114 protein-coding genes, 3 tRNA genes, 4 rRNA genes and 5 pseudogenes (2 of these 126 only partly in view) are annotated in these 112,809 nt (G+C 54.9%); 43 read left to right on the forward strand and 83 right to left on the reverse strand.

The window, feature by feature from the left end:
- The 7 genes from murA to mlaF all read right to left on the reverse strand — a co-directional run.
- Positions 1 to 164: the 5' end (the start) of a UDP-N-acetylglucosamine 1-carboxyvinyltransferase gene (gene murA / locus ACLI4M_RS07205; protein ID WP_099753981.1), read on the reverse strand. It extends 1,105 nt beyond the left edge of the window; the window shows 164 of its 1,269 coding nt (coding positions 1-164); it begins with the start codon at positions 162 to 164; the stop codon falls past the left edge of the window.
- Positions 165 to 240: 76 nt separating this feature from the next.
- A complete protein-coding gene (ibaG, locus tag ACLI4M_RS07210; RefSeq protein ID WP_048914466.1) occupies positions 241 to 495 on the reverse strand; it encodes a BolA family iron metabolism protein IbaG in 255 nt (84 codons plus the stop codon).
- A gap of 227 nt (positions 496 to 722) precedes the next feature.
- Entirely contained in the window at positions 723 to 1,019 is a 297-nt protein-coding gene (mlaB, locus tag ACLI4M_RS07215; protein WP_048914465.1) for a lipid asymmetry maintenance protein MlaB, read from the reverse strand.
- A complete protein-coding gene (gene mlaC, locus ACLI4M_RS07220) occupies positions 1,019 to 1,654 on the reverse strand; it encodes a phospholipid-binding protein MlaC (RefSeq protein WP_133622604.1) in 636 nt (211 codons plus the stop codon). Before mlaC ends, mlaB begins: the two co-directional genes overlap by 1 nt.
- Before the next feature lie 11 nt (positions 1,655 to 1,665).
- The gene (mlaD, locus tag ACLI4M_RS07225; RefSeq protein ID WP_048914463.1) at positions 1,666 to 2,214 is read right to left on the reverse strand and encodes an outer membrane lipid asymmetry maintenance protein MlaD; all 549 of its coding nucleotides are present in this window, start codon (positions 2,212 to 2,214) and stop codon (positions 1,666 to 1,668) included.
- Positions 2,215 to 2,218: 4 nt separating this feature from the next.
- On the reverse strand, positions 2,219 to 3,001 hold the full coding sequence (gene mlaE, locus ACLI4M_RS07230; RefSeq protein WP_133622603.1) for a lipid asymmetry maintenance ABC transporter permease subunit MlaE: 783 nt from the start codon (positions 2,999 to 3,001) through the stop codon (positions 2,219 to 2,221).
- A gap of 7 nt (positions 3,002 to 3,008) precedes the next feature.
- The gene (gene mlaF, locus ACLI4M_RS07235) at positions 3,009 to 3,821 is read right to left on the reverse strand and encodes a phospholipid ABC transporter ATP-binding protein MlaF (protein WP_048914461.1); all 813 of its coding nucleotides are present in this window, start codon (positions 3,819 to 3,821) and stop codon (positions 3,009 to 3,011) included.
- Positions 3,822 to 4,049: 228 nt separating this feature from the next.
- Between mlaF and ACLI4M_RS07240 the strand changes: the two genes are divergently transcribed.
- From ACLI4M_RS07240 to npr, 11 genes are all read left to right on the forward strand, one after another.
- A complete protein-coding gene (locus ACLI4M_RS07240; RefSeq protein WP_048914460.1) occupies positions 4,050 to 5,030 on the forward strand; it encodes a calcium/sodium antiporter in 981 nt (326 codons plus the stop codon).
- A gap of 15 nt (positions 5,031 to 5,045) precedes the next feature.
- Complete coding sequence (kdsD, locus tag ACLI4M_RS07245; RefSeq protein ID WP_133622602.1) at positions 5,046 to 6,032, forward strand: arabinose-5-phosphate isomerase KdsD; 987 nt, start codon at positions 5,046 to 5,048, stop codon at positions 6,030 to 6,032.
- A gap of 17 nt (positions 6,033 to 6,049) precedes the next feature.
- The gene (gene kdsC, locus ACLI4M_RS07250; protein ID WP_133622601.1) at positions 6,050 to 6,616 is read left to right on the forward strand and encodes a 3-deoxy-manno-octulosonate-8-phosphatase KdsC; all 567 of its coding nucleotides are present in this window, start codon (positions 6,050 to 6,052) and stop codon (positions 6,614 to 6,616) included.
- Entirely contained in the window at positions 6,613 to 7,188 is a 576-nt protein-coding gene (gene lptC / locus ACLI4M_RS07255) for an LPS export ABC transporter periplasmic protein LptC (protein ID WP_048914457.1), read from the forward strand. The genes kdsC and lptC overlap by 4 nt, the downstream gene beginning before the upstream one ends.
- Complete coding sequence (gene lptA, locus ACLI4M_RS07260) at positions 7,160 to 7,708, forward strand: lipopolysaccharide ABC transporter substrate-binding protein LptA (protein ID WP_048914456.1); 549 nt, start codon at positions 7,160 to 7,162, stop codon at positions 7,706 to 7,708. Before lptC ends, lptA begins: the two co-directional genes overlap by 29 nt.
- 5 nt (positions 7,709 to 7,713) lie before the next feature.
- Entirely contained in the window at positions 7,714 to 8,439 is a 726-nt protein-coding gene (lptB, locus tag ACLI4M_RS07265; protein WP_048914455.1) for an LPS export ABC transporter ATP-binding protein, read from the forward strand.
- A 48-nt stretch (positions 8,440 to 8,487) separates the two neighbouring features.
- Positions 8,488 to 9,921 (forward strand): RNA polymerase factor sigma-54, encoded by a 1,434-nt coding sequence (rpoN, locus tag ACLI4M_RS07270; RefSeq protein WP_048914454.1) that lies wholly within the window; start codon positions 8,488 to 8,490, stop codon positions 9,919 to 9,921.
- Between the two features lie 22 nt (positions 9,922 to 9,943).
- Positions 9,944 to 10,231: a ribosome hibernation promoting factor gene (gene hpf, locus ACLI4M_RS07275; RefSeq protein WP_062818062.1), complete on the forward strand. Its 288-nt coding sequence runs from the start codon at positions 9,944 to 9,946 to the stop codon at positions 10,229 to 10,231.
- 176 nt (positions 10,232 to 10,407) lie between these two features.
- Positions 10,408 to 10,890, forward strand: coding sequence for a PTS IIA-like nitrogen regulatory protein PtsN (gene ptsN / locus ACLI4M_RS07280; protein ID WP_048914450.1), 483 nt, complete (start codon positions 10,408 to 10,410; stop codon positions 10,888 to 10,890).
- A 41-nt stretch (positions 10,891 to 10,931) separates the two neighbouring features.
- The gene (gene rapZ / locus ACLI4M_RS07285) at positions 10,932 to 11,786 is read left to right on the forward strand and encodes an RNase adapter RapZ (RefSeq protein WP_048914449.1); all 855 of its coding nucleotides are present in this window, start codon (positions 10,932 to 10,934) and stop codon (positions 11,784 to 11,786) included.
- Complete coding sequence (gene npr, locus ACLI4M_RS07290) at positions 11,783 to 12,055, forward strand: PTS phosphocarrier protein NPr (protein ID WP_048914448.1); 273 nt, start codon at positions 11,783 to 11,785, stop codon at positions 12,053 to 12,055. Before rapZ ends, npr begins: the two co-directional genes overlap by 4 nt.
- A gap of 169 nt (positions 12,056 to 12,224) precedes the next feature.
- Here npr and ACLI4M_RS07295 read toward each other — a convergent pair.
- The 16 genes and pseudogenes from ACLI4M_RS07295 to arcB all read right to left on the reverse strand — a co-directional run.
- Positions 12,225 to 12,347: pseudogene (locus ACLI4M_RS07295) on the reverse strand (type VI secretion system baseplate subunit TssF); the annotation flags it as partial.
- 81 nt (positions 12,348 to 12,428) lie between these two features.
- Positions 12,429 to 12,896: a hypothetical protein gene (locus ACLI4M_RS07300; RefSeq protein ID WP_133622600.1), complete on the reverse strand. Its 468-nt coding sequence runs from the start codon at positions 12,894 to 12,896 to the stop codon at positions 12,429 to 12,431.
- A 2-nt stretch (positions 12,897 to 12,898) separates the two neighbouring features.
- Positions 12,899 to 13,952, reverse strand: a pseudogene (locus tag ACLI4M_RS07305) (polymorphic toxin type 44 domain-containing protein).
- Between the two features lie 29 nt (positions 13,953 to 13,981).
- Positions 13,982 to 17,402: pseudogene (locus ACLI4M_RS07310) on the reverse strand (ImcF-related family protein).
- The gene (locus ACLI4M_RS07315) at positions 17,399 to 18,676 is read right to left on the reverse strand and encodes a hypothetical protein (protein ID WP_253537646.1); all 1,278 of its coding nucleotides are present in this window, start codon (positions 18,674 to 18,676) and stop codon (positions 17,399 to 17,401) included. The pseudogene ACLI4M_RS07310 and the gene ACLI4M_RS07315 overlap by 4 nt, the downstream one beginning before the upstream one ends.
- 25 nt (positions 18,677 to 18,701) lie before the next feature.
- Entirely contained in the window at positions 18,702 to 19,442 is a 741-nt protein-coding gene (locus ACLI4M_RS07320; protein WP_133622599.1) for a hypothetical protein, read from the reverse strand.
- Positions 19,429 to 19,569, reverse strand: a complete 141-nt coding sequence (locus ACLI4M_RS07325) for a hypothetical protein (RefSeq protein WP_166643150.1) — start codon at positions 19,567 to 19,569, stop codon at positions 19,429 to 19,431. The genes ACLI4M_RS07320 and ACLI4M_RS07325 overlap by 14 nt, the downstream gene beginning before the upstream one ends.
- A complete protein-coding gene (locus ACLI4M_RS07330) occupies positions 19,569 to 20,309 on the reverse strand; it encodes a hypothetical protein (protein ID WP_253537649.1) in 741 nt (246 codons plus the stop codon). Before ACLI4M_RS07330 ends, ACLI4M_RS07325 begins: the two co-directional genes overlap by 1 nt.
- Positions 20,296 to 20,436 (reverse strand): hypothetical protein, encoded by a 141-nt coding sequence (locus ACLI4M_RS07335; RefSeq protein WP_166643149.1) that lies wholly within the window; start codon positions 20,434 to 20,436, stop codon positions 20,296 to 20,298. The genes ACLI4M_RS07330 and ACLI4M_RS07335 overlap by 14 nt, the downstream gene beginning before the upstream one ends.
- Positions 20,436 to 21,290: a hypothetical protein gene (locus tag ACLI4M_RS07340; protein WP_133622598.1), complete on the reverse strand. Its 855-nt coding sequence runs from the start codon at positions 21,288 to 21,290 to the stop codon at positions 20,436 to 20,438. Before ACLI4M_RS07340 ends, ACLI4M_RS07335 begins: the two co-directional genes overlap by 1 nt.
- Before the next feature lie 30 nt (positions 21,291 to 21,320).
- On the reverse strand, positions 21,321 to 22,076 hold the full coding sequence (locus ACLI4M_RS07345) for a hypothetical protein (RefSeq protein ID WP_253537652.1): 756 nt from the start codon (positions 22,074 to 22,076) through the stop codon (positions 21,321 to 21,323).
- On the reverse strand, positions 22,063 to 24,216 hold the full coding sequence (locus ACLI4M_RS07350; RefSeq protein WP_133622597.1) for a M23 family peptidase: 2,154 nt from the start codon (positions 24,214 to 24,216) through the stop codon (positions 22,063 to 22,065). The genes ACLI4M_RS07345 and ACLI4M_RS07350 overlap by 14 nt, the downstream gene beginning before the upstream one ends.
- 15 nt (positions 24,217 to 24,231) lie before the next feature.
- Positions 24,232 to 26,583 carry a type VI secretion system Vgr family protein gene (locus ACLI4M_RS07355; RefSeq protein ID WP_133624998.1) on the reverse strand — a complete coding sequence of 784 codons (2,352 nt, stop codon included), beginning with the start codon at positions 26,581 to 26,583 and terminating at the stop codon, positions 24,232 to 24,234.
- A 583-nt stretch (positions 26,584 to 27,166) separates the two neighbouring features.
- Positions 27,167 to 27,301, reverse strand: a pseudogene (locus ACLI4M_RS07360) (sigma 54-interacting transcriptional regulator); the annotation flags it as partial.
- A 29-nt stretch (positions 27,302 to 27,330) separates the two neighbouring features.
- Positions 27,331 to 28,056 carry a monofunctional biosynthetic peptidoglycan transglycosylase gene (mtgA, locus tag ACLI4M_RS07365; protein ID WP_133622596.1) on the reverse strand — a complete coding sequence of 242 codons (726 nt, stop codon included), beginning with the start codon at positions 28,054 to 28,056 and terminating at the stop codon, positions 27,331 to 27,333.
- Between the two features lie 793 nt (positions 28,057 to 28,849).
- Positions 28,850 to 31,189 (reverse strand): aerobic respiration two-component sensor histidine kinase ArcB, encoded by a 2,340-nt coding sequence (arcB, locus tag ACLI4M_RS07370; RefSeq protein WP_133622595.1) that lies wholly within the window; start codon positions 31,187 to 31,189, stop codon positions 28,850 to 28,852.
- A 983-nt stretch (positions 31,190 to 32,172) separates the two neighbouring features.
- On the opposite strand from arcB, the gene ACLI4M_RS07375 reads away from it, so the two are divergent.
- Positions 32,173 to 37,704: a glutamate synthase-related protein gene (locus ACLI4M_RS07375; RefSeq protein ID WP_133622594.1), complete on the forward strand. Its 5,532-nt coding sequence runs from the start codon at positions 32,173 to 32,175 to the stop codon at positions 37,702 to 37,704.
- Positions 37,705 to 37,739: 35 nt separating this feature from the next.
- On the forward strand, positions 37,740 to 39,497 hold the full coding sequence (locus ACLI4M_RS07380) for a sulfite reductase subunit alpha (RefSeq protein ID WP_133622593.1): 1,758 nt from the start codon (positions 37,740 to 37,742) through the stop codon (positions 39,495 to 39,497).
- A 41-nt stretch (positions 39,498 to 39,538) separates the two neighbouring features.
- Here the strand turns inward: ACLI4M_RS07380 and sspB are convergent, their stop codons facing one another.
- From sspB to zapE, 5 genes are all read right to left on the reverse strand, one after another.
- The gene (gene sspB, locus ACLI4M_RS07385; RefSeq protein ID WP_048914441.1) at positions 39,539 to 40,039 is read right to left on the reverse strand and encodes a ClpXP protease specificity-enhancing factor; all 501 of its coding nucleotides are present in this window, start codon (positions 40,037 to 40,039) and stop codon (positions 39,539 to 39,541) included.
- Positions 40,040 to 40,044: 5 nt separating this feature from the next.
- Positions 40,045 to 40,686, reverse strand: coding sequence for a stringent starvation protein SspA (gene sspA, locus ACLI4M_RS07390; RefSeq protein WP_048914440.1), 642 nt, complete (start codon positions 40,684 to 40,686; stop codon positions 40,045 to 40,047).
- Positions 40,687 to 40,994: 308 nt separating this feature from the next.
- On the reverse strand, positions 40,995 to 41,387 hold the full coding sequence (gene rpsI, locus ACLI4M_RS07395; protein ID WP_034890399.1) for a 30S ribosomal protein S9: 393 nt from the start codon (positions 41,385 to 41,387) through the stop codon (positions 40,995 to 40,997).
- Positions 41,388 to 41,402: 15 nt separating this feature from the next.
- On the reverse strand, positions 41,403 to 41,831 hold the full coding sequence (gene rplM / locus ACLI4M_RS07400; RefSeq protein ID WP_048914439.1) for a 50S ribosomal protein L13: 429 nt from the start codon (positions 41,829 to 41,831) through the stop codon (positions 41,403 to 41,405).
- Positions 41,832 to 42,075: 244 nt separating this feature from the next.
- Complete coding sequence (zapE, locus tag ACLI4M_RS07405) at positions 42,076 to 43,203, reverse strand: cell division protein ZapE (RefSeq protein ID WP_133622592.1); 1,128 nt, start codon at positions 43,201 to 43,203, stop codon at positions 42,076 to 42,078.
- 176 nt (positions 43,204 to 43,379) lie between these two features.
- On the opposite strand from zapE, the gene zapG reads away from it, so the two are divergent.
- The 3 genes from zapG to degS all read left to right on the forward strand — a co-directional run bounded on the left by zapG (position 43,380) and on the right by degS (position 46,420).
- The gene (zapG, locus tag ACLI4M_RS07410) at positions 43,380 to 43,778 is read left to right on the forward strand and encodes a Z-ring associated protein ZapG (RefSeq protein ID WP_048914437.1); all 399 of its coding nucleotides are present in this window, start codon (positions 43,380 to 43,382) and stop codon (positions 43,776 to 43,778) included.
- Between the two features lie 121 nt (positions 43,779 to 43,899).
- Complete coding sequence (degQ, locus tag ACLI4M_RS07415) at positions 43,900 to 45,282, forward strand: serine endoprotease DegQ (RefSeq protein WP_133622591.1); 1,383 nt, start codon at positions 43,900 to 43,902, stop codon at positions 45,280 to 45,282.
- Positions 45,283 to 45,364: 82 nt separating this feature from the next.
- On the forward strand, positions 45,365 to 46,420 hold the full coding sequence (degS, locus tag ACLI4M_RS07420; protein ID WP_133622590.1) for an outer membrane-stress sensor serine endopeptidase DegS: 1,056 nt from the start codon (positions 45,365 to 45,367) through the stop codon (positions 46,418 to 46,420).
- A 131-nt stretch (positions 46,421 to 46,551) separates the two neighbouring features.
- On the opposite strand, the gene mdh is transcribed toward degS, so the two are convergent.
- Entirely contained in the window at positions 46,552 to 47,487 is a 936-nt protein-coding gene (gene mdh, locus ACLI4M_RS07425) for a malate dehydrogenase (RefSeq protein WP_133622589.1), read from the reverse strand.
- Positions 47,488 to 47,855: 368 nt separating this feature from the next.
- Between mdh and argR the strand changes: the two genes are divergently transcribed.
- From argR to yhcN (ACLI4M_RS07445), 4 genes are all read left to right on the forward strand, one after another.
- Positions 47,856 to 48,326: a transcriptional regulator ArgR gene (gene argR, locus ACLI4M_RS07430; protein ID WP_048914434.1), complete on the forward strand. Its 471-nt coding sequence runs from the start codon at positions 47,856 to 47,858 to the stop codon at positions 48,324 to 48,326.
- Between the two features lie 454 nt (positions 48,327 to 48,780).
- The gene (gene yhcN, locus ACLI4M_RS07435) at positions 48,781 to 49,044 is read left to right on the forward strand and encodes a peroxide/acid stress response protein YhcN (RefSeq protein WP_099753738.1); all 264 of its coding nucleotides are present in this window, start codon (positions 48,781 to 48,783) and stop codon (positions 49,042 to 49,044) included.
- Positions 49,045 to 49,154: 110 nt separating this feature from the next.
- Positions 49,155 to 49,424: a peroxide/acid stress response protein YhcN gene (gene yhcN / locus ACLI4M_RS07440; protein ID WP_048914430.1), complete on the forward strand. Its 270-nt coding sequence runs from the start codon at positions 49,155 to 49,157 to the stop codon at positions 49,422 to 49,424.
- 104 nt (positions 49,425 to 49,528) lie between these two features.
- Entirely contained in the window at positions 49,529 to 49,792 is a 264-nt protein-coding gene (gene yhcN / locus ACLI4M_RS07445) for a peroxide/acid stress response protein YhcN (RefSeq protein WP_048914429.1), read from the forward strand.
- 79 nt (positions 49,793 to 49,871) lie between these two features.
- Here yhcN (ACLI4M_RS07445) and ACLI4M_RS07450 read toward each other — a convergent pair whose 3' ends face one another.
- The 5 genes from ACLI4M_RS07450 to aaeX form a co-directional block, all read right to left on the reverse strand.
- Positions 49,872 to 50,141, reverse strand: coding sequence for a barstar family protein (locus ACLI4M_RS07450; protein ID WP_133622588.1), 270 nt, complete (start codon positions 50,139 to 50,141; stop codon positions 49,872 to 49,874).
- A gap of 51 nt (positions 50,142 to 50,192) precedes the next feature.
- Positions 50,193 to 51,647, reverse strand: coding sequence for an NAD-dependent succinate-semialdehyde dehydrogenase (locus ACLI4M_RS07455; RefSeq protein WP_099753740.1), 1,455 nt, complete (start codon positions 51,645 to 51,647; stop codon positions 50,193 to 50,195).
- Between the two features lie 137 nt (positions 51,648 to 51,784).
- Entirely contained in the window at positions 51,785 to 53,743 is a 1,959-nt protein-coding gene (gene aaeB / locus ACLI4M_RS07460; RefSeq protein ID WP_133622587.1) for a p-hydroxybenzoic acid efflux pump subunit AaeB, read from the reverse strand.
- Positions 53,744 to 53,756: 13 nt separating this feature from the next.
- The gene (aaeA, locus tag ACLI4M_RS07465; protein WP_048914426.1) at positions 53,757 to 54,689 is read right to left on the reverse strand and encodes a p-hydroxybenzoic acid efflux pump subunit AaeA; all 933 of its coding nucleotides are present in this window, start codon (positions 54,687 to 54,689) and stop codon (positions 53,757 to 53,759) included.
- Between the two features lie 7 nt (positions 54,690 to 54,696).
- On the reverse strand, positions 54,697 to 54,900 hold the full coding sequence (gene aaeX / locus ACLI4M_RS07470) for a p-hydroxybenzoic acid efflux pump operon protein AaeX (RefSeq protein ID WP_048914425.1): 204 nt from the start codon (positions 54,898 to 54,900) through the stop codon (positions 54,697 to 54,699).
- 267 nt (positions 54,901 to 55,167) lie between these two features.
- On the opposite strand from aaeX, the pseudogene aaeR reads away from it, so the two are divergent.
- Positions 55,168 to 56,083 (forward strand): annotated as a pseudogene (gene aaeR / locus ACLI4M_RS07475) (HTH-type transcriptional activator AaeR).
- 85 nt (positions 56,084 to 56,168) lie between these two features.
- On the opposite strand, the gene tldD reads toward aaeR, so the two are convergent.
- The 8 genes from tldD to csrD all read right to left on the reverse strand — a co-directional run bounded on the left by tldD (position 56,169) and on the right by csrD (position 68,518).
- Complete coding sequence (gene tldD, locus ACLI4M_RS07480; protein ID WP_133622586.1) at positions 56,169 to 57,614, reverse strand: metalloprotease TldD; 1,446 nt, start codon at positions 57,612 to 57,614, stop codon at positions 56,169 to 56,171.
- 115 nt (positions 57,615 to 57,729) lie between these two features.
- Positions 57,730 to 61,542, reverse strand: a complete 3,813-nt coding sequence (yhdP, locus tag ACLI4M_RS07485; protein ID WP_133622585.1) for an AsmA2 domain-containing protein YhdP — start codon at positions 61,540 to 61,542, stop codon at positions 57,730 to 57,732.
- Between the two features lie 26 nt (positions 61,543 to 61,568).
- Entirely contained in the window at positions 61,569 to 63,038 is a 1,470-nt protein-coding gene (gene rng / locus ACLI4M_RS07490; protein ID WP_048914421.1) for a ribonuclease G, read from the reverse strand.
- Positions 63,028 to 63,621 carry a Maf family protein gene (locus tag ACLI4M_RS07495; RefSeq protein WP_133622584.1) on the reverse strand — a complete coding sequence of 198 codons (594 nt, stop codon included), beginning with the start codon at positions 63,619 to 63,621 and terminating at the stop codon, positions 63,028 to 63,030. Before ACLI4M_RS07495 ends, rng begins: the two co-directional genes overlap by 11 nt.
- 9 nt (positions 63,622 to 63,630) lie before the next feature.
- Positions 63,631 to 64,119 carry a rod shape-determining protein MreD gene (gene mreD / locus ACLI4M_RS07500; RefSeq protein WP_048914419.1) on the reverse strand — a complete coding sequence of 163 codons (489 nt, stop codon included), beginning with the start codon at positions 64,117 to 64,119 and terminating at the stop codon, positions 63,631 to 63,633.
- A complete protein-coding gene (gene mreC / locus ACLI4M_RS07505) occupies positions 64,116 to 65,141 on the reverse strand; it encodes a rod shape-determining protein MreC (protein ID WP_048914418.1) in 1,026 nt (341 codons plus the stop codon). The genes mreD and mreC overlap by 4 nt, the downstream gene beginning before the upstream one ends.
- A 69-nt stretch (positions 65,142 to 65,210) precedes the next feature.
- A complete protein-coding gene (mreB, locus tag ACLI4M_RS07510) occupies positions 65,211 to 66,254 on the reverse strand; it encodes a rod shape-determining protein MreB (RefSeq protein WP_003855260.1) in 1,044 nt (347 codons plus the stop codon).
- Positions 66,255 to 66,568: 314 nt separating this feature from the next.
- Entirely contained in the window at positions 66,569 to 68,518 is a 1,950-nt protein-coding gene (gene csrD, locus ACLI4M_RS07515; RefSeq protein ID WP_133622583.1) for an RNase E specificity factor CsrD, read from the reverse strand.
- 223 nt (positions 68,519 to 68,741) lie between these two features.
- Here csrD and acuI point away from each other — a divergent pair, with 223 nt between their 5' ends.
- The 16 genes from acuI (at position 68,742) to ACLI4M_RS07595 (ending at position 84,114) form a co-directional block, all read left to right on the forward strand.
- A complete protein-coding gene (acuI, locus tag ACLI4M_RS07520; protein WP_133622582.1) occupies positions 68,742 to 69,719 on the forward strand; it encodes an acrylyl-CoA reductase (NADPH) in 978 nt (325 codons plus the stop codon).
- Positions 69,720 to 69,853: 134 nt separating this feature from the next.
- Positions 69,854 to 70,858, forward strand: coding sequence for a protein-methionine-sulfoxide reductase catalytic subunit MsrP (gene msrP / locus ACLI4M_RS07525; RefSeq protein WP_048914415.1), 1,005 nt, complete (start codon positions 69,854 to 69,856; stop codon positions 70,856 to 70,858).
- A 3-nt stretch (positions 70,859 to 70,861) separates the two neighbouring features.
- Entirely contained in the window at positions 70,862 to 71,461 is a 600-nt protein-coding gene (msrQ, locus tag ACLI4M_RS07530; RefSeq protein WP_133624997.1) for a protein-methionine-sulfoxide reductase heme-binding subunit MsrQ, read from the forward strand.
- 240 nt (positions 71,462 to 71,701) lie between these two features.
- On the forward strand, positions 71,702 to 72,154 hold the full coding sequence (gene aroQ, locus ACLI4M_RS07535) for a type II 3-dehydroquinate dehydratase (RefSeq protein ID WP_048914414.1): 453 nt from the start codon (positions 71,702 to 71,704) through the stop codon (positions 72,152 to 72,154).
- Between the two features lie 21 nt (positions 72,155 to 72,175).
- Entirely contained in the window at positions 72,176 to 72,652 is a 477-nt protein-coding gene (gene accB, locus ACLI4M_RS07540) for an acetyl-CoA carboxylase biotin carboxyl carrier protein (protein ID WP_048914413.1), read from the forward strand.
- An 11-nt stretch (positions 72,653 to 72,663) separates the two neighbouring features.
- Positions 72,664 to 74,013 (forward strand): acetyl-CoA carboxylase biotin carboxylase subunit, encoded by a 1,350-nt coding sequence (gene accC / locus ACLI4M_RS07545; RefSeq protein WP_048914412.1) that lies wholly within the window; start codon positions 72,664 to 72,666, stop codon positions 74,011 to 74,013.
- 160 nt (positions 74,014 to 74,173) lie between these two features.
- A complete protein-coding gene (locus ACLI4M_RS07550; protein WP_048914411.1) occupies positions 74,174 to 74,419 on the forward strand; it encodes a YhdT family protein in 246 nt (81 codons plus the stop codon).
- Positions 74,409 to 75,863, forward strand: a complete 1,455-nt coding sequence (gene panF, locus ACLI4M_RS07555; RefSeq protein WP_133622581.1) for a sodium/pantothenate symporter — start codon at positions 74,409 to 74,411, stop codon at positions 75,861 to 75,863. Before ACLI4M_RS07550 ends, panF begins: the two co-directional genes overlap by 11 nt.
- 11 nt (positions 75,864 to 75,874) lie before the next feature.
- Complete coding sequence (gene prmA / locus ACLI4M_RS07560; RefSeq protein ID WP_133622580.1) at positions 75,875 to 76,756, forward strand: 50S ribosomal protein L11 methyltransferase; 882 nt, start codon at positions 75,875 to 75,877, stop codon at positions 76,754 to 76,756.
- 307 nt (positions 76,757 to 77,063) lie between these two features.
- Positions 77,064 to 78,029 (forward strand): tRNA dihydrouridine synthase DusB, encoded by a 966-nt coding sequence (gene dusB, locus ACLI4M_RS07565; protein ID WP_048914408.1) that lies wholly within the window; start codon positions 77,064 to 77,066, stop codon positions 78,027 to 78,029.
- Positions 78,030 to 78,054: 25 nt separating this feature from the next.
- The gene (gene fis, locus ACLI4M_RS07570) at positions 78,055 to 78,351 is read left to right on the forward strand and encodes a DNA-binding transcriptional regulator Fis (protein ID WP_003855228.1); all 297 of its coding nucleotides are present in this window, start codon (positions 78,055 to 78,057) and stop codon (positions 78,349 to 78,351) included.
- Between the two features lie 345 nt (positions 78,352 to 78,696).
- Positions 78,697 to 79,617, forward strand: coding sequence for a kdo(2)-lipid IV(A) palmitoleoyltransferase (lpxP, locus tag ACLI4M_RS07575; protein ID WP_133622579.1), 921 nt, complete (start codon positions 78,697 to 78,699; stop codon positions 79,615 to 79,617).
- Positions 79,618 to 79,956: 339 nt separating this feature from the next.
- Positions 79,957 to 80,982 (forward strand): amino acid ABC transporter substrate-binding protein, encoded by a 1,026-nt coding sequence (locus ACLI4M_RS07580; RefSeq protein ID WP_133622578.1) that lies wholly within the window; start codon positions 79,957 to 79,959, stop codon positions 80,980 to 80,982.
- A 67-nt stretch (positions 80,983 to 81,049) separates the two neighbouring features.
- A complete protein-coding gene (locus ACLI4M_RS07585; RefSeq protein WP_133622577.1) occupies positions 81,050 to 82,228 on the forward strand; it encodes an amino acid ABC transporter permease in 1,179 nt (392 codons plus the stop codon).
- 15 nt (positions 82,229 to 82,243) lie between these two features.
- Positions 82,244 to 83,344, forward strand: a complete 1,101-nt coding sequence (locus ACLI4M_RS07590) for an amino acid ABC transporter permease (protein WP_133622576.1) — start codon at positions 82,244 to 82,246, stop codon at positions 83,342 to 83,344.
- Between the two features lie 8 nt (positions 83,345 to 83,352).
- The gene (locus ACLI4M_RS07595) at positions 83,353 to 84,114 is read left to right on the forward strand and encodes an amino acid ABC transporter ATP-binding protein (protein WP_048914403.1); all 762 of its coding nucleotides are present in this window, start codon (positions 83,353 to 83,355) and stop codon (positions 84,112 to 84,114) included.
- A gap of 159 nt (positions 84,115 to 84,273) precedes the next feature.
- Here ACLI4M_RS07595 and rrf (ACLI4M_RS07600) read toward each other — a convergent pair.
- The 7 genes from rrf (ACLI4M_RS07600) to ACLI4M_RS07630 form a co-directional block, all read right to left on the reverse strand.
- Positions 84,274 to 84,389 (reverse strand): 5S ribosomal RNA (gene rrf, locus ACLI4M_RS07600).
- 35 nt (positions 84,390 to 84,424) lie between these two features.
- Positions 84,425 to 84,500, reverse strand: a tRNA-Thr gene (locus ACLI4M_RS07605).
- Positions 84,501 to 84,548: 48 nt separating this feature from the next.
- Positions 84,549 to 84,664, reverse strand: a 5S ribosomal RNA gene (gene rrf / locus ACLI4M_RS07610).
- Positions 84,665 to 84,879: 215 nt separating this feature from the next.
- Positions 84,880 to 87,785 (reverse strand): 23S ribosomal RNA (locus tag ACLI4M_RS07615).
- 207 nt (positions 87,786 to 87,992) lie between these two features.
- Positions 87,993 to 88,068, reverse strand: a tRNA-Ala gene (locus ACLI4M_RS07620).
- A 134-nt stretch (positions 88,069 to 88,202) separates the two neighbouring features.
- Positions 88,203 to 88,279: transfer RNA gene (locus tag ACLI4M_RS07625), tRNA-Ile, on the reverse strand.
- Between the two features lie 73 nt (positions 88,280 to 88,352).
- Positions 88,353 to 89,893: ribosomal RNA gene (locus tag ACLI4M_RS07630) — 16S ribosomal RNA — on the reverse strand.
- The 16S, 23S and 5S rRNA genes sit together here with 3 tRNA genes alongside, the layout of an rRNA operon.
- A gap of 512 nt (positions 89,894 to 90,405) precedes the next feature.
- On the opposite strand from ACLI4M_RS07630, the gene ACLI4M_RS07635 reads away from it, so the two are divergent.
- Complete coding sequence (locus ACLI4M_RS07635) at positions 90,406 to 90,960, forward strand: gamma carbonic anhydrase family protein (protein ID WP_133622575.1); 555 nt, start codon at positions 90,406 to 90,408, stop codon at positions 90,958 to 90,960.
- Here ACLI4M_RS07635 and ACLI4M_RS07640 read toward each other — a convergent pair.
- The 6 genes from ACLI4M_RS07640 to dprA are packed head-to-tail and all read right to left on the reverse strand — an operon-like array spanning position 90,927 to position 94,724.
- Complete coding sequence (locus ACLI4M_RS07640; protein ID WP_133622574.1) at positions 90,927 to 91,187, reverse strand: DUF1488 domain-containing protein; 261 nt, start codon at positions 91,185 to 91,187, stop codon at positions 90,927 to 90,929. The two genes, ACLI4M_RS07635 and ACLI4M_RS07640, sit on opposite strands and share 34 nt — an antisense overlap.
- Positions 91,184 to 91,999, reverse strand: a complete 816-nt coding sequence (gene aroE, locus ACLI4M_RS07645; protein ID WP_133622573.1) for a shikimate dehydrogenase — start codon at positions 91,997 to 91,999, stop codon at positions 91,184 to 91,186. Before aroE ends, ACLI4M_RS07640 begins: the two co-directional genes overlap by 4 nt.
- Before the next feature lie 10 nt (positions 92,000 to 92,009).
- Positions 92,010 to 92,582, reverse strand: coding sequence for an L-threonylcarbamoyladenylate synthase type 1 TsaC (tsaC, locus tag ACLI4M_RS07650; protein WP_208864866.1), 573 nt, complete (start codon positions 92,580 to 92,582; stop codon positions 92,010 to 92,012).
- A complete protein-coding gene (locus ACLI4M_RS07655) occupies positions 92,560 to 93,129 on the reverse strand; it encodes a DNA topoisomerase family protein (RefSeq protein WP_048917614.1) in 570 nt (189 codons plus the stop codon). Before ACLI4M_RS07655 ends, tsaC begins: the two co-directional genes overlap by 23 nt.
- Positions 93,130 to 93,154: 25 nt before the next feature.
- Positions 93,155 to 93,628, reverse strand: coding sequence for a DUF494 family protein Smg (gene smg / locus ACLI4M_RS07660; protein ID WP_048917615.1), 474 nt, complete (start codon positions 93,626 to 93,628; stop codon positions 93,155 to 93,157).
- Complete coding sequence (dprA, locus tag ACLI4M_RS07665; RefSeq protein WP_133622571.1) at positions 93,600 to 94,724, reverse strand: DNA-protecting protein DprA; 1,125 nt, start codon at positions 94,722 to 94,724, stop codon at positions 93,600 to 93,602. Before dprA ends, smg begins: the two co-directional genes overlap by 29 nt.
- A gap of 127 nt (positions 94,725 to 94,851) precedes the next feature.
- On the opposite strand from dprA, the gene def reads away from it, so the two are divergent.
- The 5 genes from def (at position 94,852) to mscL (ending at position 99,649) form a co-directional block, all read left to right on the forward strand.
- Positions 94,852 to 95,361 (forward strand): peptide deformylase, encoded by a 510-nt coding sequence (gene def / locus ACLI4M_RS07670; RefSeq protein ID WP_133622570.1) that lies wholly within the window; start codon positions 94,852 to 94,854, stop codon positions 95,359 to 95,361.
- Positions 95,362 to 95,384: 23 nt separating this feature from the next.
- Positions 95,385 to 96,332 (forward strand): methionyl-tRNA formyltransferase, encoded by a 948-nt coding sequence (gene fmt / locus ACLI4M_RS07675; protein ID WP_133622569.1) that lies wholly within the window; start codon positions 95,385 to 95,387, stop codon positions 96,330 to 96,332.
- 47 nt (positions 96,333 to 96,379) lie between these two features.
- Positions 96,380 to 97,669: a 16S rRNA (cytosine(967)-C(5))-methyltransferase RsmB gene (gene rsmB, locus ACLI4M_RS07680; RefSeq protein ID WP_133622568.1), complete on the forward strand. Its 1,290-nt coding sequence runs from the start codon at positions 96,380 to 96,382 to the stop codon at positions 97,667 to 97,669.
- A 60-nt stretch (positions 97,670 to 97,729) separates the two neighbouring features.
- Positions 97,730 to 99,106, forward strand: coding sequence for a Trk system potassium transporter TrkA (gene trkA / locus ACLI4M_RS07685; RefSeq protein ID WP_048917620.1), 1,377 nt, complete (start codon positions 97,730 to 97,732; stop codon positions 99,104 to 99,106).
- A 129-nt stretch (positions 99,107 to 99,235) separates the two neighbouring features.
- Positions 99,236 to 99,649, forward strand: coding sequence for a large-conductance mechanosensitive channel protein MscL (gene mscL / locus ACLI4M_RS07690; protein WP_048917621.1), 414 nt, complete (start codon positions 99,236 to 99,238; stop codon positions 99,647 to 99,649).
- A gap of 41 nt (positions 99,650 to 99,690) precedes the next feature.
- On the opposite strand, the gene ACLI4M_RS07695 is transcribed toward mscL, so the two are convergent.
- The 28 genes from ACLI4M_RS07695 to rplW form a co-directional block, all read right to left on the reverse strand.
- Positions 99,691 to 99,906, reverse strand: a complete 216-nt coding sequence (locus ACLI4M_RS07695) for an alternative ribosome-rescue factor A (RefSeq protein WP_048917622.1) — start codon at positions 99,904 to 99,906, stop codon at positions 99,691 to 99,693.
- 55 nt (positions 99,907 to 99,961) lie between these two features.
- Positions 99,962 to 100,393 carry a Zn(2+)-responsive transcriptional regulator gene (zntR, locus tag ACLI4M_RS07700; RefSeq protein ID WP_133622567.1) on the reverse strand — a complete coding sequence of 144 codons (432 nt, stop codon included), beginning with the start codon at positions 100,391 to 100,393 and terminating at the stop codon, positions 99,962 to 99,964.
- On the reverse strand, positions 100,393 to 100,764 hold the full coding sequence (locus tag ACLI4M_RS07705) for a DUF1992 domain-containing protein (protein ID WP_048917624.1): 372 nt from the start codon (positions 100,762 to 100,764) through the stop codon (positions 100,393 to 100,395). The genes zntR and ACLI4M_RS07705 overlap by 1 nt, the downstream gene beginning before the upstream one ends.
- A gap of 123 nt (positions 100,765 to 100,887) precedes the next feature.
- Positions 100,888 to 101,274, reverse strand: coding sequence for a 50S ribosomal protein L17 (rplQ, locus tag ACLI4M_RS07710; protein WP_004160560.1), 387 nt, complete (start codon positions 101,272 to 101,274; stop codon positions 100,888 to 100,890).
- A 40-nt stretch (positions 101,275 to 101,314) separates the two neighbouring features.
- Entirely contained in the window at positions 101,315 to 102,304 is a 990-nt protein-coding gene (locus ACLI4M_RS07715; RefSeq protein WP_002919219.1) for a DNA-directed RNA polymerase subunit alpha, read from the reverse strand.
- Positions 102,305 to 102,329: 25 nt separating this feature from the next.
- Positions 102,330 to 102,950, reverse strand: a complete 621-nt coding sequence (rpsD, locus tag ACLI4M_RS07720) for a 30S ribosomal protein S4 (RefSeq protein WP_048917625.1) — start codon at positions 102,948 to 102,950, stop codon at positions 102,330 to 102,332.
- Positions 102,951 to 102,983: 33 nt separating this feature from the next.
- A complete protein-coding gene (rpsK, locus tag ACLI4M_RS07725) occupies positions 102,984 to 103,373 on the reverse strand; it encodes a 30S ribosomal protein S11 (protein WP_004160563.1) in 390 nt (129 codons plus the stop codon).
- 16 nt (positions 103,374 to 103,389) lie between these two features.
- Positions 103,390 to 103,746 carry a 30S ribosomal protein S13 gene (rpsM, locus tag ACLI4M_RS07730; RefSeq protein WP_048917626.1) on the reverse strand — a complete coding sequence of 119 codons (357 nt, stop codon included), beginning with the start codon at positions 103,744 to 103,746 and terminating at the stop codon, positions 103,390 to 103,392.
- A gap of 146 nt (positions 103,747 to 103,892) precedes the next feature.
- Positions 103,893 to 104,009 (reverse strand): 50S ribosomal protein L36, encoded by a 117-nt coding sequence (gene rpmJ, locus ACLI4M_RS07735; protein ID WP_020322760.1) that lies wholly within the window; start codon positions 104,007 to 104,009, stop codon positions 103,893 to 103,895.
- Positions 104,010 to 104,041: 32 nt separating this feature from the next.
- Positions 104,042 to 105,373, reverse strand: a complete 1,332-nt coding sequence (gene secY / locus ACLI4M_RS07740) for a preprotein translocase subunit SecY (protein ID WP_004160567.1) — start codon at positions 105,371 to 105,373, stop codon at positions 104,042 to 104,044.
- A gap of 7 nt (positions 105,374 to 105,380) precedes the next feature.
- The gene (rplO, locus tag ACLI4M_RS07745) at positions 105,381 to 105,815 is read right to left on the reverse strand and encodes a 50S ribosomal protein L15 (RefSeq protein WP_048917627.1); all 435 of its coding nucleotides are present in this window, start codon (positions 105,813 to 105,815) and stop codon (positions 105,381 to 105,383) included.
- A gap of 3 nt (positions 105,816 to 105,818) precedes the next feature.
- Positions 105,819 to 105,998 (reverse strand): 50S ribosomal protein L30, encoded by a 180-nt coding sequence (gene rpmD / locus ACLI4M_RS07750; RefSeq protein ID WP_004160569.1) that lies wholly within the window; start codon positions 105,996 to 105,998, stop codon positions 105,819 to 105,821.
- 5 nt (positions 105,999 to 106,003) lie between these two features.
- Positions 106,004 to 106,504: a 30S ribosomal protein S5 gene (gene rpsE, locus ACLI4M_RS07755; RefSeq protein ID WP_048917628.1), complete on the reverse strand. Its 501-nt coding sequence runs from the start codon at positions 106,502 to 106,504 to the stop codon at positions 106,004 to 106,006.
- Positions 106,505 to 106,518: 14 nt separating this feature from the next.
- A complete protein-coding gene (gene rplR / locus ACLI4M_RS07760) occupies positions 106,519 to 106,872 on the reverse strand; it encodes a 50S ribosomal protein L18 (RefSeq protein WP_004160572.1) in 354 nt (117 codons plus the stop codon).
- Positions 106,873 to 106,881: 9 nt separating this feature from the next.
- Positions 106,882 to 107,415 carry a 50S ribosomal protein L6 gene (rplF, locus tag ACLI4M_RS07765; RefSeq protein ID WP_048917629.1) on the reverse strand — a complete coding sequence of 178 codons (534 nt, stop codon included), beginning with the start codon at positions 107,413 to 107,415 and terminating at the stop codon, positions 106,882 to 106,884.
- Positions 107,416 to 107,427: 12 nt separating this feature from the next.
- Entirely contained in the window at positions 107,428 to 107,820 is a 393-nt protein-coding gene (gene rpsH / locus ACLI4M_RS07770) for a 30S ribosomal protein S8 (protein ID WP_048917630.1), read from the reverse strand.
- A 30-nt stretch (positions 107,821 to 107,850) separates the two neighbouring features.
- On the reverse strand, positions 107,851 to 108,156 hold the full coding sequence (gene rpsN, locus ACLI4M_RS07775) for a 30S ribosomal protein S14 (protein ID WP_048917631.1): 306 nt from the start codon (positions 108,154 to 108,156) through the stop codon (positions 107,851 to 107,853).
- A gap of 13 nt (positions 108,157 to 108,169) precedes the next feature.
- Entirely contained in the window at positions 108,170 to 108,709 is a 540-nt protein-coding gene (rplE, locus tag ACLI4M_RS07780; protein ID WP_013204126.1) for a 50S ribosomal protein L5, read from the reverse strand.
- 14 nt (positions 108,710 to 108,723) lie between these two features.
- Entirely contained in the window at positions 108,724 to 109,038 is a 315-nt protein-coding gene (rplX, locus tag ACLI4M_RS07785) for a 50S ribosomal protein L24 (RefSeq protein WP_048917632.1), read from the reverse strand.
- A gap of 10 nt (positions 109,039 to 109,048) precedes the next feature.
- Positions 109,049 to 109,420: a 50S ribosomal protein L14 gene (rplN, locus tag ACLI4M_RS07790; RefSeq protein WP_048917633.1), complete on the reverse strand. Its 372-nt coding sequence runs from the start codon at positions 109,418 to 109,420 to the stop codon at positions 109,049 to 109,051.
- 167 nt (positions 109,421 to 109,587) lie between these two features.
- Entirely contained in the window at positions 109,588 to 109,842 is a 255-nt protein-coding gene (rpsQ, locus tag ACLI4M_RS07795) for a 30S ribosomal protein S17 (RefSeq protein ID WP_048917634.1), read from the reverse strand.
- Complete coding sequence (rpmC, locus tag ACLI4M_RS07800) at positions 109,842 to 110,033, reverse strand: 50S ribosomal protein L29 (RefSeq protein ID WP_048917635.1); 192 nt, start codon at positions 110,031 to 110,033, stop codon at positions 109,842 to 109,844. Before rpmC ends, rpsQ begins: the two co-directional genes overlap by 1 nt.
- The gene (gene rplP, locus ACLI4M_RS07805; RefSeq protein ID WP_002438716.1) at positions 110,033 to 110,443 is read right to left on the reverse strand and encodes a 50S ribosomal protein L16; all 411 of its coding nucleotides are present in this window, start codon (positions 110,441 to 110,443) and stop codon (positions 110,033 to 110,035) included. Before rplP ends, rpmC begins: the two co-directional genes overlap by 1 nt.
- Before the next feature lie 12 nt (positions 110,444 to 110,455).
- Positions 110,456 to 111,154, reverse strand: a complete 699-nt coding sequence (gene rpsC / locus ACLI4M_RS07810; RefSeq protein WP_002919766.1) for a 30S ribosomal protein S3 — start codon at positions 111,152 to 111,154, stop codon at positions 110,456 to 110,458.
- Between the two features lie 17 nt (positions 111,155 to 111,171).
- The gene (gene rplV, locus ACLI4M_RS07815; RefSeq protein ID WP_000447532.1) at positions 111,172 to 111,504 is read right to left on the reverse strand and encodes a 50S ribosomal protein L22; all 333 of its coding nucleotides are present in this window, start codon (positions 111,502 to 111,504) and stop codon (positions 111,172 to 111,174) included.
- Between the two features lie 14 nt (positions 111,505 to 111,518).
- Positions 111,519 to 111,797: a 30S ribosomal protein S19 gene (rpsS, locus tag ACLI4M_RS07820; protein ID WP_004160590.1), complete on the reverse strand. Its 279-nt coding sequence runs from the start codon at positions 111,795 to 111,797 to the stop codon at positions 111,519 to 111,521.
- A gap of 16 nt (positions 111,798 to 111,813) precedes the next feature.
- Positions 111,814 to 112,635, reverse strand: coding sequence for a 50S ribosomal protein L2 (gene rplB / locus ACLI4M_RS07825; protein ID WP_048917636.1), 822 nt, complete (start codon positions 112,633 to 112,635; stop codon positions 111,814 to 111,816).
- Positions 112,636 to 112,652: 17 nt separating this feature from the next.
- Positions 112,653 to 112,809 carry the 3' portion of a 50S ribosomal protein L23 gene (gene rplW / locus ACLI4M_RS07830; protein WP_048917637.1) on the reverse strand. It continues 146 nt past the right edge of the window, so the window shows 157 of its 303 coding nt (coding positions 147-303); its start codon lies off the right edge, out of view; it ends in the stop codon at positions 112,653 to 112,655.

Below are 112,809 nucleotides of genomic sequence, written 5' to 3' on the forward strand. Positions count from 1 at the left end.
TTCATGGTGGTATCGATGTCCTTCAGCTTCGGGACATTCTGAATCTCTACCGGCTCTTCAGCCAGCAAAGCAGCGAACAGGATCGGCAATGCGGCGTTTTTGGCCCCGGAAATAGTGACTTCACCACTCAGACGGGTCGGACCCTGTACACGAAATTTATCCATTGCAACTGCTCTCTGTTGTCAGCTAAAAATCTGCCGCCAGCGCCTCACCACGTTACGCGTGGCAAACTCTGGCAGCTTAAAAACCGTTTAACTTACGGTCACGCGCCCACTCTTCAGGGGTATAAGTCTTGATGGAAACCGCATGCATGCGGTTATCCGCGATGTACTCCATCAGCGGAGCATAGACAGTCTGCTGTTTCTTAACGCGGCTCAGTTCACCAAACAGTTCACCCACGGCAATCACCTGGAAATGGCTGCCATCTCCGGTTACGTGGACTTCCTGCAGCGGTAGCGCGCTCATCAGCACGGATTGAATTTCACTCGTTTCCATGATGCTCTTAAATTCACTTGATAATAAACAGGCACACATCTTAGTGGAATCTGCCCGACTCTTAAACAAGCAAAAAATGCCTGCGCTTTGAGAAAAAGCCTAAATGAGAACAGATAACACTCCCGGCGCGTAAAGAAGAAGGGAGCGACAATGCGCTCCCTTGGGTAAAAACGAGTAAACTCAACGCGTTCCACGGCTACTGCTGCCGGACTAACGCGCCCAGTGCCTTACTCGCCTTCGGCAATAATTTTCTGCAGGTTGTAGAGGGTGATCAGCGAACGCAGTTTATCCGTGATCCCGGTAAAACGCGGCGCTTTGCCACGCGCTAGCACGATCTGCCGCAGATGGACCAGCAGGGCCAGGCCACCGGAGTCCACGCGCTGCAGGCCCGCAACGTCGATAATCTCAACCCGGCCCATCACCTCAGCACGCTGCTGCCAAAGCGGCAGCAGCGTTTCACGTTCCAGCTCGCCGGCAAGAGTTAGCCGGTCGTCCTCGACCTGCCAGCGCAGTTGCCCGTCCATTACTGCTTCTTGTCCAGCGTGATAGGCTCATTTGCTGCCGACTTCAGGCGCGCGGTCAGGCCGTCGATGCCCTGCTGACGCAGCACGCCGCTCCACTCATTCTGCTTGGTGCTAATCATACTCACGCCTTCAGCGATCATATCAAACGCCTGCCAGTTTCCGCTGACGCTGTTTTTACGCCACTGGAAGTCCAGGCGCACCGGTGGTCGGCCGTTCGGGTCGATGATGGTGACGCGGATAGCGATAATGTTTGCATCACCCAGCGGCTGCTCCGGGGCGATCTGATAAGTCTGGCCGTTATACATCGCCAGCGCCTGGCCGTATGCCTGGGTCAGATAGTCGCTGAAAGCCGCAAAATAGGCTTCACGCTGTGCCGGGGTGGCTTCTTTGTAGTAGCGGCCCAGCACCAGCGCTCCCGCATATTTCACCTGCACATACGGCAGCAGCTCTTCACGCACGACCTGCCGCAGATAGTTAGGATCCTGCTTGATTTTAGGCTGTTCGTTTTTCAGGCGGTCAAAGGTCTTCTGCGCCGCCTCATTCATTAGCTTGTAAGGATTGGTCTGGTCGGCTGCGGCATTCGCCGCTACGGGTGCAATGACCAGCATCGCGACCATCAGTAAACGTTTAAACATTACTTGCCCTCTTATGGATTGTTCGCCGCAGCAGGCGCTGCTGCGGCCGGAGCCGCCTCATCGCCCGCGGCAGGTGGATTCTTGTTGTCGCCGTTCCCGCTCTTGTAGAGGAACTGGCCTATCAGATCTTCCAGCACCATCGCTGACTTGGTGTCCTGAATGGTGCCGCCGTCTTTCAGGGTTGCGGTGCCCATTTCCGGGTCATCAAAACCGATATTCAGCGCCAGATACTGTTCGCCCAGCAGACCGGAAGTCCGTACCGCCAGCGAGCTGGTGTCCGGGATATTGTTATATTTGTCTTCAATATCCATAGCGACTTTCGGTGAGTAGTTTTTCGGGTCCAGCGTGATATCGGTTACGCGCCCCACTACCACACCGCCAACTTTGACCGGGGAGCCGGTTTTCAGGCCACCAATATTGTCAAAAGTAGCATAAAGCTTCCAGGTCGGTTCATTGCCGAGGGATTTCAGGTCGGCAACGCGCAGACAGAGAAAGATGATCGCGCACAGCGCTAAAAGTAAGAAGGCGCCTACCCAAATTTCGCTTTTTTTCGTTTGCATTGCATCAGTTCCCAAACATCAGTGCCGTAAGCACAAAATCCAGACCGAGTACTGCCAGTGAAGCATGTACCACGGTACGCGTCGTTGCCCGACTGATCCCTTCAGAAGTCGGGATGGCGTCATAGCCGTTAAACAGCGCAATCCAGGTCACAGTCACCGCAAATACGGCGCTCTTGATCACGCAGTTGATAATATCTGTTCGCAGGTCGACCGCACTCTGCATCGCTGACCAGAAGAAGCCAGGGTCAATCCCTTTCCAGCCCACGCCAACCAGCGCGCCACCCAGCACCCCAACCGCGACAAAAATCAGCGTCAGCAGCGGCATGCTGATAAAGCCCGCCCAGAAACGCGGCGATATAATGCGGCGCAGTGGGTCAACCGCCATCATCTCCATGCTGGAGAGCTGCTCGGTGGCTTTCATCAGGCCAATCTCTGCCGTCAGGGCCGAACCGGCACGCCCGGCAAACAGCAACGCGGTCACCACCGGCCCCAGCTCGCGCAGCAGCGACAGCGCGACCATCATACCCAGACTGGTTTCCGCGCTGTAGGTTTTCAGCACCAGGTAACCCTGCAGGCCAAGCACCATGCCGATAAACAGCCCGGATACGATCACGATGAGCAGTGAAAGCACGCCAACGCTGTACAGCTGTTTAACCAGCAGGTGAGCGTGCTTACGAAAACGGGGGATGCCAAACAGCGCATGGAACAGCATCAGTCCGGCGCGGCCAAATGAGGCACAGGTATTAATTCCCTGACGCCCTAATGACGCCAGTGCTCTTAGAAACATCAGTCTGTTAACTCCCTGAGCCGACTAAATCTTGCAGGTAATCCCCTGCAGGGAAACGGAAAGGTACCGGGCCATCAGCAATGCCGTCAATAAACTGACGCACGCGGGCATCTTCGTTATCACGCAGTTCAGGGGCTGTACCCTGAGCGATCACTTTCTGATCCGCAATGATATAAGCGTAATCGGCAATGCTCAGCACCTCAGGCACATCGTGCGATACCACGATACAGGTGACGCCCAATGAGTGATTCAGTTCATCGATCAGCTTCACCAGCACGCCCATGGTGATGGGATCCTGGCCCACGAAGGGTTCATCAAACATGATCAAGTCTGGCTCCAGCGCGATAGCACGCGCCAGTGCCGCACGCCGCGCCATCCCGCCGGAGAGTTCAGAAGGCTTGAGATTGGCGGCACCGCGCAGGCCCACCGCTTCCAGCTTCATCATCACAGTGCTATGCAGCAGCGCTTTTGGCAGCTGGGTATGTTCACGCAGCGGCCATGCCACGTTATCAAACACGCTAAGATCGGTGAATAACGCCCCTGACTGGAACAGCATGCTCATTTTTTTACGCGCCTCATACAGGCGTGAGCGCGACAGCGTGGGAATATTTTCGCCGTTAAACCAGATTTCACCGCTGTCCGGAGGGATCTGCCCGCCGATTAAACGCAGTAAAGTGGTTTTGCCTATGCCGGAAGGACCCATTATCGCGGTGACCTTCCCTTTGGGCACCGTAAGCGAGATGTTATCGAAAATCGGCCGGTTGCCACGGGAAAAACTCACGCCCCGCACATCCACCAAATTCGTCTCCGTCTGGCTCATAGTTACCTCATTCCTTATTCTCAGGCGTTAAATTTATCCCCAATGGTAACGTATTACCTATCGGACCGGACACTTTTACAGAAACTTACCGCAATAACGTAGCTAAAGCTGGCATAAGTTTTACTTTTCACTCGCAGACCGTCAAAATCACAGCCATTAAATTTTCTTTGCCTTAACTCTTTAAAGCAAACGGTAACCAACGATTATACCCGATCCAAAGGACACTTCATGCTCGTAGCTACAGCACTATTGATTATCGGTTTAGTCTTACTGGTTTATGGAGCCGATCGTCTGGTGTTTAGCGCCGCAATATTGTGCCGGTCGCTGGGGATTCCACCCTTGATTATAGGCATGACGGTGGTGGGCATTGGCACCTCATTACCGGAGCTGATTGTCTCCTTTTCCGCCGCCACGCACGGGCAGATGGATATCGCTGTTGGCACCGCGATGGGGTCAAATATTACCAATATTTTACTGATCCTTGGCGGCGCCGCGCTGCTGCACCCGCTCACCGTCCACTCCAGACTGGTACGCCGTGAGCTGCCGCTGATGCTGCTGGTGACGCTGCTGTGCGGCGTCATGCTGTTTGATAACGAGCTGAGCCGCAACGATGGTCTGGCGATGATCGCCATTGCCGCTATCTATCTGATGTTTATCATCAAGATTGCTCGCCGCGCCGAACGCGAAAACAGCGACTCGCTCACGCGTGAGCAGCTGGCTGAACTGCCGCGAGATGACGTCGGCAATACTGTCGCCTTTCTGTGGCTGGCAGTGGCGCTGATTGTGCTGCCGATGTCGACACGCATGGTCATCGACAACGCCACGGTGATTGCCGACTATTTCGGCGTCAGCGAACTGGTGATTGGCCTGACGATTATTTCGGTCGGCACCAGCCTGCCGGAGCTGGCAACGGTGATTGCTGGCGCGCTGAAGGGCGAAGATGATATCGCCATCGGCAACCTTATCGGCTCTAACATTTATAATATGGCAATTGTGCTGGGCATTCCGGCACTGATTCACCCAGGCACGCTCGACTCCGCCGCTTTCGCCCGTGATTACTGGGTGATGCTGGGAGTCAGTGCCCTGTTTACACTGATCTGTTTGCAGCGCAGTCGCCGCATTGGTCGGCTGGCAGGCGCGTTGTTGCTGTGCGGATTTATCGTCTGGGTGGGAATGCTGTATCAGTTCCCCTCAGTGACCTTCTGGTAAAAGGACTGGAGAATTATGGCGCATATCACGGCCGATCCCGACTTTGACTTTCAACAGGCCGGGAAAGAGGTTTTACGGATTGAACGTGAAGGGCTGGAACAGCTCGATCGGTACATTAACGACGACTTTAGCCGGGCCTGCGAGCTGATTTATCGCTGCCGTGGCAAAGTCGTGGTGATGGGGATGGGCAAATCCGGTCATATCGGTAAGAAGATGGCGGCGACCTTTGCCAGCACCGGTACGTCAGCATTTTTTGTTCATCCGGCTGAGGCCAGCCACGGCGATCTCGGTATGGTAAGCCCATCCGATGTGGTGATTGCCATTTCCAACTCCGGCGAGTCCTCCGAAATTCTGGCGCTGATCCCGGTGCTAAAACGCCTGCATGTTTCGCTGATCTGCCTCACCAGCCGCCCTGACAGCGCAATGGGACGTGCGGCAGATATCCACCTGTGTGTTAAAGTGCCGCAGGAAGCCTGCCCGCTGGGCCTGGCCCCGACCACCAGCACCACCGCAACCTTAGTGATGGGTGATGCCCTGGCCGTTGCGCTGCTAAAAGCTCGCGGTTTTACCCAGGAAGATTTTGCGCTCTCTCACCCTGGCGGGGCGCTGGGCCGTAAACTGCTGCTGCGCGTTGATGATATCATGCACTCCGGCAGCGAGATGCCGCACGTCAGCCGTGATGCTTCTCTGCGTGATGCCCTACTGGAAATCACCCGTAAAAACATGGGAATGACGGTAATCTGCAATGACTTGATGAAAATCGAAGGCATCTTTACCGACGGTGATTTACGCCGCGTATTCGATATGGGCATTGATATCCAGCATGCCAGTATCGCCAGCGTGATGACGCCAGGTGGCGTGCGCGTGCGCCCGAATACGCTGGCCGTGGATGCGTTAAACCTGATGCAGAATAAAAATATTACCTGCGTAATGGTCGCCGATGGCGATCAGCTGCTCGGCGTGGTTCACATGCATGACATGCTGCGCGCAGGCGTTGTATAAACCAGGAACTGAAAATAATGAGCAATCCAGTAGCCACCATTGAGACCTGTTATGGCGCAGTCAGCCAGCAGGTCATGGCGCAGGCACAGCAAATTAAGCTGTTGATTTGTGACGTTGACGGCGTGATGTCCGACGGGGTGATTTACCAGGGAAATAACGGTGAAGAGCTCAAAGCCTTCAACGTGCGCGATGGTTATGGCATTCGCTGCCTGCTGACCAGCGGCATTGAAGTGGCGATTATTACCGGCCGTAAAGCCAAACTGCTGGAAGATCGCTGCGCCACGCTGGGAATTACCCATCTTTACCAGGGACAGACAGATAAGCTTTTGGCCTTCCGTGAACTTCTGGATACACTATCGCTTCGTGCCGGGCAGGTTGCCTATATTGGTGATGACCTGATCGACTGGCCGGTCATGGCGGAAGTTGGCCTGAGTGTGACCGTGGCCGATGCACACCCTGTTTTATTGCCCCGTGCGGACTACGTGACCCGAATTGCCGGGGGACGCGGTGCCGTGAGGGAAATTTGCGATCTTATTTTGATCGCGCAAGGTAAGTTTGAAGAGGCCAAAGGGCAGTCAGTATGAGCAAAACAAGACGCTGGATAACGCTGATACTGGCGCTGGTCGCCATTGTGCTGATCGGCTGGAACCTGACCGGAAACGACAGCGATAGCAACGCGACCCGGAGTGACGACACGGAACCGACCTATATGAGCGATAATTCTCATACGGTGGTGTACAACCCTGAGGGCGCGCTGAGCTATAAGCTGGTGTCAGACAAGGTCACCTACTTCCAGACCGAAGCGGTGAGCTGGTTTGATAACCCGGTGATGACGACCTACGACGAAAACAAAATTCCAACCTGGTCGGTGCGGGCGGACAAAGCCAAGCTCACTAATGACCGCATGCTTTATCTCTATGGTCATGTGGAAGTGAACAGCCTGACCAAAGACGCTCAGCTTGAGCGGATTAAAACCGATAACGCTCAAATTAACCTGACCACTCAGGATGTCACTTCAGACGATCAGGTTACGCTTTATGGCCGCAGCTTTAACTCTACAGGTATGAAGATGCGTGGGAATTTACGGAAGAAAACTGCCGAGTTGATTGAAAAGGTCAAAACATCTTATGAAATTCAAAATGAACAACAGCCTTAAACTTCTGACGGCATCACTGCTGCTTGCCGCCAGCCTGCCCGCTCTGGCACTGACCGGCGACTCCGAGAAACCGGTTAACGTCGATTCAGAAAACCAGGCGCTGGATATGCAGGGCAACGTGGCTACCTTTACCGGCAAAGTTATCGTCACCCAGGGTTCGATCAAAATCACCGCGGATAAAGTGGTGGTGACCCGTCCGGGCGGCGACAGCAATAAAACCATTGTTGATGCCTATGGTAATCCGGCAACTTTCTACCAGATGCAGGATAACGGCAAGCCGGTGCAGGGCCACGCCCAGAAAATGCATTACGAGCTGGCAAAAGACCTGGTCGAACTGACCGGCAACGCTTATCTGGAACAGCTCGACAGCAACGTGAAAGGTGACAAAATCACCTATCTGGTCAAAGAGCAAAAAATGCAGGCCTTTGGCAGCACCGGCAAACGCGTCACCACCGTGTTAGTGCCGTCGCAGTTGCAGGATAAAGGCACTCAGTCAAACGGTCAGAAAAAGAGTAACTAACTAACATGGCAACCTTAATTGCGGAAAACCTGGCGAAGGCCTACAAAGGCCGTCGCGTGGTTGAAGATGTCAGCCTGGAAGTTAAATCCGGCGAAATCGTCGGCCTGCTGGGCCCGAACGGTGCAGGTAAAACCACCACCTTCTACATGGTGGTGGGGATTGTGCCGCGTGATGCGGGGCGTATCGTGATCGACGATGAAGACATCAGTATTCTGCCACTGCATGCCCGTGCGCGTCGTGGTATTGGCTACCTGCCTCAGGAAGCCTCCATCTTCCGTCGTCTGAGCGTTTACGACAACCTGATGGCCGTCCTGCAGATCCGTGATGACCTGACCAGCGAGCAGCGCGACGACCGCGCGAATGAACTGCTGGCCGAGTTCCACATTGAGCACCTGCGCGACAGCCTGGGTCAGGCGCTTTCCGGTGGTGAACGCCGCCGCGTCGAGATTGCCCGCGCGCTGGCCGCTAACCCGAAGTTTATCCTGCTGGATGAGCCCTTTGCCGGTGTTGACCCGATCTCCGTCATTGATATTAAAAAGATTATTGAGCACCTGCGTGACAGCGGTCTGGGCGTGTTGATCACCGACCATAACGTACGCGAAACGCTGGCAGTCTGCGAACGAGCCTATATCGTCAGCCAGGGGCATCTGATCGCCCATGGCACCCCGGAAGCGATCCTGGCCGATGAGCAAGTTAAGCGCGTCTATTTGGGTGAAGAGTTCAGACTCTGATAAGGTGTTCACATTCGGTAAGATTTCTGGGGAATTAATATTCTGAATATGAAGCAAGGTTTACAACTCAGGCTGAGCCAACAGCTTGCCATGACGCCACAACTGCAGCAGGCCATTCGCCTGCTGCAACTCTCTACGCTTGAACTACAGCAGGAAATTCAGCTGGCGCTGGAAAGTAACCCGTTGCTTGAACAGACCGACATTCACGAAGAAGTTGATACCCGCGAATATCAGGAAACCGAAGCGCTGGATACCCGCGAGGCGCTGGAACAGAAGGACATGCCGGAAGAGCTGCCGCTCGATGCCACCTGGGATGAGATCTACACCGCCGGCACGCCATCCGGTACGGGCACTGACTATCATGATGATGAACTGCCGGTCTATCAGGGTGAAACCACCCAGACGCTGCAGGATTACCTGATGTGGCAGGTTGAACTGACGCCGTTTACCGACACTGACCGCGCGATAGCAACCTCGATTGTTGATGCGGTTGACGATACAGGCTATCTCACCGTGACGCTGGATGAAATCCTCGGCAGCATTGGTGATGACGAGCTGTCGATGGATGAAGTTGAAGCGGTGCTGAAGCGCGTACAGCGTTTTGACCCGGTCGGCGTCTGCGCCCGCGATCTGCGCGATTGCCTGATGGTGCAGCTCTCTCAGTTTCCGACTGATTTTCCACTGCTGAAAGAGGCGCGCTTAATCGTCGGCGAGCACCTGGATCTGCTGGCAAACCACGACTTCCGCAGCCTGATGCGCGTCACCCGCCTGAAGGAAGAGGTGCTGAAAGGGGCGATGCAGTTGATCCAGACCCTCGACCCGCGCCCGGGCCAGTCGATCAACACCCAGGAACCAGAATACGTCATCCCGGATGTACTGGTACGCAAAGCCAGCAATCGCTGGACGGTGGAACTCAACGCCGACAGCGTGCCGCGCCTGAAGATTAACCAGCATTACGCTTCCCTCGGCGCCAGCTCGCGCAGCGACAGCGACACGCAGTTTATTCGCAGCAATCTGCAGGAAGCGAAGTGGCTGATTAAAAGCCTGGAAAGCCGCAACGATACGCTGCTGAAGGTAACGCGCTGTATCGTCGACCAGCAGCAGGCCTTTTTCGAGCAGGGTGAAGAGTTCATGCGTCCGATGGTGTTGGCCGATATTGCCAGCGCCGTAGAAATGCACGAGTCGACTATCTCGCGCGTGACCACGCAGAAATACCTGCACAGCCCGCGCGGCATTTTTGAACTGAAGTATTTTTTCTCCAGCCACGTCAATACCGAGGGCGGTGGCGAAGCCTCCTCCACGGCGATCCGTGCGCTGGTGAAGAAATTAATCTCGGCGGAGAATCCCGCCAAACCGCTCAGCGACAGCAAGCTCACCACCCTTCTTTCCGATCAGGGGATTATGGTGGCCCGGCGCACTGTGGCAAAATACCGAGAGTCTTTATCCATCCCACCATCAAACCAGCGCAAACAGCTGGTCTGAAAGCACTGAGAAGGAAGACACTATGCAGCTCAATATCACTGGACAACACGTTGAAATCACCCAGCCACTGCGTGATTTTTTAACTGAAAAGTTTGCCAAACTGGAACACTACTTTGACCGCATCAATCAGGTCTATATCGTGTTAAAGGTGGAGAAAGTGACACAGATTGCAGATGCCACGCTGCATGTGAACGGTGGGGAGCTGCACGCCACCTCGGAAGATAAAGATATGTACGCGGCGATTGACGGGCTGGTTGATAAGCTCGCCCGCCAGTTAAATAAACATAAAGATAAGCTAAAACAACACTAAACTTCACTGTACATTGATTGTTTTTTCGGCGAACCCAATATCAGTTAAGCCGGAAGCGTTTTCGGCTCGTGTTCCTTCGGGAAGACGAGCCGTTAATCAATACGGCATGTTAATCTCGCGATCCGAATGTCGGGTTCGAGCTATCGCCCTGTGCAAGTGAATACCTAAGTGAAACTATGATGAACAATGATCTGAAACTGGAACTGGGCTCCGTATTGAGCGTTGCGTGTACCCGTAATGGCGTGCACTGTCAGAGCAAAAAACGGGCGCTGGAAATTATCAGCGAGCTGGCAGCGAAGCAGTTAAATCTGCCGCACCAGACAATTTTCGAAGCTATCCTGACGCGTGAGCGTATGGGCAGTACCGGCATTGGCAACGGCATTGCCATCCCGCACGGTAAGCTGGAAGAAGATACGCTGCGCGCCGTTGGGGTGTTTATTCGCCTTGACCAGCCTATCGCGTTTGACGCCATTGATAATCAGCCGGTAGACCTGCTGTTTGCCCTGCTGGTTCCGGCAGATCAGTGCAAGACGCATCTGCACACGCTGTCGCTGGTGGCCAAACGCCTGGCCGATAAAACGGTGCTGCGCCGTTTACGTGCCGCTCAGACCGATGAAGATCTGTATGAGATCATCACGGAAGATCACGAAGAGAGCTAAACGCAGTTGTATCGCGTTGAGACAAACGGGGAGAAGAGTTAATGGTGCTGATGATCGTCAGCGGACGTTCTGGCTCAGGTAAATCAGTCGCCCTGCGGGCGCTGGAAGATATGGGCTTTTACTGCGTGGATAACTTACCCGTGGTACTGCTGCCAGACCTGGCTCGCTCACTTTCTGAGCGTAACATGTCCGCCGCGGTGAGCATTGACGTGCGTAACATGCCGGAATCCCCGGAAGTGTTTGAAACTGCACTGAACAGCCTGCCGGACTGTTTTTCGCCGCAGCTGCTGTTCCTGGATGCCGACCGCAATACGCTGATCCGCCGTTACAGCGATACCCGTCGTCTGCATCCGCTCTCCAGCAAGAATCTGTCGCTGGAAAGCGCGATCGATGAAGAGAGCGATCTGCTGGAGCCGCTGCGTTCGCGCGCTGACCTGATTATCGACACCTCGGAAATGTCAGTGCACGAGCTGGCCGAAATGCTGCGTACCCGACTGCTGGGCAAGCGTGAGCGCGAGCTGACGATGGTGTTTGAGTCATTTGGTTTTAAGCACGGCATTCCGATTGATGCCGATTATGTGTTTGACGTGCGCTTCCTGCCTAATCCGCACTGGGACCCGAAGCTGCGCCCGATGACGGGCCTCGACCGCCCGGTTGCTGCCTTCCTCGACCGCCACACCGAAGTTCACAATTTTATCTACCAGACGCGCAGCTACCTTGAGCTGTGGTTACCGATGCTGGAAACCAATAACCGCAGCTATCTGACCGTGGCGATTGGCTGTACCGGCGGTAAACACCGCTCGGTGTACATTGCCGAACAGCTGGCAGATTATTTCCGCTCGCGCGGGAAAAACGTACAGTCCCGTCATCGCACGCTGGAAAAACGCAAATCATGACCGTGAAGCAAACCGTTGAAATTAAAAACAAGCTGGGCATGCACGCCCGCCCGGCGATGAAGCTGTTTGAGCTGGTACAGAGTTTTGATGCAGAAGTGCTGCTGCGCAATGAAAGCGGCACGGAAGCAGAAGCCAGCAGCGTGATTGCCCTGCTGATGCTCGACTCCGCCAAGGGTGGGCATATTGAAGTGGAGGCCAGCGGCCTGCAGGAAGAGGAAGCGCTGGCGGCGGTGATTGACCTGTTTAACGCCGGGTTCGACGAAGACTGAGTGTAACAGGCCGTATCAAATCCTTACCGCGTATGAGCTCGTAAATGCAGTACTGCTTCACTCAGGTTGCTTTTCCAGAGATGAAGCAGGAATGCTGATAAAACCGGTGGGGCTGATAGTTTAGCCGTTCAAGCCCCTTTTCCAGCGGCTCCAGTTGGACAGGCGCTCAAGCGCCCGATCTATCCAGATTCAGCAGTGCCGCCCGGTCCGCATGGGCGCGGGCAAACTCTTCGCCCGCTTCAAGCAGGTAACGCATTTCAGCGTCGTAATAACGCAGGGTTAGGTCGTCCATTTATTCCTAACTTATTATCATCGATTGAATAACTCAGTTATCAGCCATGAACTGAGATTACCAGGAATGCAGTGACATTATTCAATATGTATATTGAAATGCTTTTATTTTCTTTAAACAAACATCACCGGAATCGTTATCAAGAATGGCTTTATTCACTCCATCCTGTATTTTAATCGACACAGAACAAGCCCCCTCTGAGGAAGAAAGGAGAAAGTTTTGGCCACCTCCACCAGTTGAGTTGTATTCATACTGACCACCAATACGCCACCCAATATCGATGGCAGCATCTTTTCTTATCAACGACATAAAGGAGGCCGTCAGTTTTAACTCTTTACCTGACGCTAAAATATCTGGTTTTGACTTCACAATCTCAACAACTTCATCTGGTTCCGGCTCAACGCCATAGATACTTTCACCCGCATATATGTACATTACCTTGCCCGTGTTATTTGTAATTGTCACAACAGGTCTTAGCGGAACAAAATAAGCCACCATGAATATCAGGCAAGCAACACAAAAACACAACAACATCACCTTCCTTTTCATACCTACTCCTCAATCCTTTCTGGATTATCAGTATTCCAGCACAAATACCTTTCCCTTGAATGAGGCAGTAGCTGATTAGGTGTGTTTTCCAAAGCATCAAGTATATTATTAAAAGTCAGATTTTCAGCATATTTCCCATACTGATGAAACAGTCTGAACCCTATCTTCATACTCGTAACATCATCCAGGGTATCGTCTCCGATTGCGCCTGGCGTCATGTTTTGCTCCCAGGTTGAACCTTTTAACAGCAGCGACTCTGAAAAACCAACGCTCAGACCCACGTATCCATAGTGTATACTCGACCAGACATCGTAAAAATAATCATGCTGTTTGAACTTGTGATAATAAGATTTTGATGGCTTTCCTTTATTTGGCAAAGGTCGCGCAACGGCAACCGCCGAAAACTTATCACGTATCTTAGGTTTATGATCCCAGGTCGAACCCGTTTTCACCGTTTGATACCATACGCCCATTGCAGCGAGTAAATCAGGTTGAGGGTACGGAGCCAGCTTTGCGTAAAAGGGGAGTTTTTCCACTCGGCACGCCTTTGCTTTGTGGTCTCGTCGTCGATTAAATATCGTATTGTTTCTGCCGTCTCACTTCTGACATTCGTCCTGATCTCACTCAGTATGTACTCAGCCACTTTATGGCTCCGTCAGTGTGAGTGCAATGACGCTCACTCTTCTCTTCCGAGGGCAGGTTTTTACACGGGTCCAGCAAAGAGGCCATAAACCCGTCGGGTAAAAAATGAGTAGAAGCAGTGTTTGAACACTCTCCTCCTTTCTCATAGCTATCCTGCATCATCGACGGCACAAAACGCGCCCTGCAGGGGCAGGAACTGATACTGTCCAGCGTCCCCGCCATCCTGCGCCCGTGTAAGGTGTCATTGCGGATCCCTCCGGCAATCATAAAGGTGCCGGAATGCTGACCGCAGGTGACTTTATCTCTTTCGCGGGCCACGGCTTTGCTGAACAGCGTATGGTCCGTTGCCCCTTCGATAATGCGCCCACCGCAGGTCGTGTTATCTCCCTGTACCAGATAATAACCTTTAGCCATAACTTAACTCCTTATGCTGGAAGATAAACTTACGCGCCGGGTAACTCATCTTTCCCTGCAAGCGCCCGTGCCGCCATTTCGGCATCAACGCTGAATATCTCCTGCGGCAGGGTAAAATTACGCAGCTGCAGCAGCTGTAACGGGCCGCTGCCGAGCTGTGAGCGCAGTACCCACTGCAGGGTGCCGCCGTCCGGCGTGCTGAAGCTCATCATCCACTCGCCACGGTCGAGCTGGCGGCGTTTGCCCTGCTCCAGCCAGCGGATAAGCCCCCAGGTGCCGCTCCAGTCGCCAAACAGCCGCGCCCCCGCGCTGGCGGTGCTCCAGGTCAGCAGGGTTCCGGGCTTGAAGGTGTCGCCCGGCCAGCGGAAGGTCTGCCACTGCGCCATCTGGTTGAAGTACGTCTGCTGCTGGCCGTCAATGGTCAGCTGGGTCTGCACCACCCCCGGCGCCGGGCGCGCCTGCAGCTCAAAGCTGATGCCCTGGCTGCCGTCGGTGAACAGCACGTCCGACAGCTGGCTCAGCTGGTTAAGCGCTTTGATAAACGCCGGGTTAAAGGTCAGCCCCTGGCTGTTGGTGCGGTCCGCCACCCACTGGCTGCCCTCCTTGTGCAGCACGCCGCCCAGCTCCGCGCTGAGGAAGCGCTCAATGCGCCCGCTGTCCTTGCGCAGGAATTCGGCCAGCATCGGCAGCGAGGCGTCGTTATTACCGGCGGCAAACGGGTAGCGCCCGTCAAACGCGCCGTGCCACAGCGCCACCACCGAGCGCGCCCATTTGTCATTCAGGCTGGCAGCGGACGGCTGCAGCACCGTCTCCCACGCCTGGGTCAGCGGCTGCACGAACATCGTCTGGCCAAAGCCGCTCCACTCCTCGCCAAGGCTGGCGGCAATCAGGCTGCCGTACTGGCGGGTGTCGGTCAGGTCAACGCTTTTGCCCTGAAACACGGTTTGCGCCAGCGTCTGCATCATCTCCTGCGGGTCCGAACTGCCCGCCACCTGCTGCAGGCGCAGGCGCACGCGGGTGATGCGCGTCAGGTACGTCTGCAGGCTCAGGCTGTCGTCACCGGACAGCGCATTTGCGGCTTTGTTGCGGCCCATCAGCGTCAGCAGCGGGCCGAAGGTCTCGTCGAGCGGCCCCTGCGGACCGGCTGCGCCCTGGTCAATCACCGGCTTTTTGCTGCTGCCCACCAGCGCCTGCGCCGATTTCATCAGCGAGTCCGACAGCGCCTCGCTCTTCTGACCCGCCTGCCCCTGCCATGCCAGGGTGTTCATCAGCGCAATCAGCGGCGACTGGCGCACGTCGCTCATCAGCGTCAGCTGGTCGGTGACGTCGGCGATGTTGGCCGCCGGGTTAAGGCGCAGGCCGTTGAGGAAGTTGAGCCAGCTGCCGGCAAAGTCGGTAAAGTAGCGCTGCGTCAGGCGCTCCCTGAGCGCTTCCGGCGATAGGTCGGCCGAGACGCTGCGGCGGCTGTCGCTCAGCACCCAGTCAATCTCATCGCGGCGCGCTTTGGCCGCGCTCTCTATCGCCTGCTGCACGCCGCCCTCCCACGCCTGGCGGGTAAACATGCCCGGCACGATCTCATCGGTGGTGAACAGGCGGCGCGCGTCGGTGCCGCCGGTCATATCCTCCAGCGTGACGTCGGCAAAGTTGCGGCGCACCGATTTCAGCATGTTCTCATACAGGGTACTTTCGGCGTTGCGGCGGCCTATCTGCTGCAGCAGCACCTGGCGGCTCTGGCTGACCAGCACCGGGTCCGGGGTGATTTTCCACTGCGGCTGGTGCGGCAGCTCGCTGATGTAAAACGCCCACAGGTCCGGCGCCAGGCTCTGCCACAGGCCGGGCGAGATGCCGTTCCGGGTCGGCTGCACCGTCTTCATCACCTGCGCGTAAAATGCGCCGTCGACCTTATCCGGGCGCGCCATCATCAGCCACGCCTTCAGCTGGTCATAGCCAGGCTTTGCGCGTTCGGCGCGCAGCGGGCTGTTGGCCGGCAGGTCGGCCAGCGCGCTCAGCTGCTGCTGCAGCGCGGCGCTGGCCGGGTCGCGCAGCAGGCGGTTATTCGCCACGCCGTACCACGGCATCATCGCCTGCAGCAGCGGCGTATTGTGGTCGAGGCCGAAGCGCTGGTACCACGGCGAGCCGTCCTGATGGCGGTGTTTAAGCAGCCCGGCGTCGTTGCGCAGCGCGTGCAGGTCGGTAAGCTGGCGGTCGGACACCGCCGGAGCCTGCACCAGCGCGCGCGCCTTCTGCGCCACGCTGACAATCTGGCTGCGGTTAAGCGCGAAGGAGAGCAGCAGCCCCGCGCCCCACAGGCCGATAAGCGCCATCAGCACCCAGGCCAGCGTCTGCTGCCACGGCATGCCGACGCGGCGGCCGGACAGACGGCGGCAGGCCGCCACTATGCCGTCCCAGCTGCTGGAGAGGGTCAGCGCATGGTCGTGGCGGGTGGCAACGTCACTGGAGGACGGCTGGCTGAACATCAGGCCGCGCAGCGGAATGCGCGCCTGCTGGGTGGTCAGCCAGCAGGCGCTGCTGCCACTGCAGGCTTTCGCCCTGCTCCAGCTCGCTGCCCAGCCGCAGCAGGAAGTCATCGGAGAGGTGTTGCGCAATCTGCGCCATGCCCTGCTCACGCAGCTGCGGAACCAGGCTGTCGAGCTGCTGGCCGACCTCTTCCGGCCGCGCGCGCGCGGAAAACAGCGCGCCGACCGTCTGCTGCTCGCGCCCATCCTGCGGCCACTCGCTGCCGCGCAGCTGCCACAGCCACACCGGGGGCTGCCAGCGCAGGGCCTGCGAGATGTTCTCCAGGCTGCGCAGGCCGTTATCCTGCATCTGCGGGGTCAGCAGCTGGCCGTCTGCCAGCACCCAGACAATGCCGTCCAGCGGGCGGCCGCGGCGCAGCTGGCGCAGCGCGGCGAGTTTTTCGTCGTCCGGCGGTGCGCTCAGGCTGCCGCCGTCAATCAGCACGGTGCGGTCGCCTTCCAGCCACTGCTGCTCCTGCAGCCCGGGGACCAGCGCGGCGCGCGCGGCATCGTCGCCGACCACCAAAAGCAGGCGCACCCTGTAGCGCCAGAGCAGGTGGTAGCGGGCGCGGAGGTGTTGCCTGATTACCCTGACCATCGGGATGAGAGGAGATGCAGGCTTTGTTTTTTCATCCGCAATCCTGGCGATATCATCCCCCCTTGCCGCGTCGACTTTATCCTCAAACTTCCTACTGCCTGCTTTATGCAGAACAAACACGGAAGACAGGGTGAGTAACGCCAGGATAGACGCCGCCGTGAAACAGGATGACATCCACCGCTGCCGGGATGCGCTTTCTGCCATCAGACCCAGACGTTCAGGCTGCTGCCAGGCGATCAGGCCGAGGGCCAGCGCACAGGCCAGCAATAACAGCAGAATAATCAGGAACCAGAGTTCAGCGGATTTGGGGAATCGAAAGGATGCGTAACGCTTCAAGAGTCCATCTCCTTAAGTGGCCCCACCGGGGTTATCACGGTGCACCACATCATGTCCGTTGCCCGCTCGCCGCTAATGGCGAGCTGGGGGGTTTGGGTATTCTCAGCCGCAGAAGCCGCAGTCGCGATGGCCAGCCAGGGCGCAGCCGCGCCCGCGTGCCCGATAACGCTATCCAGTGGAATGACGGCCTCATTGTCGACGGCACCGGCCGGATGCGCCTTCTGACTGGCGATGATCTCTTTATGCTGGCCATCAGAGAGCCCGGCCAGCCACAGCTGGCTGATAACGTTATTCTTTAGCGGCACGTTATAAGCGGCCATCTTCATACCCGCAGCAAGCTGGCCGGGTAACGACGAGTCAGGCCGGTGAAACAGCGCCAGCGGTGGCAAAGTGCTCTGCGTTAGTCGGTTGCCCAGCAGCAGTGCGACCGCGGCTTCGGCGCTGTAATCAGTCTCATCAGGCATGACCTGCAGTGCCACGACCAGCAGCATTGCGTCCTGTTTAATCCGCTGATCCAGCCAGTGGTCAATCATTGCCAACCCGTGGCCTTCCGCGTATTCCACCGTGCAGAGGATCGCTGTTTCCAGCCAGATGTCTTTCCAGATATCACTGATACTTTCGTGCGGCAGGGACGATGAGAAATCAAATGCCACCACCAGATGGCTGTCATCAGTGAACTGGTTAACCGGCAGGTCCGATATGAGGCGGGAAAAAAGGTGCCGGACCACGCCATCAACCGTTTGTTCATCGTCAGCCTTGAAGCGGGTCAGCCTGTTCCCGTCTTCCCCCTTCCAGTCGGGCTGGGAAAGGAGAAGAGTTTGCCGGTTTATCAGCGCCTGCAGGACTTCGCGCGGATCCTCCTGCGGGTACGCGGTGATAAACGACACCTTAAGCACCTGTAGCGCCCGCCGGGCCCGCCGCGTTTCGCCTAAAATCCAGCGTTCGCGCCGGTTGTCATAACCGTTGGCCGCAATGCTCAGAAGCAGCCAGACCATCAGCCGTGCAATCCCGGCAGTCAGCCATAACGCAGCGGGAGCCCCCAGCGCCAGCCACCAGAAGGGTCGGTTTTCAACGCCCCGGCCCAAAAAGTGCATCAGTAAAAAACTGACGGCCATCATGATGGCCAGCGCGGTTATCCAGCGCGACAACGCTGGCGCTTTGGGGCGCTCATGGAGATCAGGTAAATTTTTGAGTGAATATGACATTGAATTTTCCGTTACAATGTTGAAATACTGAAATGATATTCCTCCCATTATTGAGAAACGGCATGCCATATCACCTCGCATAAAGAATGACAGACTATTTTTTTGGTTTAATCAGTTTTCCGCCTAACTCTTCAAGCGTGGCCTTTCCGTCAAAGAGTTTCTGGCATCTGTCTTTGATTTCGTCGTCATCCAGTGAAGTATCAAAGACCACCCTCTTGTTTTTCTTGATGTCCCAGAGCCCGGGGAATGAATCTACAAAACAACTAAGATAAATAGGGGAGACATACTTTCCATCCAACGAAATTTTACCACCATACTGGTTATCGCCAACATCGAAAGGAATATCGCTTTCTTTTCCGCTAAAAAAACCCGGCCCTGACAGTAAGTTTTTATTACTGTCAAAACTCGATACTATTGCTGTATAAGTTAAACTCCTTACATCCTTCAGAGCAACTAATAGAACCAGTCTTTTGTCAAAATTTATATCTACAATAGTATCCAGTTTGTCATCAGACTGCGGTATTTTATGAAGTTCTATACCCTTCGCATTGCACTGCATAAGTTCATTAGTTGACAGATATTTATTAGTTGGATAGATAAGCACCCCTTTTTCATCATTGGTGATGGCTATATCCCCACCTGTATTGTACTTATCTTGCCAGTTTTTTATTTTGCATGAGATATCACTCTTCCCGTTATCATTGACAACATGGATAATGGACCGTTCTTTTTTATCCATATACATCGTAAAATCACCATAGCGAATAACATTACTCGCACTGGCAGAACAGGTCATAATAAAAAGAAGGGAAAGGACGATTTTACACTTCATCACTGAGAATCTCCTTAGCAGCCTTGGTGGTTTTTTTCCTGTCTTCGATGCCGATGATGCCGCCGTTAATGGCCCGAGTGATACGCTCAGCATCATTATCACCCGGCAATGCACCTTTAACACAATCCACTATTTCTTTGGTTTAATCAGTCTTCCGCCTAACTCTTCAAGCGTGGCCTGGCCGTCAAAAAGCTTCTGACACCTATTATTTATTTCGTCGTCACCCAGCGACTTATCAAAAACCACCTTTTTATTTTTTTGGATATCCCAAAGCCCAGGAAATGAATCCACTGCACAGTCGAGATCAGAGGGGGACACATACTTCCCATCCAATGAAATTTTACCGGCATATCTGTCACTTCCTATATAGAATGGAATATCTTCATCATTGATACTTGAAAAACCCGGCCCTGATAATAAATTTTCATTACTGTCAAATCTCGATACTATCGCTGTGTAATTTAACGTTCTCACATCTTCAAGAACCACTAACAAAGCCAGCTTCTTTTCGAAATTTATATCAATGATAGTATGCCGCCTATCTTCTGATTCCGGTATTTTATGAAGCTCTATACCATCTATAGAACATCGCATAAGCTCAGCGGTTGACAGGTATTTATTGGTTGGATAGACAAGCACCCCTTTTTGATCATTGGTTATGGCTATATCTCCACCGGTATTGAACCTGCTTTCCCAGTTATTTATTTGACATAAGACATCACTCTTCCCGTTATCATTGACAACATGGATAATGGACCGTTCTTTTTTATCCATATACATCGTAAAATCACCATAGCGAATGACATTATTTGCACTGGCAGAGCAGGCCATTAAAAAAAGAAGGAAAAGGACGGTTTTACACTTCATCACTGAGAATCTCCTTAGCTGCCTTGGTGGTTTTTTTCCTGTCTTCGATGCCGATGATGCCGCCGTTAATGGCCCGGGTGATACGCTCAGCATCATCATCACCCGGCAATGCACCTTTAACACCATCCACTATTTCTTTGGTTTAATCAGTTTTCCGCCTAACTCTTCAAGCGTGGCCTGGCCGTCAAAAAGCTTCTGACACCTATTATTTATTTCGTCGTCACCCAGCGACTTATCAAAAACCACCTTTTTATTTTTTTGGATATCCCAAAGCCCAGGAAATGAATCCACTGCACAGTCGAGATCAGAGGGCGCGGCATACTTGCCATCTAACGAAATTTTACCGACATACCAGCTATTACCTATGTCGAAAGGAATATCGCTTTTTTTTCCGCTAAAAAAACCCGGACCGGAGAGTAAGTTTTTATTACTGTCAAAACTCGACAGTATTGATGTAAACGTTAATCTCCTCACATCTTCCAAAACCATTAACAAAACCAATTTCTTGTCGAAGTTAACATCGATAATAGTATCCCGCCAGTCATCAGACTGCGGGATTTTATGAAGTCCCACCCCATCAGAATTACACTTCATAAGCTCAGCGGTTGACAGGTATTTATTGGTTGGATAGACAAGCACCCCTTTTTCATCATTGGTGATAGCTATAATGCCCCCTCCTGAATTACGCTTACTTTCTTTGTTATTTATTTTACACGCGACATCGCTGCTTCCATTATCATTAACAATATGGATAACCGATGAGTCCTTTCTATCCATATACATTGTAAAGTCACCATAACGAATGACGTTATTAGTTTCAAAATCAGCTTTTACAGAACAAGTCATAAAAAAAAGCACAAAAAGTACGTTTTTACACTTCATCACTGAGAATCTCCTTAGCTGCCTTGGTAGTTTTTTTCCTGTCTTCGATACCGATGATGCCGCCGTTGATGGCTCGGGTGATGCGCTAAACAACATCATCATCACCCGGCAATGCACCTTTAACACAATCCATTATTTCTTTGGCTTAATGAGCTTTCCGCCTAACTCTTCAAGCGTGGCCTTTCCGTCAAAGAGTTTCTGGCATCTGTCTTTGATTTCGTCGTCACCCAGCGAAGTATCAAAAACCACCTTTTTATTTTTTTTGATATCCCAAAGCCCGGGAAATGAATCCACCGCGCAGTCAATATAATAGGGATAGACATATTTCCCGTTTAACGAAATTTTACCGCCATACCACCCCCCCCCTATATCGAAAGGGACATCGCTATTTTTTCCGCTAAAAAAACCCGGGCCGGAGAGCAAGTTTTTATTACTATCAAAGCTCGATACTATCGCTGTATACGATAAACTCCTTACATCCTCCAGTGCCACTAACAAAACCAGCTTTTGTTTAAAATTTATGTCAATAATAGTATCGAGCTTGTCATCTGATTGCGGCACTTTATGCAGTTCTATACCCCCTACATTGCACTGCATAAGTTCATCAGTTGAGAGATATTTATTGGTTGGATAGACAAGCACCCCTTTTCCATCATTGGTGATAGCTATAATCCCCCCACCTGAACTCCGTTTGCTTTTCAAGTTATTTATTTTACACGCAACATCACTCTTCCCGTTATCATTGACAACATGGATAATGGACCGTTCTTTTTTATCCATATAAATCGTGAAGTCACCATAACGAATGACGTTATTAGTTTCGAAATCAGCTTTTACAAAACAGGTCATAAAAAAAAGCACAAAAAGTACGTTTTTATACTTCATCACTAAGAATCTCCTTAGCTGCCTTGGTAGTTTTTTTCCTGTCTTCGATACCGATAGCACCGCCGTTAATAGATCTTGTTACGCGCTCAACCACCTCATTATCATCTCGCGAGGTGACCCTATCAGAATCCATCATTTTTAAGGTTTTATTTTTAAAGCACACGATATAGAACGCGCCCGTATCAATGCAGTTATAGGGAGTTTCCGTCACTTTGTGCGGGTCATCTATCTGCGGAGGTCTTTTGATCATCCCGGGCAGGTTTTTTCTCCGGTATTGAGGTTCTGTCCACCATGAGGCATCAAAGCTGCTTTTTGATAACCACCCCCGGTATACCCAGTAGCTGGAGTAGGTATCCAGCCCGGTGAGCATTTTAAACCCGCGCCCGCGAAACTTTTGCGCATCCACATCGCCGCAGTTGCCATTTCGCCAGCTGTATGAGCTGGCTATCAACCCACCACTTCGATTGTATTTGGCACCAGAGAAATACACATCTACCTCAGAGACTACCGAACCGTACCAGTGTCCAAGTTCGTTAGATTCATTCTTTTCAGAATCATCCACAATATTCCCACCAAAGTGCCTGCCATTTTTCGTATACTGTTCCTGACTTGATTCCTGCATGGAGAGTAAATAACCCGACTCGACAGCGCCCTGCCCCAAAAAGTGGCTTATTCTGTTGAAGCCCACAAGATTATATTTCCTCATTATCACATTTAGTGAAAATGAATATTCGACCACCTTTTTATTTATTCTGTTAATTTTATCGCTATCTCTAGCACTTGTAGTCGACGTCATCACTTTCTCACTCACCGCACGTTCCAGCCACCCACATTTCCTGAAATGCGCGATAAAGCGCCGCGGGTCAAAGTGCCAGACCCGGCCTGTCGGTATCTGCGCACTGTTCTCCAGCGCCAGTGCCCTGGCCAGCGCCGCCAGTGAACCCCAGTCCTGCTGGCTCATTGGCTCGTCCAGCACGGGATTGGGCTGTTTCAGCCAGCCATAGCGGCTCTCCACCGTATCGATATCCCACTCCAGCGGGAAGTGGCAGACGGTGCGGCTCAGGTCCATACGCCCGGAACCCAGGATCGTCGGGGAGTTGCACTGGCTGTTGGTGTCCTCATCGTCATCCACCAGTCGCCAGCCCGTCCAGTGCGGAAAATCCGCATCGCTGTATTTCTTGATGCTTTCCACCGCCAGATTAACCAGCCCTTTTCCCTGCGGCGTAGTGATCGTCCGCCACAGTGGGGCATCCGCCGGAGTCAGCGTTTCATAACGGGTATTGATCACCCGGCCAAAGCGCAGCAGCTCAAAACCGGCGCTCGGACTGGCGGGGTACAGCTTCAGCGCCTTTTTATACAGGTTATATTCATATTCCTCTCCGTCTGCGTCGACCAGCGCCTCGCCCACCTCATCGTATTTGAGTGAGTCGATAACATTTTTCCTGCGGGTGGTCATGGTGCAGCGCCCCCCGCCCAGAGTCATGGACACGAACAGATCGACCTGCGTCGTCTGTGACGGTTCCTCACTGCTGCGGGTCGGGATCTCGCTGTAAACCGGCGTTCCGGCCGGAATATAAAAGTGCATATCGCCGTAACAGGCGGTGGTGCGCCCGTGCTGGCTGAGATCCAGCTCCGCCGTGTTGCGCCCGGTTATCCTGGCAATATTCTCGTCGTCGCAGAATATCTGGAAGTGTACGGCATTTTTATCGTCCACCATGCCCACCGTTCCCAACGGGGATTTGCGCTTCACCAGCTGGTCGACGGCAATCGACGGGTCGAGATCCTTGATATGCATATACAGAGAATACCAGGTGATTTTATCCTCCGGCTGGCTGCCCGTTTCGGCCACGTGTTTAATTAGCACGTATCCGTTATCGGTCTTGCCGTTGTAATTCAGCGGCGGATGCTGGCGTTTTGTGATGTCAGAGTGGCGGAAAGAGACAATCCTGCCGTCGGCAATGGTGCGCAGTAACTCAGGACGGCTTCCTGAGTCTGAGTGACGGATATGAACACCGCCGTGCCAGGAACGGTGCGCGTTCAGCGGATAGCCACGTTGAGGATCGACCGGCATCATGCGCTCAATCCACTCTTCATCCGTTTCTGTTTCATTTTTTGTGCGTAAAAATGGGGGACTGATTAACATGGATACATTCCTTTGTTATGACACGGAGAATTTAGAGGAGGGTTCCTTTGCCTCTTCTGGCAGCTCATGCAGGGGCTCTTTTAAACGGTATTTCTGCTGGCGATCGTAATGTCCCGCCCGCGTGCGGTAGTCCCCGAGCGTGGCCGACTCTATCGCGTTGGCATCGAGCGTGATGTAACTGCCGCCGCCGTTCAGCGTGATTTTCTTCTTCGCGATGATTTTGATTTCATCTTCCGTGCTGATGATGCTGATCTCCTGGCGCGCCAGCAGCGCCATCAGGTCGTTCTGCGCCTGCACCTGTACCGGGCCCTGATTGGCAATCAGCTTGATACCCAGTTTCCTGACGAACACGCTCAGCGCCTGGCCCACGCCGATAAACAGATTCTTTACCACGCTGATATCCGCGTGCTTTCCGGCGGTGGCCGTCAGGTTTTCACCCGCCGTCAGCTGCAGGTTATCGCCGCTCGCCAGCGCCATGCCGTCCGGCGCGCTCATCAGAATAACCGACCGCTTCAGCTCGTTCAGCCGCTGCTCCATCAGCGCAATCTGCGCCTGAAGATCCGCCGGGTTGCCCGTGGCGGTCTGCGCATCGGCGGATATCCCCTGCATCTGTTCCCGCGCGCCCTGCAGTAGGCTGATAGCCGGCGCCATCTCCAGCTGCATACCCTGTGCCTTCGGCTGGCCGTCGGCGGTGATGAACAGTCCTTTCTCCGCACGCAGCGTGCCCCAGCTGTCGCTGCGCAGCTCAAACCCTTCGCCGCGCTTCTGCTTCTCGCTGTCCACCAGGTGGCCGAGATTAAGCTGGCTTTTGCCGCCGTACTCGGTGCTGAGCTTGATATGCTCCTGGCCCGCCGTGTCGTCGAGGCGCAGCTTATTGTTCTTCGGCGTGCGCAGCACGTTGCGCTTGTAGTTGCGGATGGTGACGTGGTCGCCGTGCGCCGAGTCGTGCAGCACCCCGGCAATGTACGGGCGGTCCGGGTTGCCGTGCTCAAAGGCTATCGCCACTTCGGTGCCCGCCAGCAGCGGCAGGTGCAGGCCGTAGGTGTCGCCCGCATAGGGGCGCGCCTGGCGTACCCACAGGCTTTCAAAGCCGGTTTCCCAGCCAGCGCGGTCAAACAGCATGTTGACGCGATAGCGCCCGTCGCGGTCAATATGGCCGTAGGCATCGTTCACCGTGGTACTGGTGACGCGCGCCGGCAGGGTTCCCGCCATCACCGGGTGCGGCAGCGGCACCGGGCGGAAGCCGTAGCGGCTGTTGAGCGGGATGCCGTCAAAGGCGGTTTCAAAGCTGCGGTCGCGCCGCGCAGTGCTGACGATGGCGGTGACCAGCACGCCGCTCTGGAATACCTCACTGACGTCCTCCCCGCCGCTGACCCTCAGCTCACTGCCGGGTGCCAGCGCCGGGCTGCTGGTCACTGCCGCCACCCGCGTCTGGCCGTTCAGGTAGCGCTCGTGGCGCAGGCGGGCGTAGAACGCGCCGCTCTCCGGTTCCGGGCTGTGGCTGTAGCCGTCGCCCGGCGTCAGGTAGTTGTCCGCCCAGCGATAGGACTCACCGTAGGTGGTGTCGTCACCGCCGGTGACGTCGGCCTTCACGTTCATATCTTCGAGGGCGTTGCGGTAGTTGTAGTCGCGCCCGCTGACGCTTTTCTCCACCACCGCAAAGCGGCTGGCGAGGTCCCACACCGAGTCGCTGGCCGCGTCGTGCATGCCGGAAGGCGGCACGGCGGGCAGCGTCAGCCCCTGCACGTGGCCCTGCCTGCCGTCGTAAAACTCCACTACGTCGATGTGCAGGCGGGTGTCGGTGGTGAAGCGGAACCAGATGCCGACCTCGCCCAGCAGGCGGGTAATAAACGCCAGGTCGTCCTCGCCGTACTGCATCACCTGCTCGCGGCGCGGGTACGCGTTGTTGAGGGTGAAAACAAAGTCCTGCCCGCGCATCCCGTGGCGCTCGCGCAGGATTTTTTCCACAATCTGCGGCACCGACATATCCTGATAGATGGCGTTCTGACGGCTGCGCGACAGCAGCGCCAGGCGCGGCTGCAGGGTGACGGCGTAGTGGGTCTGGTCGGCGCTGGTGCTGAGGCGCTCAAAGCCGGTCAGCACGCCCTGCACCACGCGCACCGGCTGCTGGATCTTAATGCCCCAGCCCTGGTCAACCGGGGCCTGCAGGGTCAGCGAGGCCGCTTTCATCAGCATCGCCTCGCGGGTGATGGCATGGTCGGCGCTGGTGAACTCAATGCGCCAGCGGAACGGCTCGCTCAGGCGCTCCTCCCCTTTAAACGCCAGCACGTCGGGCCGGGACTGACAGTCACGCACCGCCAGCAGGTGGTGGCTGTGGCTGAAAAAAGAGACCGGGTTTTTGCTCATGGTGATGTCCTTATCTTCCGCTGCCGTGTGCGCGCCGTTACCATAAGAAATATTCATAATTACCGCTGTGGAAAATGAATATCAGGGCAGAGGCAGCTGTACCCTCCATGGGTATTCAGAGATGACTATATAGTAACCAACCTGGCGACTGCAATATTTTGAATGGGGATTTTTTGTCTGATTTTTATAGGTTTTTTCTTATTTGATTGAGTTAACCAGCTGAATGGGATAGCGAAAAACTCATCGGTATTATCGGAACAACTAAAGGATTCGTCAGCAACCAGCATCAGAATAAACAGCATCAACCCGCCAGTATTATCACTTTATGTTAACTGTTTAATGTAATGACCGTCATTGAGGCTGGTTATCGTCACCGGCGTTCGCCATGAATGAATGAGTGGGAAAAATCGCTTCTGGCGGAAAATCAGGGCCTGCTGCCTATCGTTTAAGCATGCTTAAACGATAGGCAGCAGGCCATTTCAAGATAGCAAGAGCATCACGACAGCAGCGCTTTCACCTACTGCATCAGATTTGCCACCTCTTCCGGGCGCGTTCTGCCGCTCCGCTTACCTATTGTTGAACTGAGGATCAGCTGAGGGACCGCACGATGAAGAAAATAGACCGGGCGGGATTTCATCTTGATCGCCCGGCCCTCACACCACAGCGGGTTCAGCTCTTTGCCGACTGAGTTACGCGCGAAGCCCAGATCGAAGCCGATTTTTTATGCGGTTGAAAACAGGGATGTTCCTAATCCAGTTTATGCTGGCGCAGGAAACCTTCACCGCCCAATTGACGCATCTGGCGCAGGATCCACTGCTGGCGCTGGCGCACATAGCCGGATGGCGCATCGGCGCGGAAGCGAATCGGATTAGGCAGTACCGCGGCCAGCAGCGCGGCTTCAGACATGCTTAAGCGGCTGGCTGGCTTATGGAAATAGCGTTGTGAAGCCTCCTCCACGCCAAATACCCCTTTGCCCATTTCCGCCACGTTAAGGTAAACGGTGAGAATGCGGCGTTTGGTCCACACGGTTTCTATCCCCACCGTTAACCCGGCCTCCAGCCCTTTACGTATCCAGCTGCGGCCGTCCCACAGGAACACATTTTTTGCCGTCTGCTGGGACAGGGTCGACGCCCCACGCATTCCGGCCTTCTCACCTTCGCTGTCCAGCACCGACTGGATCGCCGCAACATCAAAGCCCCAGTGGGTCGGGAATTTCTGGTCTTCGGAAGCGATCACCGCCAGTGCCATCCACGGTGATATTTCATCCATCCCTACCCAGTCCGAGTGAGCAACATAGCTCCAGTTGCCGCTAAACCAGGCACCCAGCTGCCGCTCAACCATCACGGCAGAAAATGGCACCGGAAGAAAAGCAAAGGCAATAATGCCGGTAAGCCATAAACCCAGTACGCTGAGAACGAGGCGAAGCAAACCCGATTTGATGCGTGCGGTGACGCTGTTATTACGACGACTCATGCCAGAACCTGTTTTAAAAAATGATTAGTGCGGAAATACACCCGAAATATCCGAATGCCTTTAGTTAAGCGATGTAACTGGAATCGGTTCCATCATGCCAGCTGATTTCGCTCTGTTATGCGCTGGACCTGACACAGGATGAAAGCGTTACCACCTGATTGGTTCGCAGCGCTTATAAATTTCGCCCTGTCGTATTCGAAAACCGATCTGCTACAAAAGAAAATCACTCGCAAATGATGCCGGTTTGACCGTTTTTTCACCCGCGGAGTGACGTCATCGCCATCGGATACCCTGCTGAACGGAGTCAGCTTTTGACTTATGCAGAAAGGCCCACTCAGGATTTGTGCTAGCAGAAACCTAAACGTTTCGGAAAGGCTGTTTAAAAACACCTAAAAACAACCATAAAACATTGAGTTAGTAACACGTATTTGGCCAAATTCCATTACCGCATAAGCTTATGTGAAAATGGCCCTGCGGTAAAAAGTTTGCGTCAATCTGACTGGCGAAAAAAAAAGCACATATGGTCAAAAATAAGACAAATCCGCAATCAATTGCATTCGTTACTTGACTGAGAAGTAAAATTAAGGTCTTCTATTTGCCAAGGCTGCTCCACATCACACATTTTAATGAATCTGGTAACATGTGATGTGAGATTTGCTAAAGTAGTCCCTGAGCTTATTAGTGGTTCACCCAATACCAAATCTGCGCTCCCGACGATTCCTATCAGAATAGCGCAGGTTTCCAGTTTCCCTGGTGTTGGCGCAGTATTCGCGCACCCCGGCCTCGGTCGGGGTCATTTTTTTTCAGCATCCGTAACCCATTGACGCAGTACTTCAACGTCATTGCGCCACTCCTGTTTCAGCTCATCAATCCACTCCTGCACGTTATCCCACCATGCTGGCAGTTCCGGGCTTTGAATCTGTTTGGCAATCTGTTGTAAGTGAGTCAGACCGACCGATCCTGCAGCCCCTTTGATCTTGTGGCCCTCTTCGGCAATCCCTTTCTGATCGCGCGCCATCATGTTGGAATCCAGCACCTCCAGATAGCCCGGCATCATCTGCTCAAACATCTCCAGACTCTGATGGATCAACTTCGGCCCGACCAGTTCGATATATTGCTCAAGCATTGGCACATCCAGCAGCGCCAGCTGTTTCTCATCCATGTCAATCTCCGTTGGGGTTGGCAGCTCGACTTCCTGATAATCCCAGTATTTTTTGATCATCGCCGTCAGCGCAGGCACCGCCAGCGGTTTGCTCAGCACATCGTCCATGCCGGCATCCAGGTATTCACGCTTGTCCTTGAGCACGTTAGCGGTCAGCGCCACCAGCGGCGGCAGCTGCTCACCCGCGTGGAGCCGATGAATAGCACGCGCCACGTCCAGCCCGGTCATGTCCGGCAGCTGGATATCCAGCAGCACCAGGTCAAATTCATCCGGGTTGAACATATCCAGCGCCGCCTGGCCGGTCATCGCCACTTCCACGCTGTTGCCGAGCTTCTCCAGCACGGAGCGCGCGACGACCACGTTCAGCTCAATATCTTCTACCAGCAGCACATGCAGCGCAGGCAGCGGCAGGTCGTCTTCCGGCTGCTCATCCTCCACCTGTTCCGCGATACGCGGGGCGTTCAGCGTCAGGGTAAAGCAGGAGCCCTGGCCCGGGGCGCTACGCACGCTGATGTCTCCGCCCATGCTCTGCGCCAGGCGGCGGGATACGGCCAGCCCGATGCCGGTTCCGGTCGCCGGTTTGCCGCCGCGCTGATCCTTCACCTGGTAGTACATCGCGAAGATCTTATCCTGCTCGTCTTGCGGGATGCCCATGCCGGAGTCTTCAACCTCAAAGCGCAGGCAGTCATCCTCCAGGTAGCCAACGCGCACCACAATTTCGCCCTGCTGGGTAAATTTCACCGCGTTGCCGATCAGGTTCCACAGGATCTGACGCAGGCGCGTGCCGTCGGCAATAATTTTGTGCGGCAGCGGCAAGTCAGGCGCCAGTACAAACTTCAGCCCTTTCGGCTCCGCCAGCAGGCCGGAGAGGTTTTCCAGATCGGCGAGGAAGCCGGTGAAGTCGATCGGCTGGTTATCCAGCTGCACTTTGCGCCGCTCGATTTTATCCATCTCAATCACGTCGTTGAAAATATTGCCGAGGGTGATCGCCGAGACGTGGATAGTTTTGAGGTATTTCAGCTGTTCCTGATTGAGATCGGTATCCAGCAGAATGCGGCTCAGACCGACAATGCCGTTAAGCGGCGTACGCAGCTCGTGGCTAATCGTAGAGATAAAGGTGGTCTTTTCCCTACTGGCGTTCTCTAACGCATCCTGATAGCGCTTACGCTCGGTTATATCGCGTCCAAAGCCCATCAGCCCACTGCGTTTGCCCACGCGATCGTAATAAGGCACTTTGCGGATCTCAAAACAAGCCTTGCGCCCGTCAGGATACTGCAACCACTGCTCGTAGGTCAGGGAGACGTTGTGGCGGAACACTTTTTCGTCCGTTTCCAGCACTTTGGTGGCGGCATCGTCGTCATACACCTCTTTGGGTGTCAGGCCGATTAACTGCTTCTCACTTTTGCCGGTCAGCAGCTCCATCGCCCGGTTACAGCCGGAAAACTGCTGATCGCTGTTACGATAGAAAACCAGGTCGGGGGAAGCATCAAGGAACGAGCGAAGAAAGGAGGATTGCTGTTCCAGCTCAATCTGCGCCTCTTCACGCCGCGCCATCTCCTCTTTCAGCCGGGTCATCACCTGCAGGCGCGCCTCTTCGGCTTTGATACGGTCGGAAATCTCCTGATTGAGCTGGGTGATATTGCCCTGCATCTGCTGGTTCAGCTCAAGGTCGCGATTACGCATCTCCTCCAGCTTATCCACCAGCCGTGACAGGCGCTGGCGCGACTCCTCCAGCTGCTCCACCACCACCGAGAGGAAATAGACCGCCCACGGGGTGATCAGCAGGCCGAAAAACACCGATCGCACCATATCAATGCTTTCGACGTGGCCGCGCAGCACCATGGTGACGGCCATCTGCACAATCATCGCCAGCACCACCAGCGCAGAGGCCAGCAGCAACGAGAAGCGCACCAGCCCCAGCTTCACCATCAAATCAACGTAGTACTGCGCTAATAAACGAATTTGTTTCATAAAGGATCCCTTCCGCCTGATAGCCGCAATCATACCGGAATTGGACAAAAGACCAACGCACGATTGACCGCAGGACACTGCCAGCAGCTGCACGGTAATAGTGCAGCACCACCCACAGGCGGCGGCCGCTTATGGCGGGATTATCGTCGCCGTCGGGCAACGGCTGCGGATCGCTGTTATCCCGCGCCAGGCACGCATTTCGTACGGATCAAAAAAGTTACGCCTTCGCATATTGACTAAATTTTATAACTGCATAATCTGTAGGGCCGCTGCCAGTTCGCCGCGCCATTCTCAGATGATGTTTTTCTTAGCGATGATGGAAATCACTCGCCTTCTTTTGTCTCATCCAAACGAATAACCATTCACAATTCATGAAATATTAATCACACCTGGCATGATTAATTTTACTAATGACACCCCCTATTTTATTCAAATAACCCCACTAATTAAAAACAGTGCGTTCCTGCGGTTATACTCATTCTTACAGCACATTCTGCTGCCATTGCCTCCGGCACCAGCATGGTGCAGAGATTTGGCGCCTGCCCTATAGTGAGTCAGCTCACACTTCGCCCCCTGACAACTCCTGTTGAACAGCGTTAAAAATGGTGTTGATAACCATATATATCAATAAGATAACTCACACAAAGCGTCAAAAAGCATAAGTAAGAACGCTATTTGACCTGAGTACGCTTTACCGATAAGTTGGAAATCCGCTGGAAGATTTCCTCAGGGGTCAGCGTCCTGGCATATCTATGCAGCAACCAGACTCCCTTGTGATGCAAGTTATCTCCACCCAGAGACCCGGAATTAAAGTGAGCGGTCCCCTTCAAGGATGTTTTAGAAAATATCTGGCGAAGGATGCCCGGATTCACGGTGTCCGTAACAAACAGCGGCAAAAATAGGATACAGAGCCTGGAGAGATGCCGAGCGCCCTCTGTGCCTGAAGAATAGTGGTAATGTCAAAGCAGTTAAGGAGGCCCTCGATGTCCAACTCAAAACCTTATCCTTATGGACTGTACGATCCATCAAAAGACAGTGACAGTTGTGGTGTGGGTTTCATTACTCGTAAGGACGGCGAGCAAACTCATGAGGTTCTGCAAATGGCGCACAGCGCACTCTGCACCGTACCTCACCGTGGAGGCATGTCTGCTGAAGGCGTCGGTGACGGAGCCGGGGTGAACGTTGACCTCTCTCTGCACTTCTTCCGCAAAGTCACCGGGCTGCCGTTAGAGGCCGGTCGCTTTGGCGTGGGTAACTTCTTCGTACCGAAAGATGCTGCGCTGCGTGCCAACGCCGAGCGTCTGGTAGAAGAGACGCTGGCCACTTATGATCTTGCCATTATCATTAAGCGTGACATGCCGCTGGATACCAGCGTGCTGCGCCCGGCGGCGATCCCGTTCCAGCTGCCTATCGTGCAGTGGGTGTTTACTGCCCCGGCCGATATCACCAACCAGATCGAATTCGAGAAGCGCATCTATCGCGCGCTGCTGGACATCGAAGCACGCGCCTTTACCGAAAGCGAATTTGGCGGTCTGTATCCGCTGTCGCTCTCTTCGCGCACTCAGGTATTTAAAGCACGCCTGAACTCAAACGAAGTGATCCCCTATTTCCAGGATCTGACCGATGCCGATCATCAGGTGCGCGGTCTGTTCTTCCATACCCGTTTCTCGACCAATACCGACCCGCATACCACCATGGCGCAGCCGTTCCGCCTGATGGCGCACAACGGCGAGCTGAATACCGACCGTAAAAACCGCATTGCGGAGTCGGCGCTGGCGCTGGCCCGTGGCAAGAAGATTGTGCGCCCGAAAGGCCAGTCCGACAGCTCACGCCTTGACCAGAGCATCCACAGCCGCCTGATGGAAGATAACCTCGACCTGATCACCGCCGTGGTCTCAATGATGCCGCCTGCGTGGGAAAATGACCCTTCACTGTCTGCGGAAGTGCGCGCGATGCTGGAGTACTTCTCCCTGTATGAAGAGAAGAATGACGGCCCGGCTGCGCTGATCTTCGGCAACGGTGAAGTGATTGGTGCCCGTCTGGACCGCCTGGGCCTGCGCCCGCTGCGTTCCGTTGAAACCGCCGAGTACATCGGTGCTATGTCTGAAGCCGGTCAGATCGCCTTCCCACCGGAGAGCGTGCTGCGCCGTGGCCGTATCGAAGCGGGCGGGATGCTGTATTACGATCACCGTGAAAAGCGCAGCTACACCACGCTCGAAGCGCTGGAAAAACTGGCAGCGGTGGCGGATTACCCGGCGCTGCTGGCACAGTCGCGCGTCACCCTGGAAGAGCTGCCGGTGATCCCGGCGGAGCAGCAAGGCTCCCCACTGCGTTATAGCGGCGACCTCAAAACCTATCAGCGTTTTGTGGCGTACTACTACAACCAGGAAAGCTTCAAGTTCATGATGGACCCGATGCTGACCACCGGCGCAGAGAAAATCTCCGCGATGGGCTACGGCAACGCCATCAACGCCCTGTCCGACCACGAAGGCGGCATGGCGCACTACTTCTCCCAGCGCTTTGCGCAGGTGACTAACCCGCCGCTCGACTCCATTCGTGAAGCCGACGGCATGACGCTGCGCGTGGCGCTGGGTGCCAAACCGCACCTCGGCCGCAGCAAAGGCAAGCAGATCGTGGTACCAAGCCCGATCCTGACCCACCTGGATATGCTGCAGCTGCGTGAGCAGACCGTTGCTCCGTACAAACGCTTTGAGATGCTTTACACCCCGGTAATTGGCGTGGACCCGCTGAATCGTGCCGCCAATGCGGACGCGCTGGAAAAAGCCATCGACGATTTAGCCCAGGAAGTGGTCGATTTCGCCCGCGAACAGGGCGGCATCGCGGTGATCACCGACCGCCACATCTCCTCAACCCGCGCCAGCATTCCCATGCTGCTGATGGTTTCCGCCATTAACCAGCGCCTGGTGCAGGAAGGTCTGCGCCTCGACGTTTCGCTGGTGGTGGAGAGCGGCCAGAGTATCTCGTCACACCATATCGCGGCCACCCTTGGGTTTGGCGCTTCCGCGGTCTATCCGCTCGGCGTGCAGATGCGTGCGGAAGAGAAGTACGGTGAAGGCGAAGGCGGCAACAAAGCCTTTAAACGCTATGCCAAAGCCGCAGAAAAAGCGCTGATGAAAACCATGGGCAAAGTCGGCCTGTGTACCGTTGAGAGCTATAGCTGCGGTGAGTTCTTCGAGCCGAACTTCCTTGATACTGAAGATCGCGTGCTGAAGAAGTACTTCCCGAACATCAAGACCCCGGTCGGCGGCGCAGGTTTTGCCAGCATCGCGCAGATGGCGGTGGACTGGCATCAGAGCGCGTTGCGCATTCAAGGCGAAAACGAAGTGCCGCTGCTAGGCCTGTTTAAAGAGCGCGCGGAAGGGGCCGGCCACTCCTACGGCACCATCGCCGTGCGCACCTTCATCGATATGACCGAGCAGCCGATCCGCTTCGCCGACAAGCCGCGTGAGGAGGATAACTTTATCCGCCTGATGACGCTGGCCAAGCTGGATAACGCTTTTAACATCAAAGCCAAATCCTTTAAGGACAGCAGCTTTGAGCGCATCCCGAACGAGGTGATCGATAACTTTGCTATCACCCCGGACTATCGTCAGTTCTCCAGCCTGATGCTGGAAGAGCGTAAACGCCGTCCTGCGGCGCTGCGTGACATTCTCGCCTTCCCGGCGGACCTGACCCACGTCGACAGCGAAGCCGAATTTACCCGTAAGCTGGGCCGTTACTCGCTGGTCAACAATGGCTTTGCGGTGCGCGGTATGGTGTGCCAGGCGGTCGAAGGCCGTGAAGGCCAGTTCACGCTGCGCCTGACCGATGCCATCGTCGGCCTGAAAAGCGAGCACGATCGCCTGACCACCCTGTCCGGCGTGCTGAAAAAACGCTTCGGTGATGCCATTGAGCACAGCGAAATCAGCGCGGACGCGCTGCACATTAGCGCTAACGGCAAGGCGGCTGACTACCTGTCGCGCATCTTCACCATCTCTGCGGCGCTGCCGCTGAGCGAAGTGCAGCCTGCGCATGAAATTACCCGTACCTTTGCCTCCGGTGCGATGAGCCACGGCGCGCTGGTGGCTCCGGCGCATGAGGCGGTGGCGCACGGCACCAACATGGTTGGCGGCATGAGCAACTGCGGCGAAGGCGGCGAGCACTACTCGCGTCACGGCACCATTCGCGCTTCACGCATCAAGCAGCTGGCTTCCGGCCGCTTTGGCGTCTGGGCAGCCTATCTGGCGGACCCGATGCTGGAAGAGCTGGAGATCAAGATCGGCCAGGGGGCAAAACCGGGCGAAGGTGGTCAGTTACCGGCGGCGAAAGTCACCGTTGAGATCGCCGCTGCGCGCGGGGGCACACCGGGCGTTGAGCTGGTTTCACCACCGCCGCACCACGATACCTACTCCATCGAGGATCTGGCACAGCTGATCCACGACTGTAAAGCGGCGCGCGTGCGCGTGATCGTGAAGCTGGTGTCATCCGAAGGTATCGGCACCATCGCGGTTGGCGTGGCGAAAGCCGGCGCCGATGTGATTAACGTCGCGGGTAACACCGGCGGCACCGGTGCGGCTTCCGTCACCAGTCTGAAATACACTGGCCGCGTGGCGGAAATCGGCATCGCCGAAGTTCACCAGGCGCTGTGTGCCAACGGCCTGCGCGAAAAAGTGCTGCTGCGCTGTTCCGGCGCTCAGCAGACCGGTAGCGACGTGGTGAAATCCGCGCTGCTGGGCGGCGACAGCTTCGAGTTCGGTACCACCGCGCTGATGATGCTGAAGTGCGTGATGGCGAAAAACTGTAACGTGAAATGCCCGGCCGGTTTAACTACCAACGCCGAAGCGTTTGACGGCGATCCACGCCAGCTGGCGCAGTACTTCATCAACGTCGCACACGAAGTGCGTGAAATGCTGGCGCGCCTCGGCCTGCGCTCTCTGCGCGAAGCGCGTGGACGCTCTGACCTGCTGCACCTGATGGATCATCCGCTGGAAGTCGGCAAGCTGGATCTGCGCGCCATGTTAACCGTGGTGCCGGAGCTGAAAATTGCCCGCCCGGTCTATCTGGAAAAAGATTTCGAGCTGGACGATAGCTGGGTCGAGCTGGTGAAAGATCAACTGGTCAACCAGGGATCGACCGCGATCGCTCTTGGCGATGGCATCATCCTGAACAACCGTAATAAGAGCGTCGGTGGCCAGCTGGCGATTGATATTGAACGCCTGCTGAACCATCAGCTGGATGCGGAGCAGCTGAGCGCTATTCCGGCAGCCCTGCTGGACGATCGCGGTCGCCGTTATCTGGCGCCGGGTACCGTCACCATCGCCACGTCCGGCTCTGCCGGTCAGTCTTACGGCGTGTTCTGCAATGACGGCATGCGCCTTGAGCACTACGGCACCTGTAACGACGGTGTCGGCAAAGGCCAGTGCGGCGGTGAAATCGTGGTGATGTCGCCTGGCGGCGGCTCGCAGGATGCAGAGGGCAACGTGCTGGTCGGTAACTTCGCGCTGTTCGGCGCCACCGGCGGGCGTCTGTTTGCTCAGGGCCAGGCGGGTGACCGCTTCGCCGTGCGTAACTCCGGTGCCACGGCGGTCGTCGAAGGCGTCGGTGATTTCTGCTGCGAATATATGACCAACGGCGCAGTGCTGAACCTCGGCACTTACGGTACCGGCTTCGGCAACGGGATGAGCGGCGGCTTCGCCTATCAGTATGACCCGTACGGCACGCTGGCGGGTTCCGTGGCGGCTGACTCGGTGATGCTGGGTTCGATCACCGATGACAACGAGATGGCGCGCGTACACAAAGACGCGGTGCTGACGATGCTGAACTGGCATCTGGAAGCGACCCGCTCGCCGCGTGCGCAGTGGCTGCTGGATCACTGGGAAAGCGAGAGTCAGCATTTCGTCTACGTGATGCCGCGCTCCCTGCTGCTCTACCAGGACGGCGCTGAGATCCTGAAAGCCAAGACCCGTAAGGATCTGCTGGAGGAGCTCTCTACCGCGCTGGCCGGTCACCAGGTGGCGAAGTTTAAAGCGGCATGGCGCGATGGCAAGGCGATCGCTAACGGTGCGGTTCCGGGCTACGGTGCCACCGACACCCCTGAAATGCTGGTGCTGCTGAACAACTACACCGTGCTGAGTTCGGCACAGCAGCTGGCGCTCTCCCGCCTGCCGAAAGGCACGCCGGTGCAGGACCCAGCCGTTGAGAAAGCGGTGCGCAACCTGCTGATGACGGAAGATTTCACCCTGATCAGCAAGCTGCAGCGCCACGGTCGTGCGGCGATTGAAAGCTACAGCGACGAAGAGCTTTCCTGCCTGATTGGCGCCAAGCGTATGTCGGATTATAAAGCCGCCCTGACGCAGCGTAATATCCGCTCCATGGACAGCCTGGCAACCTATGGCTGGATCATGTATCAGGATGCCTGTAACCGGGAAGTGCTGGGACGTCTGCCTGACTTTGAAGAGCTGTTTGCGCGCGCTGCACTGCCAGAACTGGCGGCGGCGGTTGGCAAATTAGCCTGATAAATAATGAGAACGGGATTGAGTAGATAAAAGCGATGAAGATTCCTTATATTCCTGAAGATGCGCCATTCAATGGCGAACAGAAATTTTGGCTGGCGGGCTTTCTTGCCGGGTTACATTCACGCCTGCTGGTGCTGGAAAACCAGCCGCAGGCGGCAAGCGGGGCAGCGTCGGCTGCCAACACCCAGCTGCATATCCTGTTTGGTTCACAGACCGGTAATGCTGAAGCCTTAGCGCAGAGCGCGGCGAAAGCCGCCCGCGCCAAAGGTCTGGTGCCCGTGGTTCAGGGGCTGGGCGAGGTAGATATCGAAGTGTTCGCTACCATGCGTCACGTGCTGGTGATCACCTCAACCTACGGTGAAGGCGAGATGCCGGACAACGCCCAGCTGTTCTGGCAGGCAATTTCTGCCAGCACCGCGCCGCGCCTTGAGCAGATGCACTTCGCGGTTCTGGCTATCGGTGATACCGGCTACGATGGCTTCTGCCAGGCGGGTAAATTTATTGATATGCGCCTGGAGCAGCTGGGTGCGAAACGCGTTTACGACCGCATTGACTGCGACATCGACTTTGAAGAGCCGTCCAACGAGTGGATTGCCGCTTCCATGCCTCAGTTTGCCGCCAGCGCCGGCAGCAGCGGCACAGCGCTGGAGAGCGCTCCGGAAGCGCCGGTCATTCCGGGCAGCAACAAGAATAACCCGTATGCGGCAGCGCTGGCGACCAACAAGCGTCTGTCCGGTGAAAACTCCGGTAAGGACATCCGTCACTTCGAGTTTGACCTGACCGACAGCGGGCTGAAGTACGAAGCGGGCGACGCGCTGGGGGTGATCCCGGTGAACGAACCGGCGCTGGTTAACCTGCTGCTGACGCAGCTGAAATCCGACTACGACACGCCGGTTCCTGGCTTCGAACGTAGCCTGGGTGATCTGCTGACCTATCAGTTCGAGATCTCCGAGCCTTCGCGCAAGCTGATCGAATGGGTCGGCAAGAACACCACCAATCAGGAACTGCGCCACGTCCTGCAGCACGATGACAAAGATGCGCTGGGCGTGTGGCTGTGGGGCAAAGATACCCTCGACCTGCTGCAGCTCGACGTCACCCGTGCGCTGAGCATTCCTGAGTTCGTTGCCCTGCTGCGCCCGTTACAGCACCGCGCTTACTCCATCTCCTCCAGCCAGAAGGCGCACCCGAATCAGGTGCACCTGACGATTGCCTCCGTGCGCTACCACAGCGCCGGACGTGCGCGCAGCGGCGTGTGCTCGACCTACCTGGCCGAACGCGTGAAGCGCGGTGAGAAGCCGGCGATCTTTATCTCGCCAAATAAAGCGTTCCGCGTGCCGTCCAACGGTGATGCGCCGTTGATCATGATTGGCCCGGGCACCGGTATCGCGCCGTTCCGCGCCTTCCTGCAGGAGCGTGATGCGCTGGGTGCCAAAGGCAAAAACTGGCTGTTCTTCGGTGACCAGCATCAGGAACACGACTACATCTATCAGGACGAGCTGAGCAGCTGGAAAGAGAAAGGTTTACTGACCCGCCTCGACCTGGCGTTCTCCCGCGATCAGGCTGAGAAGATTTACGTGCAGACCCGCATGCTGGAACAGGGCGCAGAGCTGTTTGCGTGGCTGGAAGAGGGTGCTTACTTCTACGTTTGTGGCGATGCATCACGCATGGCAAAAGACGTCGATAAGGCGCTGTACCAGGTGATTACTCAGTTTGGTGGCATGTCTGCGGAGCGTGCAGCCGACTACGTTGACCAGCTGAAGAAAGAGAAGCGTTACCTGCGCGACGTGTATTAAGCCTTCGCAGCATAAAAAAAACGGGCCTGACGGCCCGTTTTTTATTTCACGACGCGTAACGCCGGACGACCACCGCGCGGCGGCGGCTCATCGTCAGGACCGTTGTCGTCATCCTGACCGCTGTCGTCAGGACGATCGCCATCGATAACCGACATCACCGTTTCCGGTGCGCTATCCTGCGCATCAGCGGCATCGTACTCGCCCGCCTCTTCATACGCTGGCTCTGGCTCAAACATCGTTCCTGCGCCGTTTTCACGCGCGTAGATCGCCAGCACCGCCATTAACGGCACGGAAACCTGACGTGGAACGCCGCCGAAACGCGCACTAAAGCGCACTTCGTCATTGCCAAGCTCAAGGTTGCCCACGGCACGCGGCGCGATGTTCAGAACGATCTGGCCATCACGGGCATATTCCAGGGGCACCATAACACCCGGCAAATTAATGTCTACGACCAGATGCGGCGTGAGATTGTTGTCGAGCAACCACTCATAAAAAGCGCGCAGCAGATAGGGACGACGTGCGGTAAGTTGAGACATTTCCATCGTAATCAGCCCCGCGTTTGCAGGCGCATTTCGCGTTCCGCTTCCGTCAGGGAAGCCAGGAAGGAATCACGCTCGAAGACACGCGTCATATAGCCTTTCAGCTCTTTCGAACCGGCACCAATCAGCTCAATGCCCATCTGTGGCAGACGCCACAGCAGTGGGGCCAGGTAGCAATCTACCAGGCTAAACTCTTCGCTCATAAAGAACGGGGTGCGGGCGAACAGAGGTGCGATGGCCAGCAGCTCTTCACGCAGCTGCTTGCGCGCCGCTTCCGCTTCCTGCGCCGTGCCGTTTTCGACTTTACGCATCAGGCTGTACCAGTCCTGCTCGACGCGGTGCATCATCAGGCGGCTTTCACCACGCGCAACCGGATAAACCGGCATCAGCGGTGGATGCGGGAAACGTTCGTCCAGATACTCCATGATGATGCGCGATTCATACAGCGTCAGCTCGCGATCAACGAGGGTGGGTACGGTACGGTACGGGTTGAGGTCGATCAGATCCTGCGGCAGGTTATCCGTTTCAACCTGCTCGATCTCGACACTAACACCCTTCTCAGCCAGGACAATACGTACCTGATGGCTGAAAATGTCAGTCGGACCAGAAAACAGCGTCATTACCGAACGTTTGTTGGCAGCGACAGCCATGTAAACCTCCAAGTTTATCGAGAAAATTACTGCGAATAGCCATCCACGCGGCGACTCATTATTGCCATCAGCCCGAAGTTTGACCGATCGTCCATTGCACAGGATACCAGCGTCATTGCCCGGCCAATGGGCACAAAGTGACACACAGTTTACCAGATTTTAGCCAGCTTGTGGGGAGCGGAGTGTCGAATTGCGGGGGAAAATAACAAAGCCGTGGGTGTTTCGCGCTTTTTGTACAGGCAGGAAATAAAAAACCCGGCGCCAGGCACCGGGTTTTCCGATAATCGTTTCTGCGTGAGCAGGAAAAATTAACGTTTGGAGAACTGAGGACGACGACGTGCTTTACGCAGACCGACTTTCTTACGTTCAACTTTACGAGCATCACGAGTAACGAAGCCTGCTTTACGCAGTTCGCCACGCAGGGACTCGTCGTACTCCATCAGAGCGCGTGTGATACCGTGACGGATCGCACCAGCCTGACCAGAGATACCACCACCTTTAACAGTGATGTACAGATCGAATTTACCTACCATGTCCAGCAGTTCCAGCGGCTGACGAACTACCATGCGGGCAGTTTCACGACCGAAGTACTGTTCTAATGAACGCTGGTTGATAACGATGTTACCGCTACCCGGCTTAATAAAGACGCGTGCGGAAGAGCTTTTGCGGCGACCAGTGCCGTAGTTTTGATTCTCAGCCATTGCCTGTAATCCCGATTAAATGTCAAGAACTTGCGGTTGCTGTGCCGCATGGTTGTGCTCGTTGCCCGCGTAAACTTTCAGTTTACGGTACATAGCACGGCCCAGCGGACCCTTTGGCAGCATGCCTTTAACCGCGATTTCAATCACGCGTTCAGGACGGCGAGCAATCATCTCTTCGAAGGTCGCTTGCTTGATACCACCGACGAAACCGGTGTGATGGTAATACACTTTATCGGTACGCTTGTTACCGGTTACGGCAACTTTTTCTGCGTTCAGAACGATAATGTAATCACCAGTATCAACGTGCGGAGTATATTCCGCTTTGTGCTTACCGCGCAGGCGACGAGCCAATTCAGTCGCTAAACGACCTAATGTTTTGCCTGTTGCGTCAACAACATACCAGTCACGTTGGACCGATTCTGGCTTGGCTGTAAAAGTTTTCATCTAAAAGCTTACCCAAATTAAGTTACACGTTGGTGAAATCCCAAACGCTTGAATAAACGGTTGGAGCTCACACGACCATCTTGACCAGTAAGCCCACCCCTTCGGATAGAGTTACTGGAACACAAAGAGTTTTGGGAAAAAAACCTTTGCTGTAACGTGGGGTCGCAAGATTATAGAGAAGTCGCCCAAAAAGATCGAACGTTTTCTGCGATAAAATCCTCATCCCGCCACGCCCATTCAAGTTTCAGGGCAAATGCGGCAGTCGCAGATACTCTTCACTCTGCATTTCCTGCAGACGGGATACGCAGCGTTGATACTCAAACTTCAGCCGCGTGCCCTGATAAATCTCGTACAGTGATGCTTCCGCCGAGACCACCAGCTTGACGTGCCGCTCGTAGAATTCATCCACCAGCGCCAGAAATCGCCGTGCCTGGTCTTCGGTCTTGTAAATCATCACCGGCACATCATACAGCAATACGCTGTGAAAACGGCGCGACAGTTCAATATAGTCGTGCTGGCTGCGCCCTTCCCCACACAGCGCAAGGAAACTCATCGCCACAACGCCCTCAGCCACGCCCAACGTGGGCAGCTTACGGTGATTAATCTCCAGCGGTTCATGGGCTTGACGCGGTTTTCCCGCCAGCGCCACGAACATCCGCTCCATCTCTTTGGCGGTCTCTTCACCGAGCGGCGTCATCCACAGATGCGCCGAGGTTAGCGTGCGCAGGCGGTAATCGATACCGGCATCAACATTCATGATTTCGCAGTGCTGCTTGATCATCTCAATCGCAGGTAGAAAACGTGCGCGCTGCAAACCGTTACGATAGAGATCGTCCGGCGGAATATTTGACGTGGCGACCAGGGTGATGCCACGGCTGAACAGCGCTTCCATCAATGTGCCGAGCAGCATCGCATCGGTGATGTCTGAGACAAAAAATTCGTCAAAACACAGCAGGTCGGTTTCTGCCTTGAAGCGGTCGGCGACAATCTGCAGTGGGTCACTCTGCCCCTGCAGTTCTGTCAGCTCCTGATGCACGCGCAGCATAAAGCGATGAAAGTGCAGGCGCTGCTTACGCTCACCAGGAATCGACTGAAAAAACATATCCATCAGCCAGGTTTTGCCGCGCCCAACGCCGCCCCACATATAGAGACCGCGCGCCGGTGCCTGGACCGTCGATTTGCTTTTGCCCATCAGCTTATTGAGCTTGCCAAACAGACCGCCGCTGGCGGCAGACGCAGGAGGGCTAACACGGCTTAACGCCTGCCAGATACCGTCTAAGCGGGTCATGGCGGCGCGCTGAACTTCATCGGGCTGATACTCGCCGTTTTCCAGCGCTTGCTGATAGCGCAACAGCGGGGACATCGTTTGCATAATTGAGTCACATTCCCTGAAAAAAAGGCCTATGCCGGTGTTGATCGTCGAAAAAAAAGTCGTTCTACACTAAGCGAAGCTGCCGCAGGATTCCACTTCCAATACATTAGCGGTTATAGTGGCTGGTATCAGATGGAAAAGCCCTACGTAACAACGAAGACTATATGGGAGTCATTATGACCTGGGAATACGCGCTTATTGGGTTAGTAGTTGGGATTATTATTGGCGCGGTAGCAATGCGTTTCGGCAACAAAAAACTGCGCGAGCAACGCAGCCTGCAGTACGAGCTGGAAAAGAGCAAGGCAGAGCTGGCGGATTATCGTGAAGAGCTGACTAACCATTTTGCCCACAGCGCCGAGCTGCTGGACAACATGGCACGCGACTACCGTCAGCTGTATCAGCATATGGCGAAAGGTTCTAATGACCTGCTGCCAAACCTGCCGGGTGAGAAAAACCCGTTTGCTTATCAGCTGACAGAATCAGAAGCGGATAACGACCAGGTGCCGGTAGAGATGCCGCGTGACTACCCGGACAGCGCCTCTGGCCTGCTGCGTGGCGAGCGCGCTACCAAATAATCATCTTCGTGGGGTGCCAGCCACCCCACGTTTCAAGCACCGTTCAGTTCACTGCAAGACACATACAGCCTGCCATTTTGGCGATGGGCATCATTTCCCTGCTAGCGAGAGTTTGCTTCCGATGAAGAACAAATTATTTCTGTTAAGCGCATTAGCATTGAGTGTCGGTGTCAATATGGCCACAGTCCCTGCGGCTGTGGCTGCTCTTCCTGGACAGATTCAGGGCCAGCAGGTGCCGAGCCTGGCACCAATGCTGGAGAAAGTTCTGCCGGCCGTCGTCAGCGTTCACGTTGAAGGGACAGAAAAAGAGAGCCAGCAGCAGATCCCCGACCAGCTAAAACGCTTCTTTGGTCAGGATGGAGAGGAAGGTGCCCCCGGTGACGATAAGTCGCAGGAGTTTGAAGGGCTGGCCTCCGGGGTGATTATCGATGCCGCCAAAGGCTATGTGCTGACCAACAACCACGTGGTGAATGGCGCAGATAAAATCAGCGTGCAGCTGAGCGATGGTCGCGAATTCACGGCCAAGCTGGTCGGTCACGATGAGCAGACCGATATCGCACTGCTCCAGTTGATCGATGCGAAGAATCTGACCCAGATAAAAATTGCTGACTCTGACCAGCTGAAGGTCGGGGACTTTACCGTGGCCATCGGTAACCCGTTTGGCCTGGGACAGACGGCCACCTCGGGGATCGTGTCGGCGCTCGGCCGCAGCGGTCTTAACCTTGAGGGGCTGGAAAACTTTATTCAGACCGATGCCGCGATTAACCGCGGTAACTCCGGCGGTGCGCTGGTGAATCTTAACGGTGAGCTGATCGGGCTGAATACGGCCATCCTTGCGTCAAGCGGCGGCAATATCGGCATTGGCTTTGCGATTCCAAGCAATATGGCGATGGGTCTGGCCCAGCAGCTGATCCAGTTTGGTGAAGTGAAACGCGGCCAGCTGGGCATCAAGGGCACTGAGATGACCGCCGATATGGCGAAAGCCTTTAAGGTTGATATCCAGCACGGCGCCTTCGTCAACGAGGTGCTGCCGCAGTCGGCGGCCGCGAAAGCGGGGATTAAAGCGGGCGATATCATTACCAGCGTCGACGGTAAAAACGTTGCTAACTTTGCTGAACTGCGGGTGAAAATCGGCACCACGCCGCCGGGCCAGGAAGTGAAAGTGGGCCTGCTGCGTGACGGTAAACCGGTCACGGTCACCGTTAAGCTGGATAACAGCAGCCAGACGACCGCCAGTGCCGAACTGATGACCCCAGCGCTGCAAGGGGCCACCCTGAGCGACGGCGCGGCCAAAGATGGCACCAAAGGTGTCAAAGTCGACGAGGTGGCGAAAGCGACTCCGGCGGCGCAGTTTGGCCTACAGAAGGATGATGTGATCGTTGGCGTTAACCGCACGCCGGTACAGAATCTGGCAGAGCTGCGTAAACTGCTGGAGACCAAACCGGATCTGCTGGCGCTGAGCATCATGCGCGGCGATGAGAATATCTATCTGCTGCTGCGTTAACCCTGCCACGCGGACACAGGCTACTGTGTCCGCGTAACTCATGCTATCCTGCCAGTCGTTTATTCATACACTGCCTAAAACCATGTTTCCTAAACTTTTGCGTTCAGCGATCTTCGGCCTGATTGTGGCCGCTATCCTTCTGGTAGCCGTGCCGGGCCTGCGGCTGGGCAGCGATCTGCTGTCTACTGCCGACGACAGCGCCGATCTTCAGCCGGTCAGCTACAACGCGGGGGTAAAACGCGCCGCGCCTGCGGTAGTGTATGTTTACAACCGCAGCGCCAACGGCACCAGCGATGTGCTCGGCTCTGGGGTGATCATGGATCCGCGCGGCTATATTCTGACCAACAAGCATGTAATCAACGACGCCAGCCAGATCATCGTCAATCTGCAGGATGGCCGCTACTTTGAAGCGATGCTGGTCGGTTCTGACTCACTGACCGACCTGGCGGTGCTGAAAATCAATGCGGTGAATTTACCGGTGATCCCGATCAATCCGCAGCGCGTCGCGCACGTTGGCGACCTGGTGATGGCGATCGGTAATCCGTATAACATCGGGCAAACGGTGACGCAGGGTATCATTGGCGCCACCGGACGGGTTGGCCTCAGCCCTTCCCGCCATCAGGATTTCCTGCAGACCGATGCGTCTATTAACCGCGGCAACTCAGGCGGCGCGCTGATTAACTCGCTGGGCGAATTGATGGGCATTAACACCCTCTCCTTTGATAAAAGCAGCAACGGCGAAACGCCGGAAGGTCTGGGCTTTGCAATTCCTACCAAGCTGGCGACGAAGGTGATGGAGAAACTGATCCGCGACGGGCGGGTAATACGCGGCTATATCGGCATTACCGGGCGCGAATTCCGCCGCTACAGCGGTCAGACATCAGGTATGGATCATAATCAGGGCATCGTGGTGACTGAGGTGAAGGCCGGCGGCCCGGCAGATAAAGCCGGTATTCAGGTCAATGATGTGATTACCCGCGTGAATAATGCGGCGGCGGTATCACCGGTAGAAACCATGGACCAGGTGGCTGAGATCCGCCCGGGCACGGTGATTAACGTCGATATCACGCGCAACGAGAAGAAGATGACGATGCCGGTCACGGTGCTGGAGTACCCGGACGAGATCCAGACGCAATAATCCCCTTCATACTTGACGCCGCAACTGCGTTGGCTGCATGTATTCACCCCGGTCACTTACAAAAGTAAGCTCCCGGGGATTCGTACATTTGCCGCCTTGTTGCGACGCCAATTATTTTGGGGAAGACTTAATCACTTGATAAAATCTTCACCCAGCACAATATCTTTTTTCAGCGTATCCAGCATGCCATTCAGCGACTGCTGTTCAAAGGCGCTCAGCTGGCCAATCGGACGGCGCTCAACAATCCCCTTTTTACCCAGCAGCAGCGGCTGCGAGAAGAAACGCGCGTATTCGCCGTCCCCTTCGACATAAGCACATTCCACCACATCGCTTTCGCCCTGCAGCGCACGTACCAGTGACAGACCAAATTTCGCCGCGGCCTGCCCCATCGACAGCGTGGCCGATCCGCCACCCGCTTTCGCTTCAACCACTTCGGTACCGGCATTCTGAATGCGTTTAGTGAGGTCAGCAGCTTCCTGCTCGCTGAAGCTGACGCCTGGGATCTGCGACAGCAGCGGCAGGATCGTCACGCCTGAGTGACCGCCAACCACCGGCACGTTGAGTTCTTCTGGCTGCTTGCCTTTCAGCGCAGCAACAAAGGTGTTGGAACGGATGATGTCCAGCGTGGTGACGCCGAACAGTTTGTTTTTGTCATAAACACCGGCTTTCTTCAGCACTTCCGCTGCAATCGCGACGGTAGTGTTAACCGGGTTAGTAATGATACCGATCAGGGCGCCAGGACTGGTTGAGGCGACTTGCTCAATCAGGTTACGCACAATACCGGCGTTGACGTTGAACAGGTCAGAACGGTCCATACCCGGCTTACGCGCCACGCCTGCGGAGATCAGTACCACGTCAGCACCTTTCAGCGCCGGGGTGGCATCTTCGCCGCTGAAGCCTTCGATTTTCACTGCGGTAGGGATATGGCTTAGGTCGACCGCCACGCCGGGAGTCACTGGGGCGATATCGTACAGAGAGAGTTCTGAACCTGCCGGAAGCTGGGTTTTCAGCAGGAGGGCTAATGCCTGGCCGATACCACCTGCTGCACCGAGAACTGCAACTTTCATCCTAAACTCCTTATTATATTAAGCATTTATTGTGCCGTGAAATCCATGTTGCTCTATCCGGATTTGCTGAAACGCGAGTTTAGCTGGCGGTTCAGCACGACAGGATATCATCGTGATTCGGCGTTACATTACACCGTTAGCGCTAACTGGAACAACCTCATTATTATAACAAATCGTTCACTTCTTGCCCGCTTCAGCAAGCCGTCAGCAAATTTTTTTTCCCATTCAAACTCTGTTAAACTGCACGCCCCTGGCGGCTTTAGCCGGCGGCTGCACCATTTCCCATTTGCATAAAAATTCATTTAATTGCATAATAATTTAATATCCCGCCACGGGCATGGCTTCTATTTTCCTCGAATCGGTAACCTATGCGTAACCCATCAAAACAAGAAGAGTTAATTAAGGCGTTCAAGGCCTTACTAAAAGAAGAAAAATTCAGCTCGCAGGGCGAAATCGTCAGCGCGCTGCAGGAAGATGGCTTCGAAAATATCAACCAGTCGAAAGTCTCACGCATGCTGACCAAGTTCGGCGCGGTGCGCACGCGTAACGCGAAAATGGAGATGGTCTACTGCCTGCCTGCTGAGCTGGGCGTGCCGACCACCACCAGCCCGCTTAAGAATCTGGTGCTGGATATCGACTTCAATGATGCACTGGTGGTTATTCACACCAGCCCAGGTGCCGCGCAGCTGATCGCACGCCTGCTGGATTCACTGGGGAAAGCCGAAGGCATCCTCGGAACCATTGCCGGTGATGACACTATCTTTATTACGCCAGCCCGTGCGTTCACCGTTAAGCAGCTGCACGATGCCATTCTGGTCCTGTTCGAACAGGAACTGTAAAGCATGCCGCTTATAAGACTTATGCATATCGTGGCGTAGGTCTCCTCCGTACAACTTTGTTCTATGCGACGAAATCCTCAGGGCCGTCATCATACGGCCCTTTGCTATTCCCCTGATAATTCAGTACTCAGCAGCAGATCTCACTGCCTTTGCTGGTCAATACGCCCGCCATCACCCGCTTAAATTTCTTCCAGCAATGTGATCTATCCCTAATAAGCGCACAAATTGTTAATTTCACGCAGCCTGATGTTTTTCCAAGCATTTAACGGGGTGAGGGTAAAATATAAGCGTTTTTTATAACGGTTGGTTATTAAAAACCCCTTCACATCACAAGAATCCCAACAAAACATTATTAGCATGCTATTAATTTTTTACGTTATTAGATCTATACTTGTTTTCGTGATGCAAATCACAGTAATTAAAAAGATAAAAACAGTTGACGAGGAATCAAATCATGAAAGTTACCACTACTATTGCTACCTTTGGCCTTCTTTCTGCTCTGTCATTCGGCGCTTTCGCCGCTGAATCTATCAACGCAGAACAGGCTAAAAATCTTCAGCCAATCGGCACTGTCAGCGTAAGCGGCATTGCGGGTTCACCGATGGATATCCACCAGGCGCTGAACGATAAAGCCGACCAGAAAGGTGCCACCGCTTATCGCGTTATCGAAAATAATGTGAATGGCAACTGGCATGCTACTGCCGAGCTGTACAAATAAGTTCGTATCTGTCTGAGAGTAAAAACAAAAAAAATTACGGTAACCCCAAGAATAATAAACGTTTTTTAGCCCTTTCGGTTACCGCCCAACCCAATTTCTGGAGTCATATCATGAAAACTACCTTCACCATCGCTGCTTTAGGTCTTGCTTCCGTTCTTTCATTTGGTGCCAGCGCTGCCAGCCTGGTGACTAACGATCAGGTTAATAATCAGAACCTGCAGTCAGTCGGTACCGTCAGCGTGAGCGGCATTAACGGCACTACCATGGATATTCGTCATCAGCTGTCTGAGAAAGCGGATCAGCAGGGTGCCAGCGCCTACCGTGTGATTGAAGCGCGTAACGACGGCAACTACCACGTAACGGCTGAACTGTATAAATAACCGTTAACGAACAGACATCGGGCGCTGTCAGCGCCCGTCCGTGACATGACCGCGGTCATAAAGTCGAAGCCCGCAGGTTGTTGGTCACAATGAGGAGATTAAATATGAAAATCAAAACAACCATCGCTGCATTGAGCCTGTTTTCACTGGTCAGTTTCGGCGCCAGCGCCGCACAGCTGGTCAATAACCAACAGGCAGAGAATCTGCAATCTGCGGGGACGATTACATTAAGCGGTGTGGCAGGCGTGCCGTCGGATATCCGTCAGCAGGTGTCACAGAAAGCGGATAGTGAAGGTGCCAGTGCTTACCGAATTGTTGAAGCGCGCAATCAGGATAACTGGCATGTCACCGCCGAGCTGTATAAGTAATTCCTCGTCGATGGGCACACCCGTTGCCCGGCAAGACGAACCCTTTGGCCCCGTTCGCCGGGGCCCTTTTTTTGCCTGACTATTTAACGTTAAAGCGAAACTCGCCATCAAGCTCCTCTTCCGCTTCATCAAATAGCAGAATCAGCGCGCCGTAGCGTCGCCTCTGGCCGCTGCCCAAATTGACGAACTCAATCTCCAACGGTAATGGCATTTGCGGCCCGGTGATAGCATCCCACAGACTGTCCAGATCGGCGATGGTACGATCCGTCAGGGCAAATCGTTCGCTGAACTGCCGGAAGAAATGTGCCTGATCGACAATCACATCAAAGTCGAAAATCTCTCTTTTCATTCGGTCTGCTCCGCAGGACACACAGCTGGGCGGCGACTGCCGCCCGTTGGGTTAAAGTCCGCCAATATGCAGGGCTTTCACTTCCATATACTCTTCCAGCCCCAGCACCGAGCCTTCACGCCCTAATCCCGACTCTTTTACGCCACCAAACGGCGCAAGCTCGGTGGACACCGCACACTCGTTAATTCCCACCATGCCGCTTTCCAGCGCGGCTGAGACGCGAAATACGCGCTGCAGGTTTTGCGTATAGAAGTAAGCTGCCAGGCCAAATTCGGTGTCGTTGGCACGGCGGATCACCTCCTCTTCCTCATCAAAGCGGAAGCACGCCGCCACTGGACCAAAGGTCTCTTCCCGTGACAGCTTCATGCTTTCATTCGCTTCGGCAATCACCGTAGGCTGCCAGAAGTTGCCGCCCAGCGCGTGACGCGCTCCCCCGGTAATGACCTTGCCGCCATGACTAAGCGCATCATTGACGTGCTCCTCGACTTTTTCCAGCGCCGAAGCCTCAATCAGCGGGCCAACCACGACGCCCTCATCCATGCCATTGCCGACTTTTAGCTTTTTCACTTCGTCTGCCAGCTGGTTAACGAAGCGGTCGTAGACGCTGTTATGAATATAGAAGCGATTCACACTGACGCAGACCTGCCCGGCGTTGCGGAATTTGTTGGCGATGGCCCCTTTTACCGCCGCATCTATATCGGCATCCTCAAACACGATATAGGGCGCGTTGCCCCCCAGCTCCATCGAGACTTTTTTCATCGTCTCTGACGCATTGCGCATCAGCAGCTTGCCGACCTGGGTGGAACCGGTAAAGGAGATTTTGCGCACCGCTTTACTGGCCATAATCGCGTCGCTGATGGCGTGAGTATCGCCCGCGACCGCATTGAGAACGCCGTCCGGTACGCCCGCTTTTTTCGCCAGCGCCAGCAGGGCAAAGGCTGAAAGCGGGGTGTTATTCGCCGGTTTGATGATGCCGGTGCAGCCCGCCGCTAACGCCGGACCCAGCTTGCGCGTCAGCATCGCCATCGGGAAGTTCCACGGGGTAATTGCCGCCACCACACCTATCGGCTCGCGCGTGGCCAGAATACGGCTGCCGGGCTTGGCCGGTGGGATAATCTCACCGTTGGCGCGCTTGGCCTGCTCGGCAAACCACTGAATAAAGCTGGCGGCGTACTCCACTTCACCCTCGGCTTCTTTTAACGGCTTGCCCTGTTCGGCGGTCATCAGTTGGCCGAGCCAGGCTTTGTTTTCAATCATCAGCTGATACCAGCGATGCAGAATCTCGGCCCGCTCTTTGGCCGTTTTTGCCCGCCACGCCGGGAATGCCGCGGCGGCGGCGGCAATCGCCTGTTCCGTTTCCGCCTTACCCGCTTTAGCCACCGCAGCAACCACTTCCCCCGTCGCCGGGTTGAGCACCTCAAAAGTGCTGGCCGCCTGCTGCCACTTTCCGTTTACCAGGAAACCGGTCTGAAACAGGTCGTTGTCCTTAAGCGTTGAGATCGTCATGATTTTCTCCAGATGTGTTTACCCTTCAGCTGGATTAAGTATAGATGGCAAAACCGCGAGGTTTTGTGACAAAAGGGCATCATCGGGGGGATTATGGCCGGGAAAAATGCTGACGGCAGGCGCCGTCAGCGGCAAGATCAAATCTCGATCAGGGTATTCTGATATTTCTTCAGAATGCCAGCCAGCAGCGCAACGGGCTCGGTCACGCTTTGTGGCGCCTGATACTGCTCCAGCTTTTGCTGATAAATGTCGAACTCCGCCAGCAGGCGCTCAAAGTAGTGGCGCCGCTTGCCATCACTGCTGGCGGAGATCACCCGGTCGGCGGTGTGGCGCAGCTGCTTGTGGTAAGCCGACAGATCGGCATTGACGGGAACGTCAGCGGCGCGCAGCCGCTGATGGCCGATAATCAGCGTCAGCGCCAGACGGAACTTGTTCACATCGCCGGGGAAGATATTCAGCAGCATAAATAGCTGCTGGTACAGCGCGGGCAGATGGTTCTCGCGGCGGCGCGCCGTATTGGTCGTCATCGCCGAAACCGCCGCATACATAAAGCGATTAAGCAGCGTGCGGCCAACCCGGGCTTTCGACGTATCGCGGATCAGCAGGATCACCAGCAGTGCAACAAAGCAGCCGATCGCCTGGCCCAGCGCCCCGTCGAGAAACACGCTGATGTTGAACTTCATCGGGTTATCCAGCGTCAGGATGTTGATGGTGCCCACCAGCCCGCCGAGCGTACCGATCTGGCGGCGCTGGATCAGAATGCCGCAGATAAAGGCCATGATCCCCAGCGCAATACAGAGCAGCAGCATGCTCTGCTGGGTGTTCGGCATGATCACCATGTAGTACAGCCCGCCAACCGGAATGGCGACGATCATGCCGTACAGGAAGTCTTTCGCCACCATCAGCGGGTTTGGCATGCGCATTGCCAGCGCGGTAATCACCGCCAGCATCACCATCGCACCGCTGCCGGAAGTCCAGCCGGTCCACAGCCAGAACAGCGAACCGACGGCGGTGGCAACAAAGGTGCGCACGCCGTTAACCAGCGCGTGACGGGTTTCTGCCGAACGCATTTTTACCACCGGTTCGGTATTTAATACCTCTTCTTCCATCCGGCTGATGCTGCTGTTGGTGTGAATGCCCTTCATTAACAGCAGATAGCGGCTGGCAGCGCCAACCCAGTTACGGATGGTTTCCGGGGTATTTTTACTGCCGCTAAGGGTGATGACCCGGCGCATAATCTTCATGCGCTTGTGGATATCGCTGATATTTTCCACCGGTTTTTCAAAGAAAAGGTGGAACTGCGGCGGGACATACTCCTGACGCGTGTTCTGGATCAGGAAGGTTTCACAAGCCTGGGTGATCAGCGTCAGTGAGAGGGAGTGGAGCACCTTGAGACGGCGATCGACCTTCTGCCAGCGCCCGGACTCCATCATCAGATGCGTTCTCATGCCGTTCAGCGCGGTGGTACGGCGCACCAGCCCGGCCCAGCACTTATCGACCTCTTCTTTATCGCCATGCGAAACGCACAGCTGCATCAGACGATAGTGCTCCACCAGCAGCGCATCGATTTCACGGTCGATATCCAGCTTGATGGAGCGTGGGGAGAACAGCAAGTCGGCGAGGATGGCACAGACAATACCGATTACGATTTCGCTACAGCGCTCAACCGCAAACTGCGGAGCCAGCAGCAGGGAGCCGTTAGCGTCAACGCTGACCACAATAATCAGCGCGGTATAGCCCGCCAGTCCCAGCGCGTAGGAGTTCTCGACCTTGATCAGCGAGGAGAGCCAGACGCAGACGCCAGCCCAGATGCAGCACAGCAGCAGCATGACGACCGGCGCACGAATGGTGGTGATCATGATGGCCAGCGCGGCGATACAGCCGATAAAGGTGCCGATAATACGCAGCATGCCGCGATGACGCAGCGCGCCGGAGAACGGATCGCCCCCGGCAGCAAACCCGGTGCCGCCCGCGACAATTGCCGCAGTCATCACCGACCAGCGCGGCGTTTCGAGATTAAATTCAAAGCCGACACACAGCGCCAGAAGGATGGCAAAGGTCAGTTTGATCGGATAGCGCAGACGATACCACTGCATGATAGGCCTCGCCTTAGCCAAACTCGCGCAGGCGATGCATCAGTTTCATCATTGGCGACATCTCATGCTGCTGACGATCTTGCGCCCCGGTCACCACGATGGTCGCGGTGGTCCCGGACGGATAGAGGTTGCCCGGCTGCTTATCAAGGTGAATACGCACCGGGACACGCTGCGCCAGCCGCACCCATTCCAGGTCGGAGTCGACGGTGGCCATGCCCTTGCTGTCGACCGTGCTGCTGCTGTTGGTAACGCCCGCGGCAACGCTATCCACAGAGCCATACAGCACCGCATTGCTGCCCAGCGGCGTAATTTCCACACGGAAACCCGGGCGGATCCCATCCAGCTTGGTCTCTTCAAGGTAGGCCAGCACGTAGAAGGAGTCTTTTTTCACCAGTGCTACCGAGGTAGAACCACGGGTAATAAACTCACCGGTATAGACATTCAGGTTAGTGATCCAACCTGCGGATGGGGCTTTCACCACGGTGCGATCGAGGTCGATCTTCGCCAGGTCGCGCACGGCGACGGCTTTCGCCAGCTGATGTTCAGTGGTCTGGAAGTCGTTGTTTGCCTGGTCGATAGCCTCACGCGACATGGCGGAAACCCCGAGCTGGTTGCGGCGCGCCGCCTCGCGACGTTTTTCACTCAGCACCGCCTGATAGTAGGCGACATCAGCCTGCGCTTCATCCAGCGCTTGCTGGTAGCGCGGCTGATCGATGGTGAACAGGACCTGGTCTTTAGCGACCAGCTGGTTATCATGCACGCGCACATCGGTGATCAAACCGCTGACGTCAGGGGCGATTGCCACCACGTCGGCGGTAAATTTGGCATCACGCGTCCACGGCGATTCGGTATAGAACACCCATACGCGGAAAATAAGGACAACGGCAACGATCACCAGCAGCAGGGTAATGGCGACGCGAGAAATTTTTCTTGTAAGTGCTTTCACTCAGACCTCAGACGAACAAACGGGATACCAGCCAGAACAGGCAGCAGTACAACGCAGTATTAAACAGTGCAGGGTGCCAGACCAGATCGTAAATTCCGGTCGGAGTCAGCAACCGTCGTACCAGCCAGAACAGCATCAGTGACACAATAATTTCAAAAAATATCGGTGGGAACGACAGCCCGAACACCACAATAACCGGAAGTACACTCATCTTTTATCCTTGTTGATACTATGCCGGATAAATCTGCTGGCATAACGTTATCCCCTCCCGGTTTCAGGGCGGCTACGCGTGCGGGTAATGATGACCTGACGAAGGGTGCGAATCAGAACCGATACTGAATGAATAATAGCGTATCCGGCAAGGAGCATTTAAAGGGATAGCGTTACGGAGCAGTAACCCAACAATGCTATAGTAACGTGCCTGACTATAAGTAATCTACCAAATGTGATCTAAATCACTTTTAATCCAGGGTTAACAATGGAAAGACTCAAGGGCATGTCCGTCTTTGCCAAAGTCGTTGAAATGGGCTCATTTACCGCCGCGGCGCAGCATCTGCAGTTAAGCGTATCCGCAGTGAGTCAGAACGGTTGCCCGGCTGGAAGATGAGCTGCAGGTCAAACTACTCAACCGCAGCACCCGCAGCATCGGCTTGACCGAGGCAGGTAAAATCTACTTCCAGGGCTGTCGCCGCATGCTTTCCGAAGCTCAGCAGGTGCATGAACAGCTGTGGGCATTTAATAACACCCCGATTGGCCTGCTGCGTATCGGCAGCTCCTCCACCATGGCGCAGAACCTGCTGGCACCCATGACGGAAGAGATGCTGAAAGAGTATCCGGGGCTGACGGTGAATCTGGTAACCGGTATCCCGGCACCGGACCTGATTGCCGACGGGCTGGACCTGGTGATCCGCGTTGGCGCACTGCGGGACTCCAACCTGTTTTCGAAGCGCCTTGGCTCGATGCCGATGGTGGTCTGCGCGGCCAAAAGCTACTTGTTACAGCATGGCGTTCCGGAAAATCCTGCCGATATCAGCAACTTTTCGTGGCTGGAATACAGCGTGCGCCCGGACAACGATTTTGAGCTGACCTCACCGGAAGGTACCGCTATTCGCCTGTCGCCGCAGGGGCGCTTTGCCACTAATGATTCGCAAACGCTGATCCGCTGGCTTAAATCCGGAACCGGGATCGCCTATGTGCCGCTGATGTGGATTATCGAAGAGATTAATGCCGGGGAGGTGGAAATTCTGTTCGCGCACTACCAGTCGGTGCCGCGCCCGGTGTATGCCGTGTACACGCAGAAGGACAAACTCCCGCTAAAGGTACAGGTGTGTATTAACCATCTGACCGAATATTTTGACAAGGTGGCGGAGATTTACCGCGAGTTTCGCAAATAGTCCGCAGGGGCGACCGGAAAAAAGGGTCGCCCCCTCCGCAGGACTCAGTGATAGGGGGCGGACCTTTTTTCCGGTCCGCCCGATATCATGCGGTGCCGCCGACGGTAAGTTTATCCAGCTTCAGCGTAGGCTGACCCACGCCAACCGGCAGGCTCTGCCCCTCTTTCCCACAGACGCCGACGCCTTTATCCAGCGCCAGATCGTTGCCGACCATCGAAATCTGCTGCATCGCTTCGATGCCGGAACCAATCAGCGTGGCACCTTTAACCGGCGTGGTCACTTTACCGTTCTCAATCAGATAGGCTTCTGAAGTGGAGAAAACGAATTTGCCGGAGGTGATATCGACCTGGCCGCCGCCGAAATTCGGCGCGTACAGGCCGTACTCTACGCTTTCAATGATATCCTGCGGCGTTGATTTACCCGCCAGCATATAGGTGTTGGTCATACGCGGCATCGGCAGGTGTGCGTAAGACTCGCGGCGACCGTTACCGGTTGGCGGCACCCCCATCAGGCGCGCATTCAGTTTGTCCTGCATGTAGCCTTTCAGAATACCGTTCTCAATCAGGACGTTGTACTGCCCCGGCACGCCTTCATCATCAATCGCCAGCGAGCCACGCAGGCCATCGATGGTGCCATCATCCACGACGGTACACAGCTCGGAGGCGACCAGCTGGCCCATCTGACCACTGAACACCGAGGTACCGCGACGGTTAAAGTCGCCTTCCAACCCGTGACCGACCGCTTCGTGCAGCAGCACGCCCGGCCAGCCCGCACCGAGCACCACGGGGAACATCCCCGCCGGGGCCGCTACCGCATTCAGATTAACCAGCGCCATACGCACCGCTTCGCGCGCCCAGGCTTCGGCACGCATCTCACCGTTTTCATCGGCGAGGAAAAACTCATAGCCGAAACGGCCGCCGCCGCCGCTGGAGCCGCGCTCGCGTTTGCCGTTATCGTCAACCTGCACGCTGACCGACAGGCGCACTAGCGGGCGCACATCCGCTGCCAGCGTACCGTCGGTTGCCGCCACCAGCACCAGTTCATAGACGCCGGTAAGGCTGGCGGAGACTTCCTGCACGCGCTTATTGGCAGCACGCGCCGCATTATCGACGCGGTGCAGCAGCTCAATTTTCTCTTCACGCGTCAGGCTTTGCAGCGGGTCAAGCGCCGGGTAGAGCGGGCGGTTTGCCACCGCCCCGAGGGTGCGTGACTGGCCATTACCCTGCTCGCGCACGATACTGCGTGCCGCCGTGGCGCTCTGATGCAGGGCATTCAGCGTCAGCTGATCGGCATAGGCGAAACCGGTTTTCTCACCGCTGATGGCGCGCACGCCCACGCCCTGATCGATATTGTAGGAGCCGTCTTTAATAATGCGGTCTTCCAGCACCCAGGATTCATGGTAGCTGGACTGAAAATAGAGGTCAGCGTAATCCAGCTTGCGCTCGGACAGCTGGCCGAGAATGGAAAAGAGGTCGCTTTGACTAATGTTGTTAGCAGTTAGTAACTGCTCACTTACCAGATTCAGAGTCATGAATTCTCGCTTTGTATGGATGGGTCATAAAGGGCTGACCAGCATCGCTTTAGCCGGGTGATGTTTAATTTACGTTATGCTAACAGCCTGAGGCATTAGCGGGTCTACGTCAAATTCACTTCCCGCTGTTTTCACGCGGCTTGCGCAGCACTTCGTCAATCTGCGGCTTATCGATTGGCCCACTGATGTGGTAGCGCAGCACCGAAATTTTATTCCACAGTGGGCCGAGCACCTTACTGGCAGCAAACACGGCGGCACCGACGACCGGATTGACCGCAAAGGCCGTCGCCACGCCAACAGTGGCGGAGATTTCCGGCGCGACGGTGGCTTCCATATCGATGCGGCGTTTAACCAGGTCCACATTGCCTTTCATCGCGATGTCCGCTTCCAGCCCGTCCACCAGGAGATTATCCGTACGCATCATGCCATTTTCGATCCAGGCCGTGCCGTTGATCGAGTCAAACCAGAAGCCCTGGCTGAAGGTATCGCTAAAGTCGAGGCGCAGCTTGCGTACCAGCGAATCAAAGCTCACCAGCCGCAGCAGCTGCCCGGCGCGCCCGGTGGAGACGTCGGCAATCTGTCCGGCGCCGAGGTGGGATTTTAGTACGCCGCTCAGCGTCTCTTCCGAAGGCTGCCACGGGGCAGAGCGCCAGTGCAGGTCATACTCGAGCCTGAACGGTGCATCGCGCAGTGGCGACGTAACGCCAAACCAGTTGGTGGCCTCATCGATTTTTTTACCGCTCAGCACGCCTTTCAGTGAGGTGCGCTGCTCGCCGGGCTTGTTGACCCACTCACCATTGACCGTCAGGTGGGTATTGCCGCTGTCTATCAGGCCGTTGGCTAACGTCAGGGTATCGCCGGACGGCGTCAGCTCGGCTTTCATCACGCCAAATTTCTGCCCGCGTAGCCAGCACTCATCGCAATTCAGGCGCAGTGCCGGCCAGCGGCTGAAGTTGATCGACGAGGCATCCTGCGGCAGCGGTACCGAGCCGCTACCTTTACTGTCCCACTGCGGGTTGTAATAAAGGTATTTCAGGTTAGCCAGCCACGGGCCATTTTTGGCAATCGCCAGCGATCCGTTAATCTCTTTGCCCTGTGCCTGTACCGTCATCTCGCCCCCCATTGCCTGGCTGAGAGTCGCCGTCAGATCCTGCCACTGCTGGCCCGCCAGCGTCAGTGTCGGGGTGTGCAGTTTAATATCGCCCGGCAGATACGCGCTGCCTGCCTGACCGCCCGCACCGCTACCAACACCAGCACCAGCACCGAGCAGCCCAATCCAGGCCTCACCGTCCAGCGGCGGCAGGTTCAGCACCATGCCGCGCGTATCCGGCAGCGCAGGGGTGCGCTGGGTGTCATTCTCCCAGATGCCGCGCTCAACGCGCAGCTGTTTGCCCAGCAGCCAGTGGCTGTTAAAGCGATGGCGCTCACCGACCGCACCGCTCAAATTGAAGCCGTTGAGATTACCCTTTACCAGTACCTTCACCGGCATGGCGCTGCCGCCCTTCTTATCGAGCGGAGAAGGTAAGCGACTACTCACATTTTTCAGATCGCCGTCGACATTAACCTGGTAGTTAGCCCCGCCGCCGTGCGGTAAACTAATCAGCACGTTGCTGCGCCACGGCACGCTGCCGCCCAGCTTTTTGCGCGCGGCTTCAGGGATCTGCGCAATATTGCCCGGCTGCCAGTTTGCGTTGAGATCGACGCCTATCTGGTAATCTTTCTCGCCTTCCTGCGTATTAAAGCTGACGCCGATCGGTTGACCAAACAGGCGCGCCGTCATTGCATCACTTTTCAGGTCACCATTATCGTAGGTAAAGCGGCCGGAAAGCTGCTCAAAGCGCGTTTCAATCGGTTTAACCAGCAGCGAGTTATTATTGAGGTTCACATCGCCCGTGGCGCGCACCTGCTCGCCGTCCAGCGGGATATCAAGATGTAAGTGACCACTCACATTACCGCCAATTTGCAGCTCATCCAGCGCGCCGCCGAGTGAAGGCTTAAGCGGGGATTGATTGAAGTAGTCGCGGATCTGCGGCCCGCCGCCTTTGATATCGCCATCAACGATCAGCTTTTCCTGCAGATAGTCAGGGATCACCGCCGAGATATTGTGCCCGTCCACCTCGCCCAGCTTGATCTTCTCTGCCTTCATCCACAGGCCGTTGTTGGCGAAGTCGAGGTCAATATCAAGGTTTTCCAACGCGGGCCAGCCGGGCTCAAATTCGTAGGTGGCCTTGCGCAGCGGCACGGCCACTTCAAACATCCCTTCATTATGCTTGAACGGAAAATCCTGCGGGTTACCGGCAAACAGCAGGGTAGCGTTGCTGACCTGCCCGCCTTTCAGCGCGCCGGTAAGATAGTGCACCAGATTCTTGCCCATCAGCGGCTCAGGGAAGTAACGCCAGGCCTGGCTGGCATCGCTCAGGTTAATACCGGCGAGAATATTGAGGCGCGGCGGCTGCCCTTTTGGCTGCTGATAGCTGAAATCGCCGTGCGCCCACAGGGAGTTCGCCTGCACGTCGAGCTGCTGACCGGATAACGTCAGCCCCTGCTCGCCGTACTGCCAGTTAATCTTTCCGCTAGCCTGGTTAATCTCCAGCGGCGCCCGGAACATCTCACCGTAAGGCAGCGAGGCCTGCTGAATGGCGAACGCCAGCTGCCCGTCGGCGACACTCCCGCTCAGTGAGCCGCTAAAATGCTCCATGCCCGGCAACAGCTCCCACTGCTGCCAGCTCAGATCCTGCCATTTCGCCTGGAAACGCGTACGCTCCGGCTGCTGCAGCGGCACATCGACCGCCAGCGCCTGTAGCTGTCCGCGCGGCTGTATCGAACGCCAGTTATCCAGCAGCTGCGGTGAAAGTTTGGCGAAAAGCGGCACCAGCGGATCAAGACGCTGCAGATCGAGGTCGGTGGCGCGCACGCGCAGTTCCGGCTGATGATCCGGCCCGGGCAGCAGGCTGTTTTCCGGCTGCCACATCAGGGAAAGCTGACCGTGCGGCCACGGCTGCCCGTCGGTAATAAAGCGCGTCTGCGGGATAGAGAGGTTCCACCCGCTGTTGAAACGGCTGATATGCGCGGTCAGGTTATCAACGCTGAGATGGTGCGACTGCCGATCGCCCTGCCAGTTCGCGCCCCCCTTCTTCAGCCAGACATCGCCATCGTGCACTTCGCCATTTTTCACGCTCATCCACGCCGCCAGGCTGAAGCGCGCGCTGTCGAGGCTGGTGTTATCGCGCATCCACTGGCCCAGCCACGGCTTCACATCGACGTCATCGGCCTGCATCCACACGCGGCCGGTGTCCAGATAGCCGTTGCTGTCGCTAAGATCGAGGCGTACCTGCACCACCCCGTGCTGCCCGGTAAAGCTGGAAAGGCTGACCAGTCCTTCCGCGCGGTGACGGGTTTTCTCATTCAGCCAGGTCAGCTGAGGGATCGCCAGTTCGGCACGCTGGCCGGAGGGCGTGACAAAGCTGATTTCGCTGTCGCGCAGATCAAAATGGTCAAACTGGCGCAGGAACAGGTCGTTGAGCTGCTCTACCTGAATGTTGGATTTGCCATTGTCGCCGGAGCTGAGCGGGGTATTGGTGACCAGATGGAACTGCCAGAAGGTCAGGTCACGAAACTGCCAGCGCAGGTGCAGTAGAGACTGCCAGACGTCGAGCGCCAGCGTCACGCGCTGAATTTTCAGTTCGCCACCGTCGGGCAATCCGGCCTGAATGTCTTTAATCTCAAGGCGCGGGCCGTAGTTTTCCCAGCTGCCTTCTAAAGAGCTGGCCTGCACCGGCACGCCGGTGGCGGAGGAGATATGTTCAAGGACAGGCGTGCGCCAGCCGTTGAGGTGAGGCATCAGCAGGCGTAAGCCACTGACCAGTAGCGCAGTCACCACGACTAACGTTGCGCCCGTCAGTAGCAAAATCCTCGGCAATCGCCTCACATACCTCTCCTTGTCACAGCCTGAATCTACATCATCACCACGTCAAACTGCTCCTGGGTATAGAGCGGTTCAACCTGGACTTTAACCTGTTTGCCGACAAATATTTCCACTTCCGCCAGCGCGTGCGACTCCTCACTTTTCAGCGCTTCGCCGACCGCGGGAGAAGCATAGACCAGGAAACGATCGGAGTCATAGGCATGATGCACCCTGACGATTTCACGCATGATCTCGTAACATACCGTTTCCACGGTTTTCAGCGTGCCGCGACCTTTGCATACCGGGCAATCCTGACACAATACATGCTCAATACTTTCACGGGTGCGTTTGCGCGTCATCTCCACCAGCCCGAGCTGGGAGAAGCCATTGACCCCGGTTTTCACCCGATCTTTACTCAGCGCCTGGTCGAGCGAGTGCAGCACGCGGCGGCGGTGATCTTCATTATTCATGTCGATAAAGTCGATAATGATAATCCCGCCCAGATTGCGCAGGCGCAGCTGGCGGGCAATCGCCTGCGTCGCTTCAATATTGGTATTGAAAATGGTCTCTTCGAGATTGCGATGGCCGACAAAAGCGCCAGTATTGATATCGATGGTGGTCATCGCTTCGGTCTGGTCGATGATCAGGTAGCCGCCGGATTTCAGCTCAACCTTACGGTCGAGAGAACGCTGGATCTCGTTTTCCACATCAAACAGATCGAAGATGGGCTGCTTGCCGGTGTACAGCTCCAGCTTAGCGGTCATCTCCGGGATATATTCACCGGTAAATTCCACCAGATGTTCGAAGGTCAGACGTGAGTCGATGCGGATGCGGTCAAGCGCAGCCCCGGCGAAGTCACGCAGGATGCGCTGCGACAGGGCAACTTCTCCATACAGGCGGCAGCGCGTCTGGTTGCGCTTCTTACGCTCAATCACCTTGGTCCACAGCCGCTTCAGGAACGCTGCGTCGGAGGCCAGCTCATCTTCACCCACGCCTTCGGCGGCGGTACGGATAATGTAGCCGCCCAGTTCGTCGCAGTAACCTGCAACCACGGCCTTCAGGCGGTCACGCTCGGCTTCGCTCTCGATGCGCTGCGATACGCCGACGTGCGATGCACCCGGCATAAATACCAGATAGCGCGAAGGCAGGGTAATATCGGTGGTCAGACGCGCGCCTTTGGTGCCGAGGGGATCCTTCACCACCTGCACCATCAGGTCCTGGCCCTGACGCACCAGCTCGGAGATATCGCGCACGATAAAGTTTTTCTTTTCGTCACGCGCCACGCATTCGGTGTGCGGCATAATATCGGAAGCGTGCAGGAACGCGGCTTTTTCCAGGCCGATATCGACAAACGCTGCCTGCATTCCCGGCAGTACCCGGCTGACGCGGCCCTTGTAGATGTTACCTACGATACCGCGGCGCGCTTCACGCTCAATGTGGATCTCCTGCAGGATCCCGCCATCAATATAGGCAACGCGGGTTTCTGACGGGGTAATATTTACCAGCAGTTCAGCTGTCATCTTGACCTCTCACTTCACGCAGCGACTGAAAATGGCTGAACAGCTCGGCGGTTTCCACCAGTGGCAGCCCAACGACCGCGTGATAGCTTCCATTAATTTTTCTGACAAAGTTGCCGCCCAGTCCCTGAATACCGTATGCCCCGGCTTTGTCCATCGGTTCACCGCTGGCAACATAGCTGGCAATATCTTCGGCCGTGAGCGCGCGGAAAGTGACGTCAGTGATCACCAGGCAATCCAGCGTTTGCTGACGGTCTGCCAGCGCAACGGCGGTCATAACCTGATGCGTCTGGCCGGAGAGCTTCGCCAGCATCGCGCCTGCGGCGGCCGTATCGACCGGCTTCTCCAGCACTTCATTATTCAGTACCACGATGGTATCCGCCCCCAGCACCGGCAGATCCTGTGCCGCCACGGCGACACCCGCCTGCGCTTTATCATGGGCGAGTCGGCGGACATACTGCTGCGCCGTTTCGCCGTCATGCCGCTGCTCTTCCACCTCGGTGGCGAGGCGTTCAAATGACAGGCCAAGCTGAGTCAGCAGTTCACGACGACGGGGGGAGCCAGAAGCCAGATACAGGGATACCATAATTGTCCTTTATTGTACGGCGAACTGGCGGCGAATCTTTCTCATCAGTAAGAACAACCACGGCCAGAGTACACCGTCGACGACGCTGCTCCAGAATATTTCCGGGCGAAAAGAGACATTAATCACTAAAAACTCTGCCCAGAAAACAACAACATCCATCGCCAGCGACAGCACCATCACCATCAGTGCCTGCTGCCACAGCGCCAGATTGCGGAACAGCTGGAATTTGAATGCCACCAGGTATGCGACGATGCTCAGCGCCAGTGCACGCACGCCGAGGGTCGAACCGGAGATGAGATCCATTATAGATCCCATCACGAAGCCGGTACCGACATTCACGCGGTGCGGCAGCGCCAGCGTCCAGTAAATGAGGATCAGCAGCAGCCAGGAGGGCCGGAACATATAGAACTGTTCCGGCCACGGCATAATTTGCAGCACCAGCGCGACCAGGAAGGAGAGCCAGATGACCCAGCGCCCCTGACTGCGATAGCGACTCAAGGCTGCACCCCACGCACGGCGGACTGGGTGCGCACAGGCGCCGCTGCCGGCGCGGCAGTTTGCGTGGCCGCCGCAGGGGCTGGCGGTGCCGGTGGCCCGACGACTTCACTCGCCTGCGGTAACACCTGCGGCATCATCTGCATCAGGCGCTCGTTGGCCACGCGGTGCACTTCATCCGGCGCCATTGGCATCGTGCCATTGCGATCGGCGCCCCACAGCAGCAGCAGATAACGCAGGCGCTGCAGGCCAGCGGTTGGACGTGCCTGGATCACGGTATAAGCGCGCTGGGTATCAACTTTCACTGATGACACTACGCCAACCGGATAGCCTTCAGGGAAGCGTCCACCCAGCCCGGAGGTCACCAGCACATCACCGACGCGGATATCGGTGTTACCCGGCAGATGCTCCAGCTGAAGATCTTCGGTGCAGCCGTTACCGGCAGCAATCACCCGGATGTCATTGCGCAGCACCTGAATGGGCAGCGCGTGTGAAGCATCGCAGATCAGCAGCACGCGGCTGGTGATTTTACCCACCGCCACCACCTGGCCGACCACGCCTTTATCGCTGATCACCGGCTGACCTTCATACACGCCGTTGACGCTGCCTTTGTCGATCACCACCTGATCGGTGTAAGGATCGGTACCGGTAGAGATCACCTGCGTCACCATTTTCTGCTCATCCTGACGCAGTGGTGAACCCAGCAGTTCGCGTAAGCGGGCGTTTTCCTGCTTAAACTGCCCCAGCATCAGCAATTCGCTGTTTTTCAGGATCAGTTCACGCTGTAAGGCTTTATTTTCCAGCTCGAGCTGCTGGCGGGAGGCCAATGTTTCAGAAACATTGTCCAGAATTTGACGCGGCCCGTTGGCCAGGAAGTAGAATGGACTGACGGCAGTGTCCATATAGGTGCGGATCTGGGAGAAAGCTCCCATACGACTGTCGGCAACAATTACGCCTATTGCCACTATAACCGCTAAAAATAAGCGTAACTGCAGGGAAGGCCCCCTGCTGAACATCGGCTTCATAAACTCGGCGTTTTCCTCGACAACATGAAAAAGGAGTGCGGGCAGCGCCCCGGCACTCCTTCAGGCAGATTATTCTTCGCTGAACAAATCGCCGCCGTGCATGTCGATCATTTCCAACGCTTTACCACCGCCGCGCGCAACGCAGGTCAGTGGATCTTCTGCAACGACCACCGGGATCCCGGTCTCTTCCATAAGCAGGCGGTCCAGGTTACGCAGCAGCGCACCACCACCGGTCAGTACCATGCCACGTTCGGAGATGTCCGATGCCAGTTCTGGCGGACACTGTTCCAGCGCAACCATCACCGCGCTCACGATACCGGTTAACGGCTCCTGCAACGCTTCGAGGATCTCGTTGGAGTTCAGAGTGAATCCACGCGGAACCCCTTCTGCCAGGTTACGACCGCGTACTTCAATTTCGCGCACTTCGTCGCCCGGGTAGGCTGAACCGATCTCATGCTTAATACGCTCTGCGGTGGCTTCACCAATCAGAGAGCCGTAGTTACGGCGCACATAATTAATAATCGCTTCGTCGAAGCGGTCACCGCCGATACGCACGGAAGAGGAGTAAACCACACCGTTCAGCGAGATCACGGCGACTTCAGTGGTACCACCACCGATATCCACCACCATTGAGCCGGTCGCTTCAGAAACGGGCAGGCCAGCACCGATTGCCGCAGCCATCGGTTCTTCAATCAGGAACACTTCACGTGCCCCAGCGCCCTGCGCGGATTCGCGAATGGCACGGCGTTCGACCTGAGTCGCACCTACCGGTACACACACCAGCACGCGCGGGCTTGGGCGCATGAAGCTGTTGCTGTGAACCTGTTTGATAAAGTGCTGCAGCATTTTTTCGGTGACAAAGAAGTCGGCGATAACGCCATCTTTCATTGGGCGAATAGCTGCGATATTGCCGGGGGTACGACCCAGCATCTGTTTGGCGTCATGACCGACTGCCGCCACGCTTTTAGGGGAACCGGCACGATCCTGACGGATAGCAACGACGGAAGGCTCATTAAGAACAATGCCCTGCCCTTTCACGTAAATCAGGGTATTGGCGGTACCCAGGTCGATGGACAAGTCGTTGGAAAACATGCCACGGAATTTTTTAAACATACTAAAGGATAATCCTGCAAGCTGGGGGCGGAAAATAAAATCCGCTTACTTTACCAACCACACGAAGCAGCGACAAGGCGCAAAAACGTTCTGCTCCGGTGAAAAATCATGCTATCTCGCGCCAGCGTCACAACCTTAAGCATCTGTTGTGAGACAGAGGCCGTCATTCCGGCAATCTGCTCTGGTTTTCCGACGATTCAGCGGACATAACATACATAAAAATTAACATTTTCAGTTTCGCCTGGGCCTGCGACAAAGCCGCATCGCACCACGACCGCGCGGGTATTCTACGTGAAAACCCGCCAGACGTGAGACTAAACTCGATATCTTTGCGAATATTTTTTCACGCTACTGTTAACCGGTTGTGAGGTAGCGAAAAAGTCCCCCTGACCACCAGTAACGCCCAGCTCAACCAGGGTTTGCCACTCTTCCTTAAAACGCACTCCCGCGGCAAAAACCTCAGTTGAAGTCTGCTTACAGCTCTCCAGCAGGCTTTGTACAAACAGCTGATTTTCGGTACGCCGATCGATATTGCGTACCAGGCCCGGATGCAGCTTGATCAACCGCACCTGAAACTGCTTGATATAGGCGGTACTGACCACCGTTAACCCTGCCTGATTCACCGCTACGCTACAGCCAAAACCGTAGAGTAAGCGGAACACCGGTTCTAAGCGGCTGATGTGTTGACACACATCCGCTTCTGCAAGTTCAAATAAAATACGTTTTCTTTGCGATTTAGTGCATTGCAGCAGCATATCGCGCAGCCAGTGCAGGAATGAGCGCTGTAATAATGAGTCGAGGGTCAACGGGATAGCAAGCGTTTCCTCCGGCCAGAGTTCGATCAGCGTCACGATACGCATCACCATCAGCCTGTCGTAGCGTTCCGCCAGCCCCAGCTGCTGCACCATCGGCAGATACTCCGCAGAGAGCAGCTCTTTCTCGCCGTCGAAGATGCGCGGCATCATCTCCCGGTGATCCACTTCACCGCGCGCATTGACCGCCGGTTTCTGGTAGAGCCGCGGTCCGCCACGGTTGACGGTATTTTCCAGTAAAGTGCGCCATTTCACGCTACCGCGCGCCAGATCCTGCTGCCCGCCTTCACCGACTGACCAGTTATTGCCGCCCAGCAAGGTCGCCTGCCGCGTCGCCAGCTCTGCATTTTCCATCACCTGCTGCGTGCTCTGCCCACTGCGCCAGCCGCTGATGCCGATATGGATCATATCGTCGCGATCGACCATACGCGTCGGCGGCAGTGTATCCACAGCGTTAATCAGCTGCGAGGCGATGCCGTCCGCATCTTTAACGCTGCGATGCGGCAGCAGAACGGCAAAATCGCTGCGGAAGTAGCGCGCCAGCAGTGCGCCGGGATAGCGCAGTACAAAGGTAGAAAGGATGTTGACGAGGGCAAACAGATAATCCTGCACCGCCGCATGGCCCCAGCGTTCGCTCAGGCTGTCGAAATCCGGCAGGCGGATCATCATCACCATGCCGTGCGTCCCGACCGCTTCGGGGTCTTCCAGTAGCGTGGTCAGCTGATTATCGAAAAACAGACGATTGTTCAGCCCGGTGCGGGCATCCTGGGCGGCAAACGCGCGGATTAACGTATCGATGCGATTATGCTGCTCGCCCGCCTCTTTCAGATCGCTCAGCAGCAGATCGATAGCGCTACTGGCCTTGGGCGGCCACTCATGGACCGAACCGGATCGCACTGTTGAACGCTCGCCCCTGATGATCGCTTCGGCACGCGCCTCCAGCCGCTCCATTCCCCGCAGCTGACGGTACATCCAGCGGTGAGCCTGTAACAGCAGCAGGGTCATGATCACCACCACCGCGACAATCGCCGACAGCGTTGAGGCGCCAATAAATGAGGTAAACCAAGTGCGGCTGAGATCGACCCACTGCACGCGCAGCGTCATATCCGCATGGCGCGGCAGCGGTAGCAGGATCTGGCGGTAGCGGTTGGGTTCGTCGTCCAGCAGCGACTGCTGATGGCGGGCAAGCTGCAGAAGGGGCGTTTGATGGCGCAGCAGCTCAATTCGCTCAATTTGCAGCGGATTCATTAGCTGACGCAGCCAGGGCTCAACCTGCTGTGGCGACTGAGTGAGGAGTGCGCTATCCACATCATCGGCCATCCGCTGGAGCCGATGTTCTGCCCGCTGGTTACTGAGATAAAAAAAGCTCAGCACGCAGCCCACCAGCATCAGTAATGTCGCCAGTGAACAAAGCAGCGTGACTATCGCAGAGAGTTTGGTGGTTAATCGCATCCTTGTGCCCATGTAACAGCGGTGATCGAGTCGTCATTAACACTGAACCGCAGCCTGATTGTTAACGACCGGAGAATTTCGGCTACCTGGCGGCAGCGGCGGGCAAAAATAACACAATCATCGCGCCGATTGCTTGCCCGGCGTCAGATAAAAACGCATTTTCGCGAGTATAGTCTCAGCAGGCTGCTATTTTCGTTACAGACATCATTTTCAGGAGATTCTTATGCAGGCACTGGTTCTCGAACAGTCTGAAGGCCACACCGTCGCGACGGTTAAGCAGATCGACGCGGATACGCTGCCGCCGGGCGATGTGACGGTGGACATTGACTGGTCAGGCATTAACTATAAAGACGCGCTGGCCATAACCGGTAAGGGCAAGATTATCCGCCAGTTCCCAATGGTGCCCGGCATTGACTTCGCCGGACGGGTGCATACCAGCAGCGACCCGCGTTTTCACAGCGGGCAGCCGGTACTGCTGACCGGTTGGGGGGTGGGTGAGAATCACTGGGGCGGGCTGGCCGAGCAGGCGCGGGTTAAGGCGGACTGGCTGGTGCCAATGCCGCAGGGCATGGACGGGCGCAAAGCGATGATTATCGGCACCGCAGGATTCACCGCGATGCTGTGCGTGATGGCGCTGGAAGAGGGAGGCGTCACCCCTGACAGTGGCGAGGTACTGGTTACCGGAGCCAGCGGCGGCGTGGGCAGTACCGCCGTGGCGCTGCTGCACGCGCTGGGTTATCGGGTGGCGGCGGTCAGCGGACGTGAATCAACGCACGACTATCTGCGTCAGCTCGGCGCCGATGAAATCCTGCCGCGCAGCGACTTCAGCGCGCAGTCGCGCCCGCTGGAGAAACAGCGCTGGGCCGGGGCCGTCGACACCGTAGGCGATCGCGTGCTGGCCAACGTGCTGGCGCAGACGCACTACAACGGCGTGGTCGCGGCCTGCGGCCTGGCGGGCGGCTTTGCGCTGCCCACTAGCGTGATGCCGTTTATTCTGCGCAACGTGCGCTTGCAGGGTATCGACTCAGTCATGACGCCCGCGCCGCGCCGCATCGAAGCGTGGAAACGCCTGCTGAAAGTGCTGCCCGCCGCGTTTTATCAGCAGGCCACGACGGAGGTTTCCCTTGCCGACGCCGCCACTGCTGCAGAAAAGCTGCTGAATAATCAGAGCACCGGCCGCACGCTGGTGCGCATCCGCTAACTGACCGCCCCTTCCCCTGCCGCCCGGCGGGGGATCTCTTCCAGGAAATTTCACATTTTTTGCCGATTACTCGCGCAAACTCCGGCCCTGAGCCATGCTCAACGTTATTCCCCTACAAAGAGCAAGGGTCGCCGATGAAACCCGTGAATAAACTGACTGAAAATGACGTCACGCCAGAAAGCGTGTTCAACAGCCGTCGCCGCACGCTGCTGAAAACCCTGGGCCTGAGCGCGGCGGCCCTGTCGCTGCCGAACGCCGCACGCGCGGATGTGCTGTCGTGGTTTAAAGGCCACGATCGCCCACCTGCACCCGCCGGTAAGCCACTTGATTTCAGTAAGCCACAGCAGTATCAGGCCGACCTTGCCCTGACGCCGGAAGATAAAGTTACCGGCTACAACAACTATTATGAATTTGGGCTGGATAAGGCCGATCCGGCAGCCAATGCCGGGACGCTGAAGACCACCGACTGGAAAATTGAGATCGGCGGCGAGGTCGGTAAACCGCTGACGCTGGATATGGATGACATCTTTAAACGCTTCCCGCAGGAACAGCGCATCTATCGCATGCGCTGCGTTGAAGCCTGGTCGATGGTAGTGCCGTGGATTGGCTTTGAGCTGGGCAAACTGCTGAAGGCCGCTGAGCCCACCAGCAATGCGCGCTATGTGGCCTTCCAGACCATTTATGCGCCGGATGAGATGCCCGGCCAGAAGGACCGCTTTATCGGCGGCGGCATGGATTATCCCTATGTTGAGGGGCTGCGCCTTGATGAAGCGATGCATCCACTCACCCTGCTCACCACCGGCGTATACGGCAAAGCCCTGCCGCCGCAGAACGGCGCCCCTATTCGCCTGACGGTGCCGTGGAAATACGGTTTCAAAGGGATCAAGTCGATCGTCAAAATCACTTTGGTGAAGGATATGCCGCCGACCACCTGGAACCAGACCGCCCCGAACGAATATGGCTTCTTTGCCAACGTGAACCCACACGTCGACCATCCGCGCTGGTCGCAGGCCAGCGAACGCTTTATCGGGTCCGGCGGTATTCTCGATGTGAAACGCCAGCCAACGCTGCTGTATAACGGCTATGCTGACCAGGTCGCTTCGCTGTATCGCGGGCTGAATCTGCGGGAAAACTTCTAAATGGTGCGCCTGTCGGTTAAACAGATCACCGGACTGAAGGTTGTGCTGCATCTCGCCGGATTTCTGCCCCTGCTGTGGCTGCTGTTATCCATCGATCAGGGTTGGTTTAGCGCCGATCCAGCGAAAGATATCCAGCATTTTACCGGCAGGATGGCGTTGAAATTTCTGTTGGGGTCGCTGCTGATCGCTCCGCTGGCGCGCTATGGTAAGCAACCGCTGCTGATCCGCGTGCGCCGTCTGCTCGGGCTGTGGTGTTTTGCCTGGGCGACCCTGCACCTGGTGAGCTACTCCCTGCTGGAGCTGGGTATCAGCAATCTTGGCCTGCTCGGCTCGGAGCTGGTTTCGCGCCCTTATCTGACGCTCGGCATTATCAGCTGGCTTATTTTGCTGGCGCTGGCACTCACCTCTTTCCAGAAAGCGCAGCGCAAGTTGGGTAAACGCTGGCAGCTGCTGCACAATGGCGTCTATCTGGTCGCGATCCTTGCGCCCATTCACTACCTGTGGTCAGTTAAGGTTTACTCGCCGCAGCCGTGGATTTATGCGCTAATTGCGGCGATCCTGCTGGCCTGGCGCTATAAGAAGATTCGCAATTGGTTCCGATAAGCGAACCGCGAATATTGTGTCCCACCCCACAGTTGCTACACTCAACTGCGCCTTTTTTCAGCGGCGCGGTTGATCATCTTCGCTGATACGACCAGTATTTAGCTGCTAATTGCGTTGATATCGTTATAATGCCCGACTTCGAAGGGTGACCAGGGCCAAATTTCATCTGAAAAGGTGACAAATCGGCTTTGGCGATGTATTTTGTGCGATGCCTCAGTTATCGCAGGAGATAGCAGCAAGATGACCGATAAGTTTCATGTACTGCTCTTAAACGGCCCCAACCTGAATTTGCTGGGGAGCCGTGAGCCTGAGAAGTATGGTCACACCACGCTGGCCGATATTGTCAGCGATCTGACCGCACAGGCAGGCAAACTCAACGTGACTCTGAGCCATCTCCAGTCCAATGCGGAACATGCGTTAATTGATCGCATTCATGAAGCGAAAGGCAATGTCGATTATATCGTCATTAACCCGGCGGCATTCACTCATACCAGCGTAGCACTGCGTGATGCGCTGCTGGCGGTGAGTATTCCGTTTATCGAAGTTCATCTGTCCAATGTGCATGCTCGTGAGCCCTTTCGCCATCATTCGTATCTTTCTGATATTTCTGCCGGCGTGATCTGTGGACTTGGCGTCGACGGTTATTCCTGGGCTTTACAGACGGCAGTTAAACGCCTGTCACCATCTAATTAAACAGAGTACGGAACCACACTCATGGATATTCGTAAGATTAAAAAACTGATCGAACTGGTTGAAGAATCAGGCATCGCTGAACTGGAAATCTCTGAAGGCGAAGAGTCAGTTCGCATCAGCCGCTCACCAGCTAACGTCGGTTACCCGATGATGCAGCAGGCGTATGCTGCGCCGATGATGCAGCAGCAGCAGCCAGCTCTGGCTACCGCCGTTGCTCCAGCGACCGCTCCAGCAATGGAAGCGCCAGCTGCTGCCGAGATCAGTGGCCATATCGTGCGTTCCCCAATGGTCGGTACTTTCTACCGCACCCCAAGCCCTGACGCGAAAGCGTTTGTGGAAATCGGTCAGAAAGTTAACGCCGGTGACACCCTGTGCATCGTTGAAGCGATGAAAATGATGAACCAGATCGAAGCCGATAAATCCGGCGTTGTGAAAGCGATTCTGGTCGAAAGCGGTCAGCCTGTTGAGTTTGACGAGCCGCTGGTAGTCATCGAATAACGAGGCGAACCATGCTGGATAAAATTGTAATTGCTAACCGCGGTGAAATCGCGCTGCGTATTCTGCGTGCCTGTAAAGAGCTGGGCATCAAGACCGTTGCTGTCCACTCCACGGCCGATCGCGACCTGAAGCACGTGCTGCTGGCGGATGAAACCGTCTGTATCGGCCCGGCTCCATCGGTTAAAAGCTATCTGAACATCCCGGCGCTGATCTCCGCGGCGGAAATCACCGGCGCCGTGGCTATCCACCCTGGCTACGGCTTCCTGTCTGAGAATGCCGACTTTGCTGAGCAGGTTGAGCGCTCTGGCTTTATCTTCATCGGCCCGAAAGCTGACACGATCCGCCTGATGGGCGACAAAGTGTCGGCGATCACCGCGATGAAAAAATCCGGTGTACCGACCGTACCTGGATCTGACGGTCCGCTGACCGAAGATATGGAAAAAAACCGTGCCTTCGCCAAACGTATCGGCTACCCGGTAATCATCAAAGCCTCCGGCGGCGGCGGCGGTCGTGGTATGCGCGTCGTGCGCAGCGACAAAGATCTGGAACAATCCATCAACATGACGAAAGCGGAAGCCAAAGCGGCTTTCAACAACGACATGGTGTACATGGAGAAGTACCTGGAAAACCCTCGCCACGTCGAAATTCAGGTATTGGCAGATGGTCAGGGCAACGCGATCTATCTGGCAGAACGTGACTGCTCCATGCAGCGCCGTCACCAGAAAGTCGTGGAAGAGGCGCCAGCACCAGGCATCACCGAAGAGATGCGTCGCTACATCGGCGAGCGCTGCTCGAAAGCCTGCGTAGAGATCGGCTATCGCGGTGCAGGTACCTTCGAGTTCCTGTACGAAAACGGCGAGTTCTACTTCATTGAGATGAACACCCGTATTCAGGTTGAGCACCCGGTTACCGAGATGATCACCGGCGTTGACCTGATCAAAGAGCAGCTGCGCATTGCTGCCGGTCAGCCGCTGTCGATCAAACAGGAAGAGGTGATCATCCGTGGTCATGCGGTGGAATGCCGTATTAACGCTGAAGATCCTAACACCTTCCTGCCAAGCCCTGGCAAGATCACCCGCTTCCATGCACCGGGTGGCTTTGGCGTGCGCTGGGAATCTCATATCTACGCCGGCTATACCGTGCCGCCGTACTATGATTCCATGATCGGCAAACTGATCACTTTCGGTGAGAACCGCGATGTGGCGATTTCACGCATGAAAAATGCGCTGGCTGAGCTGATCATCGATGGGATCAAAACCAATATCGAACTGCAGATGAAAATCATGTCAGACGAGAACTTCCAGCACGGTGGGACCAATATCCACTATCTGGAGAAGAAACTCGGCCTGCAGGAGAAGTAATCAAGCGCGGGTCTGGCATGCCTGCCCCTGCCCGTGGGGGGCGGTTATCGCGCCACTGCGCTATTGTTGCGGGCCGGGCATGCCCGGCCCGCAACAATGTCAGCGATCGATATGCAGAGGGGCCGATTATTCGGCCCCTTCTTATTTGGGAAAGAAACGCATGGAAAAACGTTTTGTACAGGCCCACCGTGAAGCTCGCTGGTCTTTCTGGCTGGCGGTGGCTTATCTCGCCTGCTGGGCGCTGTCAGCCTGGCTGCCGGGCGACGCGCAGGGGGTAACCGGCCTGCCGCACTGGTTCGAAATGGCCTGCCTGCTAATACCCGGCCTGTTTATCTTTCTCTGCTGGCTGATGGTGCGCGTCGTCTTCCGCGACATTCCTCTGGAGGACGATAAACATGAAGTTTGAAATTATTCTGCCGCTGATTGGCTATCTGCTGCTGGTCGCCGGTTTATCTGTCTTTGCCATGCGCCAGCGCCGCGCCGGCAGCTTCCTGAGCGAGTATTTCCTCGGCAGCCGCTCGATGGGCGGCTTTGTGCTGGCCATGACGCTGACAACCACCTATATCAGCGCCAGTTCATTTATCGGCGGTCCGGGAGCAGCCTATAAATATGGGCTCGGCTGGGTGCTGCTGTCGATGGTGCAGGTGCCTGCCGTCTGGCTGTCGCTTGGCGTGCTGGGCAAGAAGTTTGCCATTCTGGCGCGCCGCTACAATGCAGTCACCCTCAACGATATGCTGTACGCGCGCTATCGCAGCCCGCTGCTGGTGTGGCTGGCAAGCCTGAGCCTGCTGGTCGCCTTTATCGGCGCGATGACCGTGCAGTTCATCGGCGGAGCGCGCCTGCTGGAAACCGCCGCCGGGATCCCCTACGACAAAGGTCTGCTGATTTTTGGCAGCACCATTGCGCTGTATACCGCCCTTGGCGGCTTCCGCGCCAGCGTGCTGAATGATGCGATGCAGGGCGTGGTGATGCTGATTGGCACCTTCCTGTTACTGTTTGCCGTGATCCATGCCGCAGGCGGAATGCACAGCGCCGTCAGCACGCTGCAGAAAATTGATCCGCAGCTGGTCTCTTCATCCGGCGTCGGGGGCATTTTGACGCCCACCTTCCTTGCCTCGTTTTCGGTGCTGGTCTGCTTTGGGGTGATTGGCCTGCCGCATACGGCGGTGCGCTGCATCTCCTATAAAGACAGTAAGGCGATGCATCTGGCGATCCTGCTCGGCACCGTGGTGGTCGCCGTGCTGATGCTGGGTATGCACCTGGCGGGCGCGCTGGGACGCGCGGTACTGCCTGACCTGGCGATCCCCGATCAGGTGATCCCGACGCTGATGATCCAGGTGTTGCCGCCGCTGGCTGCCGGCATTTTCCTGGCGGCACCGATGGCGGCGATCATGTCCACCATTAATGCCCAGCTGCTACAATCATCGGCGACGATCGTCAAAGATCTGTTTTTGCGCGTGCGCCCGCAGCACCTGGATAACGAACCGCTGCTGAAACGTCTCTCTTCCGCGATAACCCTGGTGCTGGGCATGCTGCTGCTGCTGGCGGCCTGGAACCCGCCGGATATGATCATCTGGCTTAATCTGCTGGCCTTTGGCGGTCTGGAAGCGGTGTTCCTCTGGCCGCTGGTACTGGGCCTTTATTGGGAGCGCGCTAACGCTGCTGGCGCACTGAGCAGTATGATCGCCGGTGCCGGTTGCTATACCCTGCTCGCCAGCCTGAATCTGCAACCGTGGGGCTTCCACCCTATCGTGCCAGCGCTGCTGCTTAGCCTGCTGGCGTTTGTCATTGGCAACCGCTTTGGCCGTGTTGACGCCGAAGCGGACACTGCCGCCCTATTGTCTGAATAAAGAGAATCGCTATGCCCTGGATACAAATGAAAATTAACAGCACCGGCGCCCAGGCTGAAGAGCTGAGCGACGCGCTGATCGAGAACGGGGCCGTTTCGGTCACCTTCCAGGATACGCATGATAATCCGGTGTTTGAGCCGCTGCCGGGCGAAACGCGCCTGTGGGGCGATACCGATGTGATTGGCCTGTTTGATGCCGAAACGGAGATGGAAGATGTCATCGCCGGGCTGGAGCAGTGCCCGCTGTTAGGCGCAGGTTTTCCGCATAAAATTGAGCAGATCGAGGACAAAGACTGGGAGCGTGAGTGGATGGATAACTTCCACCCGATGCGTTTCGGCGAGCGCCTGTGGATCTGCCCGAGCTGGCGCGATGTGCCGGACCCGCAGGCGGTGAACGTGATGCTTGACCCGGGCCTGGCGTTTGGCACCGGCACCCATCCCACTACCGCGCTGTGCCTTGCCTGGCTTGACGGCCTCGACCTGGCAGGCAAAACGGTGATCGACTTCGGCTGTGGCTCCGGCATTCTGGCGATTGCCGCGCTGAAGCTGGGGGCCGCCGCCGCTATCGGCATTGATATCGATCCACAGGCGATTCAGGCCAGCCGTGATAACGCCGAGCGTAACGGCGTATCAGAGCGTCTGTCGCTCTATCTGCCACACCAGCAGCCGGAGTACCTCAGTGCCGATGTGGTGGTGGCGAATATCCTTGCCGGCCCGCTGCGCGAACTGGCACCGCTGATTAGCGTACTGCCGATCGGCGGCGGGCATCTGGGTCTTTCCGGCGTACTGGCCAGCCAGGCCGAGAGCGTGTGTGAAGCCTATGCCGATACCTTTGTTCTCGACCCGGTGGCCGAGAAAGAAGAGTGGTGTCGCATTACCGGGATCCGCCGATAAAACAACCACCTGGCGCAGATCGGATGAGCTGCGCCAGCGCTTTACATCCGTCAGATGTCCCGAATAACAGGCAAACTGACGTGAATTATGTTGTTATCCAGGTCACAAAAAAAGAAAAATCTTTGTACACAATTTCGTCAATTTTTTTTAATCCCTTGTTTTATAAATGATTTAAAAAAATAAGCCCGCCAGGTAAGGCTTACCAGCCCCTGGCAACAGCGAATTGTTCAAAGTTTGGCCTTTCATCTTCCTGAAAAAATGCGTAATATACGCCGCCTTGCGGACACACTATGGTCACTTTTTTTTCATGCGCATAGGAAATCACCAGCTTCGTAATCGTTTGATTGCAGCCCCGATGGCCGGGATAACAGACAGGCCATTCAGGACCCTTTGCTATGCAATGGGCGCTGGGATGACTGTTTCCGAGATGATGTCGTCTAATCCTGAAGTCTGGAGCAGCGATAAGTCACGGTTGCGTATGGTTCACAGTGACGAACCTGGTATTCGTACCGTGCAAATTGCCGGTTGTGACCCGGAAGAGATGGCGGCAGCCGCGCGTATCAATGCAGCATCGGGTGCGCAGGTCATCGACATCAACATGGGGTGTCCGGCCAAAAAAGTGAATCGTAAGATGGCAGGTTCGGCACTGCTGCAGCATCCTGAGCTGGTGCAGTCTATCCTCTCAGCGGTGGTTAATGCAGTCGACGTACCGGTGACCTTAAAGATTCGCACTGGCTGGGATAGCGACAACCGCAACTGCGTAGAGATTGCCCAATTGGCTGAACGCTGTGGGATTCAGGCCCTGACCATTCACGGACGCACACGCGCGTGTTTGTTCAACGGCGAAGCTGAGTACGACAGCATTCGGACAGTTAAGCAGAACGTATCCATTCCGGTTATCGCGAATGGAGACATTACTGACCCGCATAAAGCCAGAGCCGTACTTGACTATACGGGGGCTGATGCCCTGATGATAGGACGGGCGGCTCAGGGAAGACCGTGGATCTTCCGGGAAATCCAGCACTATCTGGACACTGGGGAGCTGCTGGCACCGATGCCACTAGCTGAAGTAAAGCGCTTGCTCATCGGGCACTTACGGGAACTGCACGACTTTTATGGTCATCGCAAGGGATACCGTATTGCCCGGAAGCACGTCTCCTGGTATCTGCAGGAGCACGCCCCAAACGACCAGTTTCGGCGCACATTCAACGCCATAGAGGATGCCAGCGAACAGCTGGAGGCGTTGGAGGCATACTTCGAAAATCTTGCGTAATTAGAAATAAAGAGCTGACAGAACTATGTTCGAACAACGCGTAAATTCTGACGTACTGACCGTATCTACCGTAAATTCACAGGATCAGGTGACCCAAAAGCCACTTCGTGATTCGGTCAAACAGGCACTGAAGAACTATTTTGCTCAACTGAATGGTCAAGATGTAAGTGATCTGTATGAGCTGGTATTGGCTGAAGTAGAGCAGCCTCTGTTGGACATGGTGATGCAATACACCCGTGGCAACCAGACCCGTGCAGCCCTGATGATGGGTATCAACCGCGGTACACTGCGTAAGAAACTGAAAAAATACGGCATGAACTAATAGTCTTTGGCTATCATGTTGTTGCGAAAGCGCTTGTCCCTCCGGGGCTGGCGCTTTTTTATTTTTTGAGCGGATAAAATTTTCTTGTCAGATTATTCCTCTGCACATCTTCCTGAAGTCCCGTTAATCTGTGTAAAATTACAGCCAATGGAAATGCCTACCCAGGCCTGCAGCCCTTACCTTTCTGATAGCCGTGCGTCACGCCCCGCAAATGTAAAGTTCTGCCAGCTTAGGAAGCAGGCTAAACCATCGTCCTGAATGGGTGTCTGAGTGATTGTATCGCAGCTGATTGTTGTCAACTTGCGTTACAGGTTCTCTGGTCCTTAACGTCAAAATGAGCAATAGATGAAGCCGTCACAAAAATTCCGCCGGGGTTTTCTTCGCCCACGCTACTGGTTAACCTGGTTTGGCGTCAGCGTACTCTTTCTGCTGGTCCAACTCCCGTATCCTTTACTGCATAAGTTCGGCATCTGGATAGGACGCACTTCTATGCGCTTTATGAAGCGCCGCGTCTCGATTGCGCGCCGCAATCTGGAGCTGTGCTTTCCGGATATGGACAAAGATCAGCTGGAGCGCTGCATCGTCGGCAATTTCGAATCCCTGGGGATGGGCCTGATTGAAACCGGCATGGCCTGGTTTTGGTCCGACCGCCGCGTGAAGCGCTGGTTTAAAGTTAATGGCCTGCACAACCTGCAGGCTGCACAGGCCGATGGCCGTGGCGCGCTGATTATCGGCGTGCATTTTATGTCGCTGGAACTTGGCGGACGGGCAATGGGCCTCTGTCAGCCGATGATGGCCATGTATCGCCCGCATAACAACAAATTCATGGAGTGGGTGCAGACTAAAGGACGCATGCGCTCGAACAAAGCGATGATCAATCGTCGCGATCTGCGCGGTATGGTGCAGGCGCTGAAACAGGGTGAGGCCGTGTGGTTTGCACCGGACCAGGATTACGGCCCGAAAGGTAGCGTCTTCGCCCCGCTGTTTGCCGTACCTGAGGCGGCCACGACCAGCGGCACCTGGATGCTGGCACGCATGGCAAAACCTGCGCTGATCACCGTTGTGCTGATTCGCAACGAAGACGGCAGCGGCTATGAATTAGTGATCCAGCCAGAGCTGAAAGATTATCCCATCGAAAGCGAGCAGCAGGCTGCCGAGTACATGAACCGCGTCATTGAGCGCGAGATCATGCGTGCGCCCAATCAGTATATGTGGCTACACCGCCGCTTTAAAACGCGTCCCGGCGGAGCCAGTTCCCTCTATTAACCCGCGTTGCCCCCCTCCAGCGCCTCTGCGCGCTGGAGTTAGCCACTCTTTTTACACTTCAGTCACTAAAACTGCTATCTCCCTCACACTGCTTCCATATAGTGAAACTATTTGCACTATTTGTGACCATTAGTGCTATTTTTGCCCCGTCCTGGTGCGCGATATTAATCGAACTTACCAAATGCTTCTGAATATTAGCAATGCTTTCCAATAGATTCAGGGCTCTGCAAATCTGGCACTACCTTTGCAAAGCAGTGAATGGCTTCGGCCACAGACAGGCAAAGTGCACCAAAGCGTGCATTACACATAACAAAACGTTTTCGCCACACAGGATGCTTTATGAAAAAGATGATGCTTTCAACTTTGGTTGCCGCTGCTACGCTGTTTGCGGTTGCGAATCAGGCTCACGCTGGCACCACGCTGGACGCCATTAAGAAGAAAGGCTTTGTGCAGTGCGGTATCAGTGACGGCTTACCGGGCTTCTCCTATGCGGATGCCAGCGGTAAGTTTTCCGGCATCGACGTGGACGTTTGTCGTGCGGCTGCCGCAGCCGTATTTGGTGATGCGACCAAGGTAAAGTACACCCCGCTGACGGCAAAAGAGCGTTTCACCGCACTGCAGTCAGGTGAAGTGGATATCCTGTCACGTAACACCACCTGGACCTCTGCACGTGACGGCGGCATGGGCTTCATCTTCGCTGGCGTTAACTACTACGATGGCATCGGCTTCCTGACCCACCAGAAAGCAGGTCTGAAAAGTGCTAAAGAGCTGGACGGCGCAACCGTTTGCATTCAGGCCGGTACCGACACTGAACTGAACGTGGCGGACTACTTTAAAGCCAACAAAATGCAGTATACCCCGGTGACCTTCGACCGTTCTGACGAGTCGGCGAAAGCGCTGGATACCGGTCGTTGCGATACCCTCGCCTCTGACCAGTCTCAGCTGTATGCACTGCGCATCAAGCTGGGCAAACCAGACGAGTTCGTCGTACTGCCGGAAGTGATCTCTAAAGAGCCTCTGGGCCCGGTAGTACGCCGCGGTGATGATGACTGGTTCACCATCGTTAAATGGTCTCTGTTCGCCATGCTGAACGCGGAAGAGATGGGTATTACCTCTAAAAACGTCGACGAGATGACGGCTAAGCCCTCTACCCCTGATATGGCTCACCTGCTGGGCGCCGAAGGTGACTTCGGTAAAGACCTGAAGCTGGACAACAAATGGGCTTACAACATCATCAAGCAGGTGGGTAACTATCAGGAAGTCTTTGACCGTAACGTCGGTAAAGATAGCCAGCTGAAAATTGCCCGTGGTCAGAATGCACTGTGGAACCAGGGCGGCATCCAGTACGCGCCACCAGTACGTTAATTCCCCCGATTACCGGGCACCCGCGTGCGGGTGCCCACGACAGAATTTTCGTTACTGAGGTCTCATCATGTCTCAACGCCCAACCGTAAAAAGGGATTTTTCATTCAGCAATCCTGCGGTGCGCGCCTGGCTTTACCAGATCATTGCGATCGTCGCGGTTGTTGCCGTAGCAGGTTATCTGATTCATAACACCATCATTAACCTGGCAAGCCGTGGCATTACTTCCGGTTTTGGTTTCCTTGAACGTAGCGCTGGCTTCGGTATCGTCCAGCATCTGATCGACTACAGCGAGGGGGATACCTACGCACGCGTGTTCCTGGTGGGTCTCACCAACACGCTGCTGGTTTCCGCACTCTGTATTGTCTTTGCCTCTTTTCTCGGCTTCTTTATTGGTCTGGCACGTCTGTCTGACAACTGGCTGCTGCGGAAAATTTCCAATATCTATATTGAGACGTTCCGCAACATTCCCCCGCTGCTGCAGATCTTCTTCTGGTACTTTGCGGTGCTGCGCAATCTGCCGGGACCGCGCCAGGCGCTGAATGCCTTTGATCTCGCTTTCGTCAGTAACCGCGGGCTCTACATCCCATGGCCTGAGTACGCGCCGGGCACCCTGCCATTTCTGTTGGCGTTACTGCTTGCCGTCCTGGCGACGGTCGGCCTGTTCCGCTATAACAAAAAGCATCAGCTTAAAACCGGGCAGCTGCGCCGCACCTGGCCGGCGGCGATTGCGATGCTGGGGCTGTTTCCGCTGCTGGCTTCAACGTTTGCCGGCAGCCCGATGCACTGGGATATCCCGGAGCTGAAGGGCTTTAACTATCGCGGTGGCTTTGTTCTGATCCCTGAGCTGGCGGCCCTGACGCTGGCGCTGTCGATCTACACCTCGTCATTTATCGCGGAGGTGATCCGTTCAGGCATTCAGTCCGTACCGCACGGTCAGCATGAGGCTGCCCGCTCGCTCGGCCTGCCAAACCCGGTGACGCTACGCCAGGTCATCATCCCACAGGCGATGCGCGTGATCATTCCACCGCTGACCAGCCAGTATCTCAATATCGTGAAAAACTCCTCGCTGGCTGCCGCGATTGGCTATCCCGATATGGTGTCGCTGTTTGCCGGGACGGTGCTGAACCAGACGGGCCAGGCCATTGAGACAATCGCCATCACCATGGGTGTTTATCTCATCATCAGCCTGACGATTTCGCTGTTAATGAATATCTATAACCGCAAAATCGCGCTGATTGAACGCTAAGAGAACGGGATAATTATGACTGTAACGACTCATGACACTCCGCCCGTACCGACTAACGCGTTCTCACGTGCCGTCGTTTGGGCAAGAAAAAATCTGTTCTCCAGCTGGGGAAACTCACTGCTGACCCTGTTCTGTATCTGGGTGATGTGGGTGGTGATCCCCCCCGCGCTGAACTGGCTGGTGTTCCAGGCGAACTGGTTCGGCAACACCCGCGCAGACTGTACCAGGGAAGGCGCATGCTGGGTGTTTATCCATGCGCGTTTCGGCCAGTTTATGTATGGGCTGTATCCCCACGAGTTACGCTGGCGCATTAATCTGGCGCTGGTTATCGGCCTGCTATCCATCGTCCCGATGTTCCTGAAAAGCCTGCCGCGTCGCGGTAGCTATATCGCCGCCTGGGCCGTGATCTATCCGATTGTGGTGTGGTTCCTGCTGTACGGCGGCTATCTGGGGCTGGAACGCGTGGAAACCCGTCAGTGGGGCGGCCTGACGCTGACGCTGATCATCGCTTCAGTGGGTATCGCCGGTGCGTTGCCGCTGGGGATTCTGCTGGCGCTGGGCCGTCGCTCGCGTATGCCGGTGGTGCGCACGCTCTGTATCCTGTTTATCGAGTTCTGGCGCGGCGTCCCGCTGATCACCGTGCTGTTTATGTCCTCGGTGATGCTGCCGCTGTTTATGGCGGAAGGCAGCACTATTGATAAGCTGATCCGTGCGCTGGTTGGGGTGATCCTGTTCCAGTCAGCCTATGTTGCCGAAGTGGTGCGCGGCGGGTTGCAGGCGTTGCCAAAAGGTCAGTACGAAGCCGCTGAGTCGCTGGCGCTGGGCTACTGGAAAACCCAGGGATTGGTGATCCTGCCGCAGGCGTTGAAGCTGGTCATCCCCGGGCTGGTTAACACCATCATCGCCCTGTTCAAAGATACCAGCCTGGTGATCATCATCGGCCTTTTCGATCTGTTCAGTAGCGTGCAGCAGGCCACCGTCGACCCAACCTGGCTGGGTATGTCCACCGAGGGTTACGTCTTTGCTGCACTGGTCTACTGGATTTTCTGTTTTAGCATGTCGCGCTATAGCCAGTATCTGGAGAAGCGCTTTAACACCGGGCGTACGCCACACTGAGGTTCAACATGACTCAAATTATTACTCAAGCTGACGACGCGATGATGATTACGCTGGAAAACGTGAACAAGTGGTATGGTCAGTTTCATGTCCTGAAGAATATCAATCTGCAGGTAAAACCGCGCGAACGTATCGTACTCTGCGGGCCTTCCGGCTCGGGAAAATCGACAACGATTCGCTGCATCAACCATCTGGAAGAGCATCAGCAGGGCCGTATTGTGGTAGATGGCACCCTGCTTAATGACGATCTGCGTAATATCGAACGCGTGCGCACGGAAGTCGGCATGGTGTTTCAGCACTTCAATCTCTTCCCGCACCTGAGCGTATTGCAGAACTGTACTCTGGCCCCTATCTGGGTACGCAAAACGCCGAAGAAAGAAGCTGAAGAGCTGGCGATGCATTACCTGGAGCGCGTGCGTATTGCCGAGCATGCGCACAAATTCCCGGGGCAGCTCTCCGGTGGCCAGCAGCAGCGCGTGGCGATTGCCCGCTCATTGTGCATGAAGCCGAAAATCATGCTGTTCGATGAACCGACCTCAGCGCTGGACCCCGAGATGGTGAAGGAGGTTCTCGATACCATGATTGGCCTGGCAGAAGATGGTATGACCATGCTTTGCGTAACCCATGAAATGGGCTTTGCGCGCACCGTGGCCGACCGCGTGATCTTTATGGACCGCGGTGAGATCGTTGAGCAGGCTGCGCCGCAGGAGTTCTTCTCTAATCCTAAGTCAGAACGCACCCGCGCTTTCCTGTCGCAGGTCATCCACTAATTTCACGTGGTAACTGAGGTACAAAGCCCCGATCAGTGATGGCCGGGGCTTTTTTAACGCCATGTTTTCAACGGTTATCCGCTAATATTGTGTTTTCCTGGATTGCGCACAAACAAAAAAGCCCCATGCTTTCGCATGAGGCTTGTCTGTTTAATTGATGCCTGGCAGTTCCCTACTCTCGCATGGGGAGACCCCACACTACCATCGGCGCTACGGCGTTTCACTTCTGAGTTCGGCATGGGGTCAGGTGGGACCACCGCGCTAAAGCCGCCAGGCAAATTCTTGATTTACCGAACTCACGCTTTATAACTGGTGCTGATACCCAGAGTCGAACTGGGGACCTCACCCTTACCAAGGGTGCGCTCTACCAACTGAGCCATATCAGCATTTTTAACTGTAAAGGGCGACACGAATGTCGCCCTTTTTAAATTGATGCCTGGCAGTTCCCTACTCTCGCATGGGGAGGCCCCACACTACCATCGGCGCTACGGCGTTTCACTTCTGAGTTCGGCATGGGGTCAGGTGGGACCACCGCGCTAAAGCCGCCAGGCAAATCTTGGTGCATGAAACGAATCTTTTGCACTGCTGCTGCGTTGGCCGCGCTCGCAAAGTCAGTCACATACTTCAGTATGCTCCCTCCTTTCCTTCGCTTGCCGCCTTGCCTCAGCACAAAATCTTTCGTTCCCGCTAAATTGTTATCCGGTCACAGGCTGAAAATCTCTTTTGCGTCTCTCATAACGCACACCAGAACGCTTCTGGCGTTGTAAGGTTAAGCCTCACGGGTCATTAGTACCGGTTAGCTCAACGCATCGCTGCGCTTACACACCCGGCCTATCAACGTCGTAGTCTTCAACGTCCCTTCAGGACTCTCAAGGAGTCAGGGAGAATTCATCTCGAGGCAAGTTTCGCGCTTAGATGCTTTCAGCGCTTATCTTTTCCGCACTTAGCTACCGGGCAATGCCATTGGCATGACAACCCGAACACCAGTGGTGCGTTCACTCCGGTCCTCTCGTACTAGGAGCAACCCCTCTCAATTCTCCAGCGCCCACGGCAGATAGGGACCGAACTGTCTCACGACGTTCTAAACCCAGCTCGCGTACCACTTTAAACGGCGAACAGCCGTACCCTTGGGACCTACTTCAGCCCCAGGATGTGATGAGCCGACATCGAGGTGCCAAACACCGCCGTCGATATGAACTCTTGGGCGGTATCAGCCTGTTATCCCCGGAGTACCTTTTATCCGTTGAGCGATGGCCCTTCCATTCAGAACCACCGGATCACTATGACCTGCTTTCGCACCTGCTCGAGCCGTCACTCTCGCAGTCAAGCTAGCTTATGCCATTGCACTAACCTCACGATGTCCGACCGTGATTAGCTAACCTTCGTGCTCCTCCGTTACTCTTTAGGAGGAGACCGCCCCAGTCAAACTACCCACCAGACACTGTCCCCACGCCGGATCACGGCGCCAGGTTAGAACATCAAACGTTAAAGGGTGGTATTTCAAGGTTGGCTCCACGCAGACTGGCGTCCACGCTTCAAAGCCTCCCACCTATCCTACACATCAAGGCTCAATGTTCAGTGTCAAGCTGTAGTAAAGGTTCACGGGGTCTTTCCGTCTTGCCGCGGGTACACTGCATCTTCACAGCGAGTTCAATTTCACTGAGTCTCGGGTGGAGACAGCCTGGCCATCATTACGCCATTCGTGCAGGTCGGAACTTACCCGACAAGGAATTTCGCTACCTTAGGACCGTTATAGTTACGGCCGCCGTTTACCGGGGCTTCGATCAAGAGCTTCTCCTTGCGGATAACCCCATCAATTAACCTTCCGGCACCGGGCAGGCGTCACACCGTATACGTCCACTTTCGTGTTTGCACAGTGCTGTGTTTTTAATAAACAGTTGCAGCCAGCTGGTATCTTCGACTGCCTTCAGCTCCACCCGCGAGGGGTTTCACCTACCGACAGCGTGCCTTCTCCCGAAGTTACGGCACCATTTTGCCTAGTTCCTTCACCCGAGTTCTCTCAAGCGCCTTGGTATTCTCTACCTGACCACCTGTGTCGGTTTGGGGTACGATTCGATGTTACCTGATGCTTAGAGGCTTTTCCTGGAAGCAGGGCATTTGTTACTTCAGCACCGTAGTGCCTCGTCATCACGCCTCAGCCTTAAAGAGTTCCGGATTTGCCTGGAACTCAAGCCTACACGCTTAAACCGGGACAACCGTCGCCCGGCCAACATAGCCTTCTCCGTCCCCCCTTCGCAGTAACACCGAGTACGGGAATATTAACCCGTTTCCCATCGACTACGCCTTTCGGCCTCGCCTTAGGGGTCGACTCACCCTGCCCCGATTAACGTTGGACAGGAACCCTTGGTCTTCCGGCGAGCGGGCTTTTCACCCGCTTTATCGTTACTTATGTCAGCATTCGCACTTCTGATACCTCCAGCATGCCTCACAGCACACCTTCAACGGCTTACAGAACGCTCCCCTACCCAACAACGCTTACGCGCCGCTGCCGCAGCTTCGGTGCATGGTTTAGCCCCGTTACATCTTCCGCGCAGGCCGACTCGACCAGTGAGCTATTACGCTTTCTTTAAATGATGGCTGCTTCTAAGCCAACATCCTGGCTGTCTGTGCCTTCCCACATCGTTTCCCACTTAACCATGACTTTGGGACCTTAGCTGGCGGTCTGGGTTGTTTCCCTCTTCACGACGGACGTTAGCACCCGCCGTGTGTCTCCCGTGATAACATTCTTCGGTATTCGCAGTTTGCATCGGGTTGGTAAGCCGGGATGGCCCCCTAGCCGAAACAGTGCTCTACCCCCGAAGATGAGTTCACGAGGCGCTACCTAAATAGCTTTCGGGGAGAACCAGCTATCTCCCGGTTTGATTGGCCTTTCACCCCCAGCCACAAGTCATCCGCTAATTTTTCAACATTAGTCGGTTCGGTCCTCCAGTTAGTGTTACCCAACCTTCAACCTGCCCATGGCTAGATCACCGGGTTTCGGGTCTATACCCTGCAACTTAACGCCCAGTTAAGACTCGGTTTCCCTGCGGCTCCCCTATACGGTTAACCTTGCTACAGAATATAAGTCGCTGACCCATTATACAAAAGGTACGCAGTCACACCACGAAGGTGCTCCCACTGCTTGTACGTACACGGTTTCAGGTTCTGTTTCACTCCCCTCGCCGGGGTTCTTTTCGCCTTTCCCTCACGGTACTGGTTCACTATCGGTCAGTCAGGAGTATTTAGCCTTGGAGGATGGTCCCCCCATATTCAGACAGGATGTCACGTGTCCCGCCCTACTCATCGAACTCACAGCAAGTGCATTTTTGTGTACGGGAGTATCACCCTGTACCCTGCGACTTTCCAGACGCTTCCACTAATGCACAAGCTGATTCAGGTTCTGGGCTGTTCCCCGTTCGCTCGCCGCTACTGGGGGAATCTCGGTTGATTTCTTTTCCTCGGGGTACTTAGATGTTTCAGTTCCCCCGGTTCGCCTCATGCCACTATGTATTCATGACATGATAGTGTGACGTATCACACTGGGTTTCCCCATTCGGGTATCGTCGGTTATTGCGGTTCATATCACCTTACCGACGCTTATCGCAGATTAGCACGCCCTTCATCGCCTCTGACTGCCTAGGCATCCACCGTGTACGCTTAGTCGCTTAACCTCACAACCCACAAGCGTCCCGAAGGACAGCATGCTGTCGTGAGCATTTGAGAGACTCGAACGCATCGTTAACTTCATTCTTATTACGGAGAATGAATACGACGCGTCGTTTCAATTTTCAGCTTGTTCCGGATTGTTAAAGAGCATAATACTTCGCAGCATGCTGTTATCCAGCACACTCTGAAGTATTTTATTTAGAAAAACAGTATGGTGGAGCTAAGCGGGATCGAACCGCTGACCTCCTGCGTGCAAGGCAGGCGCTCTCCCAGCTGAGCTATAGCCCCATACAGTCTTACAGAAACCTTTTACTACCATTACATTCCAAAGAAGAAATGTAATTTGTGCTCAGGCAAGGCATGCAGGAGGGAAGTTTACGTTGGTAAACGACCGAGTGCATAACGCCGCATGAGTGCAAATTTGGTAGGCCTGAGTGGACTTGAACCACCGACCTCACCCTTATCAGGGGTGCGCTCTAACCACCTGAGCTACAAGCCTGTAGAGGTTTTTCTGCTCGTTACTTTTTCATCAGACAATCTGTGTGGACACTACGCGGGAAGGTATCTTCAGGTAAGGAGGTGATCCAACCGCAGGTTCCCCTACGGTTACCTTGTTACGACTTCACCCCAGTCATGAATCACAAAGTGGTAAGCGCCCTCCCGAAGGTTAAGCTACCTACTTCTTTTGCAACCCACTCCCATGGTGTGACGGGCGGTGTGTACAAGGCCCGGGAACGTATTCACCGTAGCATTCTGATCTACGATTACTAGCGATTCCGACTTCACGGAGTCGAGTTGCAGACTCCGATCCGGACTACGACGCACTTTATGAGGTCCGCTTGCTCTCGCGAGGTCGCTTCTCTTTGTATGCGCCATTGTAGCACGTGTGTAGCCCTGGCCGTAAGGGCCATGATGACTTGACGTCATCCCCACCTTCCTCCGGTTTATCACCGGCAGTCTCCTTTGAGTTCCCGACATTACTCGCTGGCAACAAAGGATAAGGGTTGCGCTCGTTGCGGGACTTAACCCAACATTTCACAACACGAGCTGACGACAGCCATGCAGCACCTGTCTCACGGTTCCCGAAGGCACTAAGGCATCTCTGCCAAATTCCGTGGATGTCAAGGCCAGGTAAGGTTCTTCGCGTTGCATCGAATTAAACCACATGCTCCACCGCTTGTGCGGGCCCCCGTCAATTCATTTGAGTTTTAACCTTGCGGCCGTACTCCCCAGGCGGTCGACTTAACGCGTTAGCTCCGGAAGCCACGCCTCAAGGGCACAACCTCCAAGTCGACATCGTTTACGGCGTGGACTACCAGGGTATCTAATCCTGTTTGCTCCCCACGCTTTCGCACCTGAGCGTCAGTCTTTGTCCAGGGGGCCGCCTTCGCCACCGGTATTCCTCCAGATCTCTACGCATTTCACCGCTACACCTGGAATTCTACCCCCCTCTACAAGACTCTAGCCTGCCAGTTTCGAATGCAGTTCCCAGGTTGAGCCCGGGGATTTCACATCCGACTTGACAGACCGCCTGCGTGCGCTTTACGCCCAGTAATTCCGATTAACGCTTGCACCCTCCGTATTACCGCGGCTGCTGGCACGGAGTTAGCCGGTGCTTCTTCTGCGGGTAACGTCAATCGACGAAGCTATTAACTCCATCGCCTTCCTCCCCACTGAAAGTACTTTACAACCCGAAGGCCTTCTTCATACACGCGGCATGGCTGCATCAGGCTTGCGCCCATTGTGCAATATTCCCCACTGCTGCCTCCCGTAGGAGTCTGGACCGTGTCTCAGTTCCAGTGTGGCTGGTCATCCTCTCAGACCAGCTAGGGATCGTCGCCTAGGTGAGCCGTTACCCCACCTACTAGCTAATCCCATCTGGGCACATCCGATGGTGTGAGGCCCGAAGGTCCCCCACTTTGGTCCGAAGACGTTATGCGGTATTAGCTACCGTTTCCAGTAGTTATCCCCCTCCATCGGGCAGTTTCCCAGACATTACTCACCCGTCCGCCACTCGTCACCCAAGAGCAAGCTCTCTGTGCTACCGTTCGACTTGCATGTGTTAGGCCTGCCGCCAGCGTTCAATCTGAGCCATGATCAAACTCTTCAATTAAAAGTTCGATTTGCTGAAACAAGTTCAGCGGTGCTCATCTGTAAAACGTCATAATGAATTTCATTATGTGTTCACTCGTGAGGCTTGATATTTTTTACGTCCGGAGACGTTGATATCAATCCTGCGAGTGCCCACACAGATTGTCTGATAAATTGTTAAAGAGCGTTGCGAGCAGTGCCGAGGCTTCCTGTCGCGAGGTGGCGTATATTACGCTTTCCTCCTTCGGAGTCAACTTCTTTTTGAGAAGTTTTTCCGGCGGTTCAGATACTTCCTGAACCTTCTGAGCCGCTGGCCTGTAAGCCGTTGTGCCGTCTCAGTGGTTGCGCATTATAGGGATCCCGATTTAATCCACAACCCTTTTTTCGATCTTTTTATTTGGTTGCTGATTTATCGCTCTTTTCGCTGAGATCTCAGGCGATCCGCACAAATTTAGCGCGTTTTTTACCGTGGTAATTGATCAACAATCGCTTCCGGTACTACGCTGGCAGGATCCTATCTATATAGAGGTCGTTATGGTTCACAACGTACGTGCATATAAAGGAGTACGCCCACAGCTGGGTGAGCGGGTAATGATTGATGCCACCAGCGTTGTCATTGGCAATGTTTCGCTGGCAGACGATGTCGGTGTCTGGCCGTTGGTCGTCATACGCGGCGACGTTAATCGCGTGACGATCGGCAAACGCAGCAATATTCAGGATGGTAGCGTGCTGCACCTCACTCATCAATCGGCAACCAACCCTGACGGCTATCCGCTGGTGATTGGTGAGGATGTCACCGTAGGACATAAAGCGATGCTGCACGGCTGCACCATCGGCAATCGCGTGCTGGTTGGCATGGGGGCCATTCTGCTTGATGGGGTTGTGGTCGAAGATGATGTGATGATTGGCGCGGGGAGCCTGGTGTCGCCCGGCAAGCGTCTGGAAAGTGGCTTCCTTTATCTGGGCAGTCCGGCGAAAAAGGTAAGGCCGCTGACGTCCGATGAAATTGGCGGCCTGCTCTATTCTGCTAACAACTATGTCAGCTGGAAAAATGACTATCTGGCGGAAGAGAGCCAGACCCAACCCTGAGCATCTTCCTGTTGATCTTTGATCGCCTGCTCAGCATCCTCTTCCAGCTCCCAGCGGTAAAGGTGGAAACAGGCCAGCGCATCCCCTTTACAGCTAAAGCGGCGAAGTAAAGCTTCGCCGCTTATGACGCAAGTGAGCGGGAAGCCATTAACCAGTGCGCTGAAGCAGACCGCCTGTAAATTTTCATCCCACCATTCCCGTTCAGGAAACTGGATGGCCTGATTCACCCAGCCATCTCTTCTTTTAATATTTTAATCACCGGAGTGATATCCGGCATTACGCCATGCCACAGCTTAAATGAGTGTGCCGCCTGGCCCACCAGCATGCCGAGACCATCAGCCAGCTGAACTGCCCCCTGCTGACGGCACCACTGCAGAAACGGCGTGTCCCCCTGCTGATAAAACATGTCGTAGCAGCGGGTCTGTGTATTCACCAAACCAACGGGCAGTTCCGGGACATCTCCCGCGACACCGCTGGAAGTCGCATTGATCACCAGGTCAAACTGCTCGCCGACCAGCTTCTCACGGGTTAATGCCCGCACACCGCCCTGGCGCTGGAACAGCTGCTCTAGTTCAGCGGCTTTCGCATGGGTACGGTTAACAATAGTGATATGGGCGTGAGCTGAAAGCAGCGGGAGGATCACACCTCTTGCTGCGCCGCCTGCGCCGATCAGGAGGATCCGGTCGTCAGGCTGGATCAGCTGCAGCCGTTGAAGATCGCTCAGCAGACCAATGCCATCGGTGTTATCGCCCAGCAGTCGGCCATCGTCGAGTTTTTTTAGCGTGTTGACCGCACCCGCCAGAGCCGCTCGCTCGCTCAGCTCGCTGGCCAGCGCATAAGCCTGCTGTTTAAACGGCAGGGTCACGTTAGCGCCTTTGCCGCCGGCGGCAAAAAAATCACGCGCGGCCTGTTCAAAACCCTCAACTGGCGCGCAAAAACGCTCATAAGGATGGGCGATCCCGCTCTGCTCAGCAAACAGCTGGTGAATGCGGGGCGATTTACTGTGATTAATCGGGTTACCGAAGACGACAAACGACATAGAGTTCTCTTTATCCCTGGCGAATCAGTTCACCGGTTAATACATCGCGGATTTCTGACGGATTCTGGCGGCCGCCCGTTTCTCCCTGCAGCACGGGGAAACCTTCACCGAACTGCGCCAGCACCTCCGCCACATTGCGGCACGGTGGTAAACCGCTGAGGTTGGCACTGGTAGAGACTAATGGCTTGTCAAAAGCCTGACACAGTTTGACCACATCAGGATGATTACTGACGCGCACTGCCAGCGAGGAGAAGCGCCCGGTCAGCCAGCGCGGTGTCTCTTGACGCGCGGGCAGCACCCAGGTCACCGGCCCAGGCCAGCGGGAAAACATCCGCTCTTTCTGTTCGGCGCTCAACTGCTCATCGGCAATATAAGGGAGTAACTGCTGGTAGTCAGCGGCAATCAAGATCAGCCCCTTATCTACCGGGCGGCGCTTCAGTGCCAGCAGTTGCATGACCGCAGCCTCACTGTCGGGATCGCAGCCGAGGCCAAATACCGCCTCTGTGGGGTAAGCAATTACGGCTGACTGGCGCAATTGCGCAACGCAGAGCGCTACAGAGTCATGCACTGGTTTCATCTTCACTACCATTTATCACTGTTACAGGTTTGCCGCAGGCTTTACTGGCGCAGAAACGCTTCACACCTCTGGCGGTTTTCTTTTCTATTAGCAACGGGAACTGGCAGAACTCACACACCCCTTCCAGCGGAGTGAAGTTCACTGCAAACTGACAGTCGGGATAGCGGTCACAGGCGTGGAATGTTTTACCGTAACGCGAACGTCGTGCCACCAGCTTTCCGCTCTGACACTGCGGGCAGGCGAGCGTGGTTTCATCCGGCTTATCGATAGTTTCGGTATGCTCGCATTCCGGGTATTCACTACAGGCGACAAACATGCCGTAACGCCCCTGGCGCAATACCAGTTCGGCCCCACATTTCGGGCACAGCTGACCTTCGAGCACTTTAACAATGTGCCCGTCAGCCTGGCCTTTCAGCGGCCGAATAAAGTCGCATTCGGGGTAGAGTGAGCAACCAAGAAAAGCGCCATGTTTCCCGGAGCGAATAACCAGTTCTGCCCCACACTGGGGGCAGGGTTCATTTTTTCGCACAGCGAAAAGCGCTGTTTTATTCATAACTTTGTGTACACGAAGGCAAACTTCAGTGCAGCATTCCTTCATTGACGTCGAAAAGTAGCTCTTCCATTTGCTGATAGGCGTTTTCACATCCGGGGATATTAAACAGCACCATCAGCACCACCCATTTGAGATCGTCCAGATCAAACTCGAGGGTATCCAGAGCCATAATACGTTCGATAACCATTTCGCGCGTGTCCAGATTCAGAACCTGAATTTGTTCCAGGAACAGAATAAAGCCACGGCAGTTGGCATCTAAACGCTGACTCTCTTCCTCGGTGTAGATACGCATAGACAGCGGATCGGTAGTCAGCAGAATCGGAGCGACAAGGCCGTCCTGATAATCTGCCAGCTTTTCCAACCAGTTCAACGCATTATAGATATCTTCACGATGAAAACCTGCATCGGACAGATCATCAGTCAATTTATCCTGGTCAACGCGCATTTCTGCCTCGTTGTGGATATACGTTTCAAATAAGTACATTAGTACGTCGAACATGGCTTGCCCTCCTCAATCGGACATAGCCGCCGGGTACAGCTGCGATCCACCCTGCTAACTCCAACTCAAGCAGCTTAGCTACGATGGCTGGCACAGGTTGGCCGGCACGTTCAGCGACGACGTCAACAGGTGTAACCTCATCTCCTACGTTAGCCAACACATCGGGAAATGGCAATGAAGGATTGCTGTCCGACGTGGAATAATTGGCTGAATCTGGAAAATCAGGAAGCCAGTTAAGGTCGCTCTGTATTTGCTCAAGAATATTGTTGGGATGGGCAACTAACATCGCGCCCTGCTGAATTAACCAGTTCGTCCCTTCGCTTCCCGGATTACCCAGCGCGCCGGGCAAAGCAAATACGTCGCGGTTCTGCTCCAGCGCTAACCTGGCCGTCAGCAGCGACCCGCTACGCAACGTCGCCTCAACCACCAGCACGCCCAGGCTTAAACCGCTAATAATACGGTTACGTCGTGGGAAATAGGACCCACGAGCCGTTACCGATAAAGGAAACTCGGACACCAGCGCTCCCCCAGCGGCGATAATTTGCCCGGCCAGCGCTCTGTGCCGCGACGGATAAACCGCGTTCAGGCCGCTACCCAACACGGCAATTGTTTTCCCCTCTACCTCCAGCGCGGCGCGGTGCGCAATACCATCAATGCCAATTGCCAGCCCACTGGTAATCGTCATGCCACTCAGGGCCAAAGCCTGAGTAAACCAGCTGCCCCACTCGCGTCCATAATGGCTACAGTGTCGGCTGCCCACTATCGCCAGTTGCCGCGTGTTCAGCAATTCCACATCGCCCGCAATAAATAGCATCAGCGGAAAGTTGCTCAGGGACTTGAGCCGCTCAGGATAATGAGGGCTGTCGGGCGTAATGAAACTGTGCCCGGGTTCTGCCAGCCAGCGCCATGTTTCATCAATAATTCGCCCATCATATTGCCTGAACGCCTCCAGCTGCCCTGCCGTCCATGGCAGTGCAGCCAGAGCAGGGGTATCTGACGGGTCAATTTCCCTGATTTGCTGCAGCAGAATCAGGCGCTGAGGGCTGGATAACCCTGAGACGCCTGAAAGGCGCAGCGCACACTCAATAGGTGACATTATTCTCTCCCTGATTTTGCCCCTTCCCCCTGAAGGTTACCTGCCAGGAATGCTGTCAATCGCAGCGTGAAATGTCTACAATAAGAGGATTAAAACTCTCATCCCTTGAATACAGATCTGGAAAGTTATGTCCGTTTTGCAGGTATTACATTTTCCTGACGAGCGCCTGCGCATCGTTGCGAAACCCGTTAAAGAAGTAAATGCCGATATTCAGCGTATCGTCGACGATATGTTTGAAACCATGTATGCCGAAGAAGGCATCGGTCTGGCAGCGACACAGGTTGATATCCATCAGCGAATTATCGTGATTGATGTTTCTGAAAATCGCGATGAGCGCCTGGTGCTGATTAACCCGGAGCTGCTGGAAGAGAGTGGCGAAACCGGCATTGAAGAAGGTTGCCTGTCGATCCCTGAACAGCGTGCTTTGGTGCCGCGTTCAGAGAAAGTCAAAATCCGAGCGCTGGACCGCGAAGGAAACAGCTACGAGTTGGAAGCGGATGGGCTGCTGGCAATCTGTATCCAGCATGAAATGGATCATCTGGTCGGTAAACTGTTTATTGATTACCTGTCGCCAATGAAACGTCAGCGTATTCGTCAGAAGCTGGAAAAGCTCTATCGCCAGAGCGCCCGCGACTAAGTTCGTTGACTAAAGGGAATCACGTGTCCGAATCGTTAAAAATCATTTTTGCCGGCACCCCCGACTTTGCAGCGCGTCATCTTGACGCGCTGTTGTCATCCGGGCACCAGGTAGTGGGCGTTTTCACTCAGCCCGACCGCCCTGCCGGCCGCGGAAATAAAGTGACCGCCAGCCCGGTCAAGCAGCTGGCTGAGCAGCACAACATTCCGGTGTTCCAGCCTAAATCCCTGCGTCCTGAAGAGAATCAGCAGTGGGTTGCCGCGCTAAACGCCGATGTCATGGTGGTGGTCGCTTATGGCTTGATCCTGCCAAAGGCGGTGCTGGAGATGCCTCGTCTCGGCTGCATCAACGTTCACGGTTCCTTGCTGCCACGCTGGCGTGGCGCCGCACCAATCCAGCGCTCGCTGTGGGCGGGCGATGCCGAAACCGGCGTGACTATCATGCAGATGGATGTGGGCCTGGATACCGGCGATATGCTGCATAAGCTGGCCTGCCCAATTGAAGCCCACGATACCAGCGCCACGCTGTATGACAAACTGGCAGAGCTCGGTCCGGCTGGTATGCTGAGCACGCTGGCGCAGCTTGCCGACGGCAGCGCACAGCCTGAAGTGCAGGATGAAGCTCTGGTGAGCTATGCCGAGAAGCTGAGTAAAGAGGAGGCCCGTCTCGACTGGACCTTGTCAGCGCTGCAGCTGGAGCGCTGCATCCGCGCCTTTAATCCGTGGCCAGTCAGCTACTTCATTATTGATGAGCAGCCGGTGAAGGTGTGGAAGGCCAGCGTGCTTCCTGCCGTTAGTCATCACCAGCCGGGCGAGATCCTGCAGGCCGATAAGCACGGCATTCAGGTGGTTACCGCTGATGGCGTGCTGAATATTGAAGAACTCCAGCCTGCGGGCAAGAAAGCGATGAAAGCCCAGGACCTGCTTAATTCCCGCCGCGAATGGTTCACCCCAGGCAATATCATTGCCTGATACTCTGCCCGGCATCACCGCCGGGCAGTTTTACATGCGAATCCTCTATGAAAAAAAATACCAATTTACGCAGCGTTGCCGCTCAGACTATCGAGAAGGTTGTCGAACAGGGGCAGTCGCTTAGCAACGTGCTGCCTGCCGCCCAGAAAGCCGTAGGCGAGAAAGATGCCGCGCTGTTACAAGAGCTATGCTACGGCGTACTGCGCACGCTGCCGCAGCTGGAGTGGATCATCAGCAAGCTGATGTCACGCCCGATGACCGGCAAACAGCGCGCGATTCACTTCCTGATCATGGTCGGCCTTTATCAGCTGCTGTTTACCCGCATTCCTTCCCATGCGGCGCTGGCTGAGACCGTGGAGGGGGCAGTTGCCCTCAAGCGCCCGCAGCTGAAGGGATTGATCAACGGTGTGCTGCGCCAGTTCCAGCGCCAGCAGGAAGAGCTGACCCAGCAGATGAACGACGGCGAACAGCAGTATCTGCATCCGAAATGGCTGCTGGAGAGGCTGAAGCGCGCGTGGCCCGGGCAGTGGCAGCAGATTGTTGATGCCAATAATCAACGCCCGCCAATGTGGCTGCGCGTGAATCGTCAGCATCACAGCCGTGATGCCTGGCTGGCTTTGCTGGCAGAAAGCGGCAAAACCGGATTTGCTCACCCGCAGCATAGCGACGCGGTTCGGTTGGAATCACCGTGCGCGGTGGGACAGCTTCCTGGTTTTGACCAGGGCTGGGTGACCGTGCAGGATGCTTCAGCTCAGGGCTGTGTTGCCCTGCTCGATCCGCAAAACGGCGAGAAGATCCTCGACCTGTGCGCCGCACCCGGCGGCAAAACCACGTATATTCTGGAAGCCGCGCCGCAGGCTGACGTTATGGCCGTTGACGTCGATGCTCAGCGTCTGGCAAGAATTAGTGAGAATTTGCAACGCCTCGACATGCACGCAGAGGTTAAGCTTGGCGACGGCCGCACGCCTGCAGAGTGGTGTGGCGATACGCAGTTTGATCGCATTTTACTGGATGCACCCTGCTCGGCTACCGGCGTTATTCGTCGTCATCCGGATATCAAATGGCTGCGTCGCGACCGCGATATTGCTGAGCTGGCGATCTTACAGCAGCAGATCCTCGATGCCGTCTGGCCACATCTGAAGAAAGGCGGCACGCTGCTTTACGCCACATGCTCGATACTGCCGGAAGAGAATCACCAGCAGATCGCGCAGTTCCTGCAGCGCCACGGCGATGCAAGCCTGGTCGAAACCGGCGATCTGGCTCAGCCAGGTATCCAGGTGTTCCCGCAGGTGGAAGGCGGCGATGGCTTCTACTATGCAAAATTGATAAAACAGTGAAACAGGTGGCATGGCTTAGCCGCGCCACAAATTGAACGACAACCAACAGACTGAAGCATAATGAAAATTATCATTCTTGGTGCAGGTCAGGTCGGCGGAACGCTAGCTGAGAACCTGGTCGGTGAAAACAACGATATTACCGTGGTCGATACCGATCCCCTGCGCCTGCGTCAGTTACAGGACAAATTCGATTTACGCGTGGTGCAGGGGCACGGCTCTCATCCGCGCGTGCTGCGTGAAGCCGGTGCGGAAGATGCGGATATGCTGGTTGCCGTCACCAACTCTGATGAAACCAACATGGTCGCCTGCCAGGTCGCCTACTCCCTGTTTAACACGCCGAACCGTATCGCCCGTATCCGCGCCCCGGATTATATCCGTGACGCCGATAAGCTGTTTATCCCGGAAGCGGTACCCATCGACCACCTGATCTCTCCGGAGCAGCTGGTAATTGATAATATTTATCGTCTGATCGAATACCCTGGTGCGCTGCAGGTGGTGAACTTTGCGGAAGGGAAAGTCAGCCTGGCAGTGGTCAAAGCCTATTATGGCGGCCCGCTGGTCGGGAATGCGCTATCCGTGATGCGTGAACATATGCCGCATATCGATACGCGCGTTGCCGCTATTTTCCGCCAGGATCGCCCTATTCGCCCGCAGGGCTCCACCATCATTGAGGCAGGCGATGAAGTGTTCTTCATTGCTGCCAGCCAGCATATTCGTGCGGTGATGAGTGAGTATCAGCGGCTGGAGAAACCGTATAAGCGCATTATGATCGTCGGCGGCGGAAATATCGGCTTTGGTCTCGCGCAGCGCCTGGAAAAACAGTACAGCGTTAAACTGATCGAGCGCGATCAGCAGCGCGCCGCCGAGCTGGCAGAAAACTTGCAAAACACCATCGTGTTTTATGGCGATGCCTCCGATCAGGAACTGCTGGCCGAGGAGCACGTTGATCAAACCGATCTTTTCATTGCCATCACCAACGATGATGAAGCCAATATCATGTCGGCAATGCTGGCCAAGCGCATGGGCGCGAAAAAGGCTATGGTGCTTATCCAGCGCCGCGCCTATGTCGATCTGGTGCAGGGCAGCGTCATCGATATCGCGATCTCCCCGCAGCAGGCGACCATCTCGGCGCTGCTGGGGCACGTGCGTAAAGCGGATATTGTCGGGGTTTCTTCACTGCGCCGCGGCGTGGCGGAAGCCATTGAAGCTATCGCGCACGGCGAGGAGTCGACCTCACGCGTGGTCGGGCGCCTGATTGATGATATCAAGCTGCCACCGGGAACCATCATTGGTGCCGTGGTGCGCGGTAACGATGTGATGATTGCTAATGATAACCTGCGTATTGAGCAGGGGGACCACGTGATCATGTTCCTGACCGACAAGAAATTTGTCCCGGACGTCGAACGCCTGTTCCAGCCCAGCCCGTTCTTCCTCTAACGACCCTATCTGTCTGTCTGATTTCACCCGGCGTTACCCCGGGTGAATGTCGACATTTATCAGCAATCACCGTGGTAAAAAGCCAATCCTTTGTTAGACTTAGAAAATTGGCAAAAATGGGAGATAACAATGAGTTTATTCAAAGAGTTTCGCGATTTCGCGATGCGTGGCAATGTCGTCGATCTGGCTGTGGGTGTCATCATCGGTGCTGCGTTTGGTAAAATCGTCTCTTCACTGGTGGCAAATATCATCATGCCACCGCTGGGATTACTGATTGGGGGCGTCGATTTCAAGCAGTTCAGCTGGGTGTTAAAAGCCGCAGATGGCACAGCGCCTGCTGTGGTGATGGAGTACGGGATTTTCCTGCAGACCATTTTTGACTTTATGATCGTTGCGTTTGCCATCTTCATGGCGATTAAAGTGATGAACAAGATGTACAAAAGAAAGGAAGTGGAAAAACCGGCACCGAAACCTTCTGCTGAAGAAACGCTGCTGAGCGAAATCCGCGATCTGCTGAAAGAACAGAATAACAAACCGCTTTAACGGATTGTCTGTTGCGAAAACCGCCACCGCTGGCGGTTTTTTTATGCCTGAAAAGGCAGAAGGCCAGTGGTCAATACGCGGTTTGCGCACTGGCCACTGGCCTCCCAGTTACCTTTCTTCGCATGTTTATCACGACGCCGGTAGCTGCCTTTACCTTTAGTGTTCGCCTCAACGCGCGGTTTAAACAGTGGGTCATGTAGCAGTGCTTCAAGGGCGTTATCACGGATGACGCCTTTTTTATGTTGGTAAACAGTCATGATATTTCCTGTGAGTAAATGACGCAGATGAATATAGGCCTGAGATTGGGATATTTCAATCGGCGGCTTTAACATTTGATGTGGTTGCCCCCTTTTCAAGTGCTTCCAGGATCGAGCAATAGCGGCTGCTGTGCGCGGTGCCGCAGCAGGCATCATTCAGCCTTTTCAGTGAACGCTGCATATGCTGAAGCTCTGATAACATGGCTTCAACTTCGGTGAGCCGCTTTTGCACGATGGTCTTAGATTCCTGACAGGTGTGATGTTCAGGATCGACGCGGATCGATAACAGTTCGCGGATCGCTTCCAGCGTAAAGCCCAGCTGACGTCCATAACGAATAAACTTCAGCCGCTGCAAATCAGTATCACTGTAGAGACGAAAGCCGCCTTCGGTGCGGATTTCATGATCCATCATGCGCTGCTTCTCATAGAAGCGAATGGTGTCCGGCGTCACATCGGCCAGTTTCGCCAGTTGTCCTATGCGGTACATTACTCCTCCTCGCTAAAATGCTGCTGTAACTGCCTGCCATAATGGCTATGCAGAAAATCGGTACTGATACCCGCCTGAATAAGTTTGATTTCCAGTAGCTTCAGTCGTTTTGCCTGTGGCTGATAGCGCTCATCCTCAGGGGCGATGCCACGCAGCAGCTTATCCAGCTCAACGGCTTCCCGTCGCAGCTCCAGCTCCGGTGGCAGGTAGCCAGAATTTTTTAAGATACGATAGCTGGCGCGCAGTTCAGCAGGAACGTGGCTGTCGTCATCCAGCTGCAGCGGTTGGCCAGCCCCCGCCAGATTATCGAGATCGCCCTGACGCTGTGCGGCAAGGATATGTTTTTCAGCCAGCTGATCGAGCAGTGACATAGTCGCGGCCTCCAGTTCTCAGGAAGCGTTCAGCATAGCGTAACTGGTGAGGATATGAAGTAAGAGAGGAATTATGGACATAAAAAAACCCCGCAAGCGGGGTTTTTTCAATACTGCGGCAGATTACTCTGCTACAGCTTCTGCTTGAGCTTCTGGACGATCAACCAGCTCGATGTAAGCCATCGGAGCGTTGTCACCAGCGCGGAAGCCACACTTCAGAATGCGAGTGTAACCACCTGCACGGCTCGCGAAACGCGGACCGAGCTCATTAAACAGTTTTGCCACGATCTCGTTATCACGAGTACGGGCGAATGCCAGACGACGATTAGCTACGCTGTCGGTCTTGGCAAGAGTAATCAGCGGCTCAACTACGCGACGCAGCTCTTTCGCTTTTGGCAGGGTCGTCTTGATAATCTCGTGACGAACCAAAGAGCCAGCCATGTTGCGGAACATAGCCTGACGATGGCTGCTGTTGCGGTTCAGTTGACGACCACTCTTACGATGGCGCATGACCTTATCCTTCTCAGTGAAACCTTAACCTGTGATCGGGTTATTCATCAGCAATGCTAGCTGGCGGCCAGTTTTCCAGGCGCATGCCCAGAGACAGACCACGAGAAGCCAGCACATCTTTAATCTCAGTAAGAGATTTTTTACCAAGGTTAGGCGTTTTAAGCAGCTCAACCTCGGTACGCTGTACCAGATCACCGATGTAGTGGATAGCTTCTGCCTTAAGGCAGTTAGCAGAGCGGACAGTCAATTCCAGATCGTCAACAGGGCGCAGCAAGATCGGATCGAATTCTGGTTTCTCTTCTTTCACTTCCGGCTGACGTACATCACGTAAGTCGACGAAAGCTTCCAGTTGTTCTGCCAGGATGGTTGCCGCACGGCGGATCGCTTCTTCAGGATCAATAGTGCCGTTGGTTTCCATTTCGATGACCAGCTTGTCCAGGTCAGTACGCTGTTCTACACGCGCTGCTTCAACATTGTAGGCAATACGCTCTACAGGGCTGTAACAGGCGTCAACCAACAGACGACCGATCGGGCGCTCATCTTCTTCCGAATGAATTCGGGCAGAAGCCGGCACATAACCACGACCACGCTGAACTTTGATACGCATGCTAATAGCGGCGTTCTCATCGGTCAGGTGACAGATCACGTGCTGCGGCTTGACGATTTCGACATCACCATCATGGGTGATATCGGCTGCAGTCACAGGGCCAATGCCAGATTTATTCAGAGTAAGAATAACTTCATCTTTGCCCTGAACTCTTACCGCCAAACCTTTCAGGTTGAGCAGGATTTCCAGGATATCTTCCTGTACGCCCTCTTTGGTGCTGTACTCATGCAGTACACCATCAATTTCAACCTCGGTCACCGCGCAACCCGGCATTGATGAAAGCAGAATACGGCGCAGTGCGTTACCAAGAGTATGGCCAAAGCCACGCTCTAAAGGCTCAAGGGTCACCTTGGCGTGCGTCGAACTCACTTGCTCGATATCTACCAGGCGCGGTTTTAGAAACTCTGTCACAGAACCCTGCATTGTGTCCTCTCTTTGGTACTAAGCCTTACTTGGAGTAAAGCTCGACGATCAGGTGTTCGTTAATGTCCGCAGACAGATCGGTACGTTCAGGAATACGCTTGAACACACCTTCCATCTTAGTTGCATCAACTTCCAGCCAGGTTGGCTTTTCACGCTGTTCAGCCAGCTCCAGAGCGGCTTTCACGCGAGACTGCTTTTTGGCTTTCTCACGGATGCTAACAACGTCATTCGGAGTTACCTGATAAGAAGCGATGCTAACAACGCGGCCGTTTACCAAAATAGATTTGTGGCTAACCAGCTGACGTGCTTCTGCACGAGTGGCGCCAAAGCCCATACGGTAAACTACGTTGTCCAGACGACCTTCCAGCAGAGCTAACAGGTTTTCACCGGTGTTGCCTTTCAGACGAGCTGCTTCTTTATAATAGTTACGGAACTGACGCTCCAGCACGCCGTACATACGACGAACTTTCTGCTTTTCACGTAACTGCACGCCATAGTCAGACAGACGTGGCTTGCGCGCACCGTGCTGACCAGGAGCTTGTTCAATCTTACACTTGGTATCAATCGCGCGAACGCCAGACTTAAGGAACAGGTCTGTGCCTTCACGACGGCTCAGCTTGAGCTTAGGACCCAAATATCTTGCCATTTTCTTTCTCCAACATTCCTAAAAAACGGGGCGTTATACGCGACGTTTTTTCGGCGGACGACAACCGTTGTGAGGGATCGGAGTCACATCAGTAATATTAGTGATGCGGAAACCAGCAGCGTTCAGGGCACGAATAGTTGATTCGCGGCCTGGACCAGGACCCTTAACCATAACTTCCAGGTTCTTAATACCGTAATCTTTCACGGCCTCTGCGCAACGCTCTGCAGCAACCTGCGCAGCGAACGGCGTAGACTTACGAGAACCACGGAAACCGGAACCACCGGCTGTTGCCCAACCCAGCGCATTACCCTGACGATCGGTAATAGTTACGATGGTGTTGTTAAAAGATGCATGGACATGAGCCACGCCATCAGAGACTTGCTTTCTTACACGCTTGCGTGCACGAACTGGTGCCTTTGCCATTATTCAATCACCCCGATTATTTCTTGATCGGTTTACGCGGACCCTTACGGGTACGTGCGTTAGTCTTAGTACGCTGACCGCGCACTGGAAGACCACGACGATGACGCAAACCACGATAGCAACCAAGGTCCATAAGACGCTTGATGCTCAGGGTGACTTCACGACGCAGATCGCCTTCAACAACAAATTTCGCTACTGCATCACGCAGAATGTCGATTTGTTCTTCAGACAGCTCACTGATCTTAACATTTTCAGCGATTCCCGTAGATGCACAGATAGCCTGTGAACGGGTCTTGCCGATACCGAAAATTGCAGTTAATGCGATAACGGTATGTTTATGATCAGGAATGTTAATGCCTGCTATACGGGCCACTATGCACTCCTATTTAATTACTTATGCGTCCCATGCCGAAAAGCCCGTTTTCAGGATACTCAAATGGAAACGCATAGACATACAAAAGATTGGCTGGCTAATCTAGCCAGCTCAACCCGACTTTGCAAGAAAAATATGCGATTAAATCAGCCTTGGCGCTGTTTATGCTTAGGCTCGGCACTGCAAATCACACGCACGACGCCGTCGCGACGAACGATTTTGCAGTTACGACATAATTTCTTGACGGAAGCACGAACTTTCATTTTTACTCTCCGTAACTTCTCAAGCACCTGAATTAACGGCCGTAGCCCTTCAGATTTGCTTTCTTCAATGCAGACTCGTACTGACTAGACATCATCAGAGTTTGCACTTGAGCCATAAAGTCCATGATGACAACGACTACGATCAGCAGTGAAGTACCGCCGAAGTAGAATGGAACTTTCATCGCATCACGCATGAACTCCGGGATCAGGCAGATAAAGGTAATGTACAGCGCACCGATTAAGGTTAAGCGCGTCATCACTTTATCGATATACTTCGCCGTCTGTTCTCCCGGACGAATACCTGGTACAAATGCACCAGACTTCTTCAGGTTATCTGCTGTTTCTCTTGGGTTGAAAACCAACGCCGTATAGAAGAAACAGAAGAAGATGATTGCAGTCGCATAGAGTAGCACATAAAGCGGCTGACCTGGCTGTAATGACATCGAAATAGTTGTCAACCAGTTCCAACCGGTTCCGCCCCCGAACCATGACGCGATGGTTGCTGGGAACAGAATGATGCTGGAAGCAAAAATAGCTGGAATTACACCGGCCATATTCACTTTCAACGGTAAATGTGTGCTCTGCGCAGCATAGACACGACGGCCTTGCTGACGTTTCGCATAGTTCACCACAATGCGGCGTTGACCACGCTCAACGAAAACAACGAAGAAGGTCACTGCAAATACGAGAACTGCAACCAACAGCAACAGGAGGAAGTGCAGGTCGCCTTGCCGCGCTTGCTCGATGGTATGGCCAATGGCCGGCGGCAGACCCGCAACAATACCAGCGAAGATAATGATCGAGATACCGTTGCCGATACCTCGTTCAGTTATCTGCTCGCCCAGCCACATCAGGAACATTGTCCCGGTGACCAGACTGACAACAGCGGTAAAGTAGAAGGCAAAGCCTGGGTTTAACACCAGGCCCTGCATTCCCGGCATATTCGGCAGGCCGGTAGCAATACCGACCGCCTGGAATATACCTAATACCAGAGTACCGTAACGGGTGTACTGGCTTATCTTACGACGGCCAGCCTCCCCTTCTTTCTTGATTTCAGCTAACGCTGGATGAACCACCGTCAGCAGCTGGATAATAATAGAGGCCGAAATGTACGGCATAATACCCAGGGCAAAGATAGAAGCACGGCTCAGAGCACCACCAGAGAACATGTTAAACATTTCAATGATGGTGCCACGCTGTTGCTCAAGCAATTTGGCAAGTACAGTGGCATCGATACCAGGGATCGGAATAAAAGAGCCAATACGGAAGACAATCAGCGCACCAATTACAAACAGAAGTCTGCGTTTTAGTTCGCCAAATCCACCCTTGGCACTTTGAAAATCTAATCCCGGTTGCTTAGCCATCTGCTACTTATTCCTCAATTTTACCGCCAGCAGCTTCGATTGCAGCACGAGCGCCTTTAGTGACACGCAGACCGCGAATCGTTACCGGTGCAGAAACTTCGCCAGACAGGATCACTTTCGCGAACTCCATCTGAATACCGATAATGTTTGCTGCTTTCAGCGTGTTCAGGTCGACGATACCGCCTTCAACTTTCGCCAGGTCAGACAGACGAACTTCTGCAGTGACCATTGCTTTGCGAGAGGTGAAACCGAATTTCGGCAGACGACGATACAGAGGCATCTGGCCGCCTTCAAAACCACGACGTACGCCACCGCCAGAACGTGAGTTCTGACCTTTGTGACCACGACCACCGGTTTTGCCGAGGCCTGAACCGATACCACGGCCCAGACGTTTCGAAGCGTGCTTGGAGCCGTCGGCCGGAGACAGAGTATTTAAACGCATCTGTTACTCCTCCACTTTAACCATGTAGGAAATCGCGTTAACCATACCGCGTACAGCTGGCGTGTCTTCACGCTCTACGGTGTGGTTAATACGACGCAGACCCAGGCCAAGCAGCGTTGCCTTGTGTTTAGGCAAACGACCGATCGAACTGCGGGTTTGTGTAATCTTAATAGTCTTAGCCATGGTCATTACCCCAGAATGTCTTCAACGGATTTGCCACGCTTGGCAGCGACCATTTCTGGGGAATTCATGTTGGCCAGGCCATCCAGAGTTGCACGAACCACGTTGATCGGGTTAGTGGAACCGTAGGCTTTAGCCAAGACGTTATGAACCCCAGCGACTTCCAGTACGGCGCGCATTGCACCGCCGGCAATGATACCGGTACCTTCAGAAGCCGGCTGCATGAACACGCGAGAACCTGTGTGCACGCCTTTAACAGGGTGCTGCAGGGTGCCGCTGTTCAGCGCGACGTTAATCATATTGCGACGAGCTTTTTCCATCGCTTTCTGGATCGCTGCTGGAACTTCACGCGCTTTTCCGTAACCAAAACCGATGCGACCGTTACCGTCACCAACAACAGTCAGAGCTGTGAAGGAGAAAATACGACCACCTTTTACGGTTTTAGATACGCGATTTACCGCGATCAGCTTTTCCTGCAGTTCGCCAGCTTGTTTTTCGATGTGTGCCATCTTACACCTCTACCTTAGAACTGTAGGCCAGCTTCACGGGCAGCATCTGCCAGTGCCTGGACACGACCATGATATTGGAAACCAGAACGGTCGAAAGAAACACCAGTGATGCCTTTTTCGATTGCGCGTTCAGCAACTGCTTTACCAACAGCAGCGGCAGCGTCTTTGTTTCCTGTGTACTTCAGTTGCTCACTGATAGCTTTTTCTACAGTAGAAGCAGCGACCAGGACTTCAGAACCGTTGGGTGCGATTACCTGTGCGTAAATATGACGCGGGGTACGATGTACCACCAGGCGAGTAGCACCCAGCTCTTTGAGCTTGCGACGTGCGCGGGTCGCACGACGGATACGAGCAGATTTCTTATCCATAGTGTTACCTTACTTCTTCTTAGCCTCTTTGGTACGCACGACTTCGTCGGCGTAACGAACACCCTTGCCTTTATAAGGCTCAGGACGACGGTAGGCGCGGAGATCGGCTGCAACCTGACCAATCAGCTGTTTATCAGCGCCTTTCAGCACGATTTCAGTCTGAGTTGGACATTCAGCAGTGATTCCCGCTGGCAGCGCGTGGTCAACCGGGTGAGAGAAGCCCAGGGCTAAGCTCACAGAGTTGCCTTTAACGGCTGCACGATAACCTACACCAACCAGCTGCAGCTTCTTAGTGAAGCCTTCGGTAACACCGATAACCATAGCGTTCAACAGTGCACGAGAAGTACCTGCCTGCGCCCAACCATCCACAAAACCTTCGCGCGGAGCGAAAGTCAGGGTGTTGTCAGCATGCTTAACTTCTACAGCTTTGTTGAGCGTACGAGTCAGCTCGCCGTTTTTACCTTTAATCGAAATAACCTGACCGTCGAGTTTTACCTCTACGCCGGCAGGAATCGCGACTGGTGCTTTAGCAACACGAGACATTTATTCCTCCGATTAAGCTACGTAGCAGATAATTTCGCCGCCAAGACCAGCCTGGCGTGCGGCACGATCGGTCATAACACCTTTAGAGGTAGAGATAACAGCGATACCCAGTCCAGCCATAACTTTTGGCAGTTCGTCTTTGCGTTTGTAGATACGCAGACCTGGACGGCTTACACGCTGAATGCTCTCTACCACTGCCTTGCCCTGGAAATACTTAAGAGTCAGTTCCAGTTCAGGCTTGGTGTCGCCTTCGACTTTAAATTCTTCAATATAGCCTTCTTCCTTCAGCACGTTGGCAATAGCCAATTTCAGCTTGGAGGAAGGCATGGTGACCGCAACTTTGTTCGCGGCTTGACCGTTACGGATACGGGTCAGCATATCCGCGATCGGATCTTGCATGCTCATCTGTCTTTACTCCCGTGATTCAATTGGTAATTACCAGCTAGCCTTTTTCAAGCCAGGTACTTCACCGCGCATGGCGGCTTCACGCAACTTGATACGGCTCAGACCGAATTTGCCCACATAACCATGTGGACGGCCAGTTTGACGGCAGCGCTTACGCTGACGAGACGGGCTGGAATCACGCGGCAGAGTTTGCAGCTTGAGAACAGCATTCCAACGTTCTTCGTCGGATGAGTTCACACTAGAAATGATAGCTTTCAGTTCCTCGCGTTTAGCGCGGTACTTGTCAGCCAGTTTCACGCGAACGACTTCGCGTGCTTTCATCGATTGCTTAGCCATCAGTAACCCTGCCTTACTTGCGGAACGGGAAGTTAAAAGCAGCCAAAAGTGCGCGGCCTTCATCATCAGATTTCGCAGTAGTGGTAATGGTGATATCCAAACCACGAACGCGGTCGACTTTGTCATAGTCGATCTCTGGGAAGATGATCTGCTCACGAACGCCCATGCTGTAGTTACCACGGCCATCGAATGACTTAGCGGACAAGCCACGGAAGTCACGGATACGTGGAACAGCAATAGAAATCAGACGCTCAAAGAACTCCCACATGCGTTCGCCACGCAGAGTTACTTTACAGCCGATCGGATAGCCCTGACGGATTTTGAAGCCTGCAACTGACTTGCGTGCTTTGGTGATAAACGGCTTTTGACCGGAGATTGCTGCTAAGTCAGCTGCTGCGTTGTCCAGCAGTTTCTTGTCAGCGATCGCTTCACCCACACCCATATTCAGGGTGATCTTCTCGACCCGAGGGACTTGCATGACAGAATTGTAGCTAAACTCAGTCATGAGTTGTTTAACTACTTCGTCTTTGTAGTAATCATGCAGTTTCGCCATCGTACTACTCCAAATTACTTGATAGTTTCGCTGTTAGACTTGAAGAAACGGACTTTTTTGCCGTCTTCGAATCTAAAGCCTACACGGTCAGCCTTACCGGTTGCCGAGTTGAAGAGCGCAACGTTAGAAACCTGAATAGCAGCTTCTTTTTCAACGATGCCACCTGGTTGGTTCAGAGCCGGAACCGGCTTTGAGTGCTTCTTAACCAGGTTGATACCTTCAACAATCAGTTTGCCTGAAGACAGAACATTTTTTACTTTACCGCGCTTACCTTTATCTTTGCCGGTCAGCACGATAACTTCGTCATCGCGACGGATTTTAGCTGCCATTTTTCGCTCCTTAGAGTACTTCTGGTGCCAGAGAGATAATTTTCATGAACTTTTCAGTACGAAGCTCACGAGTTACCGGCCCAAAAATACGCGTTCCGATAGGCTGCTCAGTGTTATTGTTTAAAATAACGCATGCATTACCATCGAAGCGAATGACAGAACCGTCCGGGCGACGAACACCCTTCCTGGTGCGCACCACTACCGCTTTCAGCACATCACCCTTCTTAACCTTACCGCGAGGAATTGCTTCCTTGATGGTAATTTTGATGATGTCGCCTACGCCTGCGTAGCGACGGTGCGAGCCACCCAGAACCTTGATACACATTACGCGACGTGCACCGGAGTTGTCGGCGACGGTCAGCATAGTCTGTTCTTGGATCATTTTAGTGCTCCGCTAATGTCAACTACTACTTCGGGACCTGATTCAGGTCGTATAAAAGCCCCATTATTGAGGGCGCAGCATTATAACACTGCTTCCTGAATATGGGTAGAAAAAATAAACGGCTCTTGCGAGCCGTTTATCTTATTTTTTAGAGACGGCAGATTCTATTACAGAATCGCTTTCTCTACAACGCGAACCAGCGTCCAGGACTTAGTCTTGGACAGTGGACGGCATTCGCGGATTTCTACCACGTCGCCGATACCACATTCGTTGTTCTCGTCATGTACGTGCAGTTTGGTCGTACGTTTGATGAATTTCCCGTAGATCGGGTGCTTCACAACACGTTCGATTGCCACAACAATGGATTTCTCCATTTTGTCGCTCAGAACACGACCTTGCAGAGTACGGATTTTATCGGTCATTACGCACCCGCCTTCTCAGTCAGTAAAGTCTTAACGCGTGCAACATCACGACGAACATTCTTCAAGACGTGAGTCTGTTGAAGTTGGCCGGATGCTGCCTGCATGCGCAGATTGAACTGCTCACGCAGCAGGTTAAGAAGCTCAGTGTTCAGCTCTTCAACGCTTTTTTCACGCAGCTCTGTTGCTTTCATTACATCACCGTCTTAGTTACAAAGGTGGTTTTGATAGGCAGTTTTGCTGCTGCCAGCTTGAATGCTTCACGGGCCAGCTCTTCCGGTACGCCGTCCATTTCATACAGGACTTTACCAGGCTGGATCAAGGCAACCCAATACTCTACGTTACCTTTACCTTTACCCATACGCACTTCCAGCGGCTTCTCGGTAATTGGTTTGTCCGGGAATACACGGATCCAAATTTTACCTTGACGCTTAACTGCACGGGTCATAGCACGACGTGCTGCTTCGATCTGACGAGCAGTCAGACGACCACGGCCAACAGCTTTCAGACCGAAAGTACCGAAGCTAACATCCGTACCCTGCGCCAGACCACGGTTGCGGCCTTTATGCACTTTACGGAATTTTGTACGCTTTGGTTGTAACATCAGCGACTCTCCTTACTTACGGCCTTTACGCTGCTGCTTTTTAGGTTGAGCAGCCGGTTCCGGTTGTTCAACAGCAGCCATACCACCCAGGATCTCACCTTTGAAGATCCATACCTTAACGCCGATTACACCATAAGTGGTGTGCGCTTCAGAGGTGTTGTAGTCAATGTCTGCACGCAGAGTGTGCAGCGGCACGCGGCCTTCACGGTACCATTCGGTACGCGCGATTTCTGCACCGCCCAGGCGGCCACTAACTTCAACTTTGATCCCTTTAGCGCCCAGACGCATTGCGTTCTGTACAGCACGCTTCATAGCACGACGGAACATCACACGACGCTCCAGCTGTGAAGTGATGCTGTCAGCAACCAATTTAGCGTCCAGTTCCGGTTTACGGACTTCGGCGATATTGATCTGTGCAGGAACGCCAGCGATATCCGCTACGACCTTGCGCAGTTTTTCTACATCTTCACCTTTCTTACCGATAACGATGCCAGGACGAGCGGTGTGAATAGTCACACGGATGCTCTTAGCTGGGCGCTCGATAACGATACGAGAGACGGATGCTTTAGCCAGTTCTTTAGTCAGGAACTGACGAACTTTAAAGTCGCTGTCCAGGTTGTCAGCGAATTCTTTGGTATTTGCGAACCAGGTAGAGTTCCAGGGTTTAACAATACCCAGGCGAATACCATTAGGATGTACTTTCTGACCCATTGCTAGTCTCCAGAGTCTCAGCGATCGGACACAACCACAGTAATGTGGCTGGTGCGCTTCAGGATGCGATCTGCACGACCTTTTGCACGCGGCATAATGCGCTTCATGCTTGGGCCTTCGTCTACGAAGATTTTCGTGACTTTCAGATCATCAATGTCAGCGCCATCGTTGTGTTCGGCGTTAGCAATGGCAGATTCCAGGACCTTCTTGACCAGTACAGCCGCTTTCTTATTGGTGTAGGTCAGAATGTCCAGAGCCTGCGACACTTTCTTACCGCGTACAAGATCCGCTACCAGGCGAACCTTCTGTGCAGAAGAACGAGCGTGGCGATGTTTAGCGATAGTTTCCATCTCTTCCTCCTGCCTTAGCGTTTCTTGGCTTTTTTATCAGCCGCGTGGCCGCGATAAGTACGAGTCGGTGCAAATTCACCCAGTTTGTGACCGACCATTTCGTCGGAAACAAAGACAGGAACGTGCTGACGACCATTATGGACAGCGATGGTCAAACCGATCATGTTAGGGAAGATCGTTGAACGACGGGACCAGGTGCGCAGTGGCTTCTTGTCTCCGCTTTCCAAAGCTTTCTCTACCTTCTTCAGCAAGTGCAGGTCAATAAAAGGACCTTTCTTGAGAGAACGTGGCATGGCTTATCCTCTAAAATTATTTGCTACGGCGACGTACGATAAACTTATCGGTACGCTTGTTGCTACGGGTCTTCTTACCTTTGGTCTGCAGGCCCCATGGGGACACTGGATGCTTACCAAAGTTACGACCTTCACCACCACCGTGCGGGTGATCGACTGGGTTCATCGCAGTACCGCGAACGGTAGGACGAACACCACGCCAACGAGCTGCACCGGCTTTACCCAGAACGCGAAGCATGTGCTCAGCGTTACCGACTTCGCCCAGGGTCGCGCGGCAGTCAATTTCGACTTTACGCATTTCACCAGAACGCAGACGCAGGGTAACGTAAGAACCATCACGCGCAACGATCTGCACGTAAGTACCAGCTGAGCGAGCAATCTGACCGCCTTTGCCTGGTTTCATTTCTACGTTATGCACGGTAGAACCCACTGGGATGTTACGCATTGGCAGGGTGTTACCCGCTTTAATCGCAGCATCAACGCCAGATTGAATCTGGTCGCCAGCTTTCAGGCCTTTAGGGGCCAGGATGTAACGGCGTTCGCCGTCTTTGTACAGAACCAGTGCGATGTTCGCAGAGCGGTTCGGATCGTACTCAAGACGTTCAACGGTCGCTGGGATACCATCTTTGTTGCGTTTGAAGTCAACAATACGGTAAGCCTGCTTGTGACCACCACCGATATGACGGGTAGTGATGCGACCATTGTTGTTACGGCCACCGGATTTGCTGTTTTTCTCAACCAGCGGGGCAAATGGTTTGCCCTTGTGCAGCTCCGCGTTTACCACTTTAACTACATGGCGACGACCCGGAGATGTCGGTTTACATTTAACAATTGCCATTGTTCTTCTCCTCCGACTTACTCAGCGCCGCCTGCGAAGTCCAGATTCTGGCCTTCTTTCAGGGTGACGTAAGCTTTTTTCCAGTCGCTACGACGACCAATACGCTGTCCAGAACGCTTAGTTTTGCCTTTAACCAGCAAAGTGTTCACGACTTCAACTTCTACTTCGAAAAGT

This window comes from Erwinia sp. LJJL01 (assembly GCF_047300805.2).
GTDB lineage: Bacteria > Pseudomonadota > Gammaproteobacteria > Enterobacterales > Enterobacteriaceae > Erwinia > Erwinia aphidicola.

Bases quoted from the DNA above. Each gene is read 5' to 3' on its own strand.
- ACLI4M_RS07695 (WP_048917622.1), bottom strand. From the start codon at position 99,906: ATGACTGTTTACCAACATAAAAAAGGCGTCATCCGTGATAACGCCCTT.
- rplV (WP_000447532.1), bottom strand. From the start codon at position 111,504: ATGGAAACTATCGCTAAACATCGCCACGCTCGTTCTTCTGCACAGAAG.
- ptsN (WP_048914450.1), top strand. From the start codon at position 10,408: ATGATGAACAATGATCTGAAACTGGAACTGGGCTCCGTATTGAGCGTT.
- rpoN (WP_048914454.1), top strand. From the start codon at position 8,488: ATGAAGCAAGGTTTACAACTCAGGCTGAGCCAACAGCTTGCCATGACG.
- rplO (WP_048917627.1), bottom strand. From the start codon at position 105,815: ATGCGTTTAAATACTCTGTCTCCGGCCGACGGCTCCAAGCACGCTTCG.
- smg (WP_048917615.1), bottom strand. From the start codon at position 93,628: ATGTTCGACGTACTAATGTACTTATTTGAAACGTATATCCACAACGAG.
- rplN (WP_048917633.1), bottom strand. From the start codon at position 109,420: ATGATCCAAGAACAGACTATGCTGACCGTCGCCGACAACTCCGGTGCA.
- mlaC (WP_133622604.1), bottom strand. From the start codon at position 1,654: ATGTTTAAACGTTTACTGATGGTCGCGATGCTGGTCATTGCACCCGTA.
- rplR (WP_004160572.1), bottom strand. From the start codon at position 106,872: ATGGATAAGAAATCTGCTCGTATCCGTCGTGCGACCCGCGCACGTCGC.
- ACLI4M_RS07585 (WP_133622577.1), top strand. From the start codon at position 81,050: ATGTCTCAACGCCCAACCGTAAAAAGGGATTTTTCATTCAGCAATCCT.
- yhcN (WP_048914429.1), top strand. From the start codon at position 49,529: ATGAAAATCAAAACAACCATCGCTGCATTGAGCCTGTTTTCACTGGTC.
- rpsC (WP_002919766.1), bottom strand. From the start codon at position 111,154: ATGGGTCAGAAAGTACATCCTAATGGTATTCGCCTGGGTATTGTTAAA.
- sspA (WP_048914440.1), bottom strand. From the start codon at position 40,686: ATGGCTGTCGCTGCCAACAAACGTTCGGTAATGACGCTGTTTTCTGGT.
- ACLI4M_RS07240 (WP_048914460.1), top strand. From the start codon at position 4,050: ATGCTCGTAGCTACAGCACTATTGATTATCGGTTTAGTCTTACTGGTT.
- zapG (WP_048914437.1), top strand. From the start codon at position 43,380: ATGACCTGGGAATACGCGCTTATTGGGTTAGTAGTTGGGATTATTATT.
- ACLI4M_RS07355 (WP_133624998.1), bottom strand. From the start codon at position 26,583: ATGAGCAAAAACCCGGTCTCTTTTTTCAGCCACAGCCACCACCTGCTG.
- ACLI4M_RS07590 (WP_133622576.1), top strand. From the start codon at position 82,244: ATGACTGTAACGACTCATGACACTCCGCCCGTACCGACTAACGCGTTC.
- accB (WP_048914413.1), top strand. From the start codon at position 72,176: ATGGATATTCGTAAGATTAAAAAACTGATCGAACTGGTTGAAGAATCA.
- yhcN (WP_099753738.1), top strand. From the start codon at position 48,781: ATGAAAGTTACCACTACTATTGCTACCTTTGGCCTTCTTTCTGCTCTG.
- ACLI4M_RS07450 (WP_133622588.1), bottom strand. From the start codon at position 50,141: ATGAAAAGAGAGATTTTCGACTTTGATGTGATTGTCGATCAGGCACAT.
- ACLI4M_RS07635 (WP_133622575.1), top strand. From the start codon at position 90,406: ATGGTTCACAACGTACGTGCATATAAAGGAGTACGCCCACAGCTGGGT.
- argR (WP_048914434.1), top strand. From the start codon at position 47,856: ATGCGTAACCCATCAAAACAAGAAGAGTTAATTAAGGCGTTCAAGGCC.
- tldD (WP_133622586.1), bottom strand. From the start codon at position 57,614: ATGACTCTGAATCTGGTAAGTGAGCAGTTACTAACTGCTAACAACATT.
- msrP (WP_048914415.1), top strand. From the start codon at position 69,854: ATGAAACCCGTGAATAAACTGACTGAAAATGACGTCACGCCAGAAAGC.
- ACLI4M_RS07550 (WP_048914411.1), top strand. From the start codon at position 74,174: ATGGAAAAACGTTTTGTACAGGCCCACCGTGAAGCTCGCTGGTCTTTC.
- degS (WP_133622590.1), top strand. From the start codon at position 45,365: ATGTTTCCTAAACTTTTGCGTTCAGCGATCTTCGGCCTGATTGTGGCC.
- mdh (WP_133622589.1), bottom strand. From the start codon at position 47,487: ATGAAAGTTGCAGTTCTCGGTGCAGCAGGTGGTATCGGCCAGGCATTA.
- rsmB (WP_133622568.1), top strand. From the start codon at position 96,380: ATGAAAAAAAATACCAATTTACGCAGCGTTGCCGCTCAGACTATCGAG.
- aroE (WP_133622573.1), bottom strand. From the start codon at position 91,999: ATGTCGTTTGTCGTCTTCGGTAACCCGATTAATCACAGTAAATCGCCC.
- ACLI4M_RS07595 (WP_048914403.1), top strand. From the start codon at position 83,353: ATGACTCAAATTATTACTCAAGCTGACGACGCGATGATGATTACGCTG.
- ibaG (WP_048914466.1), bottom strand. From the start codon at position 495: ATGGAAACGAGTGAAATTCAATCCGTGCTGATGAGCGCGCTACCGCTG.
- yhcN (WP_048914430.1), top strand. From the start codon at position 49,155: ATGAAAACTACCTTCACCATCGCTGCTTTAGGTCTTGCTTCCGTTCTT.
- lptA (WP_048914456.1), top strand. From the start codon at position 7,160: ATGAAATTCAAAATGAACAACAGCCTTAAACTTCTGACGGCATCACTG.
- rpmJ (WP_020322760.1), bottom strand. From the start codon at position 104,009: ATGAAAGTTCGTGCTTCCGTCAAGAAATTATGTCGTAACTGCAAAATC.
- mreC (WP_048914418.1), bottom strand. From the start codon at position 65,141: ATGAAGCCGATGTTCAGCAGGGGGCCTTCCCTGCAGTTACGCTTATTT.
- mlaB (WP_048914465.1), bottom strand. From the start codon at position 1,019: ATGGACGGGCAACTGCGCTGGCAGGTCGAGGACGACCGGCTAACTCTT.
- ACLI4M_RS07315 (WP_253537646.1), bottom strand. From the start codon at position 18,676: ATGGCATGCCGTTTCTCAATAATGGGAGGAATATCATTTCAGTATTTC.
- npr (WP_048914448.1), top strand. From the start codon at position 11,783: ATGACCGTGAAGCAAACCGTTGAAATTAAAAACAAGCTGGGCATGCAC.
- rplE (WP_013204126.1), bottom strand. From the start codon at position 108,709: ATGGCGAAACTGCATGATTACTACAAAGACGAAGTAGTTAAACAACTC.
- ACLI4M_RS07495 (WP_133622584.1), bottom strand. From the start codon at position 63,621: ATGGTATCCCTGTATCTGGCTTCTGGCTCCCCCCGTCGTCGTGAACTG.
- aroQ (WP_048914414.1), top strand. From the start codon at position 71,702: ATGACCGATAAGTTTCATGTACTGCTCTTAAACGGCCCCAACCTGAAT.
- rpsN (WP_048917631.1), bottom strand. From the start codon at position 108,156: ATGGCTAAGCAATCGATGAAAGCACGCGAAGTCGTTCGCGTGAAACTG.
- mlaE (WP_133622603.1), bottom strand. From the start codon at position 3,001: ATGTTTCTAAGAGCACTGGCGTCATTAGGGCGTCAGGGAATTAATACC.
- prmA (WP_133622580.1), top strand. From the start codon at position 75,875: ATGCCCTGGATACAAATGAAAATTAACAGCACCGGCGCCCAGGCTGAA.
- zapE (WP_133622592.1), bottom strand. From the start codon at position 43,203: ATGCAAACGATGTCCCCGCTGTTGCGCTATCAGCAAGCGCTGGAAAAC.
- mreB (WP_003855260.1), bottom strand. From the start codon at position 66,254: ATGTTTAAAAAATTCCGTGGCATGTTTTCCAACGACTTGTCCATCGAC.
- ACLI4M_RS07705 (WP_048917624.1), bottom strand. From the start codon at position 100,764: ATGTCACTGCTCGATCAGCTGGCTGAAAAACATATCCTTGCCGCACAG.
- rplB (WP_048917636.1), bottom strand. From the start codon at position 112,635: ATGGCAATTGTTAAATGTAAACCGACATCTCCGGGTCGTCGCCATGTA.
- secY (WP_004160567.1), bottom strand. From the start codon at position 105,373: ATGGCTAAGCAACCGGGATTAGATTTTCAAAGTGCCAAGGGTGGATTT.
- ACLI4M_RS07375 (WP_133622594.1), top strand. From the start codon at position 32,173: ATGTCCAACTCAAAACCTTATCCTTATGGACTGTACGATCCATCAAAA.
- rpsK (WP_004160563.1), bottom strand. From the start codon at position 103,373: ATGGCAAAGGCACCAGTTCGTGCACGCAAGCGTGTAAGAAAGCAAGTC.
- aaeX (WP_048914425.1), bottom strand. From the start codon at position 54,900: ATGAGTGTACTTCCGGTTATTGTGGTGTTCGGGCTGTCGTTCCCACCG.
- rplM (WP_048914439.1), bottom strand. From the start codon at position 41,831: ATGAAAACTTTTACAGCCAAGCCAGAATCGGTCCAACGTGACTGGTAT.
- lpxP (WP_133622579.1), top strand. From the start codon at position 78,697: ATGAAGCCGTCACAAAAATTCCGCCGGGGTTTTCTTCGCCCACGCTAC.
- lptB (WP_048914455.1), top strand. From the start codon at position 7,714: ATGGCAACCTTAATTGCGGAAAACCTGGCGAAGGCCTACAAAGGCCGT.
- ACLI4M_RS07715 (WP_002919219.1), bottom strand. From the start codon at position 102,304: ATGCAGGGTTCTGTGACAGAGTTTCTAAAACCGCGCCTGGTAGATATC.
- rplF (WP_048917629.1), bottom strand. From the start codon at position 107,415: ATGTCTCGTGTTGCTAAAGCACCAGTCGCGATTCCTGCCGGCGTAGAG.
- sspB (WP_048914441.1), bottom strand. From the start codon at position 40,039: ATGGAAATGTCTCAACTTACCGCACGTCGTCCCTATCTGCTGCGCGCT.
- rplP (WP_002438716.1), bottom strand. From the start codon at position 110,443: ATGTTACAACCAAAGCGTACAAAATTCCGTAAAGTGCATAAAGGCCGC.
- def (WP_133622570.1), top strand. From the start codon at position 94,852: ATGTCCGTTTTGCAGGTATTACATTTTCCTGACGAGCGCCTGCGCATC.
- dprA (WP_133622571.1), bottom strand. From the start codon at position 94,724: ATGTCACCTATTGAGTGTGCGCTGCGCCTTTCAGGCGTCTCAGGGTTA.
- rpsI (WP_034890399.1), bottom strand. From the start codon at position 41,387: ATGGCTGAGAATCAAAACTACGGCACTGGTCGCCGCAAAAGCTCTTCC.
- rng (WP_048914421.1), bottom strand. From the start codon at position 63,038: ATGACAGCTGAACTGCTGGTAAATATTACCCCGTCAGAAACCCGCGTT.
- kdsD (WP_133622602.1), top strand. From the start codon at position 5,046: ATGGCGCATATCACGGCCGATCCCGACTTTGACTTTCAACAGGCCGGG.
- ACLI4M_RS07655 (WP_048917614.1), bottom strand. From the start codon at position 93,129: ATGAATAAAACAGCGCTTTTCGCTGTGCGAAAAAATGAACCCTGCCCC.
- rplQ (WP_004160560.1), bottom strand. From the start codon at position 101,274: ATGCGCCATCGTAAGAGTGGTCGTCAACTGAACCGCAACAGCAGCCAT.
- mlaD (WP_048914463.1), bottom strand. From the start codon at position 2,214: ATGCAAACGAAAAAAAGCGAAATTTGGGTAGGCGCCTTCTTACTTTTA.
- rpsS (WP_004160590.1), bottom strand. From the start codon at position 111,797: ATGCCACGTTCTCTCAAGAAAGGTCCTTTTATTGACCTGCACTTGCTG.
- rplX (WP_048917632.1), bottom strand. From the start codon at position 109,038: ATGGCAGCTAAAATCCGTCGCGATGACGAAGTTATCGTGCTGACCGGC.
- hpf (WP_062818062.1), top strand. From the start codon at position 9,944: ATGCAGCTCAATATCACTGGACAACACGTTGAAATCACCCAGCCACTG.
- zntR (WP_133622567.1), bottom strand. From the start codon at position 100,393: ATGTACCGCATAGGACAACTGGCGAAACTGGCCGATGTGACGCCGGAC.
- lptC (WP_048914457.1), top strand. From the start codon at position 6,613: ATGAGCAAAACAAGACGCTGGATAACGCTGATACTGGCGCTGGTCGCC.
- rpsE (WP_048917628.1), bottom strand. From the start codon at position 106,504: ATGGCACACATCGAAAAACAAGCTGGCGAACTGCAGGAAAAGCTGATC.
- ACLI4M_RS07350 (WP_133622597.1), bottom strand. From the start codon at position 24,216: ATGTTAATCAGTCCCCCATTTTTACGCACAAAAAATGAAACAGAAACG.
- rpsH (WP_048917630.1), bottom strand. From the start codon at position 107,820: ATGAGCATGCAAGATCCGATCGCGGATATGCTGACCCGTATCCGTAAC.
- kdsC (WP_133622601.1), top strand. From the start codon at position 6,050: ATGAGCAATCCAGTAGCCACCATTGAGACCTGTTATGGCGCAGTCAGC.
- rapZ (WP_048914449.1), top strand. From the start codon at position 10,932: ATGGTGCTGATGATCGTCAGCGGACGTTCTGGCTCAGGTAAATCAGTC.
- ACLI4M_RS07580 (WP_133622578.1), top strand. From the start codon at position 79,957: ATGAAAAAGATGATGCTTTCAACTTTGGTTGCCGCTGCTACGCTGTTT.
- rpsQ (WP_048917634.1), bottom strand. From the start codon at position 109,842: ATGACCGATAAAATCCGTACTCTGCAAGGTCGTGTTCTGAGCGACAAA.
- dusB (WP_048914408.1), top strand. From the start codon at position 77,064: ATGCGCATAGGAAATCACCAGCTTCGTAATCGTTTGATTGCAGCCCCG.
- csrD (WP_133622583.1), bottom strand. From the start codon at position 68,518: ATGCGATTAACCACCAAACTCTCTGCGATAGTCACGCTGCTTTGTTCA.
- acuI (WP_133622582.1), top strand. From the start codon at position 68,742: ATGCAGGCACTGGTTCTCGAACAGTCTGAAGGCCACACCGTCGCGACG.
- arcB (WP_133622595.1), bottom strand. From the start codon at position 31,189: ATGAAACAAATTCGTTTATTAGCGCAGTACTACGTTGATTTGATGGTG.
- panF (WP_133622581.1), top strand. From the start codon at position 74,409: ATGAAGTTTGAAATTATTCTGCCGCTGATTGGCTATCTGCTGCTGGTC.
- ACLI4M_RS07340 (WP_133622598.1), bottom strand. From the start codon at position 21,290: ATGATGATGTTGTTTAGCGCATCACCCGAGCCATCAACGGCGGCATCA.
- ACLI4M_RS07455 (WP_099753740.1), bottom strand. From the start codon at position 51,647: ATGACGATCTCAACGCTTAAGGACAACGACCTGTTTCAGACCGGTTTC.
- mscL (WP_048917621.1), top strand. From the start codon at position 99,236: ATGAGTTTATTCAAAGAGTTTCGCGATTTCGCGATGCGTGGCAATGTC.
- ACLI4M_RS07300 (WP_133622600.1), bottom strand. From the start codon at position 12,896: ATGAAAAGGAAGGTGATGTTGTTGTGTTTTTGTGTTGCTTGCCTGATA.
- aaeB (WP_133622587.1), bottom strand. From the start codon at position 53,743: ATGCAGTGGTATCGTCTGCGCTATCCGATCAAACTGACCTTTGCCATC.
- rpmD (WP_004160569.1), bottom strand. From the start codon at position 105,998: ATGGCTAAGACTATTAAGATTACACAAACCCGCAGTTCGATCGGTCGT.
- accC (WP_048914412.1), top strand. From the start codon at position 72,664: ATGCTGGATAAAATTGTAATTGCTAACCGCGGTGAAATCGCGCTGCGT.
- fis (WP_003855228.1), top strand. From the start codon at position 78,055: ATGTTCGAACAACGCGTAAATTCTGACGTACTGACCGTATCTACCGTA.
- mtgA (WP_133622596.1), bottom strand. From the start codon at position 28,056: ATGAGTCGTCGTAATAACAGCGTCACCGCACGCATCAAATCGGGTTTG.
- mlaF (WP_048914461.1), bottom strand. From the start codon at position 3,821: ATGAGCCAGACGGAGACGAATTTGGTGGATGTGCGGGGCGTGAGTTTT.
- degQ (WP_133622591.1), top strand. From the start codon at position 43,900: ATGAAGAACAAATTATTTCTGTTAAGCGCATTAGCATTGAGTGTCGGT.
- ACLI4M_RS07380 (WP_133622593.1), top strand. From the start codon at position 37,740: ATGAAGATTCCTTATATTCCTGAAGATGCGCCATTCAATGGCGAACAG.
- rpmC (WP_048917635.1), bottom strand. From the start codon at position 110,033: ATGAAAGCAACAGAGCTGCGTGAAAAAAGCGTTGAAGAGCTGAACACT.
- rpsD (WP_048917625.1), bottom strand. From the start codon at position 102,950: ATGGCAAGATATTTGGGTCCTAAGCTCAAGCTGAGCCGTCGTGAAGGC.
- trkA (WP_048917620.1), top strand. From the start codon at position 97,730: ATGAAAATTATCATTCTTGGTGCAGGTCAGGTCGGCGGAACGCTAGCT.